The organism is Streptomyces sp. NPDC002520 (genome assembly GCF_053595235.1).
In genome coordinates this window covers 56,618-137,925 of record NZ_JBSFXG010000022.1, presented here as the reverse complement: position 1 = coordinate 137,925, position 81,308 = coordinate 56,618, and the positions used below count along the sequence as shown (strand labels likewise).

Annotated in this window: 79 protein-coding genes and 1 pseudogene (1 of these 80 cut by a window edge); 29 read left to right on the top strand and 51 right to left on the bottom strand. The window is 70.8% G+C overall.

Going from position 1 to position 81,308, the window contains the following annotated elements:
* Both ACWD5D_RS27750 and ACWD5D_RS27745 read left to right on the top strand, forming a co-directional pair.
* Positions 1 to 654 (top strand): annotated as a pseudogene (locus ACWD5D_RS27750) (DEAD/DEAH box helicase); the annotation flags it as partial.
* Positions 655 to 809: 155 nt separating this feature from the next.
* Positions 810 to 1,688, top strand: coding sequence for an alpha/beta fold hydrolase (locus ACWD5D_RS27745; protein ID WP_451375473.1), 879 nt, complete (start codon positions 810 to 812; stop codon positions 1,686 to 1,688).
* A gap of 97 nt (positions 1,689 to 1,785) precedes the next feature.
* Here the strand turns inward: ACWD5D_RS27745 and ACWD5D_RS27740 are convergent, their stop codons facing one another.
* Complete coding sequence (locus ACWD5D_RS27740) at positions 1,786 to 2,691, bottom strand: NYN domain-containing protein (RefSeq protein WP_451375493.1); 906 nt, start codon at positions 2,689 to 2,691, stop codon at positions 1,786 to 1,788.
* Between the two features lie 207 nt (positions 2,692 to 2,898).
* Here ACWD5D_RS27740 and ACWD5D_RS27735 point away from each other — a divergent pair, with 207 nt between their 5' ends.
* Complete coding sequence (locus tag ACWD5D_RS27735) at positions 2,899 to 3,051, top strand: hypothetical protein (RefSeq protein WP_451375472.1); 153 nt, start codon at positions 2,899 to 2,901, stop codon at positions 3,049 to 3,051.
* Between the two features lie 93 nt (positions 3,052 to 3,144).
* Here ACWD5D_RS27735 and ACWD5D_RS27730 read toward each other — a convergent pair whose 3' ends face one another.
* From ACWD5D_RS27730 to ACWD5D_RS27715, 4 genes are all read right to left on the bottom strand, one after another.
* Positions 3,145 to 3,750, bottom strand: coding sequence for a MarC family protein (locus ACWD5D_RS27730; protein WP_451375471.1), 606 nt, complete (start codon positions 3,748 to 3,750; stop codon positions 3,145 to 3,147).
* Between the two features lie 135 nt (positions 3,751 to 3,885).
* Positions 3,886 to 4,743, bottom strand: a complete 858-nt coding sequence (locus ACWD5D_RS27725; protein WP_451375470.1) for a PHP domain-containing protein — start codon at positions 4,741 to 4,743, stop codon at positions 3,886 to 3,888.
* Positions 4,744 to 4,934: 191 nt separating this feature from the next.
* Positions 4,935 to 5,576: a DUF6758 family protein gene (locus ACWD5D_RS27720; RefSeq protein ID WP_451375469.1), complete on the bottom strand. Its 642-nt coding sequence runs from the start codon at positions 5,574 to 5,576 to the stop codon at positions 4,935 to 4,937.
* 323 nt (positions 5,577 to 5,899) lie between these two features.
* Complete coding sequence (locus tag ACWD5D_RS27715; RefSeq protein WP_451375468.1) at positions 5,900 to 6,484, bottom strand: suppressor of fused domain protein; 585 nt, start codon at positions 6,482 to 6,484, stop codon at positions 5,900 to 5,902.
* 462 nt (positions 6,485 to 6,946) lie between these two features.
* Between ACWD5D_RS27715 and ACWD5D_RS27710 the strand changes: the two genes are divergently transcribed.
* Together ACWD5D_RS27710 and ACWD5D_RS27705 are read left to right on the top strand one after the other, a co-directional pair.
* A complete protein-coding gene (locus ACWD5D_RS27710) occupies positions 6,947 to 8,071 on the top strand; it encodes a magnesium and cobalt transport protein CorA (RefSeq protein ID WP_451375467.1) in 1,125 nt (374 codons plus the stop codon).
* Between the two features lie 41 nt (positions 8,072 to 8,112).
* Positions 8,113 to 8,643: a hypothetical protein gene (locus tag ACWD5D_RS27705; RefSeq protein ID WP_451375466.1), complete on the top strand. Its 531-nt coding sequence runs from the start codon at positions 8,113 to 8,115 to the stop codon at positions 8,641 to 8,643.
* A 101-nt stretch (positions 8,644 to 8,744) separates the two neighbouring features.
* Here the strand turns inward: ACWD5D_RS27705 and ACWD5D_RS27700 are convergent, their stop codons facing one another.
* Entirely contained in the window at positions 8,745 to 9,482 is a 738-nt protein-coding gene (locus ACWD5D_RS27700) for a hypothetical protein (protein WP_451375465.1), read from the bottom strand.
* A 200-nt stretch (positions 9,483 to 9,682) separates the two neighbouring features.
* Here ACWD5D_RS27700 and ACWD5D_RS27695 point away from each other — a divergent pair, with 200 nt between their 5' ends.
* The 3 genes from ACWD5D_RS27695 to ACWD5D_RS27685 are packed head-to-tail and all read left to right on the top strand — an operon-like array spanning position 9,683 to position 12,774.
* Positions 9,683 to 10,984, top strand: a complete 1,302-nt coding sequence (locus ACWD5D_RS27695; protein ID WP_451375464.1) for a magnesium transporter MgtE N-terminal domain-containing protein — start codon at positions 9,683 to 9,685, stop codon at positions 10,982 to 10,984.
* Complete coding sequence (locus tag ACWD5D_RS27690; RefSeq protein ID WP_451375463.1) at positions 10,974 to 11,597, top strand: DUF1003 domain-containing protein; 624 nt, start codon at positions 10,974 to 10,976, stop codon at positions 11,595 to 11,597. Before ACWD5D_RS27695 ends, ACWD5D_RS27690 begins: the two co-directional genes overlap by 11 nt.
* A 43-nt stretch (positions 11,598 to 11,640) precedes the next feature.
* Positions 11,641 to 12,774 carry an Mrp/NBP35 family ATP-binding protein gene (locus ACWD5D_RS27685; RefSeq protein WP_451375462.1) on the top strand — a complete coding sequence of 378 codons (1,134 nt, stop codon included), beginning with the start codon at positions 11,641 to 11,643 and terminating at the stop codon, positions 12,772 to 12,774.
* A 209-nt stretch (positions 12,775 to 12,983) separates the two neighbouring features.
* On the opposite strand, the gene ACWD5D_RS27680 is transcribed toward ACWD5D_RS27685, so the two are convergent.
* The 5 genes from ACWD5D_RS27680 to sigE form a co-directional block, all read right to left on the bottom strand.
* The gene (locus tag ACWD5D_RS27680; RefSeq protein ID WP_451375461.1) at positions 12,984 to 13,655 is read right to left on the bottom strand and encodes a hypothetical protein; all 672 of its coding nucleotides are present in this window, start codon (positions 13,653 to 13,655) and stop codon (positions 12,984 to 12,986) included.
* Positions 13,656 to 13,890: 235 nt separating this feature from the next.
* Positions 13,891 to 14,343: a sec-independent translocase gene (locus ACWD5D_RS27675; protein ID WP_451375460.1), complete on the bottom strand. Its 453-nt coding sequence runs from the start codon at positions 14,341 to 14,343 to the stop codon at positions 13,891 to 13,893.
* A gap of 85 nt (positions 14,344 to 14,428) precedes the next feature.
* Entirely contained in the window at positions 14,429 to 16,123 is a 1,695-nt protein-coding gene (locus ACWD5D_RS27670) for a S1C family serine protease (RefSeq protein WP_451375492.1), read from the bottom strand.
* A 783-nt stretch (positions 16,124 to 16,906) separates the two neighbouring features.
* Positions 16,907 to 17,953 carry an anti-sigma factor family protein gene (locus ACWD5D_RS27665; RefSeq protein ID WP_451375459.1) on the bottom strand — a complete coding sequence of 349 codons (1,047 nt, stop codon included), beginning with the start codon at positions 17,951 to 17,953 and terminating at the stop codon, positions 16,907 to 16,909.
* Positions 17,950 to 18,735: an RNA polymerase sigma factor SigE gene (gene sigE, locus ACWD5D_RS27660; protein ID WP_451375491.1), complete on the bottom strand. Its 786-nt coding sequence runs from the start codon at positions 18,733 to 18,735 to the stop codon at positions 17,950 to 17,952. Before sigE ends, ACWD5D_RS27665 begins: the two co-directional genes overlap by 4 nt.
* A 162-nt stretch (positions 18,736 to 18,897) precedes the next feature.
* Between sigE and ACWD5D_RS27655 the strand changes: the two genes are divergently transcribed.
* Complete coding sequence (locus ACWD5D_RS27655; protein ID WP_451375490.1) at positions 18,898 to 19,596, top strand: O-methyltransferase; 699 nt, start codon at positions 18,898 to 18,900, stop codon at positions 19,594 to 19,596.
* 98 nt (positions 19,597 to 19,694) lie between these two features.
* Here ACWD5D_RS27655 and ACWD5D_RS27650 read toward each other — a convergent pair whose 3' ends face one another.
* Entirely contained in the window at positions 19,695 to 19,862 is a 168-nt protein-coding gene (locus ACWD5D_RS27650; RefSeq protein ID WP_451375458.1) for a DUF3117 domain-containing protein, read from the bottom strand.
* Positions 19,863 to 20,247: 385 nt separating this feature from the next.
* Here ACWD5D_RS27650 and chcB point away from each other — a divergent pair, with 385 nt between their 5' ends.
* On the top strand, positions 20,248 to 21,051 hold the full coding sequence (gene chcB / locus ACWD5D_RS27645; protein ID WP_451375457.1) for a 2-cyclohexenylcarbonyl CoA isomerase: 804 nt from the start codon (positions 20,248 to 20,250) through the stop codon (positions 21,049 to 21,051).
* A 28-nt stretch (positions 21,052 to 21,079) separates the two neighbouring features.
* Here chcB and ACWD5D_RS27640 read toward each other — a convergent pair whose 3' ends face one another.
* Together ACWD5D_RS27640 and ACWD5D_RS27635 are read right to left on the bottom strand one after the other, a co-directional pair.
* Entirely contained in the window at positions 21,080 to 21,655 is a 576-nt protein-coding gene (locus tag ACWD5D_RS27640) for a DNA-3-methyladenine glycosylase I (RefSeq protein WP_451375456.1), read from the bottom strand.
* Positions 21,652 to 22,005 carry a DivIVA domain-containing protein gene (locus tag ACWD5D_RS27635; protein WP_451375455.1) on the bottom strand — a complete coding sequence of 118 codons (354 nt, stop codon included), beginning with the start codon at positions 22,003 to 22,005 and terminating at the stop codon, positions 21,652 to 21,654. The genes ACWD5D_RS27640 and ACWD5D_RS27635 overlap by 4 nt, the downstream gene beginning before the upstream one ends.
* A 139-nt stretch (positions 22,006 to 22,144) precedes the next feature.
* On the opposite strand from ACWD5D_RS27635, the gene folP reads away from it, so the two are divergent.
* On the top strand, positions 22,145 to 23,005 hold the full coding sequence (gene folP / locus ACWD5D_RS27630; RefSeq protein ID WP_451375454.1) for a dihydropteroate synthase: 861 nt from the start codon (positions 22,145 to 22,147) through the stop codon (positions 23,003 to 23,005).
* A gap of 49 nt (positions 23,006 to 23,054) precedes the next feature.
* Here the strand turns inward: folP and ACWD5D_RS27625 are convergent, their stop codons facing one another.
* Together ACWD5D_RS27625 and dapE are read right to left on the bottom strand one after the other, a co-directional pair.
* Complete coding sequence (locus ACWD5D_RS27625) at positions 23,055 to 23,813, bottom strand: LOG family protein (protein ID WP_451375453.1); 759 nt, start codon at positions 23,811 to 23,813, stop codon at positions 23,055 to 23,057.
* Positions 23,814 to 23,952: 139 nt separating this feature from the next.
* Complete coding sequence (gene dapE / locus ACWD5D_RS27620) at positions 23,953 to 25,032, bottom strand: succinyl-diaminopimelate desuccinylase (RefSeq protein ID WP_451375452.1); 1,080 nt, start codon at positions 25,030 to 25,032, stop codon at positions 23,953 to 23,955.
* A gap of 95 nt (positions 25,033 to 25,127) precedes the next feature.
* Between dapE and ACWD5D_RS27615 the strand changes: the two genes are divergently transcribed.
* Positions 25,128 to 26,159 carry a heavy metal transporter gene (locus ACWD5D_RS27615; RefSeq protein WP_451375451.1) on the top strand — a complete coding sequence of 344 codons (1,032 nt, stop codon included), beginning with the start codon at positions 25,128 to 25,130 and terminating at the stop codon, positions 26,157 to 26,159.
* 273 nt (positions 26,160 to 26,432) lie between these two features.
* On the top strand, positions 26,433 to 26,873 hold the full coding sequence (locus tag ACWD5D_RS27610) for an ATP-binding protein (RefSeq protein WP_451375450.1): 441 nt from the start codon (positions 26,433 to 26,435) through the stop codon (positions 26,871 to 26,873).
* A gap of 103 nt (positions 26,874 to 26,976) precedes the next feature.
* Here ACWD5D_RS27610 and ACWD5D_RS27605 read toward each other — a convergent pair whose 3' ends face one another.
* Together ACWD5D_RS27605 and fdxA are read right to left on the bottom strand one after the other, a co-directional pair.
* Positions 26,977 to 28,074, bottom strand: coding sequence for a bifunctional succinyldiaminopimelate transaminase/glutamate-prephenate aminotransferase (locus ACWD5D_RS27605; RefSeq protein ID WP_451375449.1), 1,098 nt, complete (start codon positions 28,072 to 28,074; stop codon positions 26,977 to 26,979).
* 118 nt (positions 28,075 to 28,192) lie between these two features.
* Positions 28,193 to 28,513: a ferredoxin gene (gene fdxA, locus ACWD5D_RS27600; RefSeq protein WP_018561461.1), complete on the bottom strand. Its 321-nt coding sequence runs from the start codon at positions 28,511 to 28,513 to the stop codon at positions 28,193 to 28,195.
* Positions 28,514 to 28,654: 141 nt separating this feature from the next.
* Here fdxA and ACWD5D_RS27595 point away from each other — a divergent pair, with 141 nt between their 5' ends.
* Together ACWD5D_RS27595 and ACWD5D_RS27590 are read left to right on the top strand one after the other, a co-directional pair.
* Positions 28,655 to 29,680 (top strand): GNAT family N-acetyltransferase, encoded by a 1,026-nt coding sequence (locus ACWD5D_RS27595; RefSeq protein WP_451375448.1) that lies wholly within the window; start codon positions 28,655 to 28,657, stop codon positions 29,678 to 29,680.
* Positions 29,681 to 29,688: 8 nt separating this feature from the next.
* Positions 29,689 to 30,573 carry a transglutaminase family protein gene (locus ACWD5D_RS27590; protein ID WP_451375447.1) on the top strand — a complete coding sequence of 295 codons (885 nt, stop codon included), beginning with the start codon at positions 29,689 to 29,691 and terminating at the stop codon, positions 30,571 to 30,573.
* Between the two features lie 98 nt (positions 30,574 to 30,671).
* Here ACWD5D_RS27590 and ACWD5D_RS27585 read toward each other — a convergent pair whose 3' ends face one another.
* From ACWD5D_RS27585 to ACWD5D_RS27535, 11 genes are all read right to left on the bottom strand, one after another.
* Positions 30,672 to 31,286 carry a response regulator gene (locus ACWD5D_RS27585; protein ID WP_451375446.1) on the bottom strand — a complete coding sequence of 205 codons (615 nt, stop codon included), beginning with the start codon at positions 31,284 to 31,286 and terminating at the stop codon, positions 30,672 to 30,674.
* Positions 31,283 to 32,470, bottom strand: a complete 1,188-nt coding sequence (locus tag ACWD5D_RS27580) for a sensor histidine kinase (protein WP_451375489.1) — start codon at positions 32,468 to 32,470, stop codon at positions 31,283 to 31,285. Before ACWD5D_RS27580 ends, ACWD5D_RS27585 begins: the two co-directional genes overlap by 4 nt.
* Positions 32,471 to 32,475: 5 nt before the next feature.
* Positions 32,476 to 33,216 (bottom strand): ABC transporter permease, encoded by a 741-nt coding sequence (locus tag ACWD5D_RS27575; RefSeq protein ID WP_451375445.1) that lies wholly within the window; start codon positions 33,214 to 33,216, stop codon positions 32,476 to 32,478.
* On the bottom strand, positions 33,213 to 34,166 hold the full coding sequence (locus ACWD5D_RS27570; RefSeq protein ID WP_451375444.1) for an ABC transporter ATP-binding protein: 954 nt from the start codon (positions 34,164 to 34,166) through the stop codon (positions 33,213 to 33,215). The genes ACWD5D_RS27575 and ACWD5D_RS27570 overlap by 4 nt, the downstream gene beginning before the upstream one ends.
* Before the next feature lie 140 nt (positions 34,167 to 34,306).
* Entirely contained in the window at positions 34,307 to 36,655 is a 2,349-nt protein-coding gene (locus ACWD5D_RS27565) for a hypothetical protein (protein ID WP_451375443.1), read from the bottom strand.
* A 155-nt stretch (positions 36,656 to 36,810) separates the two neighbouring features.
* Positions 36,811 to 37,227: a DUF6113 family protein gene (locus tag ACWD5D_RS27560; RefSeq protein ID WP_451375442.1), complete on the bottom strand. Its 417-nt coding sequence runs from the start codon at positions 37,225 to 37,227 to the stop codon at positions 36,811 to 36,813.
* Positions 37,224 to 38,111, bottom strand: coding sequence for an N-acetyl-1-D-myo-inositol-2-amino-2-deoxy-alpha-D-glucopyranoside deacetylase (mshB, locus tag ACWD5D_RS27555; protein WP_451375441.1), 888 nt, complete (start codon positions 38,109 to 38,111; stop codon positions 37,224 to 37,226). The genes ACWD5D_RS27560 and mshB overlap by 4 nt, the downstream gene beginning before the upstream one ends.
* Positions 38,112 to 38,182: 71 nt before the next feature.
* On the bottom strand, positions 38,183 to 38,440 hold the full coding sequence (locus ACWD5D_RS27550; RefSeq protein ID WP_451375440.1) for a hypothetical protein: 258 nt from the start codon (positions 38,438 to 38,440) through the stop codon (positions 38,183 to 38,185).
* On the bottom strand, positions 38,437 to 38,784 hold the full coding sequence (locus ACWD5D_RS27545; protein ID WP_451375439.1) for a hypothetical protein: 348 nt from the start codon (positions 38,782 to 38,784) through the stop codon (positions 38,437 to 38,439). The genes ACWD5D_RS27550 and ACWD5D_RS27545 overlap by 4 nt, the downstream gene beginning before the upstream one ends.
* Before the next feature lie 67 nt (positions 38,785 to 38,851).
* Entirely contained in the window at positions 38,852 to 39,754 is a 903-nt protein-coding gene (locus ACWD5D_RS27540) for a helix-turn-helix domain-containing protein (RefSeq protein WP_451375438.1), read from the bottom strand.
* Positions 39,755 to 40,014: 260 nt separating this feature from the next.
* Positions 40,015 to 40,452 carry an ATP-binding protein gene (locus tag ACWD5D_RS27535; RefSeq protein ID WP_451375488.1) on the bottom strand — a complete coding sequence of 146 codons (438 nt, stop codon included), beginning with the start codon at positions 40,450 to 40,452 and terminating at the stop codon, positions 40,015 to 40,017.
* A 155-nt stretch (positions 40,453 to 40,607) separates the two neighbouring features.
* Between ACWD5D_RS27535 and ACWD5D_RS27530 the strand changes: the two genes are divergently transcribed.
* The 3 genes from ACWD5D_RS27530 to ACWD5D_RS27520 are packed head-to-tail and all read left to right on the top strand — an operon-like array spanning position 40,608 to position 41,880.
* Positions 40,608 to 41,483 (top strand): helix-turn-helix domain-containing protein, encoded by an 876-nt coding sequence (locus ACWD5D_RS27530; protein WP_451375437.1) that lies wholly within the window; start codon positions 40,608 to 40,610, stop codon positions 41,481 to 41,483.
* The gene (locus ACWD5D_RS27525) at positions 41,480 to 41,686 is read left to right on the top strand and encodes a DUF397 domain-containing protein (protein ID WP_451375436.1); all 207 of its coding nucleotides are present in this window, start codon (positions 41,480 to 41,482) and stop codon (positions 41,684 to 41,686) included. The genes ACWD5D_RS27530 and ACWD5D_RS27525 overlap by 4 nt, the downstream gene beginning before the upstream one ends.
* Positions 41,683 to 41,880 (top strand): DUF397 domain-containing protein, encoded by a 198-nt coding sequence (locus ACWD5D_RS27520; RefSeq protein WP_451375435.1) that lies wholly within the window; start codon positions 41,683 to 41,685, stop codon positions 41,878 to 41,880. The genes ACWD5D_RS27525 and ACWD5D_RS27520 overlap by 4 nt, the downstream gene beginning before the upstream one ends.
* On the opposite strand, the gene ACWD5D_RS27515 is transcribed toward ACWD5D_RS27520, so the two are convergent.
* Entirely contained in the window at positions 41,870 to 42,064 is a 195-nt protein-coding gene (locus tag ACWD5D_RS27515; protein ID WP_030346161.1) for a hypothetical protein, read from the bottom strand. The two genes, ACWD5D_RS27520 and ACWD5D_RS27515, sit on opposite strands and share 11 nt — an antisense overlap.
* Before the next feature lie 198 nt (positions 42,065 to 42,262).
* Between ACWD5D_RS27515 and ACWD5D_RS27510 the strand changes: the two genes are divergently transcribed.
* Positions 42,263 to 44,386: an alpha/beta fold hydrolase gene (locus ACWD5D_RS27510; RefSeq protein WP_451375434.1), complete on the top strand. Its 2,124-nt coding sequence runs from the start codon at positions 42,263 to 42,265 to the stop codon at positions 44,384 to 44,386.
* A 143-nt stretch (positions 44,387 to 44,529) separates the two neighbouring features.
* On the opposite strand, the gene ACWD5D_RS27505 is transcribed toward ACWD5D_RS27510, so the two are convergent.
* From ACWD5D_RS27505 to ACWD5D_RS27480, 6 genes are read right to left on the bottom strand one after another with little or no spacing between them, the layout of a single operon-like run.
* On the bottom strand, positions 44,530 to 45,615 hold the full coding sequence (locus ACWD5D_RS27505; protein WP_451375433.1) for an ABC transporter ATP-binding protein: 1,086 nt from the start codon (positions 45,613 to 45,615) through the stop codon (positions 44,530 to 44,532).
* Positions 45,608 to 46,582 carry an ABC transporter ATP-binding protein gene (locus ACWD5D_RS27500; RefSeq protein ID WP_451375432.1) on the bottom strand — a complete coding sequence of 325 codons (975 nt, stop codon included), beginning with the start codon at positions 46,580 to 46,582 and terminating at the stop codon, positions 45,608 to 45,610. Before ACWD5D_RS27500 ends, ACWD5D_RS27505 begins: the two co-directional genes overlap by 8 nt.
* Before the next feature lie 7 nt (positions 46,583 to 46,589).
* Positions 46,590 to 46,772: a hypothetical protein gene (locus ACWD5D_RS27495; RefSeq protein ID WP_451375431.1), complete on the bottom strand. Its 183-nt coding sequence runs from the start codon at positions 46,770 to 46,772 to the stop codon at positions 46,590 to 46,592.
* Between the two features lie 6 nt (positions 46,773 to 46,778).
* Positions 46,779 to 47,759: an ABC transporter permease gene (locus tag ACWD5D_RS27490; RefSeq protein ID WP_451375430.1), complete on the bottom strand. Its 981-nt coding sequence runs from the start codon at positions 47,757 to 47,759 to the stop codon at positions 46,779 to 46,781.
* Positions 47,752 to 48,672, bottom strand: coding sequence for an ABC transporter permease (locus ACWD5D_RS27485; protein WP_451375429.1), 921 nt, complete (start codon positions 48,670 to 48,672; stop codon positions 47,752 to 47,754). The genes ACWD5D_RS27490 and ACWD5D_RS27485 overlap by 8 nt, the downstream gene beginning before the upstream one ends.
* A 6-nt stretch (positions 48,673 to 48,678) precedes the next feature.
* A complete protein-coding gene (locus ACWD5D_RS27480; protein ID WP_451375428.1) occupies positions 48,679 to 50,307 on the bottom strand; it encodes a peptide ABC transporter substrate-binding protein in 1,629 nt (542 codons plus the stop codon).
* Between the two features lie 499 nt (positions 50,308 to 50,806).
* Here ACWD5D_RS27480 and ACWD5D_RS27475 point away from each other — a divergent pair, with 499 nt between their 5' ends.
* The 5 genes from ACWD5D_RS27475 (at position 50,807) to ACWD5D_RS27455 (ending at position 56,943) form a co-directional block, all read left to right on the top strand.
* Positions 50,807 to 51,835 (top strand): ABC transporter permease, encoded by a 1,029-nt coding sequence (locus ACWD5D_RS27475; RefSeq protein WP_451375427.1) that lies wholly within the window; start codon positions 50,807 to 50,809, stop codon positions 51,833 to 51,835.
* A 79-nt stretch (positions 51,836 to 51,914) separates the two neighbouring features.
* A complete protein-coding gene (locus ACWD5D_RS27470; RefSeq protein ID WP_451375426.1) occupies positions 51,915 to 53,681 on the top strand; it encodes an ABC transporter substrate-binding protein in 1,767 nt (588 codons plus the stop codon).
* 119 nt (positions 53,682 to 53,800) lie between these two features.
* Positions 53,801 to 54,781 (top strand): ABC transporter permease, encoded by a 981-nt coding sequence (locus tag ACWD5D_RS27465; protein ID WP_451375425.1) that lies wholly within the window; start codon positions 53,801 to 53,803, stop codon positions 54,779 to 54,781.
* 52 nt (positions 54,782 to 54,833) lie between these two features.
* Entirely contained in the window at positions 54,834 to 55,871 is a 1,038-nt protein-coding gene (locus ACWD5D_RS27460; protein WP_451375424.1) for an ABC transporter ATP-binding protein, read from the top strand.
* A 28-nt stretch (positions 55,872 to 55,899) separates the two neighbouring features.
* Complete coding sequence (locus ACWD5D_RS27455) at positions 55,900 to 56,943, top strand: ABC transporter ATP-binding protein (protein WP_451375423.1); 1,044 nt, start codon at positions 55,900 to 55,902, stop codon at positions 56,941 to 56,943.
* 149 nt (positions 56,944 to 57,092) lie between these two features.
* Here the strand turns inward: ACWD5D_RS27455 and ACWD5D_RS27450 are convergent, their stop codons facing one another.
* From ACWD5D_RS27450 to ACWD5D_RS27420, 7 genes are all read right to left on the bottom strand, one after another.
* Positions 57,093 to 58,241 carry an ABC transporter ATP-binding protein gene (locus ACWD5D_RS27450; RefSeq protein WP_451375422.1) on the bottom strand — a complete coding sequence of 383 codons (1,149 nt, stop codon included), beginning with the start codon at positions 58,239 to 58,241 and terminating at the stop codon, positions 57,093 to 57,095.
* A gap of 19 nt (positions 58,242 to 58,260) precedes the next feature.
* Positions 58,261 to 59,325, bottom strand: coding sequence for an ABC transporter ATP-binding protein (locus ACWD5D_RS27445; RefSeq protein ID WP_451375421.1), 1,065 nt, complete (start codon positions 59,323 to 59,325; stop codon positions 58,261 to 58,263).
* 15 nt (positions 59,326 to 59,340) lie between these two features.
* A complete protein-coding gene (locus ACWD5D_RS27440; protein WP_451375420.1) occupies positions 59,341 to 60,318 on the bottom strand; it encodes an ABC transporter permease in 978 nt (325 codons plus the stop codon).
* A gap of 96 nt (positions 60,319 to 60,414) precedes the next feature.
* A complete protein-coding gene (locus ACWD5D_RS27435) occupies positions 60,415 to 62,208 on the bottom strand; it encodes an ABC transporter substrate-binding protein (RefSeq protein ID WP_451375419.1) in 1,794 nt (597 codons plus the stop codon).
* Positions 62,209 to 62,309: 101 nt separating this feature from the next.
* Complete coding sequence (locus tag ACWD5D_RS27430; RefSeq protein WP_451375418.1) at positions 62,310 to 63,350, bottom strand: ABC transporter permease; 1,041 nt, start codon at positions 63,348 to 63,350, stop codon at positions 62,310 to 62,312.
* Between the two features lie 566 nt (positions 63,351 to 63,916).
* On the bottom strand, positions 63,917 to 65,824 hold the full coding sequence (typA, locus tag ACWD5D_RS27425; protein WP_451375417.1) for a translational GTPase TypA: 1,908 nt from the start codon (positions 65,822 to 65,824) through the stop codon (positions 63,917 to 63,919).
* Between the two features lie 150 nt (positions 65,825 to 65,974).
* Positions 65,975 to 67,960, bottom strand: coding sequence for an ABC transporter family substrate-binding protein (locus ACWD5D_RS27420; protein WP_451375416.1), 1,986 nt, complete (start codon positions 67,958 to 67,960; stop codon positions 65,975 to 65,977).
* A gap of 433 nt (positions 67,961 to 68,393) precedes the next feature.
* Between ACWD5D_RS27420 and ACWD5D_RS27415 the strand changes: the two genes are divergently transcribed.
* The 4 genes from ACWD5D_RS27415 to ACWD5D_RS27400 all read left to right on the top strand — a co-directional run bounded on the left by ACWD5D_RS27415 (position 68,394) and on the right by ACWD5D_RS27400 (position 72,318).
* On the top strand, positions 68,394 to 68,681 hold the full coding sequence (locus ACWD5D_RS27415) for a hypothetical protein (RefSeq protein ID WP_451375415.1): 288 nt from the start codon (positions 68,394 to 68,396) through the stop codon (positions 68,679 to 68,681).
* Positions 68,682 to 68,752: 71 nt separating this feature from the next.
* Positions 68,753 to 69,577 carry a hypothetical protein gene (locus ACWD5D_RS27410; RefSeq protein WP_451375414.1) on the top strand — a complete coding sequence of 275 codons (825 nt, stop codon included), beginning with the start codon at positions 68,753 to 68,755 and terminating at the stop codon, positions 69,575 to 69,577.
* 21 nt (positions 69,578 to 69,598) lie between these two features.
* Complete coding sequence (locus ACWD5D_RS27405; RefSeq protein WP_451375413.1) at positions 69,599 to 71,551, top strand: fumarate reductase/succinate dehydrogenase flavoprotein subunit; 1,953 nt, start codon at positions 69,599 to 69,601, stop codon at positions 71,549 to 71,551.
* Positions 71,548 to 72,318: a succinate dehydrogenase/fumarate reductase iron-sulfur subunit gene (locus tag ACWD5D_RS27400; protein ID WP_451375412.1), complete on the top strand. Its 771-nt coding sequence runs from the start codon at positions 71,548 to 71,550 to the stop codon at positions 72,316 to 72,318. Before ACWD5D_RS27405 ends, ACWD5D_RS27400 begins: the two co-directional genes overlap by 4 nt.
* On the opposite strand, the gene ACWD5D_RS27395 is transcribed toward ACWD5D_RS27400, so the two are convergent.
* Positions 72,299 to 72,607: a hypothetical protein gene (locus ACWD5D_RS27395; RefSeq protein WP_451375411.1), complete on the bottom strand. Its 309-nt coding sequence runs from the start codon at positions 72,605 to 72,607 to the stop codon at positions 72,299 to 72,301. The two genes, ACWD5D_RS27400 and ACWD5D_RS27395, sit on opposite strands and share 20 nt — an antisense overlap.
* Positions 72,608 to 72,691: 84 nt before the next feature.
* Entirely contained in the window at positions 72,692 to 73,867 is a 1,176-nt protein-coding gene (locus ACWD5D_RS27390; RefSeq protein WP_451375410.1) for a hypothetical protein, read from the bottom strand.
* A gap of 80 nt (positions 73,868 to 73,947) precedes the next feature.
* On the opposite strand from ACWD5D_RS27390, the gene ACWD5D_RS27385 reads away from it, so the two are divergent.
* The gene (locus ACWD5D_RS27385; RefSeq protein ID WP_451375409.1) at positions 73,948 to 75,576 is read left to right on the top strand and encodes a hypothetical protein; all 1,629 of its coding nucleotides are present in this window, start codon (positions 73,948 to 73,950) and stop codon (positions 75,574 to 75,576) included.
* 78 nt (positions 75,577 to 75,654) lie between these two features.
* Here ACWD5D_RS27385 and ACWD5D_RS27380 read toward each other — a convergent pair whose 3' ends face one another.
* From ACWD5D_RS27380 to ACWD5D_RS27355, 6 genes are all read right to left on the bottom strand, one after another.
* Positions 75,655 to 78,255, bottom strand: a complete 2,601-nt coding sequence (locus ACWD5D_RS27380) for a SpoIIE family protein phosphatase (RefSeq protein ID WP_451375408.1) — start codon at positions 78,253 to 78,255, stop codon at positions 75,655 to 75,657.
* A gap of 304 nt (positions 78,256 to 78,559) precedes the next feature.
* Positions 78,560 to 78,988: an ATP-binding protein gene (locus ACWD5D_RS27375; protein WP_451375407.1), complete on the bottom strand. Its 429-nt coding sequence runs from the start codon at positions 78,986 to 78,988 to the stop codon at positions 78,560 to 78,562.
* A gap of 152 nt (positions 78,989 to 79,140) precedes the next feature.
* On the bottom strand, positions 79,141 to 79,617 hold the full coding sequence (locus tag ACWD5D_RS27370; RefSeq protein ID WP_451375406.1) for a (deoxy)nucleoside triphosphate pyrophosphohydrolase: 477 nt from the start codon (positions 79,615 to 79,617) through the stop codon (positions 79,141 to 79,143).
* Between the two features lie 30 nt (positions 79,618 to 79,647).
* On the bottom strand, positions 79,648 to 79,839 hold the full coding sequence (locus ACWD5D_RS27365; RefSeq protein WP_393880811.1) for an SPOR domain-containing protein: 192 nt from the start codon (positions 79,837 to 79,839) through the stop codon (positions 79,648 to 79,650).
* Between the two features lie 491 nt (positions 79,840 to 80,330).
* Positions 80,331 to 81,083, bottom strand: a complete 753-nt coding sequence (locus ACWD5D_RS27360) for a GntR family transcriptional regulator (RefSeq protein ID WP_451375405.1) — start codon at positions 81,081 to 81,083, stop codon at positions 80,331 to 80,333.
* A 180-nt stretch (positions 81,084 to 81,263) separates the two neighbouring features.
* Positions 81,264 to 81,308: the 3' end of a DUF4190 domain-containing protein gene (locus ACWD5D_RS27355; protein ID WP_451375404.1), read on the bottom strand. Its footprint extends 1,317 nt past the window's final position; 45 of the gene's 1,362 nt are visible here — the last part of the coding sequence; the start codon falls outside the window, past its right edge; it ends in the stop codon at positions 81,264 to 81,266.

Below are 81,308 nucleotides of genomic sequence, written 5' to 3'. Positions count from 1 at the left end.
GAGGCCGCCGTCGACACCGCCGAAGGCACCGAGGCCAAGCCCCGCCGCACCACCCGCAAGAAGGCCGCCGCCGCACCGGAGACGGCCGAGACGGAGACCCCCGAGACCACGGCGACCACCGAGGCCAAGCCGCGCCGGACCCGCAAGACCGCCGCTGCCGCCGCTGCCGCCGAGGCCGCCGTCGACACCGCCGAAGGCACCGAGGCCAAGCCCCGCCGCACCACCCGCAAGAAGGCCGCCGCCGCACCGGAGACGGCCGAGACGGAGAGCCCCGAGACCACGGCGACCACCGAGGCCAAGCCGCGCCGGACCCGCAAGACCGCCGCCGCTGCCGCCGAGGCCGCCGTCGACACCGCCGAAGGCACCGAGGCCAAGCCCCGCCGCACCCGGAAGGCCGCTGCCGCCACGGTGGACGCGGTCGACGGGGCCGAGGTTGCCGCGCCCAAGGCACGGCGGACCCGCAAGGCCGTGGCCGAGGCGGCCGCTCCGGAGATTCCGGCGCAGGCCACCGAGGAGCCGGAGGCCAAGCCGCGCCGCCGTACCCGCAAGGCCACGGCGCCCGCTGCGGAGGCGGCCGGCGATGCCACCGAGGCGGCGCCCAAGCCGCGCCGGACGCGGAAGGCGGCGGCAGCCGTGGAGCCTTCCGAGGCCTGATCCGCACCGCCCGCCTCAGGGCATCGCCTGACCGACGGCCCGACCCCACACAGGGGTCGGGCCGTCGTCGTTGCACCACGAGCAGACCACCGCCCCGAACCGGGCCCCGCCCCCGCCCCCGCGACGGGTCGATGTCCGCCCGATAGCCTCTCCCCATGAGCAGGCCTGCCACCTTCGTCCCGCCCCCCGGTGCCCGTGCGTACTCCCTGCGGACCGCGCGCGGGGAGTTCGCCGTCGTCGACGCGCCGGTGGCCGACGGGGTCGAGCCCCGGGGCGTCGCGCTCCTGGTGCCGGGGTTCACGGGGAGCAAGGAGGACTTCAATCCGCTGCACGTGCCGTTGGCCGGGCGCGGGTACCGGACCGTGGCCGTGGACGGGCGGGGGCAGCACGAGTCGGACGGGCCGGAGCGGGACGAATCCGCTTACGCGCAGGCGGAGTTGGCGCGGGACCTGCTGGCCCAGGCGGAGGCGCTCGGGGAGCCGGTGCATCTGCTGGGGCACTCGCTCGGCGGCCAGATCTCACGCGCGGCCACGCTCCTCGACCACACCCCGTTCCGCTCGCTCACGCTCATGGCCTCCGGCCCGGCGCGGATCTCGGAGTCCCAGCAACAGCGCGTGAAGCTGCTGCGGGGCGCGCTCGCCGCGATGACGATGGCGGAGGTGTGGGAGGCGATCCAGGCGATGGAGACACCCGAGGAGACGTCCGCCGTCGAGCTCGACGGCGGCCTGGACGGCCGGGACGACCTGCGCCGTCGCTGGCTGTCCACCAAGCCGGCCCAACTCATCGCCACGGGGCACCAGTTGTGCGCCGAGCCGGACCGGGTCGGCGAACTGGCCGCCCTGCCGCTGCGGTTCCACGTCCTGTCGGGTGAACTGGACGACACCTGGCCGCTGATGCTGCTGGACGAGATGGCCGTACGACTGAGGGCCCGCCGGACGGTCATCGACGGCGCCGAGCACTCCCCCAACACCGACCGCCCCGCCGCGACGGCCCACGCCCTCGCCGACTTCTGGGACGAGACGGACCCGGCCTGACCACCGGGTCCGACCCTGGACAGGCGACACGGCCTGACCTCCGGCAGCCCGGCCACGACCCGCCGACGGGGCACTTGCTCCCGCGGGCGCTCCCGCGTCAGTACAGCGTCTGCAGCTGCCCCCAGAAGCCGTCCCGCAGGGCACGGCGGAGGTCGGCCTGGCCGCGCAGGGAGTACTGGAGGAGGTTCTCGGCCTCGACCAGGAGGTCCTGGTCGACGGAGCCGGGCAGGTAGGGGTGGCCGGGGAGCAGTTCGATCAGCGCCTCGCGGCCCCGGGCGGCCAGCCACTTCGCCGCGATCTGGGCGCCCACGAAGCGGACGTCCTCGCGGCTGGGCCGGGTCCCGGGACCGGTCTCGTACGCGGCGGCCGTGCGCCGGGAGACGTACGGCTTGAAGAACTCCAGGTCGAAGGTGCGCTGGCTGTCGACCTCCCAGAGCAGCGGCTCGGCCTGGTTGCGCCCCTCGGGTGCCTCGATGCCCCACAGGTGGACGCGGGCGCCGTAGCCCTGGGCCGCCTCCACGGCGGACACCAGGTCCTCGTCGCCGCCGAGCAGGGCCGCGTCGCTGATGGCGCGGTGGCGGGCCAGGGACTCCAGGTCGGTGCGGATGAGTGAGTCGACACCCTTCTGCTGGTTGTTGGCGTTGAGGTTGCCGAGGCGGACCTTGACGTCGGGCAGCTCGGCGATGGACTGCTGCTCGGCGGTGTGGATGCGGCGGCGGGCGCCGTCGTACCAGTAGACGCGCAGCAGGCGGCTGTCCGCGAAGATCGAGCGGGCCTTGTCGATGAGCGCGTCGATCAGGCCCTCGGCGTCGAGGTCGAAGGCGCGGCGGTCCTCCGTCCCGGCGACCAGCCGGCCCGCGGCCGCGTACAGGTAGCCCGCGTCGACGAAGATCGCGTGGGTGGAGGGCGTCTTCGCCACTTCGGCGAGCATGCGTTGCAGCAGCTCGTTGGTGTGGTCGATGCGGGCACCCAGGGCCGCCAGGTCGTCGTTCATCGCCTCCATTGTCCCGGTGGTCACGCTGCGAACACAACCGGTCCCGGTGAGTCCCGCAAGCGCTCCGAACCGGTCGGTAATTAGGCGTTCGAAAAATTTCTTTAGCGTAGGGAATGTTTGTAACCTGAAGCGCGTTGACTAGGTTCGGACACAGACGAGAAACCACGTCACATGAGTAGTTCTCCTCAGGAGGATGACCAGACGAAGGGAGAAGCCATGCGCTTCGAGATCATGCGACTCGACGAGGTCGACGGCACCACCGTGGACAGCACCGTCGTGGACGCCGCCTCCGTCAACGGGATCGTGCAGCAGGCCGCCGCCATCGGACAGCGCCTCTGGATCCGCCCGGCCGACACCACGGCTTCGTAACAGACGCGGAGCACCGCGGAAACTTCAGAGCCCCCGTACGGCACCGACGCCGTACGGGGGCTCTGCGTCTGCGAGGGCTCGGGCCCGGGGGCCTCAGGCGCCCTTGATCACCTGGGTGACGCCGTTGATGATCTGCTGCACGGCGATGGCGGAGAGCATCATGCCCGCGAGCCGCGTCACGAGGACCACGCCGCCGTCCTTGATGACCCGGATGATCAGCAGTGAGTACCGCATCACCAGCCAGAGCACGACATGGATCGCGAGGATCGCGGACCACACCGAGACCTGCATGGCCACACCGTCGGCCTTCTGCACGGCCAGGATCACGGACACGATCGCACCGGGCCCCGCCAGCAGCGGCATGCCCAGGGGCACGAGGGCGACGTTGACGTCCTTGGTCTGCTTCGGCTCGTCGGTCTTGCCGGTGAGCAGATCGAGCGCGATCAGCAGGAGCAGCAGACCACCCGCGATCATCAGCGCGGGGACGGAGACGTGCAGGTAGTCGAGGATCTGGTGGCCGAGGACACCGAAGACGGCGATGACTCCGCCGGCCACGCAGACGGCCTGGAAGGCCATCCGCTTCTGCACCTTGGCCGGCCGTCCGGCGGTCAGGGCGAGGAAGATCGGGGTGATCCCGGGGGGATCCATGATGACGAAAAGGGTCAGGAACAGGGAGCCGAAGACGGCGAAGTCGAACATGGTGATGGTGAGCCTTGCAGAACGGAGCGCCGCCGCGGGCGTGCGTTCCACAGGGCGGGACGCACGGGCACGGCGGGCTGTGCCGGGTGAGGGGGAAAGTGCCGGGGAAGACGGGCCGAACCGGTGACGGGGCGGTCAGATCCCGCCGGCACCCGGGACCGGGAACGCGCCGGTCGCCCGTCGGATGATCTCCCCGTACACCTCGGGATCCGTCGTGTACTCGCCGAGCGCCACGCTCTTGCGGCTGCCGTGGTAGTCCGAGGACCCGGTGACCAGCAGCCCCAGCTCCTTCGCGAGGCCACGCAGACGGTCCCGGGAGTCGGCGTCGTGGTCCATGTGGTCGACCTCGATGCCGTCCAGGCCGGCCGCGGCCATCTCGGCGATCGCGGACTCCGGGACCGTACGACCGCGCTTGGCGGCGGCCGGGTGCGCGAAGACGGCCACGCCACCCGCACCCTTGACCAGCCTGATCGCCTCGAAGGGGTCGGTCTCGTGCTTCGCCACGTAGGCCCGGCCGCCGTCGGCCAGCCACTGATCGGTGAAGGCGTCGCTCACCGTGGGCACCACGCCCAGCTCGACGAGCGCTGAGGCCACGTGCGGCCGCCCCACGGAGCCGCCGGCGGCGATCCGCTCGACCTGTTCCCAGGTGACCGGCACACCCAGCGCGTTCAGCTTGGCGACCATGCCCTGGGCCCGCGGCACCCGGTCGTCGCGCACCAGCTCACGCTCGGCGAGCAGCACGGGCTCCTCGGGGTCGAAGAGATAGGCCAGCATGTGCATGGAGATGCCGTCGATGCGGCACGACAGCTCGGCGCCGGTGACCAGCGTGAGCCCCTCGGGCAGCGCGGCGGTCGCCTCGGCGTACCCGCGAGTGGTGTCGTGATCGGTCAGCGCGACGACGTCCAGACCTGCCGCCGCGGCATTGCGCACCAGCTCGGCCGGGGTGTCCGTACCGTCGGAGGCCGTGGAGTGGCAGTGCAGATCGATGCGCACGACGCGGACTCCAGGAGGTGACGGAACGGATGGGGACACCCCAGGATAACGGGCGCGCGGCACTACCTGTCACACCCGCTCACGCCAAGAGCCCCCTACACACTCTTGTCCGGACGGCGCCACACACCCGCCGCGCGAACGGCGCGGGGAACCACGGGGAGACGGGAAACGGGGAGACGGGGAGACGGACCCTACGGCTTGAGCAAGCGCGGCGACAGCGCCCCGCACGGCACCAGGTCCAGCTCGGCCCCGGCGTCCCGCAGATCCGTCAGCACCAGCTCGTCGTACATGAGCAGCCCCGCCTGCTCCGGCCACATCACGGCCCACAGCCACATGCCCAGCGCCTCACCGGCGAACACGGCGCGGTCGTCCGGGGTCCCGGAGACGTGCCAGAGGGGGGTGGGACGCCCGGCGGCCAGGACCTTCGCCTGCGGCGGCTTCTCGACGTTCAGGTACGGTCCCGGGTCCGGGCCGTCGAGTCCCGCGTACCGCGCACCGAGCCCGACGCCCAGCTCCTCGGCGACCAGGATCAGCTCACCGGGACCGCCGAGCGGTCCGGGACCGGAGCAGGCCACGGCCGTCGCGCGCCCCCCACTGCGTTCGTCCCCGGCATAGCCCACACCGGTGAACAGCCATCCGACCGGCAGCGGCCACGGCATCCACACCGGAACCTGCGTGCGCTGCACCACGACGGTCAGGGCCTCGACGCTGGGCGGGATCACGGGCTGTAGCGGATACACCGGCCCGTGGATGTCGCACTGCCACGCGTCGGCGAAGAGTCCGGGAGCCCTGACCCGGCCACCACACCTCGGGCAACTGGGTTCGCCCCTCATAGGGCTCCACGGTCCTACCCCTGTCCCGTTACGTCAAGGACGATCACCCGACCGGCGGCGCGATGAAGCAGGAACCCACCCGAAGCCGCACGCCCGGCGGGTTCGGCGGGTTCGGCGGGTTCGGCGGGCGGAAGTCACCGGTGCACGACGCGGCACGGGGAGGCCGGAACCGCACGTCCTTCACTCGCGAAGCTTCGGGCCCGGAACACCTTCGCCGACGAGGCCGAGGAGCCGGAGGCGGCGCAGACCGCCGAGGACGGCGTCACCGTCTTTGCCAACTGGCCGATTCCACACTTGCGTTGGTGAGATCGGTCACGCGTCGATCAGTCCAGCGGGACGGATGTGCGGGCCGGGTCCCTCAGGTCCGTCCCGTTCGCGAGCCAGCGCTCCTGGAGGGCCTGCGCGCCGTGCACCCGCTTCCAGGCGGCCTCGTTCGGGGTCATCGGCAGCAGCGGCAGGAACCGTACGGGGTCCATCGGGGCGTCCAGTTCCAGATCCTCCACGAGCCCGCCCGGCTCGCCCACCAGGACCGAGGTGAAGGGGGCACCCGGCCACAGCGCGTCACCCACGTCCAGGGAAGCGCCGGGGACCACGACCACGCCCTCCACCTGCGGGGAAGCGCCGAGCACGGCGAGCGCGCGGAGCACCTTGTCGGTGTCGGCGAGGCCCGCGCGGACGGACAGGACGAGCTCGGCGCGGGGGCCCTTGACGGGGTCCGCGAGCATCGCGGTGGGGTCGGCCATGGGCTGCGCGGACATGCCGAGCGTGGCGTAGCGGACCACACCTTCCCCGTGGAAACGGAGCACCTCGATGCGGTCCGTGCCGAGGAAGGTGACCGCGGCGCGCGCGTCCGGCTCGCCCAGCGCGGTACTCAACCGCGCCTCGACCAGAGGAAGAACATCAACCATGCGGTGAGCATAGATCTCGTCAGCGACAGGCAAAGCGGCACCTTGACACCATGGGCGACTGCTACGCTGAGCCGGTGGTTCGGGGCAGCACGCAGAAGCGTCGCTATCGAGTCCCGGCACCACCGACGAGACTCCCTTACGAGGGACCGGCCGGAGGAGGTGGGGCTGTCATGGATCGAAGTCGACCTGGTAGTACCACTCGCTCTTCCCGCCGCTGATGTAATTTCTGGCCGGCTGCCGCCTTCACGTTCGCGTCATCGTTCGGAAGAGCACTTCGTTTCGCTTTGCCTGATCTGTCTGATCTGAATCAGTTCTGCATCAGCGGCGAAGTCGCCACCGCGACGGTGCGGTGCTCCCCGCTTTGTGGACGTGCCAAACATCCGTGCACAGGACGTCCCCATTCCGGGTAGTTCCAACCGTCGCCGGTCCCGCTTCGCCGCCCGCCCGCGAAGGAGCCTGCCCATGTCGATGATCCGCGACCTGCGCGCCGTGGTCCGCCCGTCGTCCCGTCCGTCCCTGCGCAAGGAGACGAACGCGTCGTACGACACCACCCGCGACCCCGCGACGCCCTCGGCCGTCGTCGACTGCGCCGTCTACCGCGACGGCGCCCGCCTGGAGAGCGCCAGGGCGCTGACGCCGCAGGAGGCGCTGCGGCTGGTGCGCCGTGACGGCGGGTTCGTGTGGATCGGCCTGCACGAGCCGACCGAGGCGGAGTTCGCGGGTATCGCCGGCGAGTTCGGGCTGCACCCGCTGGCCGTCGAGGACGCGGTGCAGGCGCACCAGCGGCCGAAGCTGGAGCGGTACGACGACTCGCTGTTCACCGTGTTCAAGACGATCCACTACGTCGAGCACGACGAACTGACCGCCAACAGCGAGGTGGTCGAGACCGGCGAGGTGATGTGCTTCACCGGCCGGGACTTCTTCATCACCGTCCGGCACGGCGGGCAGGGGTCCCTGCGGGCGCTGCGCCACCGGCTCCAGGACGACCCGGAGTTGCTCGCCAAGGGGCCCTCGGCGGTGCTGCACGCCATCGCGGACCATGTCGTGGACGGCTACCTCGCGGTCGCCGACGCGGTGCAGGACGACATCGACGAGGTGGAGACCGAGGTCTTCTCCCCGGGCCGCAAAGGCGGGGTGTCGCGTGGTGTGGACTCGGCGCGGATCTACCAGCTCAAGCGTGAGGTGCTGGAGTTCAAGCGGGCGGTGACCCCGCTGCTGCGGCCGATGGAGCTGCTGAGCGAGCGGCCGATGCGGCTGATCGACCCGGACATCCAGAAGTACTTCCGGGACGTCGCCGACCATGTGGCCCGGGTGCACGAGCAGGTGGTGGGCTTCGACGAGCTGCTGAACTCCATCCTCCAGGCCAACCTGGCGCAGGCGTCGGTCGCGCAGAACGAGGACATGCGCAAGATCACCGCGTGGGCGGCGATCATCGCCGTGCCGACCATGGTGTGCGGTGTGTACGGCATGAACTTCAAGCACATGCCCGAGCTGCACTGGCGGTACGGCTACCCGGTGATCATGGGGATCACGTTCGCGCTGTGTCTCGGCATCCACCGCACGCTGAAGCGCAACGGCTGGCTGTGAGGGGCCGCCGGGGCGGTGGCGGGGCTGGATAGGCTGGACGTATGACAAGCGAGCTGCTCGACCAGGCCCTTCTCGACCTGGCTCTCGTCGAGGAGGCCACGAAGAAGTCCGGCCTCGTCTGGGTGCGGGGTGCCGGGGCGCCTGCCGCGCGTGCGCTGTGGCACGTGTGGCACGAGGGCGCGGTGTGCCTGGTCGGCGACGGTCCCGGTGAGCAGCCCCTGCCCGGCCTCACCGCCGGCGGCTCGGCCGAGGTGACCGTGCGCGGCAAGGACAAGGGCGGCCGCCTCGTCTCCTGGCAGGCCACCGTCTCCGAGCTGTCTGCGGGCTCCCCCGAGTGGGACTCGGCGGTCGCCGAGCTGAAGGGCAAGCGCCTCAACGCCCCCGACAGCGAGGTGATGCCGGCCCGCTGGGCCCGCGAGTGCAGAGTGCTCCGCCTGACCCCGACGGGCTCCGTGGCCCCGCTGCCCTCCGGCAGCCTGGCAGAACGCCCCCTGCCCTCCCCGGCGACGACCCGCCGGCCGATCCCGGCCGCCCTGCCGAAGCTTCTGGCGAAGCGCCGCAAGAAGAGGTAGCGGGCGGGGCGGGGAAACACGCGGGGCGGGGGCCGGCCCGGCGCCGGTCCCCGTCACGCACTCCGTGGCGGAGGGGGCTGCCGTTGCGGAGGGGCGCCGGGTCAGGACGTCGGAAGTTGCTGGCCGTAGTCGACGGTGTCGGACTTCGCGGGTTCGCTGACGGGGAAGTCCTTGCCCCAGTCCGAGAAGCTGAGGGTGCCCGCGGAACCGGCGCGCACCAGCAGGAGCGGATACGGCTTGCCTTCGAGGGAGACGTCGAGGGTGCCGCCGGAGCCGTTGTCGCCGGTGACGCGGATGGTGCGGACGCCCGACCGGGTGTGGTGGCCGTCGGTCGAGAGCTTGCCGTGCAGGGTCAGCAGGCCGGAGAGGAGGACGTCCTTGTCCGTGAAACCGCTGAACTTCTTGTAGGCCGGGTCCCCTTGCGGCACCTTCACGTACTTGCCCTCCAGCTTGCCGCCCGCCGACGTGTCCTGACCGTGGCTCCAGAAGTCGGAGTCGGCCTTCAGGAACAGCTGCTCGCCGACCCGGAGCAGCCGGAACGTCCCGCCCTTCGAGGTGACCGAGCCGGTCCCGCCGTCGTCCTTCAGCCGCATGTCCAGCGTGTAGGTCAGCCCGCTCGTGACCACGGTCCCGGACAGCCGCACCGCGGACGCCGCGTCCGCCGCCGCCCGCGTCTGCGCCTGGATCTTGTCCGCGGGCAGCTTGCCCACCCCGTTCGTCCCGGCGTCGGGGTCGTCCGAGCCGCACCCCGTCAGCGCGACCGTCCCCGTCACGGCCAGCGCACATGTCGCGGCCACCCACGTGGTCCGGCGGGTTCGGCCCTGGGGAATCACAGTCACAGGTGGGGTTGCCTTTCTGACGGTTCCGTAGCGGCGTACGGCAGCGTACCGGGGCCCCGCACACCCCGTGGAGCCAGTCCGTCCGGACCGCTCACCAGGGCGTATCCGATCAGTACGGGCTAGCCTGATTCGCACGCGAGAGGGCAATCACGAGCAATCTGCACAATCACTACGCATCCCCACGCAAAGGAAGCACAGTCATGGCAGCCGGCGCCCCCCGGATCTTCGTCTCGCACCTCGCCGGGGCCCCCGTCTTCGATCCGACCGGCGACCAGGTGGGTCGCTTGCGCGACGTCGTCGTCATGCTGCGCGTCGCGCGGCGGCCGCCGCGCGTGCTCGGGCTGGTCGTCGAACTGTCCACCCGGCGCCGCATCTTCCTGCCCATGACCAGGGTGAGCGGCATCGACTCCGGCCAGGTCATCTCCACCGGCGTCGTCAACGTGCGCCGCTTCGAGCAGCGCCCCACCGAGCGCCTCGTCTTCGGTGAACTGCTGGACCGGCGCGTGCGGCTGGTGGAGACGGACGAGGAGGTCACCGTCCTCGACCTGTCCGTGCAGCAGCTGCCCGCCCGCCGGGACTGGGAGATCGACCGGGTCTTCGTGCGCAAGGGCAAAAAGGGCGGCGCCTTCCGGCGGGCCAAGGGCGAGACGCTGACCGTCGAGTGGTCGGCGGTCACCGGTTTCTCCCTGGAGGAGCACGGACAGGGCGCCGAGAGCCTGCTCGCCACCTTCGAGCAGTTGCGCCCCGCCGACCTCGCCAACGTCCTGCACCACCTCTCCGCCAAGCGCCGCGCCGAGGTCGCCGCCGCCCTGGACGACGACCGCCTGGCGGACGTCCTGGAGGAGCTGCCCGAGGACGACCAGATCGAGATCCTCGGCAAGCTGAAGGAGGAGCGCGCCGCCGACATCCTGGAGGCCATGGACCCGGACGACGCGGCCGACCTGCTCTCCGAGCTGCCCGAGGAGGACAAGGAGCGGCTGCTGGGCCTGATGCAGCCCGCCGACGCGGCCGAGATGCGGCGCCTGATGTCGTACGAGGAGCACACCGCGGGCGGTCTGATGACCACCGAGCCGATCGTGCTGCGCCCGGACGCCACGGTCGCCGACGCGCTGGCCCGGGTCCGCAACGCCGACCTGTCGCCCGCGCTCGCCGCCCAGGTCTACGTCTGCCGCCCGCCGGACGAGACGCCGACCGGCAAGTTCCTCGGCACCGTCCACTTCCAGCGGCTGCTGCGCGACCCCCCGTACACCCTGGTCAGCTCACTGGTCGGCGAGGACGACCTGACCCCCCTGGAGCCGGACGCCACCCTGCCGTTGATCGCCGGGTTCTTCGCCACGTACGACATGGTGGCCGCGCCCGTGGTCGACGAGTCCGGCTCGCTGCTGGGCGCGGTGACCGTCGACGACGTACTGGACCACATGCTGCCCGACGACTGGCGGGAGACGGAGTTCCACCTGAACGACGAGGAGACCGGCCAGGGGGCTGGTGGCCATGCCTCCTGAGCGCGACGGCATCCGCGAGAGCCCCCGCGAACGCACCGCGTCGGGCGCGACCGCCAGCGGCCGGCCGCGCGCCCCCCGCCTGGACCAGCCGCGCCCGCGCCGCCCCCGGTACCTGCCCGAGTGGGACCCGGAGGCCTTCGGCCGGCTCTCGGAGAAGATCGCCCGCTTCCTGGGCACGGGCCGCTTCCTCGTCTGGATGACCGTCGTCATCATCATGTGGGTGCTCTGGAACGTCGTCGCCCCGGTGCCCCTGCGCTTCGACCAGTACCCGTTCATCTTCCTGACCCTGATGCTGTCCCTCCAGGCCTCCTACGCGGCCCCGCTGATCCTGCTCGCGCAGAACAGGCAGGACGACCGCGACCGGGTCAACCTGGAGCAGGACCGCAAGCAGAACGAGCGGTCCATCGCCGACACCGAGTACCTGACCCGGGAGGTCGCCGCGCTGCGCATGGGCCTGGGGGAGGTGGCCACCCGCGACTGGATGCGCTCCGAGCTGCAGGACCTGGTCAGGGAGCTGGAGGAGGTCCGGAGCCGCGACGGGCACCCCGGCCAGGTGGTATTCCCGGCGGAACGGGCAGACCGGCCTCCCGGACGTGACGCAGACGACCGTTGAGGGGCTACCCGGGGGCCCATGGGCGCGCCGTACCATCGACCTTATGGCTACGGAAGACGCGGTGCGCGAGGCACTGGCGACGGTGAACGACCCCGAGATCAACCGACCCATCACCGAACTGGGGATGGTCAAATCGGTGGAGATCGGCGCGGACGGATCGGTCGCGGTGACCGTGTACCTGACCGTCTCCGGCTGTCCCATGCGCGACACCATCACCCAGCGCGTGACCGACGCGGTCTCCCGGATCGAGGGCGTCACCCGCGTCGACGTCACGCTGGACGTGATGAGCGACGAGCAGCGCAAGGAACTGACGAACGCCCTGCGCGGCGGCCAGGCCGAGCGCGAGGTCCCCTTCGCCAAGCCGGGCAGCCTCACCCGCGTCTACGCGGTCGCCTCCGGCAAGGGCGGCGTCGGCAAGTCCTCGGTGACGGTGAACCTGGCGGCCGCCATGGCCGCCGACGGTCTGAAGGTCGGTGTCGTGGACGCCGACATCTACGGCCACAGCGTGCCGCGCATGCTGGGCGCCGACGGCCGTCCCACCCAGGTCGAGAACATGATCATGCCGCCCTCCGCCAACGGCGTGAAGGTCATCTCCATCGGCATGTTCACCCCGGGCAACGCGCCGGTCGTCTGGCGCGGCCCGATGCTGCACCGCGCGCTCCAGCAGTTCCTCGCGGACGTCTACTGGGGCGACCTCGACGTCCTGCTCCTGGACCTGCCGCCCGGCACCGGTGACATCGCCATCTCCGTCGCCCAGTTGGTCCCCAACGCCGAGATCCTGGTCGTCACCACGCCGCAGCAGGCGGCGGCCGAGGTCGCCGAGCGCGCCGGTTCCATCGCCGTCCAGACCCACCAGAAGATCGTCGGCGTGGTCGAGAACATGTCCGGCCTGCCCTGCCCGCACTGCGGCGAGATGGTCGACGTCTTCGGCACGGGCGGCGGCCAGACGGTCGCCGACGGCCTCACCCGCACCACGGGTACGACGGTCCCGGTCCTCGGCAGCATCCCCATCGACGTCCGCCTCCGCGAGGGCGGCGACGAGGGCAAGCCGGTCGTCCTGACCGACCCCGACTCCCCCGCCGGCTCCGCCCTGCGCGCCATCGCGGGCAAGCTGGGCGGCCGCCAGCGCGGCCTGTCGGGCCTGTCGCTGGGGATCACCCCGAAGAACAAGTTCTGAAGCAGGCCCAGGGGGCCAGGGGCCCAGGGGTGCGGGGCTGTGCTGATATGCGGCTCCGCCGCGATGGGGGTCCCCCCGCTCGAGCGAAGTCGAGAGTGGGGGGGCGGCCGGCCACGGCGGGACCGCGGCCCCGGCCGCCCGACGGGACAAGGTCCTACGACGAAGGGACGCCGGAACACCGGCACCCCTTCTCCGCTGAGCCCGGTCGGCTAGGCGTACGCGGTGATGTCCTTCACGACGGCGAAACCGAGCCCGTACGCGCTCATCCCCCGCCCGTAGGCCCCCAGATGCACGCCCGCCTCGGCCGCCCCGGCCAGCACCCACCCGAACTCCGACTCCCGGTAGTGGAACGGCGTGGCCACCCCGTCCACCGGAAGCGAGAGCCTCGACCACTCGGGCCCCTCGATGTCGTCGGCCAGAGCCCACGCGGTCTCCGTCTGCTGCTCCAGCCAGTCGTCCCGCAGGCTGTGGTCCATCTGACCGGGCCAGGTGAAGGACAGCAGCCCCACACCGGCCAGCCAGGCCGCCGAGGACACGGTCGTCGCCTCCAGCAGCCCCGTGCCGTCGGCGCTGCGCCGGGACGGGTTCGCGGGCACGGTGACGACCACCGCGAACTTCTCCCGCGGATCCGCCGAGGACGCGGCCGTGTGCTCGTTGCGCACGGAGGGCTCGTCGCCGTGCCCGATCGACCCGTGCTCCACGGCCCCGTCCGCCGCCGTACCGACCTGCATCAGCCAGCGCGGCCCCGTGAACGCCTCGTCGAGGCCGTACCAGGGGAAGGGCGCCTGCAGGTAGCCGTCGACCGTGCGCCAGGCGGTGGGGTACTCCTGTCCGCCCGCCGCGCCCGGCGTCTGTGCGCCCACCCGACTCGTCGTCTCCATGCCCGGACGCCTCCTCGCTCTCGTCGGACCGGAGTGGCCCGCCCCCCTACGGGCGTACTGTCCGATCCGCACAACAACTCGGCAGCATATCCACACCGCTGGAGGCAGCCGGGAAATCACCCGTCGCGTGGGTCGCTCAAGGAGCCTGTTCGCGGCGCACACGGCAAGTGCGCACTGTGAAACGCGTCACGTACACCGCGTCACGCGCACCGTGCGGTCCGCGTGTCGGGATCGGCTAAGTGGCGTCGTGGTCGAAGGGCGGACGTTCGCCCTTGCCCAGTTCCTCGGGCTTCTTGGTCATGTCGATACGCCCACCGGACGAGGACGCCGAAGAGGCGGCCGAAGAAGACGCGGAGGCGGCGGTCCCGCTGCCGTTGACCGCGTCCGTGACCTCGGCCATCTCCTTCTTCAGGTCGAAGCCGTTGCGGATCTCCTTGAGCCCCAGCTCGTCGTTGTCCAGCTGCTTGCGCAGGAACGCCTTGGGGTTGAGGTCCTCGAAGTCGAAGTCCTTGAACTCGGGTCCCAGCTCCTCGCGGATGTCCTGCTTGGCGCTCTCCGAGAACTCCCGGATCTTCCGGATCGTCCGCATCGTGTCTTGGATGAACTTCGGGAGCTTGTCCGGGCCGAAGACGAGCACGGCGAGGACGATGAGCGTCACCAGCTCGAGGGGCCCTATGTCATTGAACACCTGAAAGCTCCTTGCGATGTCCTCGGTCGCTCCACGGTACCCGGCGTACCTGTCCGACCGGTACCGTCCCATGGTGAGACTTGTGTCAGTTCTGCTCCGACGCGCCCAGCTCGAGCGGAACCTGACGTTCGGCACTCCCGTGTTCCACGGTGAGACTCAGCTGGTCGCCGGGCCGGTGGGCGCGGATCTTGATGATCAGCTCCTCGCCCGAGTGGACGCGCTGCCCGTCGACCTCGGTGATGACGTCGCCGGCGCGCAGGCCGGCCCGTGCGCCGGGGCCGCCGCGGGTGACGGCGGGGCCGCCGCCCGCGCCCTTCGTGTCGATACGGGCGCCGTCGCCGGTGTAGGCCATGTCGAGGGTCACGCCGATCACGGGGTGGGTCGCGTGCCCCTTGTTGATCAGCTCCTCGGCGACGCGCCTGGCCTGGTTGACCGGGATGGCGAAGCCGAGGCCTATGGAGCCGGCCTGGCCCTCGCCCGAGTCCGAGCCGCTGTCGGCCGAACGGATGGCGGAGTTGATGCCGATGACCTGGGCGCGGGCGTCGAGGAGCGGGCCGCCTGAGTTGCCCGGGTTGATCGGCGCGTCGGTCTGCAGCGCGTCGACGTAGCTGACGTCGCTTCCGTCGCCCTTCTCGCCACCGGCCGTGATGGGCCGTTCCTTGGCGCTGATGATCCCGGAGGTGACGGTGTTGGCCAGGTCGAAGGGGGCACCGATGGCGACGACGGGGTCGCCGACCTGGACGTCGTCGGAGTTGCCGAGGGTCAGGGGGGTGAGCCCGCGGACGCCGGTGACCCGGACGACGGCGAGGTCGTAGCCGGTGTCACGGCCGACGACCTTCGCCTTGGCGGTCTCGCCGCTGCTGAACGTCACGGATATCTCGCCGCCGGACGCGGCGGGCTCGACGACGTGGTTGTTGGTGAGGATGTGCCCGCGCCCGTCGAGTACGAAGCCGGTGCCGGTGCCCGCCTCGTCGTTCCCCCTGACGTGCAGGGTGACGACGCTGGGCAGGGCGCGCGCCGCGATTCCGGCAACGCTGCCCGGGGCCCGCCCGGCAGGAGCCCCGACCGCCTGCGGCAGGTGGACCTCCCCGATTCCCTCCCGCTCGACATAGGCGCCGACGAACCCTCCGGTCGCGCCCGCAACGACGGTGACCATCAAGGTCCACCCGAGGAGAAGCCGCCACGCACGGCGCTTGCGCTGCTTGACCGTGAGCACGGCGGCACCGGTCTGCTGAAGCGGCGCCTGCCCACTGCGCTGCTGCGACGGAGTCCCGGCGGCCCAGGGGTCGTACGGCCGCTCGGCCCCGACACCGGGCGCGGCGGACGCGGGGGACGCCGCCGGCATGACGGGCGGGAGGGCGGCACCGGAGACCTGCGCGGACGCGGGGGCCTCAGCCGGGGCGGCGGGCTGCGCCTGGGCAGGGCCCTGCGTCGGGGCGAGGGCCGGCTCCAGGGGCGCGACGGGCCCGCTCGGGGGGATGGGCCCGCTCGGGGGGATGGGCGCGGGCGGGACGGGGTCCACCGGCGCGGGTGCCTGCGGCGCGGCGGGCGCGGGTGCCTGCGGCGCGGCGGGCGCGGGTACGGGCGTCGTGGCCTGAGGCGGTACGACCGTCCCCTGGGCCGGTGTCGCCGCCGGGTGCTGGACCGGGGGTGCGGGGGCCCAGGGGCCCGGCTCGCCGTACGGCGGGGTGCTGTAGGGATCGGGGTCGTGCAGGGGCCTGAGCCGCTCGGCGGCGGACGCGCCACCCCCGGCCCCAGCCGCCACCGGCTCTGCCGCCACAGTTCCGAACAGGGGCTGCCCACCACCGGCAGACTGCTCGGCATCGACCGCCTCCGCCTGCGCCTCGGCGCCGACAGACCCCACCGCACGGTGCCCGGCTTCAGCCGACTCCGTATGCGGCTCGCCACCAGCGGACTCCACAGGCCGCCCGACACCGGCCGACTCCGCGGGCCGCTCGGCACCGGCCGACTCCACAGGCTGCCCGCCACCAACCTGCTCCACAGGCGGCCTGGCGCCGGCCGAAACTGCCTGCGCCCCGGCACCGACAGCCCCCACCGCAGGGTGCCCGGCTTCAGCCGACTCCGCGGGCCGCTCGGCGCCAGCCGACTCCACAGGCCGCCCGACACCGGCCGACTCCGTGGGCCGCTCGGCACCGGCCGACTCGACCGGTTGTCCGGCACCGGTCGACTCACCGTCGCCCGCGACCGGGCCAGCCGCCTCACTGCCGGCCTCACTGCTGGCCTCACTGCCGGCCTCGCTCGCCGCCCCCGCCTCAGGCGCCGCGAGTACCGGCTTGGCCAGTTCGAAGTCGCCGTCGGACGGGTGGTCGGCGGCGGCCGGGGGGCTCGGTGGTGTGGCCCCCTCCGACGCCGGTTCCCCGTGTTCCCCCTGCTGCTGCGACGGGACGTGCGTCGGGTTGCCCTCGTTCATGCTCTCCCCACGGCTGGCCGCGGCCGCGCGTCTCGGCGGTGGCCGCGGAACGTCGATCCCGTGCCCGGGTCAGCGCCACGGGCACGGCCTCACAGGATTCAACCAGGTTCGGGGAGTGTGGCGCGGAGCCGGTCAGGGTGCCTGGTCGGCGGAGGAGGGGGAGGAAGCGGGAACGGAGGTGGTGTCGGGGAGGACGACAGGCAGGGGGACGGGGGCGGACAGCACGCCGGAGGCGGCGGCCTTGGGGGCGCTGGGCCAGGAGGTCGGCAGGAACGGGGTGGCCTGGTCCAGCGGACGTATGAGCGGGGAGATCGCGGCCGTACCGCTCATCACGGGCATGGCCAGATCACGCACGGCGTCCCGGACCTGCCCGATGCCGGACCCCTGCACTCCGGGCACCAGCGGCGCGGACATCGAGGTCGGCGCCATCGAAGCCTGGCCGAACATGCTGCTGCCCTGGCCGAACATGCTGCCGCCCTGGGCGAGCAGCGGGCTCACCGCGCGGCGCCGCTGGTTCTCGGACGCCGAGCCCGTGGACGCGCCCGTGCCGGAGGAACGGGCCGGGGCCACGTTGCTGCCCGTGCCGGAACCGCCGCGGGCGTCCGCGGTGACGTCGGTGGGGATGGCGCTGGTGACGCCACCGAGGGCGACGGCCGCCAGCGACACCGCGCCGGCGGCGGCGAACGCGAACCGCAGGCCGCGCGAGGCGAAGCGGTCGGTGTCCGGACGGCCGACGGGATGGATGCGGAAGCCCCGCGCCTCGGGCAGGGCGGAACGCACGGGCACGGCTGCGTGGGCGGCGGCCGGGACGTACCCGAACTCGAAGCGCTCGCCGCGCCTCACGCCGAAGACGCCGTCCTCGGCGCCGCGTCCGAAGAGTCCGCCCCCGGGCGTCGGCGTGCCGTCGCCGTCGCCGTCGCCGTCACCTCCCGCGGGAAGGCCCTGGAGGCGGGCGAGGAAGCTCTCGGAGGGCGGCGGCGGGGCCGCCTCCGCGAACACGTTCTTCAGTCGCCGCTGCGCATCCGCCTCCGCCTTGCACCGGGCACAGGTGGCCAGGTGGGCGAGGACACGCTCGCGGGACTCGTGGCCCAGCTCTCCGTCCACGAGGGCGGAGAGCCGGTCTCCCAGGTGCTGCTCGGCGAAGTGCGCCGGAGCGGGTTTCGGTCGGGATCCACTCACGCGGTCGCGCCCCCTCCCCCCAGAGCGGGGACACGGGCCACGAAGGAGCGCCGCTCGGCCTTCCGCGCCTGCGGAGAGCGGTGGGCGAGGGCCTTGCGGAGCTGGGAGCGGCCACGGTGGATACGGGAACGGACCGTGCCGAGCTTCACGCCGAGGGTCGCGGCGATCTCCTCGTACGACAGTCCTTCGATGTCGCACAGGACGACGGCGGCGCGGAACTCGGGCGCGAGAGTGTCGAGGGCCTGCTGGACGTCCGCGTCGAAGTGCGCGTCGTTGAAGGCCTGCTGCGGGGTGGGCTCGCGGCTGGGCAGGCGCTCGGCCGCGTCCTCGCCGAGGGCGTCGAAGCGGATGCGCTGCTTGCGCCGGACCATGTCCAGGAAGAGGTTGGTCGTGATGCGGTGCAGCCAGCCCTCGAAGGTCCCCGGAGAGTACGTGGACAGGGAGCGGAAGACGCGGACGAAGACCTCCTGGGTGAGGTCCTCGGCGTCGTGCTGGTTGCCCGTGAGGCGGTAGGCGAGCCGGTAGACCCGGCCGCTGTGGGTACTGACGATCTCCTCCCATGTGGGCGGAGTCCACGCCTGGCCGTCCGCGTCGGTGGCGAAGGTCGCGGTCTGGGCGTCGCCTGCGGCGAAACCGGTGGCGTGGCTGTCAGCAGCTGTGTCGGTCACGGATTTCGGCCTGCTCCCGGACCCGAGGAAGCGCCGTAGCACTCCTCCCCGATCCTCGGGCGCGGCCGCACCTCCCCTGTCGGCTCTGGTGGTGTCCAGTGGAGCCCCTACCATAGCCACCTCGCCCGTTAGCTCCGGATAAGCGGTTTTACGAGAATTTGATGCGTGCTGATACGGCTCGTGCGGCTGCGTCAGCATGTGGTCGGCGTCCTGATCCACCTCTTACCCCCCGTCGCGTCCCGGGCCACCGTCTCCACTCCATAAACGCACAGTCCCATCTGCGGGTTCCCGGCCCCAACGGATACAGTCACGCCGAGGCAACCACGGGGACAGGAGAGGGTCATTACCGGCAACCGGCAGACGAGCTGGGCGTTCGCCGACGCCTTTGTCGCCGAGGACGAAGCACTGCACTGGGCCAGGGACCGGGCCCGCGAGGCAGGGCTGCGCTCGGTGTCGCCCAGCACGGGCGCCGCGCTGCGACTGCTCGCCGCCTCGGTGGACGCGAAGGCGGTCGCGGAGATCGGCACCGGCTGCGGAGTGTCCGGAATCCACTTGCTGCACGGGATGCGCCCGGACGGGGTGCTCACCACGGTCGACCCGGAGCCGGAGCACCAGCAGTTCGCCCGGCAGGCCTTCCGGGCCTGTGGCTTCGCCAGCAACCGGGCCCGGTTCATCCCGGGCCGCGCCCTGGACGTGCTGCCCCGGCTCGCGGACGCCGGCTACGACCTCGTCTTCTGCGACGGGGACCGGCAGGAGTATTCGGACTATCTCGCTGAATCGTTGCGCCTGCTGCGTCCGGGCGGCCTCGTGATCTTCGAGGGCGTCTTCGCGAGCGGCCGCACGGTCGACTCCGGGCCGCAGCCGACCGAGGTGCTGCGGCTGCGCGAGCTGCTGCGCACGGTGCGGGAGAGCCAGGAGCTGGTGACGTCGCTGCTGCCGGTGGGCGACGGTCTGCTGTGCGCCGTCAAACGGTGAGAGGCGCAGGTCAGGGCCCGGGATCGGGCCCAGGAACGACAGCGCCCCGGCACCGCGTACGATGCCGGGGCAGCCGTTAGGGCTGAGTCTCTGACACGTCAGACGACGACGCTCTGCAAGGCGTCGGCGAGCGCCGCGGCCTCGTCAGGGGTCAGCTCGACGACGAGTCGACCGCCGCCTTCGAGCGGAACGCGCATGACGATGCCCCGCCCCTCCTTGGTCACCTCGAGCGGGCCATCACCCGTCCGCGGCTTCATGGCCGCCATGCTCGTTCCCCTTCCTGAAACCAGCTCATCGTCTGCCGGAAGCCCTCGGAGGGCGTCCGCGATTCCGAAACGGACACGCGACACCGGCATCGAACACATTGCTTCCCAGCCATTATCCCGCATCGCAGGACCCGATGACCAACATCGGTCGGCATCGCTTGGGCAACGCGCGCGAGCAAAACCACTCAATTCGGCGATGTGGCTGCGATACTGCACCGCCGCATCGGCATGCATCGAGATCCGCCGACCGACTCCACTCCGGTTTTCTTTGACGCAGGTCACACGTCGGGTCCGGCTCCTGGCCGGTGATCTCCGCCATGCTGTCCTTCAGACAGCGACGTACCGAGCGGTACGTCACCAGCCGTGACACCGGAGGGGATGCGCCATGGCCGACACCGTGCTCTACGAGGTGAGCGACGGACTCGCGACGATCACGCTGAACCGCCCCGAGGCGATGAACGCCCTGAACATCGCGACCAAGGTCGCCCTCCGCGAGGCGGCCGAGGCCGCGGCCGGGGACACGGCCGTACGGGCGATCCTGCTGACCGCCGCCGGCGACCGGGCGTTCTGCGTGGGCCAGGACCTCAAGGAGCACATCGGGCTGCTCGCCGCCGACCGGGAGTCCGGGTCCGCGCAGACGATGAGCACGGTCAGGGAGCACTACAACCCGATCGTGAGAGCGCTGGCCGGGGCGCCGAAGCCGGTGGTCGCCGGGGTGAACGGGGTCGCGGCCGGGGCGGGCTTCGGCTTCGCGCTCACCGCGGACTACCGGGTGGTCGCCGACACGGCGTCCTTCAACACCTCCTTCGCGGGGGTCGCGCTGACCGCCGACTCCGGCGTGTCCTGGACGCTGCCCCGGGTGGTCGGGCCGAGCCGCGCCGCCGACCTGCTGCTCTTCCCGCGCACCATCAGCGCCCAGGACGCGCTGGAGCTGGGGATCGCGGGCCGGGTGGTGCCGGCGGCCGAACTGCGCGCCGAGGCCGAGAAGGTGGCGCGGAAGCTGGCCGAGGGTCCGACCGTGGCGTACTCGGCGATCAAGGAGGCGATGGCCTACGGGCTGACGCACTCGCTCGACGAGACCCTGGACAAGGAGGAGGAACTCCAGGCCCGCGCGGGGCAGTCCGAGGATCACGCGATCGCGGTGCAGGCGTTCGTGAACAAGGAGAAGCCCAAGTACTTGGGCCGTTGAGCAGCCGTAGCCGTTCCCCCGCGCCCCCTCAGGGGGCGCTGCGGGCCACGCACGTCTCCAGGTGGTCGTTGACCAGGCCGCACGCCTGCATCAGGGCGTACGCCGTCGTCGGGCCGACGAACTTGAGGCCGCGCTTCTTCAGGGCCTTCGACAGGGCCGTGGACTCCGGGGTGACGGCGGGGACGTCGGCGAGGACCTTCGGGGCGGGGCGGCTGTCGGGGTCCGGGGCGTGGGACCAGATCAGGGCGTCCAGGTCGCCCGGCGTCCAGTCGGCGAGCACGCGCGCGTTGGCGAGGGTGGCGTCGATCTTGGCGCGGTTGCGGATGATGCCCGGGTCGGCGAGGAGGCGTTCGCGGTCCTCGTCCGTGAAGGCGGCGACCTTCTCGATCCGGAAGTCGGCGAAGGCGGTGCGGAAGCCCGGACGGCGGCGCAGGATGGTGATCCAGGACAGCCCGGACTGGAAGGCCTCCAGGCTGAGGCGCTCGAAGAGGGCGTCGTCACCGTGGACGGGGCGGCCCCACTCCTCGTCGTGGTACGCCACGTAGTCCTCGGTGGACAGGGCCCACGGGCAGCGCGGCAGGCCGTCGGATCCGGTGAGGGTCACGGTCCCTCCTGCTGCTGGTGCTTGCCCAGGTGGACGTGCGCGGCGGCGGCACGGGCGCCGGCCAGCGCGGACTCCAGATCGGCGATACGGGCGTCCCGCTCGGACAGTTCGGCGGCGAGGCGGCCGAGCGCGTCGTCGACGTCGGACATGCGGTAGCCGCGCGGGGTGACCGGGAAGCGCAGGCTCTCCACGTCGGCGCCGCTCAGCGGGCGGTCCGGGGGCAGCGGGTCCTGGAGCCGCTCGGGCGCGGCCTCCGGGAGCGGGGCGCTCTCGCCGCCGCCCACCACGGCGAGTGTCACCGCGGCGACCACGACGGCCAGCGCGACGACCAGGAGCAAGAACATCACCATGGCAAGAGGTCCCCACGTTCGAAGTGCCGGCCGCTGTGTCGGACGACCGATGTGTCTGGGTCCGATCGTGCCATGCGAGGCTGACAGTCAGGGTCGCAGGCGGCCTTACAGCGGGACGTACGAGGAGAGGTCACAGGGGATGCTCAGGCTGGGCAAACGGGAATTCGGGCCGCACGAGCCGGTGATCATGGCGATCGTGAACCGGACCCCGGACTCCTTCTACGACCAGGGGGCCACGTTCCGGGACGAGCCGGCCCTCGCGCGCGTGGAGCGCGCGGTGGCCGAGGGCGCCGCGATCGTCGACATCGGCGGGGTCAAGGCCGGGCCGGGCGAGGAGGTCACGGCCGAGGAGGAGGCGCGGCGGACCGTCGGGTTCGTGGCGGAGGTACGGCGGCGGTTCCCCGACGTGATCATCAGTGTGGACACCTGGCGGGCCGAGGTCGGCGAGGCGGTGTGCGAGGCCGGGGCGGATCTGCTGAACGACGCGTGGGGCGGGGTGGACCCGGGGCTCGCGGAGGTCGCCGCGCGGTACGAGGCCGGGCTGGTGTGCACGCACGCGGGGGGTGCCGAGCCGCGGACGCGTCCGCACCGGGCGACGTACGACGACGTCATGGCCGACATCCTCGAGGTGACCGTGGGGCTGGCCGAGCGGGCGGTGTCCCTCGGGGTGCCGCGCGAGTCGGTGCTGATCGATCCGGGGCACGACTTCGGGAAGAACACGCGGCACAGCCTGGAGGCGACGCGCCGGCTGGACGAGATGGTCGCCACCGGGTGGCCCGTACTGGTGTCGCTGTCCAACAAGGACTTCGTGGGCGAGACGCTGGACCGGCCGGTCAAGGAGCGGCTGATCGGCACGCTGGCGACGACGGCGGTGTCCGCGTGGCTCGGGGCGCAGGTGTACCGGGTCCACGAGGTGGCCGAGACCCGGCAGGTGCTGGAGATGGTGGCGTCCATCGCCGGTCACCGCCCCCCTGCGGTGGCACGCCGGGGCCTGGCCTGACCGTCGGTGGCACGCCGGGGGCGCCGGCCCCCGGCGTGTCACCTGAGGGTCAGCGGGCGGCCTCCTTGGAGACCAGGGCGACGGCTTCCTCGACCTCGTCCGTGAGGTGGAACAGGAGCAGGTCCTTCTCCGAGGCCTTGCCCTGGGCGATCAGGGTCTCCTGGATCCAGGTCACCAGGCCGCCCCAGTACTCGCTGCCGAACAGGACGATCGGGAAGCGGGTGACCTTCTGGGTCTGGACGAGGGTGAGGGCCTCGAAGAGCTCGTCGAGGGTGCCGAGACCGCCGGGCAGGACGACGAACCCCTGCGCGTACTTGACGAACATCATCTTGCGGACGAAGAAGTACCGGAAGTTGAGGCCGATGTCGACGTAGGGGTTCAGCCCCTGCTCGAAGGGCAGCTCGATGCCGAGGCCGACCGAGACGCCGCCCGCCTCCAGGGCGCCCTTGTTGGCCGCCTCCATGGCCCCGGGCCCGCCTCCGGTGATCACCGCCCAGCCGGCCTCGACCAGGCCCCGGCCCAGCTTGACCCCGGCCTCGTACTCGGGCGTCCCCGCCGGTGTGCGTGCCGAACCGAACACGCTGATGGCAGGCGGGAGTTCGGCGAGCGTGCCGAAGCCCTCGATGAACTCCGACTGGATGCGCAGCACACGCCAGGGATCGGTGTGCACCCAGTCCGAGGGGGCACGCTCGTCCAGCAGTCGCTGGTCGGTCGTGCTGGGGGTGACCTGTCCCCGCCGTCGGAGGACCGGTCCGAGTCGCTGCTCGTCCGGCGGCTGCTTCTTCCCCACAGGGTTGCCGGTAGGCATCTGCGCTCCCTCCGCTTGCCGGTAGTTCCGTCTCAGACTAGATCTACGCGGGTTACGGAGGAGGTACATACGCATGTCGGACACGGGTGCGCCGCTCGGGACGCCTGCCGTAACCCCGTAGGGACGCTTGCCGGAACGCCTACGCGGTGAGCCAGCTGCGCAGCCGCTCCTCGCCCGCGAGGATCTTCGCCACCTCGACCCGCTCGTCCCGCTTGTGGGCCAGGTGCGGGTTGCCGGGGCCGTAGTTGACCGCCGGGATGCCGAGGGCGGAGAAGCGGGAGACATCGGTCCAGCCGTACTTGGGCTGCGGGGTGCCGCCCACCGCCTCGATGAAGGCCGCGGCCGCCGGGTGGGACAGGCCGGGGAGCGCGCCGCCGCTGTGGTCGTCGATCACGAACTCGGTGACTCCGCAGTCGGCGAAGACCTCGCGGACGTGCTCGATCGCCTCCTCCTCGGAGCGGTCGGGGGCGTAGCGGAAGTTGACCGTGACCACGCACTCGTCGGGGATGACGTTGCCGGCCACTCCCCCGCCGATACGCACCGCGTTCAGGCCCTCGCGGTATTCCAGGCCGTCGATGACCGGCCACCGGGGCTCGTAGGAGGCCAGGCGGGCAAGGATGGGCGCGGCGGCGTGGATGGCGTTGGAGCCCATCCAGCCGCGTGCCGAGTGGGCCCGCTCGCCACTGGTCTTCAGCAGTACCCGCAGCGTGCCCTGGCAGCCGCCCTCGACCTGACCGTCGGAGGGCTCCAGCAGGACGGCGAAGTCGCCCTCCAGCCACTCCGGGTGGGCCTCGGCGACGTGCTTGAGGCCGTTGAGGTCGGCGGCGACCTCCTCGTTGTCGTAGAAGACGAAGGTCAGGTCGCGGTTGGGGGCCGGGACGGTGGCCGCGATGCGCAGCTGGACCGCGACGCCCGACTTCATGTCGCAGGTGCCGCAGCCCCACAGCACGCCGTCCTCGTCCAGCCGGGAGGGCACGTTGCCGGCGATGGGCACGGTGTCGATGTGGCCCGCCAGGACGACCCGCTCGGCACGGCCCAGGTTCGTCCGGGCGATCACGTTGTTGCCGTACCGCTCCACCGTGAGGTGCGGCAGGGCGGCGAGGGCGGTCTCGATCGCGTCCGCGAGGGGCTTCTCGGTGCCGCTCTCGGAGGGGAAGTCGACGAGTCGCGCGGTGAGGGCCGCGGCGTCCAGCGTGAGGTCGAGCGAGGTGTCGGGCATGGATCCGACCCTAGCGCGCCCCTCGCCGCGAGCCGGTTCCCGGCGGTCCGCGGACCCGCCGTCAGGGCCGGTTCGGACTCCAGTACCTTGTACGCGTGTCAGAGCCGTCCCCCACGCGTCCCAAGCGCCGCGGCCGCATCTTCCGTTTCGGTGCCGCGCTGTTGGTCCTGTCCGCCGTCGCGGCCTACCTCGTGGTGCAGTACGTCACCGGAGGCGGGGCCGCGCGAGGCTGCAAGGTGGTCTCCGACGCCCGGGAGGGGACGTCGTACGAGTTCACGCCCGAACAGGCGGCGAACGCGGCGACGATCGCCGCCGTCGGCACCGGCCGGGGCATGCCGGAGCGGGCGGTGGCCATCGCGATCGCCACCTCGCTGCAGGAGTCGGGGCTGCGCAACATCCGGCACGGCGACCGGGATTCGCTGGGGCTGTTCCAGCAGCGGCCCTCGCAGGGCTGGGGCACCGAGCGGCAGATCATGGACCCGGCGTACGCGGCGGGCATGTTCTACGCGCATCTGGCGCGGGTGCCGGGCTACACCGACCTGCCGCTGACGGTGGCGGCCCAGCGGGTGCAGCGCAGCGGCTACCCGGAGGCGTACGCCAAGCACGAGCCGGACGCGACGCTGCTGGCGGCGGCGCTCACCGGCTACTCGGCGGCGACGCTGAGCTGTGACGGGCGCCCGCGGAGCACGGACGCGACGTCGGACACGACGGGCACACGGCCGGACGCGCCCGCGCAGACGGGACCGGACGCGGTACGGGCCGCGCTGGTACGGGACTTCGGGCGGGACGCGCTGCAGGAGACGGGTGCGCAGGTGGGCGGTACGGCCGTTCCGTCGCCGTCTCCGTCCCCGAGCGTGACGGCGACCGCGCACGGGCGGACGGTGACCGTTCCGGTGCCGCACGGGGCGCGGAAGGACGCGAGCGGGCGGACCGAGCAGGAGCGGGGCTGGCAGCTGGCGCACTGGGCGGTGGCCAACTCCTCGGCGCTGCACATCCAGCGCGTCGTGTACGCGGGCCGGGAGTGGACCGCCTCGAACGGCGGGGGCAGCTGGCACAGCGCCGGCTCCGCGGGGGCCGCGGGGGCCGAGCGGTCCGTGGGCGCGGTACAGATCGTGACCGGACAGTAGTACGGGTCTTCACTCCGGCGGGTTGTACGGGCGCCGGCGGCCCGGCCCTGCGGGTATTTCCCGACTATTTGTCGGCGACCCTTGGGAATCCAGGGGTGTAAGGATTCTTCGGGCTTTCGGGCGAACGGCGTTTGCCCGTTTTTATCCACACCCGATAATGCGATGCGTTATCCATTCTTTACCTTTGACGTCCGCAACCTTCGTCGGCTTCGAGCGGTAGTCACGGCGTCCGACCTCGGACACCAACACCGTTCTCCCGTCGAATGGAGCATCATGTCCCTCCCTCTGACCCGCCGGATCGCCCGTGCCGCGCTGCTCGTCGCAGCGGGAGCGGCTGCGGGGGTCGGTGCGGCCGGCTCTGCCGGCGCTGCCACGAACCTGCCGGCGGCCACCCCGAACCTGGGCGGTCTGACCGCCCTGGACGGGGCGCACGCCGGCACCGCCGTCGACAGTGCGGCGCGGAACGTCACCGGGCTCGCCGCTCACGCGGGCGGCCAGACGGTCGAGACGGCGGTGCCGGCCGTGGGTACGACGGCCGGCGGCGCCGTGAAGAAGACGGCGCCCGTGGCGCAGAAGGCCGCGGGCGACTCCGTCGGGGCCGCGGCCGGGGCGCTCGGGAACGCCGCCGCCGGTGCGACGAACCGCGGCGGCCTGCCGACGGACAACCTGACCCGGGGCGGCCTGCCGCTGCAGGGGCTGCCGCTGGGCGGCTGAGAACCGGCTGCCGCCGGCCTGACGGCCAACGGGGTCCAGGGTGTTCCCTGGGCCCCGTTTGCCGTACCGGCAGGGGCCGGCGCCTCTGTCGGCGCTGTGGAGCTCAGGCCTTCAGGCGGTCCACTGCCGCTCGGACCCGCTCGTCCGTGGCGGTGAAGGCCACGCGGATGAAGGTTCGGCCGGCTTCGCCGTAGAAGTCGCCCGGAGCGACCAGGATGCCGAGGGAGGCGAGGTGGGCGACGGTGTCCCAGCAGGACTCGTCCCGGGTGGCCCAGAGATAGAGGCTGGCCTCGCTGTGCTCGATGCGGAAGCCGTGGCCCAGCAGGGCGGCCCGCAGGGCCTCACGGCGCGCGGCGTAGCGTGCGCGCTGCTCCTGGACGTGGGCGTCGTCGCCGAGGGCTGCCACCACCGCGGCCTGCGTCGGCGCGGAGGTCATCATGCCGCCGTGCTTGCGGATCTCCAGGAGCGGGCCGAGGACGGCCGGGTCGCCGGCGATGAAGGCGGCGCGGTAGCCGGCCAGGTTGGACCGCTTGGAGAGGGAGTGGACGGCGACGATGCCGTCGTAGGAGCCGCCGTTGACGTCGGGGTGCAGGACCGAGACGGGGTCGGCCTCCCAGCCCAGTTCGAGGTAGCACTCGTCGGAGACGAGCAGCACGCCGTGCTCGCGCGCCCAGGCGACGATGCCGGTCAGCTCGTCCTTGGAGAGGACCTTGCCGGTGGGGTTGGAGGGCGAGTTGAGCCACAGGAGCTTCAGGTCGGCCGGGTCCAGGTCGCGCGGGTCGTCGTACGCCACGTAGTCGGCGCGGGCGAGGCGGGCGCCGACCTCGTAGGTCGGGTAGGCCAGGCGCGGGTAGGCCACCTTGTCGCCGGGGCCGAGGCCCAGCTGGGTCGGCAGCCAGGCGACCAGTTCCTTGGAGCCGACGACCGGCAGGACGTGGCGGTGGGTGACGCCGCGGGCGCCGAGGCGGCGCTCCAGCCAGCCGGTGATCGCGTCCCGCAGGGCGGGGGTGCCCCAGACCGTCGGGTAGCCCGGCGAGTCGGCCGCGTCGATCAGGGCCTTCTGGATCAGCTCGGGGACCGGGTCGACCGGGGTGCCGACGGAGAGGTCGACGATGCCGTCGGGGTGCGCGGCGGCCGTCTTCTTGTACGGCTCCAGCTTGTCCCAGGGAAAGGTGGGAAGCCGGTCGGAGACTGCGGACACGGGACTTGCTCGCTTTCGTCGGTACGGCAAACGCCTCGGTCCCGTACGGCGTGATCAAGGATCCGGCCGTACGGGACCGAGGCGGCGCTACAGCGGGCCGCTGGGGCCGCTCAAACGGTTACTCGCCCTGCGGCGGCAGCGCGGCGATGAAGGGGTGGTCCCGCTCGATCAGCCCCAGCTTGCTCGCGCCGCCGGGAGAGCCCAGCTCGTCGAAGAACTCGACGTTCGCCTTGTAGTAGTCCTTCCACTCCTCCGGAGTGTCGTCCTCGTAGAAGATCGCCTCGACCGGGCAGACCGGCTCACAGGCACCACAGTCGACGCATTCGTCCGGGTGGATGTACAAGGACCGCTGGCCCTCGTAGATGCAGTCGACCGGGCACTCCTCGATGCACGCCTTGTCCTTCACGTCGACACAAGGCTGCGCGATGACGTAGGTCACGCTGTCGTTCCTCCTCGATAGGGCGCTGGCGGGCCTCTGTAGGCTCCCGCCGCCTGGCGCGCGGGAGCGCGGCGTCGTCGATGCCCGCCCCTAGTATCTCCGTTCCGGGGCGTGATCCGAACAGGAGGGGTGAACTGACCAGTGGAAATCTCGGCGACAGGACAATCCGAGGTCCGTATCACCCCTGCTGACGTGGGCAAACGGGTCTCCGTACGGCGGCTCGCCGAAGCGGGCACCGGGGTTGAGAAGTTCACCGACACGGTCGGTGTTCTCACATCATGGGACGACGGCGTGCTCATGATCACACGGCGGGACGGCAGCCGCGTCCGAATCGCGGAATCCGCGCTGGTCGCGGGGAAGGTGGTGCCGGCCGCGCCGGCCCGTCGGCGGGGTCCCGCGGCGACCTACGAGGAGCTCGCGCACGTCACCTCGCGCGCGTGGCGGCCAGCGGAGAGCGAGTGGCTCGGCGAGTGGGAGCTGCGGGCGGCCTCGGGGTTCACCCGGCGCGCCAACAGCGTGCTCCCGCTCGGCGATCCGGGCCTTCCCCTCGACGCGGCCCTGGCTGCCGTACGACGCTGGTACGGCGAGCGCGGCCTGCCCGCCTACGTGCAGACCGCCACCGGCGCCGAGGGCACGCAGGAGCTGCTGGCCGCGGAGCTGGAGCGGCGCGGCTGGACCCCGGTGGCCACGGCGGAGGTGTGGATCGGGGCCCTCGCTCCGGTGGCGGACCGGGCGGAGGGCGCCGGGGTGGTGGTCTCCCGGGAGACGGACGCGTCGTGGCTCGCGCGGTATCACCGGAAGGGGGTGAGCGACGTGGCGCTGAAGGTGCTGCACGGAGGCCCGTCGGTCTGGTTCGCCGCCGTGCCCGGCGCGCCGGGCGAGCCTCCGGTGGCGATAGGCCGGTGTGTCGTGGACGGGCGGTGGGCCGGTTTCGCCGCCGTCGAGGTCGATCCCGGCCGGCGCCGCGAGGGGCTGGCGACCGAGGTGATGGCCGCACTGGCCCGCCGCGCCCTGCGGGAGGGTGCCTCGGCGGCCTGGCTCCAGGTGGAGGACGACAACGAGGGCGCCCGGGAGCTGTACACCGGGCTCGGCTTCGTCCGCCACCACGCGTACCGGCACTACCAGGCGCCCGAGGAGCACTCCGGGCAGCCCTCGGAGCAGGCGTAGGTACCGCCGTGGACGCGCACGAGCCCGCGAGGCGCCCGTATCTGCCGCCCCCCTACCCGCCCCCGCCCGAGCGGTCCGCCGAGGTGCGGCGGCGGTTCGCCGAGGAGGTGCGCTCGGAGCGGCCGGACCTGTCGGCGCTGTGTCTGCTGATCGGCGCGGAGGCGGACGGCTCGCTGGACGAGGACGGGATCGACGCGGCCCAGGTGGAGCTGGACCGGCTGGCCGGGCAGCTGCCGTTCCGGCCGGGCGGGCCGCGCGCCTGGGCGGAGGCGCTGCGCCGGGTGCTGGGCGGGCGCCACGGGTTCGCGGGGTCGGCCGGGGACTACGACCGGCTGGAGTCCTCGCTGCTGCACGAGGTGCTGCGGCGCCGGCGCGGGCTGCCGATCCTGCTGTCGGTGGTGTGGATGGAGGTCGCCCGGCGGGCCGGGGCTCCGGTGTACGGGGTGGCGCTGCCGGGACACTTCGTGGTCGGGTTCGGTGCGGCCGAGGAGCGGGTCCTGGCGGATCCCTTCGACGGGGGCCGGGTGCTGAGCGGCACGGATGCCGAGCTGCTGGTGGTGGGGGCGACGGGGGCGCCGCTCCAGTCCTCGATGCTGGTGCCCGCGGCGCCGCTCCAGGTGGTGCAGCGGATCCTGAACAACGTGCGGGCGTGGGCCTCGGCGCGGCCCGAGCGCTCGGATGTGGCGCTGTGGGCTGTGGAGCTGTCCCTGCTGCTGCCGTCGCATCCGGCCCGGCTGCGGTACGAGCGGGCGCAAGTCCTGGTGCAGAGAGGGGAGTTCGTCGAGGGGGCGACGGAACTGGAGGCCTACGCCGATCTTGTGGGTGTGGTCGATCCGCACACCGAGGAGCGCGCGCGGGCTCAGGCGCGGGAGGCGCGGGCCCTGCTGAACTGAGGGCGCGCCCACGCGGCGGAGCCGCGGAACGTCCTCACAGCCACCGGAACCTCCTCACAGCCGGCCCTTCTCCCCCTCACAACCAGCCCCTCTCCCCCTCACAGCCAGCCCTTCTCCCGCGCGATCCGCACCGCCTCCGCGCGGTTGCGCACGGCCAGCTTCTGGATGGCCGTGGAGAGGTAGTTGCGGACCGTGCCCTGCGAGAGGTGGAGGGTCTTGGCCAGCTCGGCGTTGGTGGAGCCGTCGGCGGCCGCGCGGAGCACCTCGCGTTCGCGGTCGGTGAGCGGGTTGGCGCCCTCGGCCAGGGCGGCGGCGGCCAGGGTGGGGTCGATGACGCGTTCGCCGGCCAGCACCTTGCGTACCGCTTCGGCGAGTTGGGCGGCGGGGGCGTCCTTGACGAGGAAGGCGTCGGCGCCGGCTTCCATGGCGCTGCGCAGGTAGCCGGGGCGGCCGAAGGTGGTGAGGACGACGAGCTTCACGGCGGGGTGCGCCCGGTGCACCTGGGCGGCCGCCTCGATGCCGGTGCAGCCGGGCATCTCGATGTCGAGCAGCGCCACGTCCACGCCGTGCTCGCCGACGGCCGCCAGTACCTGGTCACCGCGGGCGACCTGGGCGACGACCTCGATGTCGTCCTCGAGGCCGAGCAGGGCGGCCAGGGCCTCGCGGACCATCGACTGGTCCTCGGCGAGGAGGACCTTGATCGTGCTCGTCATGCCCCGGATCCTACGTCCGGCCCGGAGCCCGTGGGCACCCGGGCGACCAGCCGGAATCCGTGCTTCACCCGGCCCGCCTCCAGGGTTCCGCCGGCCTTCTCCAGGCGCTCGGTCAGACCGGTCAGACCGTTGCCGGGGCCGGATCCGGAACCTCCTGATCCGTTGTCCTCGACGGCGAGTTCGAGGACCGGGCCGTCCAGGGTCTGGCGGTGCAGCACCTCCACCGTGCACCGGTCGGCGCCGCTGTGCCGGACCACGTTGGTGACCGCCTCGCGCAGCGCCCAGGCGAGCGCGGACTCGGCCTCCTCGGGGACGCCGGTGAGGTCCGGTTCGGCGGGTACCTCGGCGGTGACGCCGGCGGCGGTCAGCGCGACCTGGGTGCCGGCGAGTTCGGCGGTGAGGCGGGGGCGCCGGTAGCCGGTGACGGCCTCGCGGACGTCGACCAGGGCCTGCCGGCTGACCTGTTCGATGTCGGCGACCTGCTGGGCCGCCTTGTCGGGGTGGCCGGGCAGCATCCGGCCGGCCAGCTCGCTCTTGAGGGTGATCAGGGAGAGGGAGTGGCCGAGCAGGTCGTGCAGGTCGCGGGCGAGGCGCAGCCGCTCCTCGTTGGCGGCGAGCTGGGCGACGGTGGCCCGCGCCTTGCGCAACTCGATGGTCGTACGTACGAGTTGGCCGACGCCGGTTATCGCGAAGCCGATGAGCACGACCAGCAGGAACAGGTTCCGTGCCTCCTCCTCGTCGGAGTGCAGGCCGATCAGGTACATCACCACGGCGGAGGCCGGGATGGCCCAGTAGGCCGCCCGCAGCGGCAGGGTGGCCCCCCAGGCGACCGACAGGTAGACGAACAGGCCCAGCCAGGCGCTGCCGAGCGTGTAGGCCAGTACGGGGGCGAGGACGCCGAGGACCCCGCCCAGGACGAGCACGGCGCGCGGGGCGAACGGCCGGCCGATGTTGCGGAAGACCAGCACCAGATAGGCCGCGACGAAGGCCGTGAGGCCGAGCGAGCCGGCCACGGTCGCGCCGGTGCTGTGATCGCCGTTGATGAGGTCGTTGACCGGCGAGCTGAGGAAGACCAGCCAGACGCCGATCCACAGCACCCTGACGAACATCTCGCGCCGGTTGCGGGGCGGCCGGCCCGCGGGCGGCATGGGCCTGGTCGCCTCTGCTTGCCGGTCTTCCGTCATCGCGCTCACGCCTTCAGCGTGTCCTTCCGGTACAGCCAGGCCGCGCCGCCCGCGAAGAGGACGAAATAGACGGCGAGGACGGCGACGTCGGTGGCATGCGGTGCCTGGCTCTGCTCGATCGCGCGTCCCAGTGCAGCGTACGCGTGCGTGGGCAGCCACTTCGCGATGTCCTGGAGGACCTGCGGGAAGCTCGTGGACGGCATCCACAGGCCGCCGAGGATCGACAGACCGAAGTAGACGATCATCGTGATGGGGCGGACCGCGTCCCCGGTGGCGACGTAGCCGATGGCGACGCCGAGCGCGGCGAAGACCAGGCTGCCGGCCCAGATGACCCCGGTGAGGGCGAGCCACTGCCAGGCGTCCAGCCGTACGTCCTTGATCGCGGCGGCGACCAGGAACACCACGACGATCGACGGCAGACTCACCACGGCGGCGCTCGCCGTCTTGGCGAGGACGTAGCCGCGGCCGGGCAGCGAGGTGAGCCGCAGCTGCCGTACCCAGCCGTTCTCGCGCTCCTTGGCGATGCGTTCGCTGTTGCCCATGAGGACGGCGGTCAGGGCGCCGAAGGAGGCCATGGAGACCATCAGGTAGGTGGCGACGGTCAGGCCGGTCCCGTCGACCTTCGCGTTCGTGCCGGAACTGCTGGAGAAGATCAGGTAGATGACCGAGGGGTAGAGCACCGAGAAGAACAGGAACTTCTTGTTGCGCAGGGCGCGGGCGAGTTCCAGCTTGATGAGGCCGTTCACGACTGCTTCGCCTCCTCGGCGGCGGTGATGGCGACGAAGGCCTGCTCCAGGCCGAGCCCGGCCACTTCGAGGTTGCGCGGGTAGACGCCGAGGCCGTACAGGGCGTGGACGGTCGCGTCGGCGTCGGAGGACTGGATGCGGACGGTCTGCCCGGAGCCCGCGGCGGAGCCGCTGTTGGACACCGTGATCGAGGTCAGGAAGGGCAGGCCGGTCAGGGCGGCCTCGTCGATCTCGCCCTCCAGGTCGAAGGAGACGCGGCGGGCGCCCGCCTTGGCCTTGATCTCGGCGGCGGTGCCGTCGGCGAGGAGCCGGCCGCGGTGCAGCACGAGTACCCGGTCGGCGATGGCGTCGGCCTCTTCGAGGTAGTGGGTGGCGAACAGGACGGTACGGCCCTGGTCCGCCTGCTCGCGCATGGTGGCCCAGAAGGCCTGGCGGGCGGAGACGTCCATGCCGGTGGTCGGCTCGTCCAGGACGATCAGGTCGCTGTCGCCGGCGGTGGCGAGGGCGAAGCGGACGCGCTGGGCCTGGCCGCCGGAGAGCTTGTTGACCTTGCGGTCGGCGATCTGCGTGATGCCCGCGCGGGCGAGCACGTCGTCGGCCTTGTACGACTTCGGGTGCAGCGAGCAGGCCAGCTTGACCAGTTCGGCCACGGTGACGTCCTCCATCAGCCCGCCGCTCTGCAGCATGGCCCCGACCCGCCCGGCGACGATCGCCTCGCGCGGGGCGGTGCCGAACACGTTCACCGTGCCGGCGTCGGCGTGCTTGAGCCCGAGGAGCAGATCGAGGGTGGTGGACTTGCCGGCCCCGTTCGGGCCGAGGAGGGCGACGGTCTCGCCCGGGTACAGCGCGAGCGAGAGGCCGTCCACGGCCCGCACGGTGCCGTACGTCTTGGTCACCTGGTCGAACCCGACCACCGGGGTGGTGGCGGGAGGTGCCGCTGTCGTTGTCATGACAGCCATGGTCCCGGTGAGGGCCGGGTGCCCGGGAGTGTCGGCGGTCCTCGGTGCCTGATGACAGATGTCATGTGTTCCGGGTGACACGGCAGCGGGGGCGCCCGACGGACGCCCCCGCTGTTCGGCCGTGCCCGCGGCTAGTTCGGGTTCGTGGGGATGACCGCGACCCGGTTGGTCTGGCTCACCAGTGCCTGGCGCAGGGCGACGTAGACGTCCTGCGGCGTGACGGGCGTCTTCTTGCCGTTCGCCCGGGTGATCAGCACTCTGTCGAAGGTCTGCCCGTACAGCTGCTTCAGGGCGGCCAGGTCGGGCTTGTCGGTCAGCTTGCCGTCGGGCGTGGGCGCCACCTTGAGGAACTTCCACAGGGAGTTCCTCGGGCTGAACTCGATGAAGTGGGCGGCGTCCGTCTTCACGATCACGTTGGCCGACATCGCCGGCTCCGCGAAGGCCTTCATCTCGCGGTCGACCTCGGCGTTCGACACCGTCGGCTGCCTGGTGGCCGTCGGCACGCTCACCGCGCTCGCCGTGCCGGTCTCCACCAGCGTGCGGTACGCCTGCTCGACCGCCTGGGTCGACTGGGCCGCGTCGATGCCCTTGCCCGCCTTGCCGTACACGGGCACGGCCTTGCCGGACTGGAACGTGATGCCGCCCTCGGTGACCGAGCCGGAGCCGCCGCCGGTCTGCTGGAGCGCGGCCTGGAGCTTCTCCTCGTCCACCGGCATGACCGGCTGGATCTCCCGCTTCTGGCCGAAGAGGGAGCCGATCACGGAGACGGGGTTGTAGTCGCTCGTCGCGGCCTTGCTCACCGTGGACTGGAAGTCGAACTGCAGGCCCGCGTTGTCCGGGGCGAGGGCGACCGTCTTGCCGCCCACGGACAGCTTCAGCGGCTTGTTGACCCTGCTGCCGAAGGCGTCGTCGAGCTTCTTGACGGCGTCGTCGCGGGTGCCGCCGCCGATGTCCGTGCCGAGCACGGTGGTGCCCTTGGGCACGTCGGTGTGGTTCATCAGCAGACCGGCGCCGTAGGCACCGCCCAGGACGACGATCACGCCGACGCCGAGCAGCACCAGCTTGCTGCGGCCCTTTTTCTTCGCCTTGCCCTTGGCCTTGGACTGCGCGGCCCCCTCGGGCTTGGGCGCCGTCTGCGGGGCCGCGCCGTCGGGGTGCGCGCCGGAGCCGAAGGGTCCGTTTCCGGCGGACGGGACGACCGGCATGCCGCTGGTGACGGTGTGGCCGGAGACGTTGTCCGGGGCCGGGTAGCCGGGGATGCCCGGTTCGGGGGCCGGCTTCTGCGGGGTGAGGATCGCGGTGTCGTCGCTGAGTCCGCCACCGGGGCCCAGACCCGCGCCGGGGACCGCACCCGGGCCCGCCGGGCCGGTGGGACGGTCGAGGTCGGAGAGGGCGCTGCGGGGCATGCCGCCCTGGCCATTCGTGCCGAAGGGCTCGCCGCCGCCCTGGCCGTTCATGCCGAAGGGCTCGCCGCCGCCCAGACCGATGTCGCCGAGGGCGCCGGGGCCGCCGGCCGTCGGGGCGAGCGGGCCATCGCCGGTGACCGGGCCGCCGGTCGGGCCCGCGGGACCCTGCGGGCCGCCGAGGCCGCCGGGGCCGTTCGGCCCGCTGAAGCCGCTGGGGCCGCCGGGCCCGCCGACGCCCGCACCCGGAGCGCCGGAGGCGCCGAGGTCGTTCTGGCCTGTGCCCGAGAAGTACGGCAGGTCGTCCCGGCTGGGCTCGCCGCCGTTCGCGCCGGGGCGGGGCGTGCCCAGCGGGCCCGCGGCCAGCGCCTCGGTCACGTCGAAGGAGCCGGTGCCGCCGCCGTGCCCGGGGGCCACGGGGCCACCGGTGGCGCTGGGCAGGCCGGAGCCCTTCGGAGCGCCCGGACGGCTCATGGAGCCGACGACGCCACCGGGGCGGCCGGCGGAGCGTGCTCCGCCGGATCCGGGCGCACCGGACGCATCCGGACCACCCGGGCCGGCCTGGCCGCCCTTGACGGCCGGACCGCTCGGGCCGGCCGGACCGCCGGTGGCGGCGGAACCGCCGCTCGTCCCGGCGCCGTTCGTGCCGCCGGCGGCCGGACCGCCCTTGGGCGCGCCGGACTTGCGGGGCGCGAACCAGTCGCTGGCGGGCTTGTCCTCGGCCTTCGGGGCGCCCGGCTCGGCGGGCGGCTCGACGCTTCCGGTGGGCGCCGCGGCGGTGGGCGCCGGACGCGGCTCGGCGGGGGCGGCGGCTCCGTCGTCCGCGGTGCCCTCGCCGTCACCGACGGGCGTGCGCACGACGACCGGCGGGATGGGCCGCGATCCGGGGATGTTGATCCGGATCCGGGTCGTCAGCGTGGTCTCGGTCTTGCGCTCCTCGGGCTGCGCGGCCGGACGGCCGGTGCCCGAACCGTCGCCGGAAGCCATGGGGGTCCCGTACGGCGGTGTGCCCGAGGGGTATGCGGCTCCCCCGTGGCCGTTGGGCCCGGAGGACGGAGTGTCAGTTTCACGACTCAAGGCAGGTTCTCCCGGTTGGCTCCGCCGCCCGTTACGACCTCAGCGGGCACCTCGGCGGCGCGCACCACCATACTGGCCACGTCTGGCGCGTATCCCACGACCGTTGAGGAAAGTCACACGGGACTCGCACGCTCGTCGTACGGCGAAGTGGTACGTCACTTGCCAAGTCGGGCAGAGCCGCCCCCGGCGTACCTCCCCGCACCCACAGTGGCGCAGATCACAGCGACGACCATCCCGCCGAGCAGGAAGAGGTACGAGCCACCGCCCACGCCGAAGAGGAAGTCCCCTTCCGGCCGGGGAGCGGTGAGCAGCAGTACGGCGACGACCCAGCCGAGCACCGGCGCGACCGCGCCCGCGCGGCTCGCCGTCGCGGCCGCCCCGCCGAGGAACAGACCCGCCGCGCCCGCGAGACCGAGCAGCAGCCCGCCCGGGAACCAGGCGGACTGGAGCAGCGCCCCGGCGAGCGCCACGATCGCGCCGAGCAGGAACAGTCCCACGTAGGCGAAGAACCGACCGATCGAGGGCGGCCGCAGCGGCTGGGCGAGCATCGAACCCCGTCCGGCGTCGCTCATGACGCCACCTCCGCCGCGTCGGCGGGGACACCGGCGAACAGATCGGTCTCGACCCCGGCGCCGTCCCCGCCCGGCCGTGCCGCGCCGCGCACCAACTCGTAGTACTCGGTGGTGAACAGCGGCTGGGCCAGGTCGTTGGAGAGCGCGAAGTACGGCTCCGCCACGGCGATCTGGGTGACGTGGGCGCGCATCGCGGCGGCCTTGGCGGCGGCGTGGGCGGTGCCGTCGATCGCGGTGGTGACGCGGGCGTCGTCCACCACGCCCGAAAGGTCGTCCGCCACGGCGCTCTTGTCGAACGGAAGTCCGGACAGATCGTCCTGGAGGCGGGCGAACGCCTCCTCGGCGACGGAACGCGGGGTGCGGTTCCAGTAGATCTTGTGGATCACATGACCCCGCTCGGCGGCCAGCTCGACGGCGCGCATGGCGACGCGGTGGGCCTGGATGTGGTCCGGGTGGCCGTATCCGCCGTTGTCGTCGTAGGCGACCAGGACCTGCGGCCGGACCTCCAGGATCACCTCCGCGAGGGACCCGGCGGCCTCGTCGACGTCGGCCTGCCAGAAGCAGCCGGGGTCGTCGTTGTCGGCCAGGCCCATCATCCCGGAGTCGCCGTAGCGGCCGGCGCCGCCGAGCAGCCGGACGTCCGTCACGCCCAGCTCGCCCAGCGCCGCGACCAGCTCACCGCGCCGGTACGCGCCCAGCGCGGCACCGCCCAGATGCCGCAGCTCGGGCGGGATGACCTCCCCGCGCTCACCGAGCGTGCAGGTCACCAGGGTCACGTGGGCACCCTCGGCCGCGTACTTGGCCATGGTCGCGCCGTTGTTGATCGACTCGTCGTCCGGGTGCGCGTGCACGAGCAGCAGACGCCGGGCAGGCAGTTCCGTCATGGGTCCACCCTACGAGGCGGCGCCGACAGCCTGGCGTCCTCCCTGCGCGGCTGACCGGTCACCGCAGGCCGTCAGAAGCCCAGATAGGTGATCTGGACGACGTAGACACGCTCGCTGCGCACGACAACCTGGTAGGTGAACATGCCGCCGGGGACGATGACATCGCCGCCCTTCGGATCGATCCCTTCATGGGCCCGGCCGTGGTTGTGGACGGCTTCCACCGCTCTGACCAGTTCGTCGGCCTTGCGTTCCACGGCGGTCAGGAAATCCGCAGGAGCGGTTCGCGCGGCCTCTTCGGCGCCGAAGGCGTACTCCCATTTCCAGCTCACTCGCGAATGGCCTTCATCGCCTCGTCGAGAACCGCGCTCAGCTCGCGGAGGGCCTCTCGCGCGACAACGGGATCCTCGTCTTCCAGATCCTTCTCCGCCCGGGTATAGCGACTGGACAGGTCGGGGCGGCGGGCGATCTCGATGTCCCTGGCCCAGATCAGAACCCAGCCCTGTACGGGGCTGAGCGACTGCCACTCGACGGCCTTGGCGAAGGCCTCGTCCTTCTTGGCCTGCATCTCGCCCAGGCGGCCTGGAGCGACGACGGCAAGGGCGGCACGCAGGGCGTCAGGGGTCAGCTCCGGACGAGGGACCAGCTCGTGCCCGTGGTCGGCCTGAGTACTCATCGTGTCCTCCAGAGAGCGCCCTGGCCAGACTATCCGGCTCGTGGGCAGCGAACGGGGCACAACGGGCTCAGGCAACGGCAATGGGAGTGCGGCAGTCATAGCAGCGTCCTGGGGTCGGGGCGCGGAAGGCGCGGTCGCAGCCGTCGCAGTTCTGGAGCGGGTGACGGGTGACCGACGATGGTGACGCCTGCGCCCGGAACGGCGGTGACGGGGGGAGCTGGGCGGCGAGCCGGTGCGCCAGGAGGGCGGCCGGACGACACAACGGTTCGTCCGGCAGGTGTGCGGTCAGCGCATGGCGTACGGCCGTGGGGCTCACGTCGCGCTCCAGCCAGGCCGCGACGCCGGGGGCGAGGTGGGCGGTGTCACAGGCAGAGAGGAGCAGGCGGGGATCGTGGCGGCGGAGGCCGGCGAGGAGGTCCGTGGCCTGCTGGAGGATGGCGGGGGCGGGACAGGCGGGTTGCGGCACCGAGGGGAGGGACTTCTTGCGGGCCGTCTGCCGCTCTGCCGGGGCGGCGCCTGATCCCGACCCCGGTCGGGGTCCTGGACGCGCCGGTGGTGCGGGTGCGTGGTCGGCCGGGCGGCGGCTTCCCGGCTGGTTGCAGGAGACGGTGCGGGTGACGATACGGCCGCCGGGGACACGTTCGCGTTCACGGCGCAGGTACCCGTGGGCCTCCAGCTCGCGCAGACCGGCGGCGATCCGGGTCGCACCCTCCTGGAAACGGGCGGTGAGGGACTTGATGTCGATGCGGGCGCCCCTGGGCAACGACTGGATGTGACAGCCCAGACCGATCGCGAGCAGGGACAGGTCCGGGTGCTGGGTGAGGTGGTTGCCGATCACCGTGAAGCGGGCGGTGTGGCGGGTGTTCTCGTGGATGAGCCCGCCGCCGGTGTGGGGCCGCCGGTTCGGGTGGTTGTCGGCGGCAAGCCGGGACTGGGCGCGCGGGGGCGCGCTAGGGTGCTGAGTACCCATCGGGAAGTGCCTCTTCCTCGGTGGTCAGGCCCTCGCACTGGGATTGCCGTCCCGGCGGGGGCCGTCGCATGTCTGCGGTTGTGTTGCGCCGAGCGTAGGACAGGCGAGGGGCCGCGAATCCAGCCGATTCGGCGATGTTCACCCGCCCGGGTGACCGTGCGCGGCGGGCGGGAGGGGTGGGGCTTGGCGAGGTCCTTTCACCGTCGTGGTCCTTGGGAAAGACCGCCCCTGTCACCGGAGCACGAGTGGCCGGGTTCCGGCTACGAGAGACGCAGCTCGGCCCACACGGTCTTGCGCGGGAACCGCCCCTCTGCCACACCCCACCGCTCGGCGAACGCGTCCACGAGGAGCAGCCCCCGGCCACACTCCGCGTCCACGGCCGCCGCCATCTTCATCTGGGGCAGCCGGTCACCGCGTGTGTCGGTCACCTCGATCCGCAGGATGTCGCCGACGACGTACAGCGTGAGGCGGAAGCTCCGTCCCGGCAGGCGTCCGTGGGTGGCCGCGTTCGCCGCCAGCTCGGCCACGACATGGGTCGCCGCCTCGCTCGGCAGCCCCCAGCCCGCGAGTTGGTCGGCGGCGAGCAGCCGGGCCAGCCGGGCCCCGCGCGCAGTGGAGGAGAGCAGCACGCTGAAGTTGTGGACACCGTTGTCGAGTTGGGCCGTCTTACCGGCGATTTCCTCGTTCACGTGACTCAGCGTGGCCGAGCGGCTCTACCGTGAGGAGTAATCACGTCGTTGCGTACGGTCACTGTCCAGGACTTGTCCGGTGCTGTCCGGGCTGTCGGCGGCGGTCGTACGGGTACGGCCTGACGGTACGAGGCGATACGGCCGCTACGACGGAGGGGCGCGGAATGTCGGTGGACGACGAGGCGGTACGACTCACGAGCGAGGTCGACGAACCGGGCTGGGAGGTGGACCCGGACGACGACTGGGGCGTGGCCGTGATCGCCACGGTGGGACGGCAGTTGAAGCTGCGCCGCGAGGCGGCCGGCATGCGGGCCGCCGAATTCGCGGCGGCCGTGGGATACGGCGAGGATCTCGTCTACAAGATCGAGAGCGGCAAGCGGATTCCCCGGCCCGAGTATCTGGACAGGGCGGACGCGGTGTTGGGGGCCGGGGGGTTACTTTCGGCGATGAAGGAGGACGTGGCGAGGGTTCGCTATCCGAAGAAGGTGCGGGATCTGGCGAAGCTGGAGGGACAGGCGGTCGAGATCGCCGTGTACGTCGGGCTGAGCATCCACGGTCTACTCCAGACACCGGAACACACACGAGCCCTGTTCGAGGCACGACAGCCGCCCTACTCCGAAGAAGAAGTCGAACGCCTGGTGTCCGCTCGGATGGCACGCAAGGAGGTCTTCGAGAAGTCACCGGCGACTGCGCTCAGCTTCGTGCAGGAAGAGGCGGCCCTGCGTCGCCGCGTCGGAGGCACAATGGTGCGACGCCGACAGCTCGAACACCTGCTGGAGGTAGCGCGGTTGCGCAATGTGTCGCTCCAGGTGATGCCAACCGACACCGACGCCCATCCCGGTGTGGATGGGAAGATCGAGTTGCTGAAGTTCGCGGATGGTTCGGCGGTGGGGCGTTCGGACGGCGCCTTCAACGGTCGACCGACTTCCAACCCGAAGGACCTCCGCATCCTCGAACTTAGGTATGGCACCATCCGGGCCCAGGCTCTCTCCCCACGGGAGTCGTTGACCTTCATCGAGCAACTGCTGGGAGAAACATGATCCGCGAGACCGCCGCCGGTGACGTCTCCGAACTGGCGTGGTTCAAGAGCAGCTACAGCGACGGCACCGAGGGCGACTCCTGCGTCGAGATCGCCATTGCGCCCCGCACCGTCCACATCCGCGACTCCAAGCACACCGAAGGCCCCCGGCTCGCGGTCGCGCCGGAGTCCTGGGCGGACTTCGTCGACGGAGTTCGCCTGTGAGCGCCGGAACCAGTTCCCAGCTGGCGTGGTTCAAGAGCAGCTACAGCAGCGGCAACGACGGCAACTCCTGCGTCGAGATCGCCACCACCTCCGGCACCATCCACATCCGCGACTCCAAGCACACCGAAGGCCCACAGCTCGCGGTCGCGCCGGAGCCGTGGGCGGCGTTCGTGGCCGGTGTCGTCAGAACTTGATGCTGCCGATCATGCTCGCCACGTTCGTCGTCAACTCACTGATCGTGGGCGCGACAGTGGAAGACGCGAGATAGAAGCCGAGCAGCATGCAGACGACCGCATGACCACCCTTCAACCCTGACTTCTTGATCAACAAGAAGACGATGATCGCCAGCAGCACCACCGCCGAAATCGAGAGTGCCACGGCGGCTCACCTCCAAAGGTCCCAGGGATGCGGGGGGTTCGGGCTATGGGGGATGTAACTTCACTACTCAGTACAGCGGATGGACTCGCGTGCCGGCAGGTTCATACCCACTCAGCGGTAGTGATCATAACTATCCGTGCTCGCGCATAGCTCGGCGCACGGCCGCACAAGGGGGCGCATGGCCAATATGGTCAGGGTATGACGACCGAGGCTGACTCCTTCCCCCGCCGGCACGCCCGGACACAGCGGTTCACGCTCGGCGCGCCGCGTGCTTTCACCGTGGCACCGGACGGTTCGCGCGTCGCGTTCCTTCGTTCGAGTTCCGGCACGGACCGGGCCAACTCCCTCTGGATCCTGGACCCGGAGGACGGTTCGGAACGCCTGGCGGCCGACCCCGGCGCCCTGCTCCAGGGCGCCTCCGAGCAACTGTCGCCCGAGGAGCGGGCACGCAGGGAGCGCAGCCGCGAGGGGGGCGCCGGCATCGTCGGCTACGCCACCGACGCGGCCGTGGAACTGGCGTCTTTCGCCTTGTCAGGGCGGCTTTTCGTGGCCGAGCTGCGGGCCGGGACGGCACGTGAACTCCGGGTTCCCGGACCGGTGATCGACCCGCGCCCGGCGCCGGACGGGCGGCACATCGCGTACGTCGCCCAGGGCGCGCTGCGGGTCGTGGGCGCGGAGGGCGAGGACGACCGGGCACTGCTGGAGCCGGAGCAGGAGCAGGTCGGCTACGGTCTCGCGGAGTTCGTCGCGGCCGAGGAGATGGGGCGTACGCGGGGGTTCTGGTGGTCCCCGGACTCGGACCGGCTGCTGGTGGCGCGCGTGGACGACACGCCGGTGAAGCGGTGGTGGATCTCCGACCCGGCCCACCCCGAGCGTGAGCCACACCACGTGGCGTACCCGGCGGTGGGGACGCCCAACGCGGACGTCCGCCTGTTCGTGGCGGGCCTCGACGGGACGCGCACGGAAGTCCTGTGGGACCGGACGCGCTATCCGTATCTGGCACGTGTGCACTGGTCAGCGGCGGGGGCGCCGCTGCTGCTCGTGCAGGCCCGGGACCAGCGCAGCCAGCTGTTCCTGGCCGTGGACCCGGACACCGGGACGACCCGGATGGTGCACGCCGACGAAGATCCAACATGGCTGGAACTTTTCGCCGGGGTGCCGTGCTGGAGCCCGTCGGGCCAGCTCGTCCGGGTCGCCGACGAGGGCGGCGCGCGGGTGCTGGCGGTGGGTGAACGCCCGCTGACCGGGCCCCAGTTGCACATCCGCTCGGTGCTGGACGTGTCGGCGGACGACGTGCTGGTGACGGCCTCGGCCGGGGAGGCCGCCGAGACGCCGGAGACGGGCGAGATCCATGTCTACCGGGTCAACGAACTCGGCGTGGAGCGTGTGTCGCAGGAGCCCGGCGTGCACTCGGCGGTGCGGGCCGGGAACGTGACCGTGCTGGTGTCCGCGACGCTGGACAGCCCTGGGGCGCATGTCCAGGTGCTGCGTGACGGGAAACGGGCGGCGACTGTCACGTCGTACGCCGAACATCCCGGTTTGTCCCCGAGGGTGACCCTCACCGAGGGGGGCGCACGCCGAATTCCGTGCGCCGTGCTTATGCCACGGGACTACCACGGTGACACTCCCCTGCCGGTCCTGCTGGACCCCTACGGCGGTCCGCACGGCCAGCGGGTCGTCGCCGCGCACAACGCCCACCTCACGTCGCAGTGGTTCGCCGACCAGGGCTTCGCGGTGATCGTCGCCGACGGCCGGGGCACGCCGGGCCGCTCCCCGGCGTGGGAGAAGGAGATCCGGGACGACAAGGCGGCGATGGTCGTCCAGGACCAGGTGGACGCGCTGCACGCCCTCGCCGAGAGGTTCCCGCTGGACTTGGACCGGGTGGCCGTGCGGGGCTGGTCCTTCGGCGGCTACCTGGCGGCACTGGCGGTGCTGCGCCGCCCCGACGTCTTCCACGCGGCCGTGGTCGGCGCTCCGGTCACCGACCTGCGCCTCTATGACACGCACTATGAGGAGCGCTACTCCGGTCTCCTGGACGAACAGCCGGAGGTCTACCGGCGCAACTCGGTGATCGACGACGCGGGCCTGGTCGACCCGGCCGAGCCGCACCGGCCGATGATGATCATCCACGGGCTGGCGGACGACAACGTGGTCGTCGCCCACTCCCTGCGGCTGTCCTCGGCCCTGCTGGCCGCCGGCCGCCCGCACGAGGTGCTGCCGCTGTCCGGGGTGACCCACATGACCCCGCAGGAGGCGGTCGCGGAGAACCTGCTGCGCCTCCAGCTGGACTTCCTCAGGCGTTCGCTGGGACAACGCGGCTGACGCCGACCGCTGTGAACTGCCTTAACGCGAAGGCAACTTCACGGAAGCGGTGCCGAGACACGAGCGCGCGAGCCTGAACGGCGTACGGCCGTGCGGGTGCCGTTGGACGGGCCGGGGTGCCACGCCACCCCGGCCCGTCGCCGTCATCCCGGCCCGTCGCCGTCGTCCGGCGCCGCTTCCGGGGGCGCCGCTTCCGGGGGCGCCGCTTCCGGGGGCACGACCTGTTTCTCCTCCGCGAACAAGCAGGCCGAGTCGTGGGCCGCCGGGCCGGCGCTCACGAGTTCCGCCGGGACCGCCAGCGGCGGGATCTCCACGGCGCACACGTCCTGCGCCTTCCAGCAGCGGGTGCGGAAGCGGCAGCCGGAGGGGATGTGGGTCGGGGACGGCACGTCCCCGGTGAGGATGATCCGCTCGCGGTGCTCCCGTGCGTCGGGGTCGGGGACCGGGACGGCCGACAGCAGCGCCTGGGTGTAGGGGTGCGTGGGGTGCTCGTAGATCTGCTCGTCCGTGCCGATCTCCACGATCCGGCCGAGGTACATGACGCCGACCCGGTCCGAGATGTGCCGGACGATGGACAGGTCGTGCGCGATGAAGACGTACGACAGGTCGAACTCCGCCTGGAGACGGTCCAGCAGGTTGATCACCTGGGCCTGCACCGAGACGTCCAGGGCGGAGACCGGCTCGTCCGCGACGATGATCTCGGGGCGCAGCGCCAGCCCCCGGGCGATGCCGATGCGCTGGCGCTGGCCGCCGGAGAACTGGTGGGGATAGCGGTTGATGTACTCCGGGTTGAGGCCGACCACGTCCAGCAGCTCCTGGACCCGGCGGCGCCGGTCGCCCTTCGGAGCCACCTCGGGGTGGATGTCGTACGGCTCCCCGATGATGTCGCCCACCGTCATACGGGGGTTGAGGGAGGTGTACGGGTCCTGGAAGACCATCTGGATGTTGCGGCGCACGGCCTTCAGCGCACGGTCGGACAGCCGGGTGAGTTCCTCGCCCTTGAACCTGATCGAGCCGGCCGTCGGCCGCTCCAGGCTGCACAACAGCCTCGCCACCGTCGACTTGCCGCACCCCGACTCGCCGACGATGCCCAGGGTCTCCCCCTTGCCGAGGGTGAAGTCGACGCCGTCGACCGCCTTCACCGCGCCCACCTGCTTCTTGAACAGGATTCCCCGGGTGAGCGGGTAGTGCTTGACGAGGCCGCGGACCTCCAGGATCGGCTCAGCCACGCAGGCACTCCGTCCAGAAGTGGCAGGCGCTGCCCCGCTCCTCGGAGACCTCGTACAGCGGGGGCACGTCCGTGCGGCACACGTCCTGGGCCATCGGACAGCGCGGATGGAAGGCGCAGCCGGGCGGGATGTCCATGAGGTTCGGCGGCAGGCCCTTGATGGCGTACAACTCGTGTCCCTTCTGGTCCAGACGCGGGATGGAGTCGAGCAGGCCCCTGGTGTAGGGGTGGGCGGGCGCCTTGTAGATGTCGTGCACGGGCGCCGACTCGACGATCCGCCCCGCGTACATCACCGCGATCCGGTCGGCGACGTCCGCGACGACACCGAGGTCGTGGGTGATGAGGATGAGCCCCATGCGGAACTCGCGCTGCAGATCCGCGAGCAGGTCCATCACCTGGGCCTGGACCGTGACGTCCAGCGCGGTGGTGGGTTCGTCGGCGATGACGAGGGCCGGCTCCAGGGCCAGCGCCATGGCGATCATGATGCGCTGGCGCATGCCGCCGGAGAACTGGTGGGGGTAGTCCCGCACCCGCTGGGCCGCGCCCGGGATGCGCACCCGGTCCATCAGCTCGACCGCCCGGACCCGCGCGTCCTTCTTCGACATGCCCCGGTGCACGACGAACATCTCGCCGAGCTGGTCGCCCACGGACATCACGGGGTTGAGCGCGGACAGCGCGTCCTGGAAGATCATCGCCATTCCGGCGCCCCGGATGCCGCGCCGCTCCTCCTCCTTGAGCTTCAGCAGGTCCCGGCCCCGGAAGAGGATCTCGCCGCCGGTGATCCTGCCCGGCGGCATGTCGAGGATGCCCATCACCGCCTGCGCGGTGACCGACTTCCCGGAACCGGACTCGCCGAGCACCGCCAGGGTCTCCCCCGCGTCGACGGCGTACGACACCCCGTTGACGGCCTTCGCGATCCCGTCCCGGGTGCGGAACTCCACATGCAGGTCGCGCACTTCGAGCAGCACGGCCACGTCACCTCAGCTTCGGATCGAGGGCGCCGCGCACCGCGTCGCCGAGCATGATGAAGGCCAGGACGGTGAGTGCCGGCTCCCTGGAGGACCACAGCGACGCGTGCACCCGCGCCTGCGCCTGCGCCTGCACGGACCGTCCACCGACCCCGAAACCCACGTCCGGATCACCCACTTCACGGGGCATCACCCCTCACCTCAGCTTCGGGTCGAGAGCGTCGCGCACCGCGTCGCCGAGCATGATGAAGGCCAGGACGGTGATCGCCAGCGCCCCGGAGGGCCACAGCAGCGCGTGCGGTGCGTTGCGGACGTAGAGGGAGGCGGCGGAGATGTCGATGCCCCAGGAGACGCTGGGCGGTTTCAGACCGACGCCGAGGTACGACAGGGTCGCCTCCAGCGCGATGTAGGTGCCGAGCGCGATGGTCGCCACGACGATCACGGGGGCCACGGCGTTGGGCGCGATGTGCCGCAGCAGGATGCGGGAGTTGGAGGCGCCGAGGGCGCGGGCGGCCTGGACGTAGTCGTTCTGCTTGGCGGTGATGACGGCGCCGCGGGCGATGCGCGAGATCTGCGGCCAGCCGAGCAGCACCATGAACCCGATGACCGGCCAGACCGTGTTGCTGGTCACCACGGACAGCAGGACGAGACCGCCGAGGACGACGGGGATGGCGAAGAAGATGTCGGTGATCCGGGACAGGATCGAGTCCCAGAAGCCCCCGAAGAAGCCCGCCAGACCGCCGAGCACCGACCCGAGGACCGCGACCCCGAGGGTGGCGCACACACCCACCGTGACGGACGCACGGGCGCCGTACACGGTCCGTGTGTAGACGTCGCAGCCCTGTCCGTCGAACCCGAACGGATGGCCGGGCTGGGAGCCCTCCTGGGACTTGGCCAGGTCGCACTTGAGGGGGCTGCCGGAGGCGATCGACGAGGGCCATACGGCGATGAAGACCAGAAAGAGGATGACCAGCGCGGAGACGAGGAAGACCGGGTTGCGCCGCAGGTCCCGCCAGGCGTCGGACCACAGCGAGCGCGGCTTGGCCTGGGGTCCGGTGCCCTGCGGACCGCCGGGGGTCTTCTCGAGGGTGGTCGCCTCGCTCGCGGCGAGGTCCATCGCGCCGCCCATGCCGGTGCCGGCGATGGCGCCGTCGGGCTCGTACGGCTGTTCAGGCATACCGGATCCTCGGGTCGAGTACGGCGTACAGCAGGTCCACGAGCAGGTTGGCGACCAGGAAGACCAGCACGAGCACGGTCACGAAGCCGACGACGGTCTGGGTGTTCTGCCGCAGGATGCCCTGGTAGAGCTGGAAGCCGACGCCGTGGATGTTGAAGATCCGCTCGGTGACGATCGCGCCGCCCATCAGCGCGCCGATGTCCGTGCCGATGAAGGTGACCACGGGGATCAGCGAGTTGCGCAGCAGATGCCGGACGACGACCCGGCGCCGGGGCAGGCCCTTGGCGACGGCGGTGCGGACGTAGTCGGACCGTTTGTTCTCCGCGATGGAGGTCCGGGTGAGCCGGGTGACGTAGGCGAGCGACACGGAGGCGAGGACCAGTCCGGGCACGATCAGCTCGTCGAGGGTGCCGTTGCGCACGGAGGGGCTGATCCAGTTCCACTTGATGCCGAGCAGCAGCTGGAGCAGCAGACCGGTGACGAAGGTCGGCACGGAGATCACGACGAGGGTGAGCAGCAGGACGGTCGTGTCGACGGGCGTGCCGCGCCGCAGGCCGGTGACCACGCCGAGGGTGATCCCGATGACGATCTCGAAGAGGATCGCCACGATCGTCAGCCGGATGGTGACGGGGAACGCCGTGGACATCAGCTCGGTGACCGGCTGTCCGTTGAACGCCGTGCCGAAGTCTCCGGTGAAGACGTTCCCCATGTAGGTGGCGTACTGCTGCCAGAGCGGCTTGTCCAAACCGAACTCGCGCTTCAGCTGGGCGGCCGTCGCCGGGTCGCACGCCCGCTCCCCGCACAGGCCCGCGATGGGGTCGCCCATCACGTTCACCATGAGGAAGATCAGCAGGGTGGACCCGAAGAACACCGGGATCATCTGGAGCAGTCGCCGGACGACGTAGCGCCCCATGGCGGGTCAGCTGACCTTGATCTCGTTGTAGACGGGGACGCTGAACGGATTGAGCCGCACGTTCGACAGTCGGTCGGAGTAGCCCGCGCTGCCGTTCTGGTACCAGAGCGGGATGGCGGCCATGTTGTCCCGCACGACCCCCTCGGCCTTCTGGAAGGTGGCGACGGCCTTGGCGCGGTCCGTCTCGGCGTTGGCCTGGTCGACGAGCTTGTCGAAGTCCTTGTTGGACCACTTGCCGTCGTTGGAGGAGGCGTTCGTGTAGTAGAGCGGCTGGAGGAAGTTCTGGATCAGCGGGTAGTCCATCTGCCAGCCGGCGCGGAACGGGCCGCTCATCTTGTGCCGGCCGATCTGGTTGCGGAAGTCCGCGAAGGTGCCGACCGGGTTGCCGACGCAGGCCTTGTCGTTGCCGAGTGCGTTGTTGATGGAGTTGCACAGGGCGTCGATCCACTCTCTGTGGGAGCCCGTGTCCGCGTTGTACGTGATCTTGACCTGGCCGCCGGGGAGCCCGCCGCCCTCCTTGACGAGCCGCTTGGCCTCGGTGGGGTTGTAGTCGCAGGCGGTCCCGCACAGGCCGTCCTGGAAGCCGCCGCCCGGACCGAGCACCGGGGAGGTCCAGTCGGTGGCCGGGGTGCGCGTCTGCCGGAAGATCGTGTCGGTGATCTGCCTGCGGTTGATCGCCATGGACAGACCGGTGCGCACCTTCTCCGAGCCCGGCTTGTTCCACTGCCGGTCGTAGTACGGGAAGGCGAGGGTCTGGATGATGCCGGCCGGGGTGTTGATGTAGCGGCTGCCGAGGTCGCCCTTGACGTTCTTCAGCTGGGCGGCGGGGATGTCGTCGACGAGGTCGAGGTTTCCGGCCAGCAGGTCGGTGTAGGCGGTGTTGCTGTCCGTGTAGACGCGGAGCGTGACGCCGCCGTTCCGGGCCTTGTCGGGGCCGGGGTAGCCGTCCCACTTCTTCAGGGCCATCTGTGAGCCCTTGGCGTAGGACTCGATCGTGTAGGGCCCGTTGCCGACCGGCTTTTTCAGCCAGGCCGCGTGGTCGGTGAAGAAGGCGTGGGGCAGCGGGGCGAAGGCGGCGTAGCCGAGGGTGTCCGGGAAGCTGGAGAACTTCTGGTCGAGCTTGACGGTGAAGGTGTGATCGTCGACGACCTTCAGACCGGACAGGGTGTCGGCGCTCTGGGTGCCGCTGTCGGGGTGGACCTTGTCGTAGCCCTGGATGTACCCGAAGAAGTACGCGTTCTTCTGGTTGTGCTTCAGGCTCGCCCCGTAGTTCCAGGCGTCCACGAAGGAGCGGGCGGTCACCTTCTCGCCGTTGGAGAAGGTCCAGCCGCTCTTGACCTTGACGGTGAAGTTCTTCGAGTCCGGCGTGTCGATGCTCTGCGCGAGCATGTTCGTGGCCTTGCCGGTCTTCGGGTCGTACTTCTTCAGGCCCCGGAAGACCATGTCGAGGACCTTGCCGCCCTGGACCTCGTTGGTGTTGGCCGGTTCCAGCGGGTTCTGCGGGTCGCCCCAGGAGGCGCTGAGCACCGCGGTCCCGCCCCCGCCGCCGCTTGAGCCGTTGCCCCCGCAACCGGTGGCGGCCAGCGTCACCACCAGCGTGCCGGCGGCCCATCGGGCGGGCGTGACTCCACGCATGCGTGCCTCCTCGTGATCACACCATCAGTACCGGTCAATATCGGTTTATATGGCGCATTCCACATGCGGGCCCCCGACCGTCGCGCGATTACCGCCCGATCGCCGCCCGATTGGTGCCCCTTTGGGGTGACACGTCACCCGAATGCGGGCGACCACTCGCACCCCTTGATGATCTTGCAGATGGCGCGCAATAGATCTCTGCCCAACGTTGCCGAAACGTTGGAATCCGACGCGTCGATGTACGCATTTCGACACACTCGCGTCCGCATAACGAACTCGTTGCCCGAATAGTCCGATTGGCCCGATGAGAAGCACGAAATGATAACGGCGTGCTACCCGCGTAGCTACAGAAGAATCAAGGACAGGTCAAGAAGGTAAAGAGCAGACCAAGGCGCGCCAGAATTTATTGACCGTGAATGAATTGCGTTGAAAAAGTCCGGCTAGCCCGTAGGGGAGCGCCCTGCGGAGTCATCAGACCCTCCCTTGGGCCAGGAGCACCATGACCCCCCCAACTCCATCTGCGGCTGCCTCGCTTGAGGTGACCGACGAGACCGTTGAGAAGGCACCTTCTTCTCCTGGTTCGAAGGGCAGCGAGAGCAGGTCCCCCGGGCAGCTGGCTTGGCGTCGCTTCAAGCGGGACCGTACGGGCGTGATCTCGGCGATCATCGTGATCGCCTTCTTCGTGGTCGCGCTGGCCGCGCCGTTGATAGCCAACCTTTATGGCAAGGACCCGTACACGACGTACGGCCTCGGCAACCCCGACCTGATCGCCGACAACAGCTACCCGGTGAAGCCGAACGGCGGCATCGACAGCGAGTTCTGGTTCGGCATCGAGCCGGGCCTGGGACGTGACGTCTTCACGTTCCTGATCTACGCGATCCGCAACTCGCTGCTGATCTCCACCGGCATCACGCTCCTCGTCATGCTCGTCGGCGTGATCATCGGCGTGACGGCCGGCTACATCGGCGGCAAGACGGACTGGTTCTTCGGCCGGGTCATCGACATCCTGCTCGCCTTCCCGCAGCAGCTCTTCTTCGTGGCCTTCACGCCCGTCGTCCTGAGCCTGTTCGTGGCCCCCAACGAGGACACGCCGACCTGGATCGTCGTCGTCTCGCTGATCTCGCTGCTCACGGTCTTCGGCTGGGCCTCCATCGCCCGACTGCTGCGCGGTCAGGTGCTGGCCCTGCGCGAGCGGGAGTTCATCGAGGCCGCCAAGGTCACGGGCGCCTCCCCGGCTCGCATCATCTTCAAGGAACTGCTCCCCAACCTGTGGACGCCGATCCTGATCCAGGGGACGCTCCTGCTCCCCGCGATGGTCACCACGGAGGCCGGTCTCGCCTTCCTCAACGTGGGCATCTCGGACCCGACGCCGGACTGGGGCGTCATGCTCGGCCGCGCGGCTCAGGTCTACCAGGACGACATCACCTACCTGCTCTTCCCCGGCCTCTCCATGGTGATCTTCGTTCTGGCGTTCAACCTCCTCGGTGACTCGGTGCGCGACGCACTCGACCCGAAGACCAAGCGCTGACTCCGGCTCTGTTCAGGACCGCGGCGAGGACGCCGCGGTGCCGGATCTCTCTCATCAACTCACTTCAAGGCAGGATGCGATGTCCTTCTCGCGCAGAAACTTCCTGATAGCCACCAGCGTGGCCGCCGCCTCCACCACGGTGCTGAGCGCGTGCAGCAGCGGTAACACCAGCAGCTCGGGCGGCACCGGCAAGCAGGAAGCGGCCAAGGCCCACACCACCTCCGTCAAGATCGGCACGGCGGCGGACTCCAAGGGCCCGGCTCCGGAGGTCACCGGTGCCAAGAAGGGCGGCAAGGTCTCCCTGCTGAACGACGACGACTTCTCGCACCTCGACCCGCAGCGCGTCTACTACGCCTGGAACTCGCTGGCCGTGGTCGTCCTCTCCCGCACCCTGACCGGCTACAAGGTCGGCGACGACGGCTCCCAGACCCTGGTCGGTGACCTCGCCACCGACACGGGCACCATGAAGGACGGCGGCAAGACCTGGTCCTTCACCCTGAAGGACGGCGTCAAGTGGGAGGACGGCTCCGACGTCACCGTCGACGACGTCCGCCACGGCATCGAGCGCGCGTTCGCCGGCTTCATCACCGAGGGCGCCGTCTACGTCCAGTCCTGGCTGACGGGCACCCAGGACTACCGCAAGTCCTACCCGGGTCCCTTCAAGGGCAACAAGCACCTCAAGTCGATCGTGACGAGCGGGAAGACGATCACCTTCCACCTCTCCGAGGCGCGTCCTGACTTCAACTACGTCGTCGCGATGCACTCCTACGCGCCGACCCAGGCGAAGCACGACACCAAGCAGGACTACGACAAGAAGCCGTTCTCCAACGGTCCTTACAAGGTCAAGTCCCACACCACCGACAAGTCGATGGTGCTCGTCCGCAACGAGCACTGGGACCCGAACACGGACCCGATCCGCAACGCGTACCCGGACGAGTTCGACTTCACCTTCGGCATCGAGGCGGCCACCGCCGCCGACCGCCTGATCGCCGACACCGGCAAGGACCAGTACGCCGTCTCCTGGCGCACCGTCCCGCAGGACCGCGTCCAGCAGGCCACCCTCAAGGCCAAGGACCGCCTCTTCGAGGACCTGAGCAGCGGCACCAGCGTCTACTGGATCAACCAGACCCGCGTCACCGACATCAAGGTCCGCGAGGCCATCATCCGCGCCTGGCCGACCGCCGGCATCCGCCAGCTCCAGGGTGGCGCGCACCGCGGTGACTACGCGACCGGCGTCATGAGCCCGCTCGTCGCCGGCTACGAGTCGCAGGACGTCTGGGGCAAGCTGGCGAAGCCCGCCGGTGACCCGGCCGCCGCCAAGGCGGTCCTGAAGAAGGCCGGCAAGCTCGGCACCAAGATCGTCTACGCCTACCAGCAGGACGACGTCAACGCCAAGGTCAAGGTCGTCGTCGAGAACGCCCTGAAGGCCGCCGGCTTCGACGTCGTCACCAAGGGCATCGACTCCACGACCTGGTACGACCAGATCGGCAAGATCGACAACGAGTACGACATCTACTGGGGCGGCTGGTCCGCCGACTGGCCGACCGGTTACTCGGTCTTCCAGCCGCTGTTCGACAGCCACAACGTGGTGGACCAGGGCACCAACTACTGCCACCTCAAGAACGCCGACGTCGACGCCGCCATCAAGGCCGCCACGGCGGAGACGGACCAGAACAAGGCCAACGCCATGTGGGCCGCACTGGACAAGCAGGTCACCGAGCTGGGTGCCTTCATCCCGGACGTGTACATGAAGCGCCTGTACCTGCACGGTTCGAAGCTCGGCAACGTGAAGATGGACCCGAACTTCGACGGCTGCATGCTCTACAAGATGTACGTCAAGGCCTGATCCATCCCTGAGAGGTGGGGCGGCTCCGGCCGCCCCACCCTCGGCTCGTCCACCGGGTCTCCGGTCACCCCCGGCCCGGCCCGCTCCGCACGACGGCCCTCCCAGGAAAGCCAACCCCCATGCTTCGCTTCCTCGTCCGCCGGCTCCTCGGCGCCGTGATCACGTTGCTGATCATCAGCGCGGTCACGTTCATGCTCTTCTACGCGGTGCCGCGCGACCCCGCCCGGATCGCCTGCGGCAAGGTCTGCACGCCTGAGACGCTCGAGCTCATCCGGCACAACATGGGAATCACGGACCCGCTGCCGGTCCAGTACTGGCACTGGCTGTCGGGCATCTTCGTGGGACGGGACTACGCGAGCTTCGGCCACTGCGACGCACCGTGCCTCGGCTACTCGTTCGTCAACCGTGAGCCCGTCCTCGCGACGGTCTGGGACCGTTTCCCGACGACGGCCTCGCTCGCCCTCGGCTCCTCGGTCGTCTTCCTCCTCTTCGGCATCGGCACCGGCATGCTCGCCGCCGTGCGGCAGGGCAAGGCCACGGACAAGATCGCCAGCTCCGCCTCGCTGGTCGCCTCGTCGATGCAGATCTACTTCGTCGGCCCGGTCGCCCTGTACCTCCTCGTCTACCAGACGCACTGGCTCGACCAGCCCTCGTACACCTCCTTCGTCAAGGACCCGGCGAGCTGGTTCACCGGACTGCTCGTCCCCTGGCTGGTCCTGGCGCTGATCTGGACCGCCAACTACACCCGTATGACCCGCTCCCAGCTGGTCGAGACGCTCAGTGAGGACTACGTCCGCACCGCCCGCGCCAAGGGCATGTCGCGTCGCAACGTCTTCTTCCGCTTCGCCTGGCGCGGCGCGATGGGCCCGATCGTCACCATCTTCGGTATCGACATGGGCGTGCTGCTCGGTGGCGCGATGATCACCGAGAAGACCTTCAGCCTCCAGGGCCTCGGCATGCTCGCGGTGAAGTCCGTGACCACGAACGACCTGCCGATGCTGCTCGGCGTGATGGTGCTCACCGCCTCCTTCGTGGTGATCGCCAACGTCGTCGTCGACGCCTGCTACGCCATGATCGACCCGCGGATCCGGCTCGCCTGACCCCGCCCGCCCCCACCAGCTACCCCGCATCACCCCCCTCTGGAGCGTCCCCGTGACGAGCACCGATTCGCAGCCCTTCCTGTCCGTCAAGGACCTGAAGGTGCACTTCTCGACCGAGGACGGCACCGTCAAGGCCGTCGACGGTCTCTCCTTCGACCTCGCACGCGGCAAGACGCTGGGCATCGTGGGCGAGTCGGGTTCCGGCAAGTCGGTCACCAACCTGACCATCCTGGGCCTGCACAACCCCGACAGCACCAAGGTCGAGGGCTCCATCGAGCTGGACGGCGAGGAGCTGAACGGCGCCTCGGAGCGGACCCTCGAGAAGCTCCGCGGCAACAAGATGGCGATGATCTTCCAGGACGCCCTGGCCTCGCTGTCGCCGTACCACACCATCGGCACGCAGATCGGCGAGGTGTACCGCAAGCACACCGGTGCCTCCAAGAGCCAGTCCCGGGCGCGCGCGATCGAGATGCTGCGGCGGGTGGGCATCCCGCAGCCGGAGAGCCGGGTGGACAACTACCCGCACGAGTTCTCCGGCGGTATGCGCCAGCGCGCGATGATCGCCATGGCGCTGGTGTGCGACCCGGAGCTGCTGATCGCCGACGAGCCGACGACGGCGCTCGACGTGACGGTCCAGGCCCAGATCATGGACCTGCTGAAGGACCTCCAGAAGGAGTTCGGCACGGCCATCATCTTCATCACCCACGACCTGGGCGTGATCGCGGACATCGCCGACGACGTGCTGGTGATGTACGGCGGCCGGTGCGTGGAGCGCGGCCCGAAGGAGGAGGTGCTGCGCACCCCGCAGCACCCGTACACCTACGGTCTGCTGGGCTCCATGCCGAGCCTGGACGGCCCGGTCGACGTGCCGCTGAACCCGATCCCGGGTTCGCCGCCCTCGCTGCTGAACCCGCCGTCCGGCTGCCGTTTCCACCCGCGCTGCGCCTTCGCCGACAAGGTCGAGTCAGGCCGGTGCTCCAAGGAGAGCCCGGTGCTGGAGATCCTGGACGGCCGCGGCAGCGCCTGTCACCTGACCGACGAGCAGCGCCGCGAGTACCTCACCGGCACGGTCGCCGGCAAGGCCCTCTGAGACGTACAAGAGACGGGAACCCACGACCATGAGCACCACCACTCCCCTCCTGGACGTCTCCGGGCTGACCAAGCACTTCCCGATCAAGGGCGGGTTCCCGATCCGCCGTACGGTCGGGCACGTCCAGGCCGTCGACGGAGTCGACTTCCAGGTGGCCGAGGGCGAGAGCCTCGGCCTGGTCGGCGAGTCCGGCTGCGGCAAGTCGACCACCGGCCGGCTCATCACCCGCCTGCTGGAGCCGACCGCGGGCAAGGTCTCGTACCGCGGCCAGGACATCACCCACGCCGACCGCAAGCAGCTGGCGCCGATCCGGTCCGAGATCCAGATGATCTTCCAGGACCCGTACGCCTCGCTGAACCCGCGGCACACGGTCGGCAAGATCATCTCCGGCCCGATGGAGATCAACGGCATCAACCCGCCGGGCGGCCACGAGAACCGGGTCCGCGAACTCCTGGAGATCGTCGGCCTGAACCCCGAGCACTACAACCGCTTCCCGCACGAGTTCTCCGGCGGCCAGCGCCAGCGCATCGGTGTCGCCCGCGCCCTCGCCCTGAACCCGAAGCTGATCGTCGCTGACGAGCCGGTCTCCGCGCTGGACGTCTCCATCCAGGCGCAGGTCGTCAACCTCCTCCAGAAGGTCCAGCGGGAACTCGGCATCGCGTTCGTGTTCATCGCCCATGACCTGGCGATCGTGCGGCACTTCTCGCAGCGCGTCGCGGTCATGTACCTGGGTAAGATCGTCGAGATCGCCGACCGCGACGACCTGTACGGCAACCCGCGCCACCCCTACACGCGGGCCCTGCTGTCCGCCGTGCCCGAGGCCACGGTGGACGAGGCGCCGCGCGAGCGCATCCGCCTGACCGGCGACGTGCCCTCCCCCATCAACCCGCCCTCCGGCTGCCACTTCCGCACCCGCTGCTGGAAGGCGACCGAGAAGTGCGCGACGGAGGCCCCGCCGCTGGTCCAGGTCGAGGGCAACAGGGCGGGCCACCTCACCGCCTGCCACTATCCTGAGACGGCGGAGACCGTACCGGCCCCCCGCCTCTCCAAGAACCCCGAGACGGCTGCCTGACACACCCCTTTCCCGTCAGCAGCCGCCTTGCGGAACGGACTTTCACAGGCCCATTGACCCGAGCCCTTGAGTGTCCGGTCCAGGGGAAAGGCCCGCACCTCCCCAGGTGCGGGCCTTCTCTTCGTCCATGACGTTCTCAGGAGCGGACGCTACTTCTTGTCCTCCGGCTCGTCCGCCCCGGATTCGGCCTCGGCCTCCAGGGCCTGCAGCGCCGGATCGAGGATCACGTCCTCGTCCCGCGCCTCGATCGTCGGCTCCTCCGGGAAGTGGCAGGCCGTCAGGTGGCCACTCCGGTTCCCGGAGATCTGGACCAGCGGCGGCTCCTCGGTCGCGCACTTGTCCTGCGCCTTCCAGCAGCGGGTGCGGAAGCGGCAGCCGGAGGGCGGGTTGATCGGGGAGGGGACGTCGCCGGCCAGGCGGATGCGTTCGCGGGCCGGTGTGTCGTCCTCCGTGAGGCTCACCTCGGGGACGGCGGACAGCAGGGCGTGGGTGTACGGGTGGCGGGGTCGGGTGTAGATGGACTCGCGGTCGCCGACCTCGATGATCTTGCCCAGGTACATCACCGCCACGCGCTGCGAGAAGTGCCGCACGATCGCCAGGTCGTGGGCGATGAACAGGAACGCGATGCCCAGGTCCTTCTGCACCTGCTGCAACAGGTTCACGACCTGCGCCTGGATGGAGACGTCCAGCGCGGAGACCGGCTCGTCGGCGACGATCAGCTTCGGCTCCAGGGCCAACGCCCGTGCCACGCCGATGCGCTGGCGCTGACCGCCGGAGAACTCGTGCGGGAAGCGGTTGTAGTGCTCGGGGTTCAGGCCCACGATCTCCAGGAGTTCGCGGACCCGCTTCTCCCGGCCGCCCTCCGGGTTGATGCCGTTGATCTCCATCGGCCCGGAGATGATCGTGCCCACCGTCTGGCGGGGATTCAGGGACGAGTACGGGTCCTGGAAGATCATCTGGATCTCGGAGCGGACCGGCGCCAGCTGCTTGCGCGAGGCGTGGGTGATGTCCTGACCGCGGTACGAGATCTTGCCCGCGGTCGGCTCCAGCAGACGGGTGATGAGGCGGCCGGTGGTCGACTTGCCGCAGCCCGACTCGCCGACCAGCCCGAAGCTCTCGCCCACGTGCACGGTCAAGTCGATGCCGTCGACGGCCTGCACGTTCCCGACCGTACGGCGGATCGGGAACCCGCCCTTGACCGGGAAGTGCTTGGTCAGCCCCGCGACCTCCAGCAGCGGTTCCCCGTCCGCGCCGGCGGCCTTCTGGCTCGGGGCCGGGAGGACCAGGTCCTCTGTCATGACGGTGTTCTCCTATCCCCTAGCCGAGCCGGGGCTTGATCTCTTCGATGAAGATGGTCTGCTTCTGCTCCGCGGTGAGATGGCACGCGGAGGCCCGGTCGGGGGCCAGCAGCGGCCGCTCGTTGACACAGCGGCCCGCGCCCGCGACGCGGTCCTGGAAGGTGCAGCGAGGGTGGAACCGGCAGCCCGACGGCGGGTGGAGCAGCGAGGGAGGGGCGCCCGGGATCGGGGTCAGCGCCGCGGTCGGATCGGCGTCCAGGCGCGGCATCGAGTTCAGCAGACCCCAGGTGTACGGGTGCTGGGGCCTGCGCAGCACCTCGTCGACCGTGCCCCGCTCCACCGCGCGGCCCGCGTACATCACCATGATGTCGTCGGCCATGTCGGCGATCACGCCGAGGTCGTGGGTGATGAAGACGATGCCGGAACCGAACTCCCGCTGGAGGTCCTTGAGCAGATCGAGGATCTGGGCCTGGACCGTGACGTCCAGGGCCGTGGTCGGCTCGTCGGCGATCAGCAGGTCGGGGTCGCACACCAGGGCCATCGCGATCATCGCGCGCTGGCGCATACCGCCGGAGAACTGGTGCGGATAGTCCTTGGCCCGCTGGGCGGGATGCGGGATGCCGACCTTGGCCAGCATCTCCACCGCGCGTTCCCAGGCCGCCTTCTTGGAGACGCCCGTGTGCTTCATGTACGGCTCGGCGATCTGCCGGCCGATGGTGTAGTAGGGCGACAGGGCGGTGAGCGAGTCCTGGAAGATCATCGCCACGCGGTTGCCGCGCAGCTTCTCCATCTCTTTCTCGGTCGCGGTGATGAGTTCCTTGCCGTCGAGCACGATCTCACCGTCGATCGTGGTGCTCCTCGGGTCGTGCAGTCCCAGGATGGTCAGGTTGGTGACCGACTTTCCCGAGCCCGATTCGCCCACGATGCCGAGGGTCTTCCCGCGGTGCAGGTCGAAGGAGAGTCCGTCGACGGCCTTGACCAGGCCGTCCTCCGTCGAGAACGTCACCTGCAGGTCGCGTACCGACAGGAAGCTGTCCGGCCCGGTCGGGGCCGGCGCGTCCTCGGCCTTGGTCACTGTGGTCACGGTGGTGGGTTCTTCCTAGGAGAGCCGGATGCGCGGGTCGATCCACGCGTACGTGATGTCGGTGAGGATGTTCAGGATCAGGATGAAGAAGGCTCCGAAGAGCATGACGCCCATGGTCAGAGGCAGGTCCTTGTGGACCGCGCCGTCCACGGCGAGCCGTCCGATTCCCTGGAGGGAGAAGGTCAGTTCGGTGACGACGGCGCCGCCGAGCAGGGCGCTGAGGTCGATGCCGAAGACGGTGACGATGGGGATGAGCGAGCCGCGCCAGGCGTACCGGAAGAAGACGTACTTGCGGGACATGCCCTTGGCGCGGGCGGTGCGCACATGGTCCTCAGCCAGCTGCTCGATCATCGACGAGCGCGCCATACGGGTGTACTGGGCGGTGAAGATGCTGGCCATCACACACACGGGGATCGACATGCCGACGAACCAGCCGACCGGGTCCTGCGTGATCGGGACGTACTGCGGGTCCTCCATCCAGCCCGTGCTGTAGACGAAGACGGTCAGCACGATCGGGCCGAGGAAGTAGATCTGGAACGAACTCAGCACCATCGACGCGCCTGTGGCGACCTTGTCCGTCACCGTTCCTCTGCGATACGCGGCGATCATGCCTGAGCCGACGCCGAGGATGAGGAAGACGATGGCGCCGCCGACGGTCAGCGTGAGGGTCAGCGGGAACCGGTCCATGATGGTGCTCCACACCATGTCACCGGAGTAGAACGACACGCCCAGGCACGGAGCCGAGCAGTGGCCGGTCGGGTAGTCGCGGCCCATGACGATGCCGGACATGAAGTCCCAGAACTGCTGGGCGATCGGGAGGTTGAGGCCGAGGGCGTCCCGGATGTCCGCCAGCCGCTGGGTCGAACAGTCCTTGCCGCAGGCCAGGGATGCGTAGTCGGAAGGTGCGGCCACGAACAGGAAGAACGTCGCCGCGCCGATGAGGAAGAGCGTGACGGCGGCGCCGACCGTGCGCCGGACGATGAACTGAAGCATGGCGGGCAGGCTGCTCTCTGGTCGGACGGTGGAAGAGGGTTCGCTCGGATCGCGGGGGCACGCACGACCGTCCGTGCCCCCGCGATCAGCCGTGGCTTACGACTTCAGGAACAGCCGGTTGATGTCGATGAGGCTGGACACCGAGCCGTAGCGGGCACCGCCGACGTTGGAGCCGGAGAGCTGGAACTGCTTCGTGTACCACAGCGGAGCCGCCGGGACGATCTTCTCCAGCAGGTAGTGCTGGGCTTCCTTCCAGGTCTTGGCGGCCTCGGTCGGCTGCTGGGACAGCGCCTTCTTGATGAGGCCGTCGACCGTCGGGTCCTTGACGTGCGAGTAGTTCGAGGAACCGTCGAAGACCTGCGAACCGTCGTAGATCGGCGTGACGACCGTGGCCGGGGAGGGCCAGTCCTGGCCCCAGCCGCTGATGTACATGTCGTACGGGTTCTTGACCTTGCCGATCTGCTCGTAGTAGCTCGCGGCGTCGACCTCCTTGGAGACGACGTTGAAGCCGACCTTGGTGAGCGCGTCCTCGATGGCGACCTTGCGCTTCTGGCCGGGCTCGCTGTTGCTGTAGGCGAAGACGAGCGTCTTCTCGGCGGCCGGGACGTCCTTGAGGATCTCCTTGGCCTTGGCGATGTTGCCCTGCGGGGTCTTCAGCCGGCCGTAGGGGTCGTACTTCGCCTCGTAGCCGGGCAGGGTCGGCGCGAAGTAGTTCGGGGCGACGTCGCCACCGAAGGCACCGCCCTCACCGGCGATGAGGGACTTGGAGTTGACCGCGTAGGAGACGGCCTGGCGGACCTTGAGGTCCTTGACCCGGTCGAGGTTGAAGGTCAGCTGCATGACGTAGGGCTGGTAGCCCTTGACCGTGCGCTTGTTGGCCTCGGGGTTGTTGATGACGTCCTGGATCTGGGTGGCCTCGACGCCCGCGGTGAGCTGGATGGCGTTCTTGTTGTTGCCCTCGTCGGCGATCAGACGCTTGGTCTGGGTCGACTCGGTGACGCCGAACTGGAAGTCGAAGCCGTCCACGTACTGGTGGCGCACGGAGTCGGTCTTCGCGTCCCAGTTGGTGTTCTTCACCAGCGTCAGGGTCTTGCCGGCCTTGTTCTCGGCAATCTTGTACGGGCCGGTGGAGACCGGCTTCTTCTCGTACTTCTCCTTGGTGTCCGTCTTCGCCGGGACGATGGCGTAGCCGGCCATGGCGAGCGTCTGGGGCAGGTCCTGGCGCGGGGTGTCGAAGTGGAAGACGACCGTCTTCGCGTCCGGCGTGTCCAGTACCGTCTTCGGCAGGTGCTTGCCGTCGAAGCCGCCGCCGGGCAGCGCCTTGCGGTACTCCGCGCCGCTCAGCCAGGTCTGCAGGTACGTCGGGCCGTCGAAGATGAACTTCGCGTACGTGCGCTCGACGCTGTGGCGGACGTCGGCCGAGGTGATGGCGTTGCCGTTCTCGTCCTTGATCCCGTCCTTCAGGGTGAAGGTCCAGGTCTTGCCGCCGTCGGAGGACTTGCCGGAGTCGGTGGCGAGGTCGCCGACCACCGAGACGTCGCCCTTGTCGTCCTCCTGGAACTGGGTCAGGCGGCGGAAGAGGAGGTTGGCGACCTGGCCGGCGTCGGAGACGTAGATCTGGCCCGGGTCCAGGTGGGAGAGACCGGCCTCCTGGTAGACCGTGATGGTGCCGCCGGGCTTGGCGCCGGGCACCTCCTGGGCGGGGCCGGTGGAACCGGCCGCGTCGGCGTAGGTGACCGCCTTCGACTGGACCGCCGCGTTCTTCTGGTCCTTCTTGGAGTCCGTACCGGACTTTTCCCCCGTGTTCTTCGAGCACGCCGTCAGAACCAGAGAGCCGGCCGCGAGGGCGATCACGACGGCACGAGCTCTACGCGAGCTGTGAGACAACATGTGTCGATCCACCTACCTGTCGGTGTTGTTAACCGTGAGTTCTGCCGTGCGCCGGCCGACGGGCCGGCGGGGGCGGCAGCCACCCCCACCCAACGGACGACCTATCGGCCGGACTTGGGGTCGAACGCATCCCGTACGGAGTCCCCGAGGAGGTTGAAGCACAGGACGAAGATCACCAGCGCTACTCCGGGGAAGAACATGAACGCCGGGTCCTGCTCGGCGTACCGGGCGCCTGCGGCGAAGAGCCGGCCCCAGTCGGGCGTGGGCTCGACGAACCCGACGCCGGCGAAGGAGAGGAAGGCGATGCTGAGGATGGTGCTGGGCAGTGTGTACGTGAACTGCACCAGGATCGGTGTGACGACGTTGGGCAGGATCTCCTTGCGGACGATCCGCCAGGGCGAGGCACCCGAGACCCGGGCCGCGTCCACGAACTCCCTTTCGCGCAGGGACAGTACGGTGGAGCGGACCAGACGCGCCATGCCCATCCAGCCCAGCAGCCACAGCACGATCAGCATGGCCAGGGCCCGGAAGTAGGTCGGGGTCTCTTCGCGGGGGTCGACGAAGAACGAGGTCACGACCGGCATGAAGGCGATGAAGAACAGCTGTTGCGGGAAGGAGAGGAAGAAGTCGGTGGCCCGGCCGATCCAGTAGTCGGTACGACCGCCGAAGTAGCCGCCGATCAGGCCGATGACGACACCGGTGACCATCACCAGGGCGGTGATGCCGAGCGCCATGAACAGTGAGGTGCGCATGCCGTACACCAGCATGGCGTACAGGTCACGGCCGTACTGCGGCTCGACACCGAACCAGTGGTCGCCCGAGATCCCGCCCAAGTAGCCGAGCGGAAGCCCGAATTCGTCGAGAATCGGCTTGTCCGCGTAGGTGGGATCCTGGCCGTACAGGGTGTACGGGTTGGTGCCCGACAGCTTCACCAACAGCGGCGCGGCCAGCGCGACGACGAAGTAGCCGATGACCACGATGGCGCACAGCACGCCGGTGCGGTCGCGCTTGAAGCGCATCCACATCAGTTGGCCGGGAGACCGGCCTTCGAGCTGGACGGACTCGGTCTTCGCCTTCGGCTCTGGTTCGCCGTCGACGACCACCGATGTCCCGCCGCCCTCGATGTCGATAGGACTTGTCACGGTTCGTCCGTTTCACAGGTATGGGTGTGGGAGGTGTCCGGGTGGCTTGAGATCGCGCGAAACCGCAGTCGGACGCGCGTAGTTCTACAGCCGGATCACACCACTGGAAGCGACGACCCGACCCACCTGGTGCGTATGACACCGCGCATGGGTGTTCCTCCTCATGACTTCACGTGTTCACCAACAGGAGGGGGTTTCCGTCTTACCTCCGACACCCCTGACGGAGGGTCAGACACCCCCTGGTGCTCGTGAGTCGGCGCCGTCCCCACGGCGCGAGACCCATTGACCCGAGCGCTACGCGGCTAACTATCTGCCATGAGCCAGGTGGCGACCACAGTCTTTAAATCTCAATTCAGTCACAGCTCACCTGTAGAACTTCCAAAAACTGGACAAACCGTTCCCCGGGTGAAGGCCGCGAAACGGACGTGTTACATGGCTATCGGAAGAAGATCTCCGCATTTCGGACAGTGTGGGTCCGGAAAACCGGTTGCAAAAAGCCCGGGTGCCCCCAAGATGGGGGCACCCGGGCTCGGTTGCCCGGCGATCACGCCGGACTGGGCCTCAAATCAGCCGTGCTTGGCGCGGCTGGCGGAGCGGGCGCGCTCACGCTGGTCGAGCACGACCTTGCGGATGCGAACGGCCTCCGGGGTCACCTCGACGCACTCGTCGTCACGGCAGAACTCCAGCGACTGCTCCAGCGAGAGCTTGCGCGGCGGCACGATCGCCTCGAACGAGTCGGCCGAGGACGACCGCATGTTCGTGAGCTTCTTCTCCTTGGTGATGTTCACGTCCATGTCGTCGGAACGCGAGTTCTCGCCGACGATCATGCCCTCGTACACCTCGGTGCCGGGCTCGGTGAAGAGCACGCCGCGCTCCTGGAGGTTCGTCATCGCGAACGCGGTGACGGCGCCGGAGCGGTCGGCGACCAGGGAGCCGTTGTTACGGGTCTGGAGGTTGCCGAACCAGGGCTCGTGGCCCTCGTGGATGGAGTGGCCGATACCCGTGCCCCGGGTCTGGGTCAGGAACTCGGTACGGAAGCCGATCAGGCCACGGGAGGGCACCACGAACTCCATGCGCACCCAGCCGGAGCCGTGGTTGGACATGTTGTCCATACGGCCCTTGCGGACACCCATGAGCTGCGTGACCGCGCCCATGTGCTCCTCGGGCACGTCGATCGTCATCCGCTCGACGGGCTCGTGGACCTTGCCGTCGACCTCCTTGGTGACGACCTGCGGCTTGCCGATGGTCAGCTCGAAGCCCTCGCGGCGCATCTGCTCGACCAGGATGGCGAGCGCGAGCTCACCACGGCCCTGGACCTCCCAGGCGTCCGGACGCTCGGTGTCGAGGACGCGCAGCGAGACGTTACCGATCAGCTCGCGGTCGAGGCGGTCCTTGACCTGGCGGGCGGTGACCTTGCGGTCCTTCACGGCCGCCTTCGCGTCGGCGCCCTTGCCGGTACCGCCGCGGCCGACCAGCGGCGAGGTGTTCGTACCGATCACCATGGAGATCGCCGGCTCGTCCACCGTGATCAGCGGCAGCGCGACCGGGTTCTCCGGGTCGGCCAGCGTCTCACCGATCATGATGTCCGGGATACCGGCCACCGCGCAGATGTCACCGGGGCCGGCGACCTCGGCGGGCTTGCGGGTGAGCGCCTCGGTCATCATCAGCTCGGAGATGCGCACGTTGCCGACCGAACCGTCGCGCTTGATCCACGCGACCGTCTGGCCCTTGCGCAGCTCGCCCTGCTCGACCCGGAGCAGCGCGATACGGCCGAGGAAGTTGTCGGCGTCGAGGTTGGTGACGTGGGCCTGGAGCGGGGCGTCCTCTTCGTACGTGGGGGCCGGGATGTGCTCCAGGATCGTGGAGAAGAACGGCTCCAGGCTGGTCGAGTCGGCCGGCACGGTGCCGTTCTCCGGCTTGGTCAGCGAGGCGATGCCGTCACGGCCGCAGGCGTAGACGATCGGGAACTCGATCTGCTCCTCGTCCGCGTCCAGGTCGAGGAAGAGGTCGTACGTCTCGTTGACGACCTCGTCGATGCGGGAGTCGGGGCGGTCCGTCTTGTTGATGCACAGGATGACGGGCAGCCGCTGCTGGAGCGCCTTGCGCAGCACGAAGCGGGTCTGCGGCAGCGGGCCCTCGGAGGCGTCCACCAGCAGCACGACACCGTCGACCATCGACAGACCGCGCTCGACCTCGCCACCGAAGTCGGCGTGGCCGGGGGTGTCGATGATGTTGATCGTGATCGGGTCCCCGCCGTCCTTCGGGTGGTACTTGACCGCCGTGTTCTTGGCGAGGATCGTGATGCCCTTCTCACGCTCCAGGTCGTTCGAGTCCATCATGCGGTCGTCGACGCCTTCGAGCTGGTGGGCGGCGAAGGCGCCGGCCTGCTTCAGCATGCCGTCGACGATGGTCGTCTTGCCGTGGTCGACGTGGGCGACGATGGCGACGTTGCGGATGTCGTGGCGCGTGGCCATATTGCGACGTACTCCCGGAGTGTGAGGAATGCCCTGCGCGGACGTCTGTGTTGCGCGGGCCCTGCCGGGCTGGACACGCCACGGCCTCACCCCATGGTACGTGGCCCTGCGGGGGACGGCCTCCGCAGGGCTCTCAGGGTGCCTTTCCGATCAGTGGCCGGACGGGCTCGGCGCGGTCTTCGCGCCCTTCCTCAGGTAGCCCATGTCCTCGTAGACCGGCGTCTGGAATCCGAACGCACCCGCGTTGACCAGGTCCTTTCGGGCGCCGACCAGCTGGGGGCGCTGGTAGAGCGGGATCGAGCCGGCCGCCGCCCAGATACGGGAGTCCGCCTTCCGGATCAGGTCACGCGCCTCGTCCTCGTCCAGCGTGGACGAGGCCTCGTCGAAGAGCTGGTCGACCTGGTCGGTGCCGACCCGCGTGTAGTTCTGCTCGACGTTCACCGAGCCGTCGGCGGCCGGGACCGGCTTGGCGTAGATCGGCCGGGCGTCGGTGGCCGGGAAGGCGGTGGACGGCCAGGAGTACAGGGCGAGGTCGTAGTCGCCGGAGGCGATGTGGTCCTTGAAGTAGCTCTCGTCCGAGACCTTGGTGATCGTCGTGCGGATGCCGACCCTCTCCAGCATCGCGGAGATCCGCAGGGCCACCGTGTTCAGGGTGTCCGAGCCGGCGCCCGAGGGGAGGACGAAGCGCAGGTCGAGCGCCTGGCCGTCCTTGGCGAGCGGCCCGGCCACCGCGCCGGCGGGGGCGGCGGTGCCCTTCGGGGCGTAGGCGCCGGGGGCGCCGCCCGAGTACTGCTTGCCGTCCTGGGCGAGGTGCTTGCCGCCCTGGTCGCCCTGGCCGCGGTGCTCGCTCTTGTCGTCCTTGCCGTCGGGGTTCTTGTTGTCCTCTCCGACGATGTACGCGCCGTCCGTCCCGCCGTCGGACTGGTCCTCCTCGTCGTCCTTCTTCGCCTCGGGGCCCGCGGCCTTCTCGGGCTTCTTCGGCTCCTTGACCGGCCCGCCGGCCACCCAGCCGGCGTCCGAGAGCAGGGCCTGCGCCTCCTTGGTGTCCTGGCCGCCCAGGGCGTTGCTGTTGTCGGCGTAGTCCTGCTGCCCGGACAGGGCGAGGTGGCTGCCGACCGGGACGGCGGGCAGGCCGAGCGGAGTCAGGACGACCTTGGCCAGTTCCTTGCGGTCGAGGGCGCGGGCGACCGCGCGGCGGACCCGCTCGTCGGCGAGGGGGCCCGTGGCGCCGTTGAGGGCGAGCTGGGTGTAGGCGGGCTCCAGCGACTTGCGCAGGTCGAAGGAGCGCAGCGCGCCCTGCTGGCCCAGCTGGCCCAGGTCGGACTCGTCGATGTCGGCGAGGTCCACGGTCCCGTCGGTCAGCGAGGCGGCCCGCTGGTCGCGGGGTACGGCGTGCAGCACGATCGAGTCGAGCTTGGCGGGCTTGCCCCACCAGCGCGGGTTGCGGATGAGGACGACGTCCTTCGTGGCGGTGTCGACCCTGTCCAGCATGAAGGGGCCCGCGGTCACGGGCAGCTTGCGGCGGGCGCCGTCGTTGAAGGCGTCCGGGGTGCCCGTGACGTCCTTCGGGTACAGCGGGGAGAACAGCGACTTCCAGTCGGCGTAGGGGCGGGAGAAGGTGACCCGGACCTGGAGGTCGTTGGCGCCGCGCTCGATCTTCTCGATGCGGTCGTAGCCGGCGTTGCGGGCGGTCCAGTAGGCGCTGTCCTTGCCGGACAGGGCGCGCCACTGGGCGACGAAGTCGGCGGCGCCGATCTCGCGGCCGTCGCTCCAGACGGCCTGCTGGTTCAGTTTGTACTGCACGACCTGACGCGGCTCGGTCTCGATGACCTTGGCGGACTCCAGAAAGCCCGGATTGGCCACCGTCCGGCCACTCGCGTCGAGCCGGAACATCGACGGCAGCACGGCCTGGGCGACCCGGGTGGTGCCGGCGTCGGCGTCGGCCTGGTAGGCGTTGAGAGTCTCCGGCAGGGCGTCCACGGCCCACTTCAGCGTGCCGCCCGAGGCGACCTGGTCCCGGGCGACGAGGGCGATGTCCTGTCCGGTGAGCGGCTTGGTGGCCTCCTCGTCGGAACTGCACCCGGCGAGGACACAGACCGCGAGCGCGCCCGCGGTGAGGAAGGCGACCGAACGCATGACGCTCCGCGGAAGGCGCCCCGACGGGTTGCCGGTCGTCCGCGGCTCCGCCGTGGCTGGTCGCGCCCCGCGGCACAGCCGCATACCGGCGGAGCCCCGCGCCCCTTCGGGGCGCTGCCACGTGTCTACGCCGTCGTGGGACATCTCTGCTACCTCCGGGAAGCCTCGGGCGTTATGATCACTTTTGGCGGTATATGGATCTGATCAGATCTATGGCCCCACTGAAGAGGAAAGGATCCGGCGACTGCGGGAGACACGGCGACGAGGTCGGCAAGCCCACCCGTGCGGCGCAACACCCGAGCAGATGTGCACCAACGCGCCTGCGCCAATCGATGCACATCTCTTCACAGCACCAGGTGTGACGCGCAACACTCCAAGGCGCATGAACGTTGCCGCCCAGGGCCCGCAGCACCCGCGGAAGTGAGGGCAAGTCATGTCCGTGCACGACGAACTGACATCCGTCCAGCGTTGCCTCGACGACCTCAACCGGTCGCTGGGAAACCTGGAGAAGCAGATCGGCAGCAGCGGTCTGGAGATGCGCCGCGTCCGGATGGACGCGGGTCATCTGCGCGAGAGCGTGACGCTGCTGCGGGAGTCGGTGAACACCCCCGCCTCGAAGCAACCCGAACTCGTCAGCATCTCCGACGCGCCGTACGACATCAGCCTGTGGACGGACTCGGACGACGAGGGTCTGGGCGCCCGCGACCGGCACGCACCCTGAGCGCGTCCGGCGCGCGCCCGGTGGGCGTACGGCCCGCTCCCCCCCACCCCTGAACCGACCGGAGTCCTGTCTTGGCCACAGGTACGGAACCCCAACAGAACAGCGGCGGCGGCGTCCGCACCGGTACGCGCGCCGCGATCGCCGCAGCGCATCTGCGGACCGACCGCTGGTGGCTGGCGCCCGCCGTCACCGCGGCCGGTCTGTTCGCCTTTGTCGTGTACTCGACCTGGCGGGCCTTCGCGAACGCGCACTACTACGCGGCGCCGTACGTCTCGCCGTTCTACTCGCCGTGCCTCGCGGAGAACTGCAGGACCATGCGCGCGGGCCCGAACGCCGACCTGTTCGGCAGCTGGTGGGCCATCTCCCCCGCGATCATCATCCTGATCTTCCCGCTCGGCTTCCGGCTGACCTGCTACTACTACCGCAAGGCGTACTACCGCAGCTTCTGGCTGTCCCCGCCCGCCTGCGCGGTCGCCGAGCCGCACGCGAAGTACACCGGCGAGAGTCGCTTCCCGCTGATCCTGCAGAACGTCCACCGGTACTTCTTCTACGCGGCGCTGCTGGTCGCCGGCGTGCTGACCTACGACACCGTGCTGGCCTTCCGCGACGAGCACTACCGCTGGGGCCACATGGGCCTCGGCACCCTCGTCTTCCTGGTCAACATCGTGCTGATCTGGGCGTACACCCTGTCCTGCCACTCCTGCCGGCACATCGTCGGCGGCAAGCTCAGGCACTTCTCCAGACATCCCGTGCGCTACAAGGCGTGGCAGTTCGTCGGAAGGCTCAACGCCCGCCACATGCAGCTGGCGTGGGCGTCGCTGCTGAGCGTGGCGCTCGCCGACTTCTACGTCTATCTCGTCGCGTCCGGGGTCTTCGACGATCCGCGCTTCTTCTAGGGCTAGTGAGGGACTGAGCTGATGTCCGTGGTGGACCGGCAGGAGTGGGACGTCGTCGTGGTCGGTGCCGGCGGCGCCGGGCTGCGGGCCGCGATCGAGGCGCGGGAGCGGGGCGCGCGTACGGCGGTGATCTGCAAGTCGCTGTTCGGCAAGGCGCACACGGTGATGGCCGAGGGCGGCATCGCGGCGGCGATGGCCAACGTCAACGAGCACGACAACTGGCAGGTCCACTTCCGCGACACGATGCGCGGCGGCAAGTTCCTCAACCAGTGGCGGATGGCCGAGCTGCACGCGCGGGAGGCCCCGGAGCGGGTGTGGGAGCTGGAGACCTGGGGCGCGCTGTTCGACCGCACGAAGGACGGGAAGATCTCCCAGCGCAACTTCGGCGGCCACGAGTACCCGCGCCTCGCGCACGTCGGCGACCGCACGGGCCTGGAGCTGATCCGCACGCTCCAGCAGAAGATCGTGGCGCTGCAGCAGGAGGACTTCGAGGAGACCGGGGACTACGAGTCGCGGCTGAAGGTCTTCCAGGAGTGCACGGTCACGCAGATCCTCAAGGACACGGCGCCCGGGAGCGGCTCCGCCGCGGGCCAAGTGAGCGGCGTCTTCGCGTACGACCGCGAGTCCGGCCGCTTCTTCGTCCTGGAGGCACCCGCGGTCGTGATCGCGACCGGCGGCATCGGCAAGTCCTTCAAAGTCACCTCGAACTCGTGGGAGTACACCGGCGACGGGCACGCCCTCGCGCTGCTCGCGGGCGCGCCGCTGCTGAACATGGAGTTCGTGCAGTTCCACCCGACGGGCATGATCTGGCCGCCGTCCGTCAAGGGCCTCCTGGTGACCGAGTCGGTGCGCGGTGACGGCGGGGTGCTCAGGAACTCCGAGGGCAAGCGGTTCATGTTCGACTACGTCCCGGACGTCTTCAAGGAGAAGTACGCGGAGTCCGAGGAGGAGGGCGACCGCTGGTACGAGGACCCGGACCACAACCGGCGCCCGCCGGAGCTGCTCCCCCGCGACGAGGTGGCCCGCGCGATCAACTCCGAGGTGAAGGCGGGCCGCGGCTCCCCGCACGGCGGGGTCTTCCTGGACGTGTCGACCCGTATGCCCGCCGAGGTGATCCGGCGCCGGCTGCCGTCCATGTACCACCAGTTCAAGGAGCTGGCGGACGTCGACATCACGGCGGAGGCGATGGAGGTCGGCCCGACCTGCCACTACGTGATGGGCGGCATCGCCGTCGACTCCGACACGGCGGCGGCGCGCGGGGTGCCGGGGCTGTTCGCGGCCGGTGAGGTGGCGGGCGGCATGCACGGCTCCAACCGGCTCGGCGGCAACTCGCTCTCCGACCTGCTGGTGTTCGGGCGCCGGGCGGGCTGGCACGCGGCGGAGTACGCGGCGGCCACGGCCGGGCGCCCGGCGGTCTCCGACACGCAGATCGACACGGCCTCCGCGGAGGCCCTGCGGCCCTTCTCGGCGCAGACGACGGGCGAGGCCGGACCGCCCGAGAACCCGTACACCCTGCACCAGGAACTCCAGCAGACCATGAACGACCTGGTCGGCATCATCCGCCGCGAGGGCGAGATGGAGGAGGCCCTGCAGAAGCTGGCCGAGCTGCGGGTCCGGGCCCGCCGGGCCGGCGTCGAGGGACACCGCCAGTTCAACCCGGGCTGGCACCTGGCACTGGACCTGCGGAACATGCTGCTGGTCAGCGAATGCGTGGCACGGGCCGCCCTGGAGCGCACAGAATCCCGCGGCGGCCACACCCGCGAAGACCACGCGGCGATGGACCGCGGCTGGCGCAACGTGAACCTCCTGTGCGCCCTCGCCGACCTCACCGGGGCTCTCGCGGCCTCCGACCCGGCCCGGGGCCAGATCCGCCTCAGCCGGGAGACCACCGAACCCATCCGCCCGGACCTGCTCGCCCTCTTCGAGAAGGAGGAGCTGGTCAAGTACCTCGCCGAAGAGGAGCTGTACGAGTGAGCAGCTACGAGGCCCGCTTCAAGGTGTGGCGGGGTGACGCCGAGGGCGGGGGCCTTACGGACTTCACCGTCGAGGTGAACGACGGCGAGGTGGTCCTGGACATCGTCCACCGCCTGCAGGCCACCCAGGCACCCGACCTGGCCGTGCGCTGGAACTGCAAGGCGGGCAAGTGCGGTTCGTGCTCGGCGGAGATCAACGGCCGCCCGCGGCTGCTGTGCATGACGCGCATGTCGGTGTTCGACCGGTCGGAGACCGTCACGATCACGCCCCTGCGCGCGTTCCCGGTGATCCGGGACCTGGTGACGGACGTCGGCTTCAACTACCAGAAGGCGCGGGAGGTTCCGGCGTTCGTCCCGCCCGCCGGCGTCGGTCCCGGCGAGTACCGCATGTTCCAGGAGGACGTGGAGCGCTCGCAGGAGTTCCGCAAGTGCATCGAGTGCTTCCTGTGCCAGGACACCTGCCATGTGGTGCGCGACCACGAGGAGAACAAGAAGGCGTTCGCGGGTCCGCGCTTCCTGATGCGGGTCGCCGAGCTGGACATGCACCCGCTCGACGCGGCCGCCGAGAGGGGCCTGGACCGCGGGAGCACGGCCCAGGACGAACACGGCCTCGGCTACTGCAACATCACCAAGTGCTGCACGGAGGTCTGCCCCGAGGGCATCAAGATCACGGACAACGCCCTGATCCCCTTGAAGGAACGGGCGGTCGACCGCAAGTACGACCCGCTGGTGTGGCTGGGGTCGAAGATCAGGAGGCGGACTTCGTAGGGCCCTCGCCAGGTCGCTGGGAGAGGGCCTGCATGATCCCGCCGGCCAGGACGAGCCCGCAGTACCCGAAGAAACTGACCGCGCCGAACCCGGCGCCCTCGAACGGCCCCAGCAGCAGGAGCAGGCTCACCCCGAGCGTCATGACCAGGGTGCCGTACCCCCACAGCCGCGGCCGCACCACCCGCCGGCGCAGCCATGGCGGCACCCATTCCCGCACGATCCCCGCTATGCCACCCGCCGCGAACACCGCGGTCAGCAGCCATGCCCCCACCACCAGATACATGTGCATGACGAGGATGGTCCCACCAGGGGCACATTCGCGCCAGAGAGAACGTTCGTGGGCGCAAGGCCCCGTCCGTCGACCGGAGTTGAGTCACCCGCACCAGCCTTCCCGGTACGCCCGCCAGTCCGCCTCCGTCGCCGTGAAGTCGACGTACAGGGCGACACCGAAACGGGCCCGGTCGGCGTCGGTGCGGGACAGGCCCAGGCGAACCCCGCGCACGGCGGCGAGGACGGTCTCGGCGCGGGCCCAGTGGCCGAGGTTGTCGTCGTGGTAGAAGGGCAGGCCCATGAGGAGGTCGGTGGTCTTGGGGGTGACCTCCAGGGCGAGGCTCGTCTGCTGGGCCACATAACCGCCGTACAGGCCCTGCATCGGCTGCGCGGTGTCGTACGACATCACGGCGATCTGGTCGACGCGGCGGGCCACCTGGCCGAAATAGGCCTGCGACCACCACTTGGGGTGGCCGGTGAGCGCGCCCGCGAAGGAGTGCAGCGCCGGGAGCGGGTCGATCTGGTGCGCGGCGACGGACAGCTGTGCGTGGCGGGCGCGGGTGAGGGTGCGCAGGCCGTCGAGGAGGGCGAGGTAGTCCCGGTCGCCGGAGTGGAGGGGCTCCAGGTCGAAGTGGGTGCCCTCGAAGCCGGCGTCCAGGATCCGGCGGGCCGAGAGGAGGATCGCGGCGCGGGTCCCGGTCCGGTCCAGGCGCAGACCGTCGCGGTCCTCGCTCGCCAGCTTGTCGCCGAGCCAGGCCTGGACACGGACACCGGGCGCCGCGCGGTGCAGGGCCGCGATCAGCCGGTGGGCCTTGGGGTAGGCCGACGCCGGGAGCGTCCCGTCGTGCTCCAGGGGACCCGCGTGGACGTACAGGTCCCGGATGCCGGTGCCTTTCAGGCGCTTCGCGAGGGCGGTGACGTCCTCGTCGCTCTTGCGGCCGTCGACCCAGGCGTGTCCCAGCCAGAGGGCGTCGCGGTGCCGGGTGCGGGTGTTCTGGTCGGGCGTGCCGGTGTAGTTGAGGCGGAGGGCCGTCTCCGCGGTGAGGAGGGGGAGAAGGAGGGCCAGGAGGGCGGCGAGGAGGATGCGGCGCAGAACGCGGAGGCGGGGACGGCGGGGGGCGGGACGGTGCCCGGGGTCCTGGGGTGGCGCCGGGGTGGGGCGGTGATCAGGAGCCTGCGGTGACACCGACGCGGGACGGTGGCCGGGATCTTGAGCCGGCGCCGGGGTCGGCTGCGGGTGCCCGGGGTCTGCCGTTCCGTCGTGCCGTGGCGTGTCCATCCCGACCCCCTGTTGCGCTCGTCCCCCAGCCGTATCCGCCCCACTCGCGGAGGCGTCCACCTGCCCATACGCTCCAAAATGTGACGTCCTCCCTGAATCGGGGCCGACCCCGGCGTGTCGCGGCGCAGATACGGGTGCGGGTGGCCCATGCCGTGGTGGGTGTCGTCGTCGGGGGCGGATGGCTGGCGTTGCCGGTGATGACGGCCGGTGCGGGAGATCCGGTTCCCGCGACCCCGGACCGGCCGGTCACGAGTGCCGCCGGGCCGGAGCACGAGGCGACGTCGGCGACGGACCTGCTGCTGCCGGTCGCGGTGGTCGGCGCGGCCGGGGTGCTGGCCGGGTACGGCTACCTGCGGCGCACTCGGCGGGCGCGGACCCGGACGACCCCGGGCCTGGTGTCGGCGGCGCCCGCGGTGCCCTCTCCGGCCGAGTCCGAGCGGCAGGCGAGTGCCGCGCTGGTGCTGGCCGACGACTGCGTGCGCGGCAGCAGGGAGGAACTCTCCTTCGTGGCCGAGCTGTTCGGGCAGGAGGAGGCCGAGCCGTTCCGGCACGCCGTACGCGCGGCGGAGACGGAGCTGGCGGCGGCGTTCGCGATATGGGGGCGGTACGAGGAGGGGGTTCCGGCGAACGCGAGGGCCCGGCGGCAGGCGCTCGTCGGCGTGGTCGGGCGGTGCGCGGAGGCCGGGCGGCGGCTGGACTGCGAGGCCGAGTCCCTGGACCGGCTGCGGGGGCTGGAGGAGGGGGTGCGCGAGGCGCTGGGGGTCGCGGAGGGACGGTTCCGGGAGCTGACCGCGCGAACGGCGGCGGCCCAGCTCACCGCCGCCGCGCTGCACGACCGGTACGGGCCCCCGGCGGCCGAACCCGTCATCGGATCCGTCGAACAGGCCAAGGACCGCCTGGTGTTCGCCACCTCCCGGCTCAACGAGGCCCGGCAGGCGGACGACGCGCACGACGGCCGGCGCGCGGCCCGGCATCTGCGGGCCGCCGAGGGCGCGATCACCCAGGCCGGCGTCCTCGTCGGCGGGGTGGAACGGCTCGCGGCGCAGCTACGGGAGGCCGCCGGGATGGTGCCGGCCGCGCTGACCGGCGCAGAGTCGGAAGCCGCGGCCGCACGAAAGGGCGACGTGCCGCTCTTCCTCACCGCCGGTGAATTGCACGCCCGCCTCGCCCACGCCGACGGCGTCCTGTCCGCCGTACGCGAGGAGCTGACCGCGGGACCGTACGACCCCCTGGACGCGCTGCGCCGGATCGCGCGGGCGGCGGAACGGCTGGAGGTGGGCCGGTCCGGGGTGATCGAGGCCGCCGCGCTGCTCGTCGCGCGCAGCACCGTCGGCGAGGCGGAGGACTACGTGGCCGTGCACCGGGGGGCGGTGGGCGCGGAGGCCCGGACCCGCCTGGCGGAGGCGGTGCGGGCACTGGACGGGGGCGTGGTGGCGGGCACACCGACCCCGAGCGGCACTGCCGGGATATCCCTGCACGAGCCGCCCGGCCACAGCGGCGAGGCGGACGCCCTCGCCCGGCAGGCCCGGGAGCTGGCCGAACGCGACGTCCGCATCCACGGCAACCCCTACGCCGCCTCCGAACCCCTGCCCGCCGGCCTCCCGGGCGCCGTCCTCGGCGGCATCCTCCTCGCCGAGGAACCCGACGCCGGCCCCCCGGCCTCCTTCGGCGGCCCCCGGACGCGCAACCGCCGCCGTCTCCTCACCTGACGAGCTGCCCGCTCCGGCGCAGCCGGATCGGTGAGTCCGAGACCCGAGTTCCCTGGCCTGCGTGGGCGGGTCCGGCGGTCAGAACAGGCTCAGCAGGGCCTCCGCCGGATCCGTGAGGACGTTCTCGTCGCCGGGGAGGGGGAGTTCGAACCAGACGGTCTTGCCGCGGGGGGTGCGGCGGGAGCCCCAGGCGGCGCTGAGGAGTCCGACCAGTTGCAGTCCGCGGCCGCCCTCGTCCGTGTCGCGGGCGCGGCGGCGGCGGGGCTGGACCAGGCCGGAGTCCCAGACCTCGCAGACGAGGGTGCGGTCCAGGAGCAGGCGGAGTCTGATGTCGCCCTCGCCGTACCGCAGGGCGTTCGTCACCAGTTCGCTGACCAGCAGCTCCGTGGTGTCGATCAGCCCCTCAAGACCCCAGCTGAGCAGTTGCCCGCGCGCGTACTCCCGCGCCCGCCCCACGCTCTTCGGTTCGCGCGGCAGCGTCCAGTCGCCGACGGACTCGACGGGCAGCCCCTGCACACGGGCCATGAGCAGGGCGATGTCGTCCTCGCCGTGGTGGGTGTCGAGGGTGTTGAGGACGTGGTCGCAGACGTCCTCCAGGGGGCTGGTGGGGTCGGTGAGGGCTCCGACGAAGGCTTGCAGGCCCTCGTCCAGGGGGTGGTCGCGGGACTCGACCAGGCCGTCGGTGTAGAGGGCCAGCAGGGCGCCCTCGGGGAGTTCGACCTCGACCTCCTCGAAGGGCTCGCCGCCCACGCCCAGCGGCATTCCCGGCGGCACGTCGAGCATCAGGGCCGCCTCGCCGGGCTCGACCAGCACCGGCGGCAGATGCCCGGCGTTGGCGAACGTACAGCGCCGGGTGACGGAGTCGTAGACGGCGTACACGCAGGTCGCGAGGTAGACCTCGGAGAGGTCCGCGTCGCGGGGCTGGCGGGCGGCCCGGGTGGCCTGCTGGACGCCGCCGGGGGTGCCGAGGCCGCGGGCGATCTCGTCCAGCGCGGAGAGGACCTCGGCCGGTTCGAGGTCGAGCAGGGCCAAGGTGCGTACGGCCGTGCGGAGTTCGCCCATCGCGACCGCCGCGCGCAGACCGCGGCCCATGACGTCGCCGACCACCAACGCCGTGCGATGTCCGGGCAGTTCGATGACGTCGAACCAGTCGCCGCCGACCTCGGTGGCCGCGTTGCCCGGCAGATAGCGGCAGGCGATGTCGAGACCCGAGGCCTCGGGGTCGCCCGGCGGGAGCAGGGAGCGCTGCAGGATCAGCGCGCGCTCGTGCTCGCGGCGGTACAGACGGGCGTTGTCGATACTGACGGCGGCGCGCGCGGCCAGCTCGACCGCGAGGTCCCGGTCGCGGTCCCCGAACGGCTCGCTGCCCTTCGTGCGGGCGAACCGCGCCAGGCCCAGGACCGTGTCGTGGGCGACCATCGGCACGGCCAGCGTGGACTGCACGAGCCCGCCCTCCTCGGCGGGGACCCGCTGCGGCCGGGCGGTGCGCAGGGCGTCCGCGCTGGGCGAGTTGAAGGGGAAGTGGTGGACCGCGCCGACCGCGACGGACTCGCCGGAGCCGGGGAAGGGTCCGTCGGAGACGGCGCTGGCGAAGGCGACGCGGCGCAGCTCCGCGCTGCCGTCGGAGAGGCCGGGCGGGGTCTCGTCGCCGGTGAGCAGACCCTGGTAGAGGTCGACGGTGGCGAGGTCGCAGAAGCCGGGCACGACGACATCGAGGAGCTCGCGGGCGGTGGTCTCCAGGTCGAGGGAGTTACCGATGCGGGCACCGGCCTCGTTGAGCAGGGCGAGGTTGCGCCGCGCGGCGGCGGCCTCGCGGGCGGCGGCCCGCCGGGCGGTGATGTCGGTGCCGAGCCAGGCGACGCCGATGGGCCGGCCGCTGCCGCTGTGCACGCGGTAGAGGTTGACGGACCAGTGCCGGCGCCCCTTGGAGTCCGGGACGAAGCCCGTGACGTGCATGTCGGTGATCGACTCGCCGGTCTCCAGCACCCGCCGCAGGGTGGCCGCGACCCGCTCGGCCTCGCCCCGCGGCAGATAGTCGTGCACGCCCTTGCCCCGGTGGTCGTCGGGAGTCCCGCCGAAAGTCGACGCGAACCGCATGTTGGCCCGACGCACCCTCAGGTCCGGGTCGATCAGCAGGAAGCCGAAGGGAGATTGGCCGAAAATCGCCTGCGAGGCGGCGAGGTCGGTCTCGATGCTGCGCAGGGTGCGGACGTCCACGACGATGCAGACGGCGGCCTTGTCCCCCTCTACGGTCCGGGTGGGCATGACGTAGACCTCGGCGAGCCCGTCCTCGCCGCGCGTCCCGTCCGCCGTCTCCGGCATGCGGAAGGGGACCACTCCGGTCCACTCCCGCCCGTCGAGGATCTCGGCCATCTTCCGCTGGCCACGGTCACGCAGGTCGGGGTCGATGAAGGCCTCTATGGGGTCAAGGCCCACGGCGCGCTCGGCGGGGATGCCGAAGAGCTGCTCCGCGCGAAGGCTCCACTGGTCGACGAGTCCCCCGGGGCCGATGGAGAAGGACGCGACCTTGATGTAGTCGTAGATGGAGCCGGGCGGACTGCTCTGCCACATGGCGTCCGTGGGCACGTCCGTGGGCATGACTGCACCAGCCGCGGCCTGCTTCCTCGCGCCGTCCGACGGGTCCTCGGACTCCGTGGCCTTCGCTGGTATCTCGCTCACGCGAACCGTCCCCTCCAGCTCACCGCGTCCGGCACCGGTCACCGGAGGCGGCTGCCCGCAGTATCCAGCACTACGGCGCCGCACGACACGGTGTTCACGATCACAGCTCGGTCCAGCCGTGTTTCGGACTGGGCGGTGACAACACTTCCAGTCTTCTAACCAGCGAACACGCCCTCGAATCACGCACCGGGGAATGGTCTGCGCGGCGGGAATCGGCCATGGACGGCACACCGGCGCATGTACACCCCGCGGTGCGCCCCGCCGCCCCGGCATGCCCCCGCCCCCATCCGTGTGTGCCGCCGGTTCACCCGGGCACCGCGAGTTCGAACCAGACGGTCTTCCCGATCTCACCTGGCCGGGTCCCCCAGCGGCGCGAGGAACCGGCGATCAGTTGCAGTCCCCGGCCGCTCTCGTCCTCGGGGTGGGCGACCCGTTCGCGCGGTGGGTCCGGCAGCGGGTCGGAGACCTCCACCAGCAGGGCGTCCTCGATACCGACGGGACGCACCAGGCGTACGCCGATGGGGCCGGTGGCGTACCGCAGGGAGTTGGTCACCAGCTCGCTGACCAGCAGAGCCGTGAGATCGGCCAGGCAGTCGAGCTGCCAGCCGTGCAACTGGCCGCGGACCGCGGCCCGGGCGGTGCGTACCGCACCCGGTTCCGCGGGAAAGGTCCACTCGGCACAGTCGCCTTCGGTGTCGATCACGCCGATCACTTCCCAGGCCTGCGAGCCCACACTTGTCCGTTTTCGCTGGGTTAATTGGGACATACCCGGTATGCGCGAGCCAGTACCGCGCGGGTGGGCGCACAGTGGCACGAACGGCGTACAAGGTGCGTGACCCGGCCCTCCCATGGGGAGAGGGAGGCGCCGAGTGCATCCTGCGTGCTTCAGGAGGGGCCGTGGGGCGGCGGGCCTTGAGGGGCGGCCTTCGCGGACAGCGGGCGCGCGGTCCCCTCACGCGTGCCGGCGGCGAGGCGGGTGGCGATCTCGCGGACCGCGGGGACGTCCTGGTCGAGCCAGGGCACCTCCCAGAGCCGGTCGGGGGTGAGCCAGCGCAGTTCGTCGTGGTCCTCGAGGGGCTGCGGGGCGGCGGAGCCGGGCAGCAGCCGGGCGGTCCACACGTGCAGGGCGTAGGGGGACTTCAGCGGCCACTCCCCCGGCACGCGCTCGACGGTCTCGGCCTCGACGCCGAGTTCCTCGCGCAGTTCGCGTACCAGCGCGTCCTCGGGGAGTTCGCCGGGCTCGACCTTGCCGCCGGGCAGTTCCCAGCGCCCGGCCAGTTCGGGGGGCGCGCTGCGACGGGCGGCGAGCAGTCGGCCGGCGTCGAGCAGCGCGGCCCCGACCACCACGATCCGTTCGGTCATGGTGCGGAGCCTACGGGAGCGCACCGTCGCTCAGTTGCGGGTGCCGTCTCCGTTCTGACCGATGCGCTCGACCCAGTAGAGCTGCTTGTGACCGCGGTCGTCGAGGCTGTCGGCGATCCGCTGGGCCTCGGCGCGGGTCGCGTACCGGCCCACGCGGTAGCGATTGCCGTTGTCGTCCTGCCGTATGACGATCCAGGGCAGGGAGACCGTGCCCTCGCTCATCGCCCCCACCGTTCCTTCTCGCACCGCCCCGCCCTCCCCCGCGTCCGGCTGCGCTCGGAGACCCCCGTGCCGTCCTGGGCCCCCCGCCTTACCCCACCTAAGGAAACCGCAATCCGCATATGCCTGAGCGTACGCCCAACCTTCACGCAGCGAATACGCCTTTTCACAAAGAGGTACGCAACCAGCCAGAACGCAGGGGGCGCACGAGAACGGACGCGCCCCCCTGGGACGCCGATGCCGTGGGGCGGTACATGCCGGACGGACCCCGCGCCACCTGGCAGAACGGCCGAATCGCAGCGGCCCGCACAGGGCGGGACCGCGAGTCGGGCGACGGGGCACACCCCGGCGGCGTACTCGGTGTGCGCTACTTCACAGGCCGTGCGCGGCCCTTCGCAAGCCGTGCGCGGTTCTTCGCGAGCCGTACGCGGTTCTTCGCGAGCCGTACGCGGTTCTTCGCGAGCCATACGCGGTTCTTTCGCGGGTCGCGCGCGCTATCTCACCGGCAGGTGATAGGCGACCCGGTAACGGTCCGCCGGGATGACGACGTCGGCGGTCTCCACCGGGCGGCCGGAGGCGTAGTACGTGCGCTGGATGACGAGGACCACGTGTCCGGGGACGCCGCCGAGGACGTGGAGTTCCTCGGCGAGGCCGGGGCGGGCGCCGACCTCCTCGGTGACGTTGTCGACGATGACGTCGATGGCCCGCATGCGCTCGACGACCCCCATGCCCCCGAGCGGACCCTCCTCCGGGAGCATCACGGGGGTGCGACCGGTGACGGCGAGGGGCTCCCAGGAGGTGGAGAGCATCAGCGGCTCCCCCGCCTCCCGGAACAGATACCTGGTGCGCATCACCCGCTCACCGGGCTTGATGGAGAGCCGCTCGGCGATGACGGCTCCGGCCTCGGCCTGCTCGCTGCGGGATTCCCAGGTGCCGCGCGCCGCCGCGTCGGCCTGCTCCTGCCGGAAGGGCGTGGCGCCACCGGAGGGCCGGTACCCGGAGCGGGCCACGCGCCTCGGCACCGGCCGCTCGCGCACGTACGTCCCCGAGCCGGAGCGGCCCTCGACCAGCCCCTCGGCCATCAGCACCTTGCGGGCCTCCAGCGCGACCGTGTCCGAGACGCCGTACTCCTCGCGGATGCGGGCCTGGGAGGGGAGGCGGGTGTGGGGCGGCAGTGAACCGTCGACGATCTTCTTGCGGAGATCACCCGCGACGCGCAGGTACGCCGGCTGCTCACCGAAAGTCACTGGCCGCTCCCATCAGGTTGTACAGACAGCAACAGACTGGCAACCCTGGGTTGTGCCGTGCAAGCAAAGGCCAGAGAATCACTCGATGTGATGACATACGCCAGGGGAGGGCTTTACCCAGGCACTTTCCCCCCGCTATAGCTCCCCGCTTTACCGGCGGTCACACCACGGCGCGCGCATTCACACCTCGGCAGCCGCGCTTCCGGCGCCGCCCGAGCCGCCCTC

Bases quoted from the DNA above. Each gene is read 5' to 3' on its own strand.
- ACWD5D_RS27580 (WP_451375489.1), bottom strand. From the start codon at position 32,470: ATGACGGAAGACCGGCAAGCAGAGGCGACCAGGCCCATGCCGCCCGCG.
- ACWD5D_RS27740 (WP_451375493.1), bottom strand. From the start codon at position 2,691: ATGGAGGCGATGAACGACGACCTGGCGGCCCTGGGTGCCCGCATCGAC.
- ACWD5D_RS27490 (WP_451375430.1), bottom strand. From the start codon at position 47,759: ATGCCTGAACAGCCGTACGAGCCCGACGGCGCCATCGCCGGCACCGGC.
- ACWD5D_RS27530 (WP_451375437.1), top strand. From the start codon at position 40,608: ATGTCGGTGGACGACGAGGCGGTACGACTCACGAGCGAGGTCGACGAA.
- chcB (WP_451375457.1), top strand. From the start codon at position 20,248: ATGGCCGACACCGTGCTCTACGAGGTGAGCGACGGACTCGCGACGATC.
- dapE (WP_451375452.1), bottom strand. From the start codon at position 25,032: ATGCCCGACACCTCGCTCGACCTCACGCTGGACGCCGCGGCCCTCACC.
- ACWD5D_RS27705 (WP_451375466.1), top strand. From the start codon at position 8,113: ATGACAAGCGAGCTGCTCGACCAGGCCCTTCTCGACCTGGCTCTCGTC.
- ACWD5D_RS27625 (WP_451375453.1), bottom strand. From the start codon at position 23,813: ATGCCTACCGGCAACCCTGTGGGGAAGAAGCAGCCGCCGGACGAGCAG.
- ACWD5D_RS27680 (WP_451375461.1), bottom strand. From the start codon at position 13,655: ATGGAGACGACGAGTCGGGTGGGCGCACAGACGCCGGGCGCGGCGGGC.
- ACWD5D_RS27470 (WP_451375426.1), top strand. From the start codon at position 51,915: ATGTCCTTCTCGCGCAGAAACTTCCTGATAGCCACCAGCGTGGCCGCC.
- ACWD5D_RS27735 (WP_451375472.1), top strand. From the start codon at position 2,899: ATGCGCTTCGAGATCATGCGACTCGACGAGGTCGACGGCACCACCGTG.
- ACWD5D_RS27495 (WP_451375431.1), bottom strand. From the start codon at position 46,772: ATGCCCCGTGAAGTGGGTGATCCGGACGTGGGTTTCGGGGTCGGTGGA.
- ACWD5D_RS27415 (WP_451375415.1), top strand. From the start codon at position 68,394: ATGTCCGTGCACGACGAACTGACATCCGTCCAGCGTTGCCTCGACGAC.
- ACWD5D_RS27685 (WP_451375462.1), top strand. From the start codon at position 11,641: ATGGCTACGGAAGACGCGGTGCGCGAGGCACTGGCGACGGTGAACGAC.
- ACWD5D_RS27435 (WP_451375419.1), bottom strand. From the start codon at position 62,208: ATGTTGTCTCACAGCTCGCGTAGAGCTCGTGCCGTCGTGATCGCCCTC.
- ACWD5D_RS27440 (WP_451375420.1), bottom strand. From the start codon at position 60,318: ATGCTTCAGTTCATCGTCCGGCGCACGGTCGGCGCCGCCGTCACGCTC.
- ACWD5D_RS27485 (WP_451375429.1), bottom strand. From the start codon at position 48,672: ATGGGGCGCTACGTCGTCCGGCGACTGCTCCAGATGATCCCGGTGTTC.
- ACWD5D_RS27715 (WP_451375468.1), bottom strand. From the start codon at position 6,484: ATGGTTGATGTTCTTCCTCTGGTCGAGGCGCGGTTGAGTACCGCGCTG.
- ACWD5D_RS27610 (WP_451375450.1), top strand. From the start codon at position 26,433: ATGTCCCTCCCTCTGACCCGCCGGATCGCCCGTGCCGCGCTGCTCGTC.
- ACWD5D_RS27455 (WP_451375423.1), top strand. From the start codon at position 55,900: ATGAGCACCACCACTCCCCTCCTGGACGTCTCCGGGCTGACCAAGCAC.
- ACWD5D_RS27690 (WP_451375463.1), top strand. From the start codon at position 10,974: ATGCCTCCTGAGCGCGACGGCATCCGCGAGAGCCCCCGCGAACGCACC.
- ACWD5D_RS27370 (WP_451375406.1), bottom strand. From the start codon at position 79,617: ATGACCGAACGGATCGTGGTGGTCGGGGCCGCGCTGCTCGACGCCGGC.
- ACWD5D_RS27525 (WP_451375436.1), top strand. From the start codon at position 41,480: ATGATCCGCGAGACCGCCGCCGGTGACGTCTCCGAACTGGCGTGGTTC.
- mshB (WP_451375441.1), bottom strand. From the start codon at position 38,111: ATGACGGAACTGCCTGCCCGGCGTCTGCTGCTCGTGCACGCGCACCCG.
- ACWD5D_RS27480 (WP_451375428.1), bottom strand. From the start codon at position 50,307: ATGCGTGGAGTCACGCCCGCCCGATGGGCCGCCGGCACGCTGGTGGTG.
- ACWD5D_RS27560 (WP_451375442.1), bottom strand. From the start codon at position 37,227: ATGAGCGACGCCGGACGGGGTTCGATGCTCGCCCAGCCGCTGCGGCCG.
- ACWD5D_RS27465 (WP_451375425.1), top strand. From the start codon at position 53,801: ATGCTTCGCTTCCTCGTCCGCCGGCTCCTCGGCGCCGTGATCACGTTG.
- sigE (WP_451375491.1), bottom strand. From the start codon at position 18,735: ATGGTAGGGGCTCCACTGGACACCACCAGAGCCGACAGGGGAGGTGCG.
- ACWD5D_RS27720 (WP_451375469.1), bottom strand. From the start codon at position 5,576: ATGAGGGGCGAACCCAGTTGCCCGAGGTGTGGTGGCCGGGTCAGGGCT.
- ACWD5D_RS27420 (WP_451375416.1), bottom strand. From the start codon at position 67,960: ATGCGTTCGGTCGCCTTCCTCACCGCGGGCGCGCTCGCGGTCTGTGTC.
- ACWD5D_RS27585 (WP_451375446.1), bottom strand. From the start codon at position 31,286: ATGACGAGCACGATCAAGGTCCTCCTCGCCGAGGACCAGTCGATGGTC.
- ACWD5D_RS27745 (WP_451375473.1), top strand. From the start codon at position 810: ATGAGCAGGCCTGCCACCTTCGTCCCGCCCCCCGGTGCCCGTGCGTAC.
- ACWD5D_RS27570 (WP_451375444.1), bottom strand. From the start codon at position 34,166: ATGACAACGACAGCGGCACCTCCCGCCACCACCCCGGTGGTCGGGTTC.
- ACWD5D_RS27365 (WP_393880811.1), bottom strand. From the start codon at position 79,839: ATGAGCGAGGGCACGGTCTCCCTGCCCTGGATCGTCATACGGCAGGAC.
- ACWD5D_RS27395 (WP_451375411.1), bottom strand. From the start codon at position 72,607: ATGCACATGTATCTGGTGGTGGGGGCATGGCTGCTGACCGCGGTGTTC.
- ACWD5D_RS27710 (WP_451375467.1), top strand. From the start codon at position 6,947: ATGTCGATGATCCGCGACCTGCGCGCCGTGGTCCGCCCGTCGTCCCGT.
- ACWD5D_RS27390 (WP_451375410.1), bottom strand. From the start codon at position 73,867: ATGGACACGCCACGGCACGACGGAACGGCAGACCCCGGGCACCCGCAG.
- ACWD5D_RS27730 (WP_451375471.1), bottom strand. From the start codon at position 3,750: ATGTTCGACTTCGCCGTCTTCGGCTCCCTGTTCCTGACCCTTTTCGTC.
- ACWD5D_RS27475 (WP_451375427.1), top strand. From the start codon at position 50,807: ATGACCCCCCCAACTCCATCTGCGGCTGCCTCGCTTGAGGTGACCGAC.
- ACWD5D_RS27405 (WP_451375413.1), top strand. From the start codon at position 69,599: ATGTCCGTGGTGGACCGGCAGGAGTGGGACGTCGTCGTGGTCGGTGCC.
- folP (WP_451375454.1), top strand. From the start codon at position 22,145: ATGCTCAGGCTGGGCAAACGGGAATTCGGGCCGCACGAGCCGGTGATC.
- ACWD5D_RS27450 (WP_451375422.1), bottom strand. From the start codon at position 58,241: ATGACAGAGGACCTGGTCCTCCCGGCCCCGAGCCAGAAGGCCGCCGGC.
- ACWD5D_RS27545 (WP_451375439.1), bottom strand. From the start codon at position 38,784: ATGAGTACTCAGGCCGACCACGGGCACGAGCTGGTCCCTCGTCCGGAG.
- ACWD5D_RS27650 (WP_451375458.1), bottom strand. From the start codon at position 19,862: ATGGCGGCCATGAAGCCGCGGACGGGTGATGGCCCGCTCGAGGTGACC.
- ACWD5D_RS27635 (WP_451375455.1), bottom strand. From the start codon at position 22,005: ATGGTGATGTTCTTGCTCCTGGTCGTCGCGCTGGCCGTCGTGGTCGCC.
- ACWD5D_RS27540 (WP_451375438.1), bottom strand. From the start codon at position 39,754: ATGGGTACTCAGCACCCTAGCGCGCCCCCGCGCGCCCAGTCCCGGCTT.
- ACWD5D_RS27510 (WP_451375434.1), top strand. From the start codon at position 42,263: ATGACGACCGAGGCTGACTCCTTCCCCCGCCGGCACGCCCGGACACAG.
- typA (WP_451375417.1), bottom strand. From the start codon at position 65,824: ATGGCCACGCGCCACGACATCCGCAACGTCGCCATCGTCGCCCACGTC.
- ACWD5D_RS27695 (WP_451375464.1), top strand. From the start codon at position 9,683: ATGGCAGCCGGCGCCCCCCGGATCTTCGTCTCGCACCTCGCCGGGGCC.